Source organism: Methylobacterium oryzihabitans (genome assembly GCF_004004555.2).
Classification (GTDB): domain Bacteria; phylum Pseudomonadota; class Alphaproteobacteria; order Rhizobiales; family Beijerinckiaceae; genus Methylobacterium; species Methylobacterium oryzihabitans.
In genome coordinates, this window is the sequence record NZ_SACP01000014.1 from 55,886 (window position 1) to 167,749 (window position 111,864).

Genomic DNA, 111,864 nt, shown 5'->3' on the forward strand with positions numbered 1-111,864 from the left:
GCCGGCGGGCAGGTCATCGTCTCGACCGCCGAGACCGATCGCGGCGGCGTTGCCCTGCGGGTGCGCGACACCGGCATCGGCATGACCCTCGACGAGATCGACACCGCGCTGCAGCCGTTCCGGCGCCCCGGCGCCACGCCGCTGCGCGGCGGTGCCGGCACCGGGCTCGGCCTGCCGCTCACCCGCGCGCTGGTCGAGGCCAATCGCGGCGTCCTGCGCCTCACCAGCCAGAAGGGCGAGGGCACCCTGGTCGAGATCCTGTTCCCGTCCGCCCGCGTCCTCGACCCGTGAGACGAGTCCCGGACGATCAGATCAGACACTCGTCCCAACAGCCCGCGCGGCGCCGGAACGAAGCCCGTGTCCGCATCGCGAGGCGATCGGTCGGAGACGGCACGGGAGCGGCTTTCCCGCGGCCGGCGGGCGGCCTATGGTCCGCCGGTTCCGTCATCGAGGAGTCGGCCATGCCGGTCCGCCGCGTCCTGTCCGCCCTCGTCGCCGCGGCCGCCCTCGCCGTGCCGGCGGCGGCGCAGGAGACCGTGACCGTCTCGCTGTTCACCCAGCGCACCGGCCCCCTGGCCGAGGCCGGCACGCCGGTCGCCAACGGCTTTTCCGACTACTTCACCATGCTCGACCGCCGCGACGGCGGCGTCGGCGGCGCCCGGGTCGCGGTCCTCGAGTGCGAGACCGGCGGCGAGGTCCAGCGCGCCCTCGACTGCTACGAGGCCGCCAGGGCCCGCGGGGCCGTCGTCGTCAATCCCTGGCACGCCGACGCCGCCCTCGCGCTGCTGCCGCGCACCGGCGCCGACCGCATCCCGATGGTCACCACCGGCTACGGCGTCGCCCTGGCCGCGAGGGGCCGCGTGTTCCCCTGGGCCTTCGCGCCGCCGGCGACGGTATGGGACGGGCTCGCGGTGGCGATCGCCCATCTCGCCGCCCGCGAGGATTCCCCCGACGGGCTGCGCGGCAAGACCGTGGCGTACTTCCACCACGACAGCGAGGCCGGGCGCGACCCGATCCCGATGCTGACGGACCTTGCCGAGAGCGCCGGCTTCACCCTGCGCACCTACCCGCTGCTCCCGGGCGCCGAGGATCCCTGGCGCCGCGCCAAGGCGGCCTCGCCCGACTACGTCCTGCTCGACGGCACCGCCGGCATGACCGGGACGCCGGTGGAGGATGCCGCCGCCGCCGGATGGCCGCTGGAGCGGATCGTCGCCGTCGGCTGGCCCGGCGACGACGCGCTGCGGCGCGCCGGCAAGGCCGCCCAGGGCTTCCGGGAGGTCGCGTGGCACGCCCCCGGCGACAGCTTCCCCGCCTTCGACCAGATCGATCTCCTGGTGATCGATGCCGGCCTGTCGCGCACGGCCAAGAGCGACGCCACCGGCGTGCTCTACAACCGGGGAATCTACAACGCGGTGGTGGTGTCCGAGGCGATCCGGGCGGCCCAGCGCCTCGCCGGCCGCGCCGCGATCGACGGCGAGGCGATGCGCCGGGGTCTGGAGGCGCTCCACATCGACGCGGTGCGCTGGAAGGAGCTCGGCCTCACCGGCTTCGCCGGCCCGCTGAAGCTCGGCTGCGCCGACCACAGCGGGCATCTCGCCGGCTTCGTGCAGGAATGGACCGGCACCCGCTGGGTCACGGTCTCGGACCGGATCGCGCCGATGCGCGACCACCTGCGGCCGCTCCTCGACGCCGCGATCGGCGCCTACCAGGAGCGGATCACCGCCGAGACGGGCGCACCGTGGCCCGAACGCCGCGAAGCCTGCGAGGCCGGCCGGTAAGCCGGGCGACCTCCCCCACGTTTCGACCGGGACAAGCCATCCACGGACGTCCGCACGACTGGTCCAAAGTCGGATTTCGCCGTAAGCCAGCACCATCGCCGGCCGCGCAGACGGGCCGACGCGCCGCCGTCGCGGGTCCGCGCGCGCCTCGACGCTTCGGCCCCTCGGCATCGCGGCCGTCCATTCGTCCGTCCAGCAGGGAAACCCGACGATGACCACCTCCGCCCGCCCCCAGGCGGCCCCCGGCGACGGCCCGGCGCACGACGCTCTGGCGTCCCAGGACCGGACCATCGCGGCCTACGACAACAAGGCGCGCATCCGGGCGATCGTCGGATCGTCCTCGGGCAACCTCGTCGAGTGGTACGACTTCTACGCCTACGCCTTCACGGCGATCTACTTCAAGGACGTGTTCTTCCCGGGTTCCGACCCGACGGTGCAGCTCATCAACACCGCGGCGGTGTTCGCCATCGGCTTCCTGATGCGGCCGATCGGCGGCTGGCTGTTCGGGCGCATCGCCGACCGCTACGGCCGCAAGAACTCGATGCTGATCTCGGTCGTGATGATGTGCGCCGGCTCGCTCGTCATCGCGGTGCTGCCGACCTACGGCCAGATCGGGGTCGCGGCGCCGATCCTGCTGCTGCTCGCCCGCATGACCCAGGGCCTGTCGGTCGGCGGCGAGTACGGCACCTCGGCCACCTACATGAGCGAGGTGGCGCTGAAGGGCAAACGCGGCTTCTACGGCTCGTTCCAGTACGTCACCCTCATCGGAGGCCAGCTCCTCGCCTCGCTGGTGGTGGTGCTGGTGACGCTCGCCCTGTCCGACAAGGAGATGATCGCCTGGGGCTGGCGCATCCCGTTCTTCATCGGCGCCGCCGCCGCCGTGGTCGCCCTGTACCTGCGGCGCTCGCTGCACGAGACCTCGACCGCCTCGACCCGGGCCTCGAAGGAGGCCGGCAGCATGGCGGCGATCTGGACGAACCACCGCCGCGCCTTCCTCACGGTGCTCGGCTACACCGCCGGCGGCTCGCTGATCTTCTACACCTTCACCACCTACATGCAGAAGTACCTCGTCAACACGACCCACATGGACAAGAAGACCGCCAACCTGGTGATGACGGCGGTGCTGTTCACCTACATGGTGGCGCAGCCGTTCTTCGGCATGTTCGCCGACAGGTTCGGCCGCAAGACCGCGATGCTGCTGTTCGGCGCCTCGTGCACGCTGCTGACGGTGCCGATGCTGCACGCGATCGCCGACGCCCAGAACCCGGTGCTCGCCTACGCGCTCATCACCGCGATGCTGCTCTGCGTGTCGTTCTACACCTCGATCAGCGGGCTGGTGAAGGCCGAGATGTTCCCGGCCGAGGTGCGGGCGCTCGGCGTCGGCCTGTCCTACGCCATCGCCAACGCGGTGTTCGGCGGCTCGGCCGAGTTCGTGGCGCTGAGCTTCAAGGAGGCCGGCCACGAGACCTCCTTCTACTGGTACGTCACGGTCATGCTGGCGATCGCGTTCCTGACCTCCCTGCAGATGCCCGACAGCCGCCGCGCGGGCTACCTCCAGGGCGACGGCACCGCCTGACCGCGACCCGGACCGGTTCGCGGCGCAGGGCCATCGCTTCAGAGCGATGGCCCTGGTTCGCGGCGCCCCCGGGGGGGCGTCGTCGGCTCCGGTCGCGCGCGCCGCGTCGCGCAACTTGGCCTTCGGTGCGGCGTTGTCGCAGCAGAACAGTTCGCAGGGGCAAGGAGGCCACCCTCATGCGCTTCACCCATCTCGCCGCGGCCCTCGTCGCCGGCGCACTCACATTCCCGGCCGCCGCCCAGACGACGGACCCCGCCCCGCCGGCCGGGGGCATGACCGAGCCGGGCAGCACCGGGTCGGTCGGCGGCGTCGACCGCAACATCACCGGCGTCGGCCAGACCAAGCCGCCGGGCTCGGCCCTCGGGCCCGGCGACGGCACCACGCCGGAGCTGCGCCGCAAGAGCCGCGAGATCGACCGCAAGATCGACACCGGCATCTGCATCGGCTGCAACTGACCCTGCGCCACCTTCGGGCGTCGTCGATCCGGCCGGTCTGCTCCGCACGAGCCGGCTCCCGCTGCGGCAGGGGCCGGCCTCGCGTCGTCTTCCATTAGACGGAAGAATCGATTGATCGGGTAGACGGAAGAATCGATTGATCGGGCGGCATGCGGGCCGGTCATTCCGCTCACAGACGATCCGACGGACGAGCGGACCGGCCCGAACACCCGAAGGGAGAACGCCATGACCCAGCGAGTCGTCGATGTTCCGGATCAGGTCCGTCAGCGGGCCCATCTCGACGAGGCGCAGTATCGGGCCTGGTACGAGGCGTCGATCGCCGACCCGGAGACGTTCTGGGGTGAGCATGGCAAGAGGATCGACTGGTTCCAGCCGTACTCGCAGGTCAAGGACACGACCTTCGGCCCGGGCGAGGTGACGATCCGCTGGTTCCTCGACGGCACCACCAACGTCGCCCACAACTGCATCGACCGGCACCTCGAGCGCCGCGGCGAGCAGGTGGCGATCATCTGGGAGGGCGACGACCCGAACGAGTCGCGCCGCATCACCTACCGCGAGCTGCACGCGGAGGTGTGCCGGATGGCCAACGTCCTGCGCAACCGCGGCGTCGGCAAGGGCGACCGGGTGACGATCTACCTGCCGATGATCCCCGAGGCCGCCTTCGCGATGCTGGCCTGCGCCCGGCTCGGGGCGATCCACTCGGTGGTGTTCGGCGGCTTCTCGCCGGACTCGCTCGCCGGCCGCATCGAGGGCTGCGGCTCGCGCATGGTCATCACCGCCGACGAGGGCCTGCGCGGCGGCCGCAAGGTGCCGCTGAAGGCCAATGTCGACGCCGCGATCGCGCGCCTGCCGGCCGACAGCGTCGATCACGTCGTCGTCGTGCGCCGCACCGGCGGGCCGGTCGAGATGGATCCGGTCCGCGACGTCTACTACCACGATGCGGCCGCCCAGGTGACCGACGAGTGCCCGGTCGAGCCCGTCGACGCCGAGCACCCGCTGTTCCTGCTCTACACCTCGGGCTCGACCGGTCAGCCGAAGGGCGTCGTCCACACCACCGGCGGCTACCTCGTCTACGCCTCGATGACCCACCAGTACGTCTTCGACTATCACGACGGCGACGTGTACTGGTGCACCGCCGACGTCGGCTGGGTCACGGGCCATTCCTACATCCTCTACGGGCCGCTCGCGAACGGCGCCACGACGCTGATGTTCGAGGGCATCCCGACCTACCCGACGATCTCCCGCTTCTGGGAGGTCGTGGACAAGCACAAGGTCAACATCTTCTACACCGCCCCGACGGCGATCCGCTCGCTGATGGGCGCCGGCGAGGAGCCGGTGAAGAAGACCTCGCGCTCGACCCTGCGCATCCTCGGTTCGGTCGGCGAGCCGATCAACCCGGAAGCCTGGGAATGGTACTACCGGGTCGTCGGCGACGCGCGCTGCCCGATCGTCGACACCTGGTGGCAGACCGAGACCGGCGGCATCCTCATCACGCCCCTGCCCGGCGCGACCCGGCTCAAGCCCGGCTCGGCGACGAAGCCGTTCTTCGGCGTCAAGCCGGTGGTGGTCGACGGCGAGAACACGATTCTCGACGGCGCCTGCGAGGGCAACCTGTGCATCGACGATTCCTGGCCGGGCCAGATGCGCACCGTCTGGGGCGACCACGAGCGCTTCGTCCAGACCTACTTCTCGACCTTCCCGGGCCGCTACTTCTCGGGCGACGGCTGCCGGCGCGACGCCGACGGAGACTACTGGATCACCGGCCGGGTCGACGACGTCATCAACGTCTCGGGCCACCGGATGGGCACGGCCGAGGTCGAATCTTCGCTCGTCGCGCACCCGAAGGTCTCGGAGGCCGCGGTGGTCGGCTACCCGCACAACCTCAAGGGCCAGGGCATCTACGCCTACGTGACGCTGATGCAGGGCGAGGAGCCGTCCGACGCGCTGCGCAAGGAACTCGTCGCCTGGGTGCGCAAGGACATCGGCCCGATCGCCTCGCCCGACCTGATCCAGTTCGCCCCCGGCCTGCCCAAGACCCGCTCGGGCAAGATCATGCGCCGCATCCTGCGCAAGATCGCCGAGGACGAGTTCTCGGCGCTGGGCGACACCTCGACCCTCGCCGACCCCGGCGTGGTCGACGACCTGATCGAGAACCGGCAGAACCGCGCCGGCTGAGCCGGTCCGTCCCCCGGCGGCCGGGCCGCCGGGGGACCCCAGGAACAGAAAACCTCGGTCTCGACGAGTCGACAGATCGAAGATCGACGCGAGCCGAAGGTCTATGGCCGTGCGAACGGTCTCGATTGCCAGCGTGGACGGGCGAGGGAATCGAGCAGAATCCAGGGCGTCGGACGGAGACCGCGGGCCGAGGCGGCATCGTGCCCCCGTCTGGGGGAAGCGCCATGTTGCATGCCGATGCGCTCGTGCGTTGCACGAGAGGCCCGACATGCTATCCCGTCGATGATGGTCGGGATCCGGCGATGGCGGCGAATTTTACTTTGGACGAAGCCTCCGAGCAGTTGATCCGCACGCTCGTGTCGAGTGGGCGGTATGCGTCTGCGAGCGACGTCGTGCGCGACGGGCTGAGACTGGTCGAGGAACGCGAGCAGACCCGCGCCGCCACGCTGGCCGCCCTGCGGACCGACATCCAGGCCGGCCTGGACAGTGGACCGCCCGAGATCCACGACATGGCTGCCGTGAAGGCCGAAGCCCGTGCCCGGCGGACATCCCGCAAGCAGCCGTGACGTTCGGACCCGGGAGTCCCGGGACGATCACCCGCCGCCCCCTCGCCCGCGAGGATCTGATCGAGATCTGGACGTTTGTCGCCGACGACAACGAGGCCGCAGCCGATGCGCTGCTCGACCGGATCGAGCGAGGCTTGAGGATGCTGGCCGCTAACCCCCAGGCAGGACGGGCCCGCCCGGAACTCCGACCCGGCTTGAGGAGCTTCCCGATCGGCACCTACGTGGTGTTCTACGTCGCGACGGACGCGGGGATCGAGGTGGTTCGGGTCAGAAGTGGATACCGGGATCTCGCTCCTGACGACGTTGCGTGCTGAACCATGCCCGCCTCTGAATCGCAGCGCCCATCGACGCCGAGGCCGCCGGGTTCTGGCGCCGGCGCGGCTTTCTCCCGTCGCGCGACGACGATCGCGGGCTCTTCCGCGCCCTCGCGGACATCGCCGCATCCCTTGGCTAATGCCCGCCCGGCTCCGCGTGCTGCCGACGGATCCGCCGCACCGTCCAGGCCACCCCGACCAGGATCAGCGGCACCGCGAGCGCGGTGCCGACCGTCGCGTCGACCGGCAGGCCGAGATGATGCACGCCCTCCAGCATGTGGTGGACGAGGCTCGCGACGTAGTAGGTGATCGCCGCGACCGACAGGCCCTCGACGGTCTGCTGCAGCCGCAGTTGCAGCTTGACCCGCTCGTTCATCGCCTGGAGCTGGGCCTGGTTCTGGCGCTCCAGTTCGATGTCGACGCGGGTGCGCAGCATCTGGGCGGCCCGCGACAGCTTGCGCGAGAGGATGTCCTGGCGCTCGCCGATCGTCGTGCAGGTGCGGATCGCCGGATTGAAGCGGCGTGCGAGGAAGACCGACCAGCTCGTATGGCCCGGAATCGCCTTCTCGCCGAGCGACGCCAGCCGCAGGCGGATCAGCTCGTCGTAGGCCCGGGTGGCGCCGAACCGGAACAGGGCGCGGGCGGCCCCCGCCTCCAGCTCGGCCGCCAGCGCGATCAGGCGGTCGAGCAGGGCGTGGTTCTCGGCGAAGCCCTCGCTGGTGCGCATCGCCTCCATCAGCGGCGGCAGGGCGGTCTCGATCCGGCGGATCGCCGGGCCGAGCGCCTGCGCCTCCGGCAGGCCGAGGAGCGCCAGGGTGCGGTAGGTCTCGACTTCGAGCAGGCGCTGCACCAGGGCGCCGGCGGCGAGCCGGCTGAGGCTGCGGTCGGCGACGACGATGCGAACGTAGCCGTGCGGGTCGGCCTGGAAGTCGGTGGCGATCACCGCCGCGCCGCCCTCCGCCTCGGCCATCGCGAGGGAGGCCGGGCTGAACGCCGCCATCACGTCGGGCGGCACCTCGCCCTTGTCGGCCGGCAGCAGGTGGAGATCGACCGCGACGAGGAGCGGACCGGGCTGCGGCACCGCCTCCATCACGGTGTCGAGCGCGTCGGGCTGGGGCTGGAACGGCACGCCCTGCCCGTCGCCGTACTCCCAGGTGTAGGTCGTGAACTCGCTGTGGCTCTCCCAGCGCAGGACCGCACCGGAGAAGATCGCCCGGTGCTGCTTGGCGCCCGGAGCCGGGCCGGGCAGGCCGAGGCCGCCGCAATAGGCCGCGAGCGCCTCGCGGTCGGCCGCCGCCGCCTCGCCGTCGGTGAGGAAGGCGTAGTGCAGGAAGCGGCGCGGCGTCTTGACCGGCGTGAACGGGCGGGCGTGGACCTCCGCCAGCACCCGCGCCCGCAGCGGATGTTCCTGAAGCCGCATCCCCGTTCCCCGTCCCCGTTCCGGTCCAGGCTTGGCCGAGGCGGTCCGCCGGGTCAACGCGGCGGTCGCGACGTCAGTGCCGGAAGTGGCGGTGGCCGGTGAGCACCATCGCGAGGCCGGCCTCGTCGGCGGCCTTGACCACCTCGTCGTCGCGCATCGAGCCGCCGGGCTGGATCACCGCCGTCGCGCCGGCCTCGGCCGCCGCGAGCAGGCCGTCGGCGAACGGGAAGAACGCGTCGGACGCCACCACCGCGCCGCGGGCGAGGCTCTCGGGCAGGCCCGCGGCCTTGGCGGCCTCGGCCGCCTTCCAGGCGGCGATGCGCGAGGAATCGACCCGCGACATCTGCCCGGCGCCGATCCCGACCGTGGCGCCGTCCTTGGCGTAGACGATCGCGTTCGACTTGACGTGCTTGGCGACCCGGAAGGCGAAGCGCAGGTCGGCCAGTTCCGCCTCGCTCGGGGCACGCTTCGTCACGACCTTCAGCGGCATGTCGTCGACCACAGCCGCGTCGCGGCCCTGGACCAGGATGCCGCCGGCCACCGTGCGCCAGACCTCGCCGGGCGCGCGCGGATCGGCGATGCCGCCGGCGAGCAGCAGGCGCAGGTTCTTCTTGGCGGCGACGATCGCCCGGGCCTCGTCGGTGGCGTCGGGCGCGATGATGACCTCGGTGAAGATCTCGACGATCCGGCGCGCCGCCTCGGCGTCGAGGGTCCGGTTGAGGGCGACGATGCCGCCGAAGGCCGAGACCGGGTCGCAGCGCAGCGCCCGCTCGTAGGCGTCGAGCAGGGTGTCGCCTTCCGCGACGCCGCACGGATTGGCGTGCTTGACGATCACGACGGCGGCCGAGCGGGACGGATCGAATTCCGAGACGCATTCGTAGGCGGCGTCGGTGTCGTTGAGGTTGTTGTAGGACAGCTCCTTGCCCTGGAGCTGGCGCGCGGTGGCGACGCCCGGCCGCGCCGCGCCGGCGAGCCGGTAGAACGCCGCCGACTGGTGCGGGTTCTCGCCGTAGCGCAGCCCCTGCGCCAGCGTCCCGCCGAGCGCCCGGAACACCGGGGCCACCTCCGGCTCGATCCGGGTCGCGAGCCAGTTGGCGATGGCGGCGTCGTAGGAGGCGGTGCGGGCGAAGGCCTTCTGGGCGAGGCGGCGGCGGGTCGAGAGCGCGACCGCGCCGTCATGGGCGTCGAGGTCGGCCAGCACCGTGGCGTAGTCGGCGACGTCCACCACCACCGCCACGTCGGCGTGGTTCTTCGAGGCCGCGCGGATCATCGCCGGGCCGCCGATGTCGATGTTCTCGATGCAGTCCTCCGGCGGCCGGCCGGCGGCGAGCGTCGTCTCGAACGGGTAGAGGTTGACCACCAGCAGGTCGATCGCCTGGATGCCGTGGGCGAGCATCGCCGCCTGATGCTCGGGGTTGTCCCGGATCGCCAGCAGGCCGCCATGGACGCCCGGATGCAGGGTCTTGACCCGGCCGTCCATCATCTCGGGAAAGCCGGTCAGGTCGGCGACCTCGGTGACGGTCAGGCCGGCCTCGGTCAGGGTCCGGTGGGTGCCGCCGGTCGAGACCAGGGCGATGCCGCGCCGGCTCAGCGCCCGCGCGAAGTCGACGAGGCCGGTCTTGTCGGACACGGACAGGAGGGCGCGGGAGACGCGGGACAGGTCGCTCGCCATCGTGGCTTCCATCGCTACGGCCGAGGGTGCCGGATCGCGGAGAGAATGCCGCCCTCGGGTCTGGAGAAGATGGCGGGCGTTAGCAGGAAACCGCCGCCGAGGCCAGATGGTGCGGTGCACCATCGGGCATTCGGTCCGGCCGGCGCGGCCTTGTCCACCAGGACCTTAGCGGTGTCTCGGTCACGCCGACAGGCGCCGGAACCGCCACGTCGCCCGCGTGCCCGCCTCGGCGGCCAGGTGCAGCACGATCTGCTCGGTGCGCCGGGCGCCGTTGAAGGCGGCGAAGTAGACGCTCTCCTCGATCACCGGGTCGGTCGCGTCGGCCTCGAACAGCCACAACTCGCCGTTGCCGGCCGAGAGCAGCACCGCCCGTCCCTCGCGCGCCGCCCGCACCGTGGGATGGAGGTGGAAGCGGATCGCCGCCGGCACCGCCGGACCGGCACTGGACGGGCGCACGAAGCCGTCGGCGCCGTCGAGGCAGCCGCCGTCGGGGCTCAGGCACAGCCGGCGCTCGTGCAGCAGGCCGAGGGTCGGCGCGTAGCCGTCGTGGCGGGCGGCGACCACGGCCGCCCCGTCCGGCTCGGTGCTGCGCTCGGCCGTCACCCGGGCGGGGCCGCGCACCACCGCCGGGCCGAGGCGCCGGCGCAGCCACGAGGCCAGCGGATGCGCGAAGCCCGGCCCGCGCGGGTCGAGGAACCGGCACGACGAGGTGTCGTCGAGGCTCGCCGTGGAGTGCGCGGCGGTGGTGCGGGCGAGCCGTCGCATGTCCTCGCCGGTGGCCGGCATGCCGCAATTCACCACGAGGCGCTGGGCGCCGCTCGACAACTCGAACGACAGGCAGCCGGCGCCGGCGGCGGCGGAATAGGCCGGACCCGGTGCCGGGCCGACATCGGCGACGACGAGGGTCGCCCCGCCCTCCAGGCGGGTGTAGCCGGTATAGGGCGCGTGCATCAGCGGCGTGCCGGACGCGCCGCCATAGACCAGCAGCGTCGCGAGCTGGTCGGCCTCGGTGGCGCCGGTGCCGTTGTGGTGGCCGAGCGAGGCGTCGCCGTGGCGCAGCAGGCGCAGCAGCGGCACCATCCGGTCGACGGCGTTGAGCAGCGCCTCGGGCGGGGCGATGTCGCGGGTGAGGAAGCTCTGGCGCAGGGGCAGCAGGTCGAGGAGGAGATCCTTGATGAAGGTCGGGTTGCGGCTGCGGTGGCCGCCGTCGGGCAGCATCTGGCGGGCCAGCTCGCGGGTGAGCAGCCGGGTGCCGCGGCGCAGCACCGGCTCGAACCCCTCGCAGCACAAGCCGGCGAAGCACAGGGCGACGGCGGCCGACAGGCGGTCCCCCGGCAGGATTCCGCGCCGCAGGGCGAGGTCGAGATGGCGCACGCAGCGGCCGAGCGTGCGCAGGAAGCCCTGGTAGAAGGCGTGGTCGGCGCCCTCCAGGAGCAGCGGCGACTGGCTCAGCAGCGAGATCAGCCGGCGCGCCACCACCGGCGGCCGGTTGGCCAGTTCGCGGTCGCCGCGGCCGGCCATGAAGTCCTGCACGAAGGCGCGGGCGTTGGAGCGGGCGAGCGCGCTGTCGGCGGCGCGCAGGTGGCGCAGCCAGCCGAAGCCGTACAGCGCCTCGCCCCATTCCGGCGAGGGCGGCGCGAAGTCGAACGGCGAGCGCCCGCCGGTGGCGAGCGCCCGGCCGGCGAACACGAACAGCCCGCCGTAGATGTCGGCCGCGATGGTGGCGTCGCTGGTGCGCAGGTCCTGGGGCGCGATGACGAGGCCGGTCGGCCGCAGGCGGGAGAGGGTCGAGGGGCCGGCGGTCACCCGCGCCATGGCGCTGCGCGCGGTGCGCGCGGCCTCGCGGCCGGCCAGTCGGTAGAACGTCCAGCGGTCAGGCCCCCACTGCACAACCCCTCCCGAGCCGAAGCCCCGATACGCACACGCGGCCCCGGAACGCAGGGCCCGACCCAGCAATGGTCAAGGATGGAAACGAGGTCAAACCGCGGCGCCGCATTGTAAACAGATTCTTGCCGGTGCCCCGGTCTAGTTCTCGTCGCGCACCAGCCGCACGGCGAAGAAGCCGTCGAGGCCGCCGCGGCCGCCCTCGGGCGCCCGCCAGTGCGACGGCAGGGTGCGCAGGTCCCCCTGCGCGGTGACGAAGCCGGGCTCGCCGCCGACCTCGCCGGGCGCGACTGGCCGGCGCCGGAAGTCGGAATGGCGCGCCAGGAACGCCTCGGCCTGCCGCTCGCCCTCCTCGGGTTCGAGGGAGCAGGTGCAGTAGACGAGGCGCCCGCCCGGCCGCACCAGCCGCGCCGCCTTGTCGAGCAGCCGCTCCTGCAGGGCGGCGAGGCGGGGAAGGTCGGCCTCGCGCTTGGTCCAGGCCACGTCCGGGTGGCGGCGGATGGTGCCGGTGGCCGAGCACGGCGGGTCGAGCAGCACGGCGTCGAACGGCTCGTCCTCCGGCAGGGTCAGGGCGTCGAGGGCGCGGGTCTCGGCGCCGAGCCCGAGCCGGGCGAGGTTCTCGCCGACCCGGGCGAGCCGGGAGACCGAGCGGTCGACGGCGAGCACCGCGGCGCCGGCGGCGGCGAGCTGGGCGGTCTTGCCGCCGGGGGCGGCGCAGAGATCGGCCACCCGCTCGCCGGGCCGGGCGCCGAGGAGGGCGGCCGGCAGGGCGGCGGCGGCGTCCTGCACCCACCACGTGCCGTCGTCGTAGCCGGGCAGCTGCGGCACCGGCACCCGGCCGTCGTCGAGGCGCAGGCTCAGGCCGGTCGGCAGCGGCCGGCCGCCGAGGGCGTCGGCGAGATCCGCCGGGTCGCCCCGGGTGGTGAGGTCGAGGGCGGCCCCGGCCGCGTGCGCCGCCGCGATGGCGCGGGCGGTCTCGGGCCCGTAGGTCGCGCTCCAGCGCCGGGCGAGCCAGCCAGGGGTGTTGAGCCCGAGGGGATCGGCGTCGCCGGCCTCGCGGATCGCCGCCTTCTCGCGGGCGACCCGGCGCAGGACCGCGTTGACGAGGCCCGACAGGTGGCGCTGCGACGGGTCGCCCTTCGCCAGCCGCACCGCGAGGTCGACGGCGGCGTGGTCCTGCACGTTCATGAACAGGATCTGCGCCGCGCCGGTCGCCAGCACGGCGAGCAGGCCGGGCTGGTCCTCCGGCAGGCCGCGGTCGAGCCGCTCCGCCAGGGCGTGGCGGATCACCCCGAACTGGCGGAAGGTCGTGGTGGCGATCGCCCGGGCTAGGCCGAGATCCTGCGGGCCGAGCGCCGCCCGGGCGGCGGCGGGCGCGAGCACGTCGTCGAGGATCGCGGTCCGGCCGGGGCCGACGAGGTCGGCGACGAGGGTGCGCGCGAGCTGCCGCGCCGCGAGGCCGGCCGCCTCGGTGTGTTCCGCCATTGCTCGCCACGCTCCTTGACGCCGCCCGGGTCGCCCTCCACCTCGGAGCAGGACCCTGCGGGCGGCCGGGGTGGCATCTGGCCCGGCGCAATGCAAGTTTCGAGAGATCCGACCGAGAGATCCGACGATGAGCGAGACCGCGTCCCCCGTTCCTTCCCGGCCGCTGACCGCGGCGGCGCAGCGCGCCCTCGCCGAGGCCGAGGCCCGCCGCGCGGCGATCGACGCCCGCGCCGCCGAGGTCGCCCGCGAACCCGAGTTCAAGGGCCGCGGCGGGCTGGAGCCGGTGCGCTACGACGATTGGGAAGTGAAGGGTCTGGCGAGCGACTTCTGATCGTCGCATCAGGGCATCATCGGCGAGGGAGGACGGCGTGGGATTGCTCGACGGATTGCTCGGCCACGGCAGCGACGTGACGCCGGCGGACGTGATGGCGGAGGTCGGCGACATGCTCGTCGAGGGCGAGCCGGTCCATCTCGCCTTCCGGGTGGTGCGCGACCTGATGGTGTTCACCGACCGCCGGATGATCCTGGTCGACAAGCAGGGGCTCACCGGCCGCAAGGTCGAGTACCTGAGTGTCCCCTACCGGGCGATCACGATGTTTTCGATCGAGAATGCCGGCAGCTTCGACCTCGATTCCGAACTCAAGGTGTGGGTGTCGGGCCAGCCGCAGCCGATCGGCCGCACGCTCAAGCGCGGCGCCGACATCCGCGGCATCCAGCGCGCCATCGCGTCGTCGCTGCGCTGACGCGGAACGCCGGGCGTGGCGTTCCGTTGTGTCGGCTCACGCGAAGGAGACGGCGATGGCGGACACGACGATCAAGAAGGTTTCGAGCGCGACCTCCCCGCGCGGCAGGCACGGTCAGCTCTACCTCGCCTCGGGCCGGCAGGTCGCGATGCGGATGTGGACCGACGAGGCGCCCACCGACTCGAAGCCGAGCGCCGCCCGCGACTACGAGACGGTCGGCTACGTCGTGTCCGGCCGGGCCGAGCTGGTGGTCGAGGGCCAGACGGTGCGGCTGGAGCCCGGCGATTCCTGGCTGGTGCCGGCCGGGGCGGAGCACACCTACCGCATCCTGGAGACCTTCACCGCCGTCGAGGCGACCGCGCCGCCGGCGCAGGTCCACGGCCGCGACGAGTAGGCCGGCTCACGCCGTGCTGCCGGCATCGACCGTCAGCACGGTGCCGGTGACGTTGCGCCCTCCCTCCCCGAGCAGGTAGGCGACCGCGTTGGCGACGTCCTGGACCTCGGCGAGGCGCTTGAGGGCGCTGCGGCCGGCGATGCGGGCGCGGTCCTCCTCGGCGAGGCCCCCGGTCATCTCGGTGTCGATGAAGCCCGGCGCCACCGCGTTGACGGTGATGCCGAGCCGGCCGACCTCGCGGGCGAGCGACTTCGTGAACCCGGTCAGCGACGCCTTGGTGGCGGCGTAGACCGAGAGGGCGTTGTAGCCGGTCGAGGCGATGATCGAGCTGAGATTGACGATCCGGCCGCCGCCGTCGGCCATCATCTGCCGCACGACGTACTTCGTGAGCACGATCGGCGCCAGGGTGTTGACGCGGATCAGCGCCTCAATGTGCTCGTTCGGCATCGTGGCGAGCAGCCCCTCGGTGCCGAGGCCGGCATTGTTGACGAGGCCGTAGACGGGCCCGACGTCCCGGCGCAGGCGGCGGGCGAGGTCGGGTAGCGCGTCGATCTCGCCGAGATCGGCGGCGACGAAGCGGATCTCGCCGGCCCCGGGCTCGGCCATCGCCCGTTCCAGCGCCTCGCCGGGGCGGCGGGCGACGGCGACGACCCGGTCGCCCTGCGCCGCGAGGGTGCGGACGATGCCGAGGCCGAGGCCGCGGCTGCCTCCGGTGACGACGACGTTACGCATGGCGGGAGGCTCCGGGGCGGGCGAGCTTGCCGGCCTGGGTCACGGCCAGCGCCTCGGCGAAGGACAGGATCGCCGGCACCTTGTGCGGCGCCAGCGCCGCGCGGCAGGCGGCGAGGATCTCGGCCTTCACCGCGGCGGGCGGGGCCTCGCCGGGTTCGAGCACGACGGTGGCGGTGACGAGGGCCCCGGTGATCGGGTTGCGCCGCCCTTCGACCAGGGACATCCGCACCCGGGGATGGCGGTTGATCACCGCCTCGACCTCCTCGGGATGCACCTTGAGGCCGCCGACGTTGATGATGCCGCCGCGGCGGCCGACGAAGTGGTAGCGCCCGCCCCGCAGCGCGACCATGTCGCCGGTATCGACGAAGCCGTCCGCGTCCGCCAGCACCGGCGATCCCTCGCCGACATAGGTCGTGGCGGTGCGCGGCGAGCGGATGCGGAGGCTTCCCTCCACCACCCGCAGCTCGACGCCGCCCGGCGCCTCGGCGAGGAAGCGGGCCGGGAACCCCTCCTGTCCGTCGGTGACCTCGAACCCGACGCCCGCCTCGGTCGAGGCGTAGGCGTGGCCGACCGAGGCGCGCGGAAAGGCGTCCCCGAGGGCGTCGAGGACGGCCTGGTCGGCGATCTCGCCCGAGAGCCGGACGTAGCCGGGATCGAACGCGGCCTCCGCCGGGCTCATCAGGGCGCGGCGCCAGTGCGACGGCGTCCCGGAGACGTGGGTCGCACCGTGCCGGCCGAGGCGGGCGAGGAAGCCGGAGACCGGCTCGTCCTTGTCCGACAGCACCAGGGTGCCGCCGGCCAGCACTGCCCGCAGCAGGATCTGGAGACCGCCGTAGCGGCGGATGTCGTAGAAGGTCGACCAGACCGGAGCCGGCGCGTCCGGCGCCGCCGGCCGGATCGCCCCGGTGAGGCCGGACAGACGATGCGCCACCATCTTCGGCGCGCCGGTGGTGCCGGAGGTGAGCAGCACCCATTCCGTCCCGCGCGACGGCGCGACCGGCGCGGCCGGGCCGAGGGGACCACAGCGGAGGACGTCGGACACCCCGAGGGCCGGGAACGCGGCCGGGTCGCCGTCGGTGACCACGGCGTCGATGCCGGCCTGCCCGGCGATCGCCGGCAGGTGGGCCGGGTCGAGATCCGGCGGGCACAGCACGATCCGCCGCGCCCGGCCGTCGAGCTCGATCAGCGCCACCGCGGCGGCGAACTGCGCCCGCGTCGCGATCAGCACCGAGCGGCCGGTGAGGTCGGCGCCGCCGAGGCTGCTCGCCCGCAGCAGATCCGCGAAGCCGACCGCGTCGTCGGGGCCGGCGAGGCGGCCGAGCGGCCGTCCCGCGGCCGCGGCGGCGGCGAGCGCCGCGCTCAGGCAGGCCGGCTCAGGCCGCTTCATCGACGGCGGCGCCCTCGTAGAGGCGGACGAAGTCGCCGACCGTGACCGGGAACACGATGTCCTCCTCGGTGGTGAACGGGTCGAGGCCGAGCTCGGCGTCGAGCCGCGCCACCAGGATCGCGAAGCACAGCGAATCGAGGCCGGACTCCGTCAGCACCAAGTCGTCGGACAACGGAGCAAGGTGCTTCTGCTGTTCCTCGGCGATCCGCTTGATGTTGTCGAGGACCGTTAACCTTATCGACATAACAACCATCCCTCGTGACCGTCGGGCAAGCTATATCCGCGAGCCTCCGGGGCGGGCAAGGACTTCACCGCCCGAAGGTGAACGGGATGGTCATAGACGCTCCGGCCGCGGTCAGGCGGCGGCAGATTACCGACGGCGACCTCGACGCGGTGGCGGAACTGCTGAGCCGCGGCTTCCCGACGCGCACGGCGGCATGGTGGCGGCGCGGGCTCGCCCGCATGGCCGCCCGGGCGGTGCCGGAGGGCTATCCGCGCTTCGGCACCCTGCTGGAGAGCGGCGGGCGCCCGGTCGGCGTGCTGCTGATGATCGTCTCGCGGGTCGGGGACGGCCTGCGCTGCAACCTGTCGAGCTGGTACGTCGAGCCGGCCTTCGCGGCCCAGTCGCCGCTGCTGCTGAACCATGCGCTGCGCGACAGGGCGGTGACCTACGTCAACGTCTCGCCGGCGCCGCACACGAGGCCGATCATCGAGGCGCAGGGCTTCCGGCCGTTCAGCCGCGGCCTGCTGCTGTCGCTGCCCTGGCTGCGGGTCGGGCGCGAGCGGGTGCGCCTGCACCGGATCGGCGGGACGGTGCCGGAGCGGTTCGCGGACCTGCCCGAGGCCGGCCTTCTCGCGGCCCATGCCGGACACGGCTGCCACGCCGTCGTGGTCGAGGCGGCGGACGGGCCGCACCCGTTCGTCTTCGCCGCCCGGCGCGTCCTCAACCGGCTCGTCCCGACCACCCACCTGATCCACTGCCGCGCCGTGCAGGACTTCGTCCGCTTCGCCGGCCCCCTCGGCCGCCACCTGCTGCTCCGGGGCTGCCCGGCGGTGCTGGTCGACCTCGACGGCCCGGCTCCGGACCTGCCCGGTCGGCCGATCAGCCTGCACCAGACCCGCTACTCGCGCGGCCCCAACCCGCCGCGTCCCGGCGACCTCGCCTATACCGAGGGCGTGATCTTCGGTCCGTGATCCCGACACTCCGTTTCCGAGGCCTGACGACGATGACGACGAACGGGACGCGGCGCACGGCCGCGCAGGTGCTGGTCGACCAGCTGGTGGCGAACGGCGTGCGCCACGTCTTCACGGTGCCGGGGGAGAGCTTCCTGCCGGTGCTCGACGCCCTGCGCGATTCCGGCATCACGGTCACCACCTGCCGCCAGGAGGGCGCGGCCGCGATGATGGCGGAGGCGCACGGCAAGGCGACGGGCGAGCCGGGCATCTGCTTCGTCACCCGTGGCCCCGGCGCCACCAACGCCTCGGCGGGGATCCACGTCGCGCAGCAGGATTCGACCCCGCTGATCCTGTTCGTCGGCCAGATCGAGCGCCGCTTCCGCGAGCGCGAGGCGTTCCAGGAGATGGATTACCGGGCGGTGTTCGGCCCGCTGACCAAGTGGGCGACCGAGATCGACGACCCCGACCGGGTGCCGGAATTCGTCTCGCGGGCGTTCCACACCGCGGTCGCCGGCCGCCCCGGCCCGGTGGTCGTCGCGCTGCCCAAGGACGTGCTGACCGAGCCGACCGACGCGCCCCTCGCCCCGCCCTGCCGGCCGGTCGAGGCGGCGCCGGGCGCCGACGACCTCGCCCGCCTCGCCGACCTGATCGCGGGCGCCGAGCGGCCGCTGCTGGTCCTCGGCGGCTCGCGCTGGACCGAGGCCGCCTGCGCCGACATCCGCCGCTTCGCCGAGACCTTCGATCTGCCGGTGATGACGAGCTACCGCCGGGCGCCGCTCTTCGACGCCCTGCACCCGAACTATGCCGGCGACCTCGGCCTCGCGCCGAACCCGAAGCTCGTCGCGCGCGTGAAGGCGTCCGACCTGCTGATCCTGCTCGGCGGGCGCCTCGGCGAGATCCCGTCGCAGGGCTACACCCTGCTCGACGCGCCGGGCCCGGGCACGCGCCTCGTCCACATCCATCCCGGGCCGGAGGAGATCGGCCGGGTCTACGCGCCGCATCTGGCGATCAACGCCGCGCCGACCCGGACCGCGGCGGCCTTGGCCGCCCTGCCGCCGCCGGCCGCGATCCGCCGGGGGGCCGAGACCCGCCAAGCCCAGACCCGCCAAGCCCAGATCCGCGAGGCCCATGCCGAGTTCCTGGCCTGGGGCGAGACCCCGACGCCGCAGCCCGGCGCGGTCAATCTCGGGGCGGTGGTGGCGCATCTGCGCGAGGCGCTGCCGCGGGACGCGATCCTGTGCAACGGCGCCGGCAACTACGCCGCCTGGATCCACCGCTTCTTCCGCTTCCGCACCTTCGCCGGCCACATCGCCCCGACCTCCGCCTCGATGGGCTACGGCGTGCCGGCGGCGGTGGCGATCAAGCGGCTCTGGCCCGGGCGCACGGTGATCTCGATCAACGGCGACGGCGACTTCCTGATGAACGGGCAGGAATTCGCCACCGCGGTCCAGTACGGCCTGAACATCGTGGTGATCGTCTGCGACAACGGCAGCTACGGCACGATCCGCATGCACCAGGAGCGCGAGTTTCCCGGTCGCGTCGTCGCCACCGACCTGCACAACCCGGACTTCGCCGCCTATGCCCGCGCCTTCGGCGGGGTCGGGTTCACCGTCGAGGCGACGGAGGACTTCCCGGCCGCCCTCGCGGCGGCCCGGGCGGAGGCGCTGCCCTCGATCATCCACCTGAACATCGCCACCGACGCGATCACGCCCGGCCAGTCGCTGTCGCAGATCCGCGAGCGGGCGATGGCCGCCCGCTGAACGGGGATCATACGAAATCCGATTGATCGCTCGGCGACTGCGTTGCCGTCGCTGTCGCGATGCGGATTTCGGCTTCGCTCATGCGCGGCGCGGGCGGGTGTACGGTTTTCGGAACGAACCGTCCGAAAACCGTATCAGGACACCACCTTCAGCGGCGTCTCCAGCACCCGCAGCACCTGGGCGAGGTCGTGCCCGCGCTTGAGGATGCGGCCGGTCTCGGCCACCACCGCGTAGGCGCCCTGGCGCCGGGCGAGCTTCGGGTCCTTCTCGATCCGGAACAGCGGCCGCTCCGAGGTGCGGCGGTGGATCGAGAACACCGCCTTCTCGCGGGTGAAGTCGATGGCGTAGTCGCGCCACTCCCCGGCCGCGACCATGCGGCCGTAGAGGTTCAGGATCTTCTGCAACTCGTCGCGGTGGAAGGAGACCTGAGGCGGCGGCGTGGCGCTCGGGAAGGGAACGATCTGGGCGCTCGCGCCCGTGATTCGCGTCTCGGCGCTGTCTGCCTCGCTCATCGCCTCTCCTGGGCTACCGCTCTCGGGCTGCTGTCCGGCTTCCGCCCCCGGGCAAAGCCTCGACGGAGCATGATGGGGTGGCTCCGGCGGCCCCGCAAGGGTGTCCCGGCGGCGACACCGGCCGGCCATCCGGCCGATTCGTGCGGGAATTCGGCCATACCCACCGCGGAGCGTCAACATTCCGCCGCAATCGCGCCGTGCGCCGGCCTTGATGAGCCGCGAGACAGGAGACGACCTCTTGTGGTCCGCGTCGTCCGGCTCCGTCCCCCGGGGCAGGTCCGGGCGGTTCGGCCGCCTCCAGAGGTTTCGAGACCCTTTGACTCGAGACCGCCTCCCCGGAGCGCGGTCTCTTTTTTCGAGCGGCGCGACGGACCCGATGACGATGCCGCCGGCGACGAGCGAGGCCCTGCACGCCCTGCGCCGGGGCGACCTCGCCGGCACCCGGGAACTGCGGCTCACCGGCGGCCTCACCGAGTTCCCGCGCGAGATCCTCGGCCTCGCCGACAGCCTCGAACGGCTCGACCTCGGCGGCAACGCGCTGACCGCGCTGCCGGACGATTTCGGCCGCCTGCGCCGGTTGCGGGTGCTGTTCTGCTCCGGCAACCGGTTCGAGCGGCTGCCCGAGGTCCTCGGCGATTGCGAGGCCCTGAGCCAGATCGGTTGTCGCGGCGCCGGTTTGCGGGAGGTGCCGGGGACGGCCCTGCCGCCGCGCCTGCGCTGGCTCACCCTGACCGACAATTGCATCGCCGAGCTGCCGGTGGCCCTGGGCGAGCGGCCCGAATTGCAGAAGCTGATGCTGTCGGGCAATCGCCTGCGATCCCTCCCCGACGGCCTCGCCGGGGCCGACCGGCTCGAATTGCTGCGCCTGTCCTGCAACGGCTTCGTGGCGCTGCCGCCCTGGCTCTCCCGCCTGCCGCGCCTCGCCTGGCTGACCTATGCCGGCAACCCGGTCGAGCCGGCCTCGGCCGAGGCGGAGACGGCGACGATTCCCTGGCCGGACCTCGCGGTGGCGGAGCGCCTGGGCGAAGGCGCCTCGGGCGTCGTCCACCGCGCCCTCTGGCGCGGGCCCGGGCGGGAGGCGCGGCCGGTCGCGGTCAAGCTGTTCAAGGGCGCGATGACCAGCGACGGTCTGCCCGAGCGCGAGATGGCCGCCTGCCTCGCCGCCGGCCCGCACCCGAACCTCACCGGCGGCCTCGGCCGGGTCGCCGGCCATCCGGGGCTGGGCCAGGCGCTGGTGATGCCGCTGCTGCCGGCGGAGTGGCGCGCGCTGGCGGGCCCGCCGAGCCTCGCCTCGTGCAGCCGCGACGTCTACGACCCGGACCTGCGCCTGCCGGTCCCGGTCGCCCGGCGGCTCGTCCGCGCCGCGGCGGCGGCGGCGGCCCACCTGCACGGGCGCGGCTTTCTCCACGGCGACCTCTACGCCCACAACCTGCTGTGGGACGGGGGCGACGGCGCGGCCGTGCTGAGCGATTTCGGCGCCGCCTGCCGGCTGCCGCAGGACGGGTCCCGCGCCGGGCTGGAGCGGATCGAGGTGCGGGCGATGGGCGTGCTGCTCGGCGAGGTGCTGGCGCGCCTGGACGATCCGGCGGCCGGGACCGGCCCCCTGCGGGCCCTGGAACGGGCCTGCCTCCGGCCGGAGGTCGACGCGCGTCCGACGATGGCCGAAGTGCTGGATTCCCTCGACGCGGCCTGAGCGGCCACCGCGGCGGTCCGGAGGGAGCTAGGCCATGTGGCCGATCCGCGACAGGCCGCTTTATCCGGCACGTGTTGCTGCCGCGTTGCTTTCCGGCCCACGCGCGAATGGCTAAGGTCCGGGCGGCCGTCATGCGGGCCGCTCCCTCGCGGGGCCGGCCCGCATGACCCCGTGGAAGCTCCGAGGATCACGAAAGTGACAGGATGCACGTCGTCGTGAGTCTGTTGACCGCTGCCCGAGCCCGGCGCGCCGCTGCGGCCGCCCTGCTGCTCTCCGTTGCCGGGTGCGGAACGGTGGTGCTCACCGAATCCGGCGTCCTGTCGCGCTACGACCGCCTGACCGGCAGCAAGGAGATCGCGACCGAGTCGCGCCTGTTCATCGACCGGCCGGCCACCGCCGCCGCCCGCACCGTGCGGATCGTCCCCACCGAGTTCAAGGAGGGCGTGTCCGGACCCGGCCTGACGCCGGTCGAGCGCCGGCTGATCGCCAACGCCGCCGACCGGGCGCTGTGCTACGAGCTGTCGCTGCGCTTCGACGTCGTCTCGACCCGCAACGCCGACCTGACGGTCCGCGCCAACGTCACCCGGGTCGATCTCACCAACGTCCCGGCGGCGGGCGCCACGATCGGCGCCTCGGCCGCGGTCACCATCGCGGCGCAGGTCGGCGTCGGCTTCGCCGACGCGGTCGGCAAGATCCCGGTCCCGCGCGTCCCGATCGGGCTCGGCAGCCTCACGATCGAGGCCGAGGCGCTCGATTCCCGCCGCCAGCAGCGCGCCGCGATGGTGTGGGGCGGCGCCGCCAACTCCTTCACCAGCCAGGCGCGGTTCTCGCCGGCCAGCGACGCCTACGACCTCGCCGGCGAGTTCGGGCAGGATTTCGGCTTCCTGCTCGTCACCGGCGAGAACCCGTTCACGGCGCCGCTGACGATCCCGACCTGGGAGCGCGTCCGCATCACCACCCTCGGCGAGGCGCCGCGCGACCCGGATTGCGAGGCGTTCGGCCGCGCGCCCGGCATCGACGGCATCATCGGCGACTATATCGGCCTGCCGCCGGACTGGACCGACAAGGGCCCGCGCCAGCCCTGACCGCGACGGCCGGGCGGCGCCCGGCCCCCGCCCTCCCCGCTCGTCGGCGACGGCATCCTCGGAGCGGGTCTTCCCGTGTCTCGCCGGGTGCCGAGGGATGACCCCCGCAGGAACCCCACTCGCCGCTTCCTTTCCGCCCGGCGCCGGGCCAGCATGCGAAAACGAGGGAGCAGCCTCGAACCTGCGGTCCTCTCCCGTGTTTTGATGCGGGGCAGAGGGAAGGAGCGTGCGATGGGTGTGGCGAAGCGGACGGGGCGGACCGGGACGATCGTCGCGATGGGGACCTGCGGGCTCGCCCGCTACGCGACGATGAGCACCGGCGAGACGATCTGGTGGGGATCGGAGGAGGAGGTGCCGGACCGGGTCGCCCTCGCGGCCTCGACCCTCACGGCGGCGGGCGCGAGCCGGCCGCTGACCGGCGGCGACCGCAGGATCGCCTGAACCGGCGGGCACCGGCGGCGGGGAGGCTCAGTGCCCGCCCTTGCCGCCGCCCTCGGCGCCCTTGCCGTCCTGGAGGGCGCCGACCGCCCGGACCTCCGCCCGCCGGGCGCAGTCGCTCTGGTTTCCCGAGGCGGTGCAGGCGTTCAGCCACGCCGCCTTGTCGGTGTCGCAGCGGCCGAGCAGGTGCTCGGCCTTCTGTTGCAGGCTCGCCTTGGCGGGGCCGTCGTCGGCCGGGTGCTGCGCCTTCTCGTGCAGGCAGGTGCGCAGGCGCTGCTCCATCTCCAGGGTCTGCGCGCCGGCGCCGGAGGCGGCGAGCAGCGCGGCGGCGAGGGCGGCGAGGCGGATCGTCGGGCGGATCTCGGGCATGGCCCGATGTCCTAACCGGAAGGCGTTGCCGGACCGTTGCTGGTGCGCCCGTTCAGCGGACCGGTGGCGAGCGACCGCAGCAGCGTCGCCCGGGCGGTGCGCAGATGCGCCCGGCACTTCGCGTCGACGAGGCGCAGGTCGCGCGAGCGCAGGGCCGCGATGTAGTCGAGATGCTCGGTCAGCGCGACGCGGTTGCGCTCCTTCTCGTCGGCCTTGTCCCACTGGTAGTGGTAGTGGAAGATCATCGCGATCACGTCGTAGAAGTCGCGGATGAAGCGGTTGCGCGACGCCTCGTGGATCAGCCGGTGCAGCCGCTCGTCGAGATGCGAGAAGTCGGTGTAGCGCGCGTCGATCTCCGCCAGCAGCCGGTGATGCTCGGCCTCGATGGCGTCCAGCGCCGCCCAGGCCGGTGAGGCCGGGTCGAGCTCGACGAAGCGGTGGGCCGAGCGCAGCTCGAACATCTCGCGGATCTCGTAGATCTCGGCGGCGAAGTCCGGCGTCACCCCGGCGAAGATCCAGCCGCTGTTCTCGCGCCGCTTGAGCAGCCCGTACTGGCTGAACCGGGTCAGGAACTCCCGCACCGCCGTGGTCGAGGTGCCGAACAGGCGCGCCAGTTCCGAGGCGTGGACGACCTCGCCGGGGCGGCAATCGCCATGGAGCACCCACTGCATGAACTTGCGCTCGACCACCTGCGCCACCGTCTCGGTCTGCGGGTCGGGGAAGTAGTCGCCGGGCACCGGGTGCCGGTGCAGGGCCCGGCGCGGCCCCTCCGCCCGGGTGATGCCGGTCTCGGTCAGCCCCGCCAGCACCGCCCGCACGGTGGTGCGGCTGACGTCGAGGGTCCCGGCCAGCTCGGCCTCCGAGCACGGCCACTCGCCGAGCGGCCGGCCGGCGAGCAACGCGAGGCACTGGTTGTGGGCCCGCTTGTAGACGGTGTTCGCCTTCATCCGGTCGCGTCTCCTCCCGCCCCTTAAAGCCTGCCGGGCCGGCGCCGTCCACGGGCCTCGCGTCGTTCCTTGAACATAAAATACCGATTGACAGCCCGGCGAGGCTCGGTTCTTTATGCATGATAATACAGAACACCATCCCGGAGAGGACACGTCCATGACCCATCGTGCTCCCACGCGCCCGCGTGCCGGGGCCGCCGCATGAGCCGGCGGATCATCCAGTTCGGCACCAGCCGCTTCCTCCAGGCCCATGCCGCGCTGTTCGTCCACGAGGCGCGCGAGGCCGGCCAGGATTGCGGTCCGATCACCGTGGTGCAGACCTCCGGCGACGCCTCCCGCGCCGGGCGGGTCGCGGCCTTCGGGGCGCCCGGCGGCTATCCGGTGATCGTGCGCGGCATCGAGGACGGGGCGCCGGTCGAGCGCCGGGTGATGGTCGGGAGCATCGAGCGCGGGCTCTCGGCGGCGGCCGACTGGGAGACGCTCGCCGCCCTGTTCGCGCAGGCCGCGTTCGTCGTCTCCAACACCGGCGACACCGGCTACGCGGTCGCCGGATCCGACCGCGGCCCGGTCCTGCTCGACGGCCGCGTGCCGGCCTCGTTCCCCGGCAAGCTCACCGCCCTGCTGCACCGCCGCTGGCTCGCCGGCGGGCGGGCGCTCACCGTGCTGCCCTGCGAACTCATCAACCGCAACGGCCGCGTCCTCCAGGGCCTCGTCCTCGACCTCGCCGCCGAGGCCGGCGCCCCCGAGGCGTTCCGCGCCTGGCTGCGCGAGGGCGTGATCTGGACCGACACCCTCGTCGACCGGATCGTGTCCGAGCCGCTGGAGCCGGTCGGCGCCGTCGCCGAGCCCTACGCCCTTTGGGCGATCGAGCGCCGGCCCGGGCTGGTCCTGCCCTGCGAGCACCCGTGCATCGTGCTCGCCGACGACCTCCAGCCGTTCGAGCGCCTGAAGCTGCACATCCTCAATCTCGGCCACTCGTTCCTCGCCGAGATCTGGCAGCGCGAGAGCCGCTTTCCGGCGGAGACCGTGCGCGAGATCCTGGCCGACCCGGCGGTTCGGCCGCGGCTCGACGCGCTCTACCGCGACGAGGTCGTTCCGGGCTTCGCCGCCCGCGGCATGGGCGAGGCGGCGGGCGCCTACGTCGCCGCCACCATGGACCGCTTCCTCAACCCGTTCCTCGACCACCGCCTCGCCGACATCGCGCAGAACCACGCCACCAAGGTCGCGCGCCGGGTCGGCCCGTTCCTGGCCTGGAGCCGCGAGGGCCGCGGCGCCCCGGCGACGCCGGTGCTCGACGCGCTGGCGGCGCGCTACGCCGGGACGGCGGCATGACCTACCAGTTCGACTTCTCCGCCCTGCTGCCGTTCTGGCGCGACTTCGCCGACGGCGTCTGGCTCACGCTCCAGCTCTCGGCGGTCTCCACGGTGCTCGGCTTCGTCGGCGGCGCGCTCTGCGCCATCGCCCGGGCCGACGGCCCGCCCTGGCTGAAGCGGATCGTCGGCGCCTATGTCGAGGTGATCCGCAACACGCCGCTGCTGGTGCAGATCTTCCTCGTCTATTTCGGCATCGCGGTGCTCGGGCTGCGGGTCGACGCCAACGTCGCGGCGGTGCTCGCGCTCGTCGTCAACGTCGTGGCGTACACCTGCGAGATCATGCGCGCCGGGATCGAGAGCGTGCACAAGGCGCAGATCGAGGCGGCCGAATGCCTCGGCCTCACCCGGGCGCAGATCTACTGGCACGTGGTGCTGCGCCCGGCGATCGAGCGGGTCTACCCCGCCCTGGTCAGCCAGTACGTGCTGCTGATGCTCGCCTCGTCGATCTGCTCGCAGATCTCGGCCGAGGAGCTGACCGCGGTCGCCAACCGGATCCAGTCCGACACCTTCCGCAGCTTCGAGACCTACATCGTCGTCGGCCTCGTCTACCTCGCGCTGTCCTTCGTGGTGCGCTGGGCGTTCTGGGGTTTCGGCCTCCTCGTCTTCACCCGCCGGCGCAAGCTCGGCACGGCGCTCTAGGAGGTCGCGATGCCCACCTTCGGCCTCGGCCACCTCTGGTTCCTCGTCGTCGCGGCGGGCTGGACCCTCGCGCTCTCGGCCATCGCGTTCCTCGGCGGCGGCCTGATCGGCTTCGGCATCGCGCTCGCGCGCATCTCGGACCGCCGCTGGCTGCGCGCCGCCGCCACCGCCTACGTGCAGGTGGTGCAGGGCACGCCGCTGCTGATCCTGCTGTTCATGATCTATTTCGGCCTCGCCATCGCGGGCTTCGACCAGCTCCCGGCGCTGATCGCCGCCGGAGCCGGGCTCACGGTCTATGCCTCGGGCTTCCTCGGCGAGATCTGGCGCGGCTGTCTCGAATCGGTGCCGAGGACCCAGTGGGAGGCCGCCGAGTGCCTCGCGCTCACCCGCTGGCAGCGCCTGACCCGGGTGATCCTGCCCCAGGCGATGCGCATCGCCACCGCTCCGACCGTCGGGTTCCTGGTCCAGATCGTCAAGAACACCTCGCTCGCCTCGGTCGTCGGCTTCGTCGAACTGTCCCAGGCCGGCAAGCTCATCAACAACTCGACCTTCCAGCCCTTCACCGTCTTCATCGTGGTCGCGGCGTTCTACTTCATCATCTGCTACCCGCTCTCGGCCTGGAGCCGCGGGCTGGAGAGGAGGCTCAATGTCGGCCGTCGTTAAGCTTGCCAACGTGCACAAGAGCTTCGGTCCGGTGAAGGTCCTCGACGGCGTGTCGTTCGAGGTCGGCCGCGGCGAGGTGGTGGCGATGATCGGCCAGTCCGGCTCGGGCAAGTCGACCGCTCTGCGCTGCATCAACGCCCTGGAAACGATCGAGGAGGGCGCGATCGAGGTCTGCGGCCACCGGATCCACGACGACACCCTCGACAAGCGGGCGCTGCGCCAGGACGTCGGCATCGTCTTTCAGAGCTACAACCTCTTCCCGCACCTCACCGCGCTCCAGAACGTGATGCTGGCGCCGACCTGCGTGAAGAAGATCGGGCGCAAGGAGGCCGAGGCGCTCGGGCGCGACTGCCTCGCCCGGGTCGGGCTCGCCGAGAAGGCCGGGCACTACCCCGAGCAGCTCTCGGGCGGGCAGCAGCAGCGGGTCGCCATCGCCCGCTCCCTCGCCATGAGGCCGAAGGTGATGCTGTTCGACGAGGTCACCTCGGCCCTCGACCCGCAGCTCACCGGCGAGGTGCTCAAGGTGATGGAGGATCTCGCCCGCGACGGCATGACGATGATCCTCGTCACCCACGAGATGGGCTTCGCCCGCCGGGTCGCCAACACCGTCATCTACATGCGCCAGGGCCGGATCTGGGAGTCGCTGCCCGGGTCCGAACTGGCCAACCCCCAGACCGCCGAGCTGCGCGACTTCGTCGGCAGCGGATTGTGATCGAGAAGGACTTTCTTTCGATGAAGCGCAGGACCTTCCTGGGCGGCCTCGCCGCCTCGACCCTCGCGATGCCGGCGCTCGCCGACACGCTCGACACGATCCGCGGCCGCAAGAAGCTGCTGATCGCCCTCGACCTCGGCTCGCCGCCCTTCGGCATGACCGACGGGTCGATGCAGCCGACCGGCTCGGACGTCGAGACCGCCCGGCTCCTCGCCGCCGACTGGGCGCTGCCGCTGGAGATCGTCCAGGTCACGAGCCCCAACCGGGTGCCGTTCCTGCTCACCGGCAAGGCCGACATGGTCATCGCCAGCTTCAGCGTGAACGAGGAGCGCCAGAAGGTGATCGACTTCTCCGATCCCTACGGCGTGATCCAGGCGGTGATCGCCGGGCCGAAGGGCCGCGAGGTCAAGGACTACGCGGCGGTGGTCGGCAAGCGGCTCGGCACCACCCGCGGCAGCACCAACGACAAGGAGGCGACCACCCGGGCGCAGGGCGCCCAGATGGTGCGCTACGACGACGACGCGACGCTCATCACCGCGATGGTGTCGGGGCAGGTCGACATGGTGGCGACCTCGCCGCAGGTGATGAACACCGCCAACGCCCGCAACCCGCCGGTCCCGTTCGAGACCAAGATCGTGATGCGGACCTTCCCCTACGCGATCGGCCTGCGCAAGGGCGAGACCAAGCTCCAGACCGCGCTGAACGAGTGGGTGCGCACCAACCTGCGCAACGGCAAGCTCAACGCGATCTACAAGACCTATCACGGCGTCGACCTGCCGGCGGAGATGCTGGCGTAGGGGCTTCACGGACGCCCTTCGGACTTGTCTCTTCCCTGAAGCCAGGAAGGCTGTCTGGCGAAAAGACAATGCGCGGGTCTTCTCCTCTCCCCGCGGGCGGGGAGAGGGCTGTGCTCCCGTTCAGGGAGCGCAGCGAGCGCGATCCGTCAGGATCGCCCCGAGGGTGAGGGGGGGCTTCCGGACGAGACTCCTCCGGCACCACCCCCTCACCCTCGCTCCGGCTGCGCCTACGCTCGCCGCTCGCACGACAAGGTGCAAGCGGCCCTCTCCCCGCCCGCGGGGAGAGGAGAAGATCAGCGCCAGTCCCGACCCCGAACGGTCCTCCTTATCCGAGGAGGGATCGAGCAACGGGACGCTTCCCCCACCCCCTTGCTGAAAGACCCCCACCCCATGAAGGCGCTGATCTGCGACGAGCCCGGACGCCTGCGACTGGTCGAGCGGCCGGATCCGGTGCCGGCCGAGGGCGAGGCGCTGGTGCGCATCCGGCGCGTCGGCATCTGCGGCACCGACTTCCACATCTACCAGGGCAAGCATCCGTTCCTGCAATACCCGCGGGTGATGGGCCACGAACTCTCCGGCACGGTCGAGCGGGCGCCGGCCGGCAGCGGCCTCGCACCGGGCCAGACCGTCTACGTCGTGCCCTACCTGTCCTGCGGGCGCTGCATCGGCTGCCGCAAGGGCGTGACCAACGCCTGCCAGGCCATCAGCGTGCTCGGCGTCCATTGCGACGGCGGCATGGCCGAACTCCTCAGCGTCCCGGCGGGCAACGTCGTGCCGGTCGGCGACACGCCGCTCGACGACGCCGCGATGATCGAGTTCCTGGCGATCGGCGCCCACGGGGTGAAGCGCGGCGGGATCGGGCCCGACGACCGGGTGCTCGTCGTCGGCTCGGGGCCGATCGGCATGTCGGCGGTGATCTTCGCCAAGGCCCGCGGCGCCCACGTCACCGTGATGGACCTGCGCGAGGACCGGCTCGCCTTCACCCGCGACACCCTCGGCGCCGACGCGCTGCTCGTCGCCGAGGCCGAGGCCGAGGCGAAGGCCGCCGCGGCCACCGGCGGCGACTTCTTCGACTGCGTCATCGACTGCACCGGCAACCGGGCGGCGATGCAGCGCGGCTTCGGCTTCGTCGCCCATGGCGGGCGCTACGTGCTGGTGAGCGTGGTGCGCGACGACATCACCTTCTCGGACCCCGAGTTCCACAAGCGCGAGACGACGCTGTTCGCCAGCCGCAACGCCCAGCCGGACGACTTCGCCGAGGTGGTGCGCCAGATGCAGGCCGGCCGGGTGCCGACCGCCGCCCTGCGCACCCATCGCGGCGCCCTGAGCGACGGGCCGGACCTGTTCCGCGACTGGCTGCGGCCCGAGGCCGGGGTCATCAAGGCGATCCTGGAGCTGTGACCATGACGGCACCCCGCACCCTCCGCCTGCACGAGGCCGACAACGTCGTGGTCGCGCTCGACGCGATCGCGCCCGGCACAGTGCTGCCCTCCGGCCTCGCCGTGACCGAGCGGGTGCCGAAGGGCCACAAGCTCGCCACCGCCGGCATCCGGCCGGGCGAGCCGGTGCGCAAGTTCGGCCAGACCATCGGCTTTGCCGGCCAGCCGATCGCGCCCGGATCGTGGGTGCACGAGCACAACGTCGCGATCCAGGACTTCGCCCGCGACTACGCCTTCGCCAGCGAGGTGCGGGACGACCGCCGCCTGCGTCCCGGCGAGGTGCCGGCGACCTTCGAGGGCTTCCGCCGCCCCGGCGGGCGGGTCGGCACCCGCAACTACATCGGCATCCTGAGTTCGGTGAACTGCTCGGCGACGGTGATCGACTTCATCGCCGACGAGATCACCCGCTCCGGCGTGCTCGCCGACTACCCCCACATCGACGGCGTGGTGCCGTTCACCCACGGCACCGGCTGCGGCATGGGCGCCAGGGGCGAGGAATTCGACCTCCTCGCCCGGACCCAGTGGGGCTACGCCAGCCACCCGAACTTCGCCGCCGTGCTGGTGGTCGGCCTCGGCTGCGAGGTGTTTCAGATCCCGCGGCTGAAGCAGGCCTACGGCATCGCCGAGGGCGACCACTTCCGCAGCCTGACGATCCAGGAGACCGGCGGCACCCGCAGGAGCATCGCGGCCGGCGTCGCGGCGATCCGCGAGATGCTGCCCGCCGCCGACCGCCACCGGCGCGAGAGCGTGCCGGCCTCCGAGCTGATGCTGGCGCTGCAATGCGGCGGCTCCGACGGCTACTCGGGCCTGACCGCCAACCCGGCCCTCGGCGCCGCCGCCGACCTGCTGGTGCGCCACGGCGGCACCGCGATCCTGTCGGAGACGCCGGAGATCTACGGGGCCGAGCACCTGCTGACGCGCCGGGCCGAGAGCCGCGAGGTCGGCCAGAAGATCGTCGACCTGATCGCGTGGTGGAAGGACTACGCCGCCCGGGCCGGCGGCGAACTCAACAACAACCCTTCCCCGGGCAACAAGGCCGGCGGGCTGACGACGATCCTCGAAAAATCCCTCGGCGCCGCCGCCAAGGGCGGTACCGCGACCCTGCGCGGCGTCTACCGCTACGCCGAGCCGGTCGATCGCCGCGGCCTCGTGTTCATGGACACCCCCGGCTACGACCCGGTCGCGGCGACGGGCCAGGTGGCGGGGGGCGCCAACGTGCTGTGCTTCACCACCGGGCGCGGCTCGGCCTATGGCTGCAAGCCGACGCCCTCGATCAAGCTCGCGACCAACAGCGAGATCTACCGCCGCATGGAAGAGGACATGGACATCGATTGCGGCGACATCCTCGACGGCGTGTCGATCGAGGACAAGGGCCGGCAGATCTTCGAGACGGTCCTGCGCGTCGCCTCCGGCACGCGCACGAAGTCCGAGGATCTCGGCTACGGCCGCAACGAGTTCGTGCCCTGGCAGATCGGCGCCACGATGTAGGGCGCGTCTCCGTCAGGCCCGCGCCGCCGCCCGCCGGTACAGGTCCAGGTCGGAGGCGTTGAGTCGCTCGACATAGGCGCGCAGAGCCGGGCTGTGGGCCGCGTCGGCGGGCGGATTGCCGCGATTCCTGTGGATGACGGCGAGGTCGAGCCCGAACGTCCGGTTCAGCCGGGCGACGAAGCCCGGGTAGTCGTCGAGCACGCCCACCACCGCGAGGGCGTCGGGATCGACCGGGCCGAGCGCCCGGGCCTGAACGTTCTGGTTGCGCGGATCCTCGATGAACGCCTCCAGGCTCAGGTCGGTCCGGCCCTGCGCCCGGGCGGAAGCGTAGTGCGACAGCACTCGGTCGTAGGGGCGACGCAGCAACGTGACGGCGCGCCGGGGGTCGAAACACGGGAGATGACCGGCACTCAGGTGGCTGGCGTAGAACGCGACCCCGGTGCCGGACACGTAGTCCGAGATCATCCGCAATCGCTCGCCGACCGGCACGTCGTCGCGGCACTCCATCACCTCGCGGGCGAACGGGTGCGTACTGGGGTCGTCCTTGCCGTAGAGCAGGAAGATCCTGCCGGCCGGGAAGGCGAGACCGGCGGCATGGCACAGGCTGGCGCCGCCGGACCTGGGAACGTGGAGGAAGAACAGCGGCGCCATGGGACGGCCTTTCGCGCGGGCGGTTCCCCCTATCCGGGCCGCCAATCGGGCCGGGTGATGGCGGAGGCCGCTTTTCGCCCAAGCTTGCGGATTGACTCCCGCCACAACCAGAACAAAATAGGAACAAGCAAGGGGTTGTGCCGGGCAGCGACGGGCATGGGATGGGACTGGCCGAACGAGAGCGGCGGATCGCGGCCTTGCGCGAGCGGATCGGCGGACTCGCCCCCGAGCGCGGCCGGCCGGTCGTGGCCTTCGGCGTCGACGCGATCGACGACCACCTGCCGGGCGGCGGCCTGCGGCTCGGCGCGCTGCACGAGGTCGCGGAGGCGGGACCCGCCGCCGAGCACGCGGCGCTGGCGGCCCTGTTCGTCGGCGGGCTCCTCGCCCGCCTCGCCGGGCCGGTGCTGTGGTGCCTGCCCGGGCGCGACCTGTTCGCGCCGGGCCTCGCCGCGGTCGGGCTGCACCCCGACCGGGTGCTCTACGCCGAGACGCGGCGCGAGACCGAGGTGCTGCCGACCATGGAGGAGGGCCTGCGCCACGGCGGCGTCGCCGCCGTGATCGGCGAGGTCGCCCGCCTCGGCCTGACGCCGTCGCGGCGGCTCCAGCTCGCCGCCGAGGCGACCGGCAGCCTCGCGGTGGTGATCCGGCGCTGGCGCCGCGGCTCGCCGGAGCCGGGCGCCGCCCTCACCCGCTGGCAGGTCGTCGCGGCGCCCGCCCCTCCCCCCTCCGCTCCGGGCCTGACGCGGGCCCGCTGGACCGTCGAGCTCGTCCGCGCCCGGGGCGCCGAGCCGCGGTCCTGGCTCGTCGAGGCTCCCGATGCGCAGGGTCGTCTCCGTCTATCTGCCGACCTGGCCGACCGACCGCTGGCGGCGCCGCAGCGGCGGGCCGCCGCCGGATGAGCCCCTCGTCACCGTGGCGCAGGACGGGCCGCGCCGGGTGCTCGCCGCGGTCGACCGTGCCGCCTGGGGGCTCGGGCTGCGCCCCGGGATGAGCGCCGCCGAGGCCCAGAGCCGCGTCGCCGGCCTCGTCGTGGTCGAGGCCGCCCCCGAGGACGACCTCGCCGGGCTCGCCCGCCTCGCCGACTGGTGCCTCGCCTACTCGCCCCTCGTCGCCCTCGACCCGCCGCTCGGCCTGTGGATCGAGAGCGCCGGCGCCGCCCACTTGCACGGCGGCGAGGCGCGGCTGCTCGCCGATCTGTGCCGGCGGCTGCGCGCCGGCGGCCTCGCCGCACGGGCGGCGGTGGCCGACACGCCGGGCGCCGCCTGGGCGGTGGCGCGGCTGCCGCGGGCCGGGCGGATCGTCGCCCCCGGGCGCCAGGGCGCGGTGCTGGCGGAACTGCCGCTCTGGGTGCTGCGGGTCGAGGCCGGCACGGTGGCGCGCCTGCACCAGCTCGGCATCGAGCGGGTCGGGCAGCTCGCCGCCCAGCCCCGCGCCCCATTCCGGCTGCGCTTCGGCGAGGGGGCCCTGCGCCGCCTCGATCAGGCCCTCGGCCACGCCCCCGAGCCCCTGGCCTACCGGGCGCCGCCGGAGACCCATGCCGTCCGCCTCGCCTTTCCCGAACCGATCGGCGCCCCCGAGACCCTGGCCCGGGTGGTGGCGCGGCTGAGCGAGGCCCTGGCCCAGGACCTGGAGCGCCGCGCCCTCGGCGGGCGGCGGTTCGACCTCGTCTTCGTGCGGGTCGACGGGGCGCCGCAGGCGGTCAGCGTCGGCACCGCCCGGCCGAGCCGCGATCCGCGCCACCTCGCCGGCCTGTTCGCCGAGCGCCTGTCCCTCGTCGATCCCGGCCACGGCATCGACGAGGCCCGGCTCGCCGCCGTCCGGGTCGAGCCCCTGGACGCGCGCCAGATCGCGGCCCTGGCGGACGATACGGACCCGGACGGGATGGCCCTGCTGGTCGACCGCCTCGCCCTGCGGCTCGGCCCCGGCCGGCTGTTTCGCGCCGCCCCGGTCGAGAGCGAGTGGCCCGAGCGGGCGGTGCGGCGGGTGGCGCCGCTGGCGCCGGCGACCGGGGCCTCCTGGCCAGCCGGCCTGCCGCGGCCGGGCCGCCTCATCGATCCCCCCGAGCCGGTCGTCGCCCTGGCGGCGGTGCCCGACGCCCCGCCCGGCGCCTTCACCTGGCGCGGCGCCCGCCGCCGGGTCGTCGCGGCCGACGGACCCGAGCGGGTGTTCGGCGAGTGGTGGCGCAGCGACGCCGAGGCGTCGGCGTTCCGCGACTATTACCGGGTCGAGGACGAGTCCGGCGCCCGCTACTGGCTGTTTCGCGACGCTCCCGCGGCCGAGGGCGGGCGCTGGTGGCTGCACGGGCTCGGTGAAGCATGAGCGTCGAGATCCAGGTCACGACGCATTACTCGTTCCTGCGCGGCGCCTCCTCGCCCGAGGAGCTGTTCGCCGCCGCGAACCTGCTCGGCATCGCCGCCCTCGGCGTCACCGACCGTCACTCGGTCGCCGGGCTCGTGCGGGCGCACGCGGCGGCGAGGACCACCGGCTGCCGCCTCGTCGCCGGCTGCCGCCTCGACCTGTCCGGCGACGGGGCCGGCATCGCCGTGCTGGTCTATCCCGTCGACCGGCCGGCCTACGGCCGGCTCTGCCGCCTGCTGACTCTCGGCCGCGAACGCGAGGGCAAGGACGGCTGCCGCCTGACGCTCGCCGACCTCGATGCCTGGGGCGATGGGCTGCTCGCGGTGCTGCTGACCGAGGGGCCCGAGCCGGTGCCGGCCCGCCTCGCCGCTCTGCGGCCGATCTTCGGCTCCCGCCTGTCCTGCGGCCTCACCCGCCGCTTCGGCGTCAACGACCATCTGCGCCTCGCCGCGGTCGCGGCGGCGGCGCGCACCGCCCGGGTCCCGGTCGTCGCCGCCGGCGACGTGCTCTACCACGAGCCCGGCCGGCGGATGATGCAGGACGTCGTCACCTGCATCCGCCTCGGCCGCACCATCGAGGCGGCGGGATTCTCCCGCGAGCGCCATGCCGGGCGCCACCTGCAGCCGCCGGCCGAGACCGCCCGGCTGTTCGCCCGCCATCCGGAGGCGCTGGAGCGCGCCGCCTGGATCGCCGCGACCTGCCGCTTCTCCCTCGACGAACTGACCTACACCTACCCGGACGAGGCCGAGGGCGGGCTCACGGCGCAGGAGCGGCTGGAGGCCCTGACCTGGGCCGGCGCCGCCGAGCGCTACCCCGGCGGCCCGGTGCCCGACGGGGTCGCGATCCAGATCCGCAGCGAGCTGACGCTGATCGAGCACAAGACCTACGCGCCGTACTTCCTCACCGTCGAGGCGATCGTCCGCTACGCCCGCCGCCAGGGCATCCTGTGCCAGGGCCGCGGCTCGGCGGCGAATTCCGCCGTCTGCTACTGCCTGCACATCACCGCCATCGACCCCGTCAAGGAAGGGCTGCTGTTCGAGCGCTTCGTCTCGGCCGAGCGCGACGAGCCGCCGGACATCGACGTCGACTTCGAGCACGAGCGCCGCGAGGAGGTGATCCAGTGGATCTACGCCACCTACGGCCGCCACCGGGCGGCGCTCGCCGCGACCGTCATCCGCTACGGCCCCCGGGGCGCGGTGCGCGAGGTCGGCAAGGTGATGGGGCTGCCCGAGGACGTCACCGCGGGCCTGTCGCGGCTGGTCTGGGGCTGGTCGCGCGACGGCGTCGGCGAGGACGAGGCGAGGCTGCTCGGCCTCGACGTCTCGGACCGCCGCCTCGCCCTCACCCTCGACCTCGCCCGGGCGCTGATCGGCACGCCGCGCCATCTCGGCCAGCATCCGGGCGGGTTCGTCCTCACCCTCGACCGGCTCGACGAGCTGTGCCCGATCGTCCCGGCCCGGATGGAGCGGCGCCAGACCCTCGAATGGGACAAGGACGACATCGACGTGCTCGGCTTCATGAAGGTCGACGTGCTCGGCCTCGGCATGCTGGGCTGCCTGCGCCGGGCCTTCGACCTGCTGCGCGAGCACAAGGCGCACGAGACCCCGCCGCAGGACATCGCGGGCATCCCGCAGGGTGACGCGAAGACCTACGCGATGATCCAGGCCGCCGACACCCTCGGGGTGTTCCAGATCGAGAGCCGCGCCCAGATGGCGATGCTGCCGCGGCTGAAGCCCGAGAATCTCTACGACCTCACCATCGAGGTGGCGCTGGTGCGGCCCGGGCCGATCCAGGGCGACATGGTGCATCCCTACCTGCGCCGCCGCACCCGCAGGGAGACGGTCGAGTATCCGAGCGAGGCCCTGCGCGAGGTCCTGCACCGCACCCTCGGCGTGCCGCTGTTCCAGGAGCAGGCGATGCGGGTCGCGATGGTCGCCGCCGGCTTCACGCCCGCCGAGGCCGACGGCCTGCGCCGCGCCATGGCGACGTTCAAGTTCACCGGCAAGGTCGCGCTCTACCGCGACAAGCTGATCCGCGGGATGATCGACAACGGCTACACGCGGGACTTCGCCGAGCGCACCTTCCGGCAGCTCGAAGGCTTCGGCTCCTACGGCTTCCCGGAGAGCCACGCCGCCTCGTTCGCGCTGATCGCCTACGCCTCGTCCTGGCTCAAGTGCCACCACCCCGAGGTCTTCTGCTGCGCCCTGCTCAACGCGCAGCCGATGGGGTTCTACGGCCCGGCCCAGATCGTGCGCGACGCCCGCGCCCACGGCGTCGCCGTGCGCCCGATCGACGTCAACGCCTCGCGCTGGGACTGCACCCTCGAACCGGCGGAGAGCGGACTGGCGGTCCGGCTCGGCTTCCGGATGGTCAAGGGCCTCGCCAACCGCGACGGCGCCCGGATCGCCACCTGCCGCGAGGCCGAGATCTTCCGCTCGGTCGAGGATCTGTGGCGCCGCGCGGCGGTGCCGCTGGAGGCGCTGGAACACCTCGCCGCCGCCGACGCCTTCCGCTCGCTGGGCCTCGGGCGGCGCGAGGCCGTGTGGACGATCCGCGGCCTCGCGCCGGTCCCGCTGCCGCTCTTCGCCAGCGCCGACCGGCGCGAGGGCGCGATGCGGCCGGAGATCGCCGAGCCGGTGGTGCGGCTCTCACCCCTCAACGCCGGTGCCGCGGTGGTGGCCGACTACCGCAGCGCCGGCCTGACCCTCGGTCGTCACCCGGTCGATTTCCTGCGCCCCGACCTCGCCCGCGACGGCATGGTGCCGTGCGCCGCCTTGCGCCGCCTGCGCGACGGCGCGCGGGCCACCGTCGCCGGGCTGGTGCTGGTGCGCCAGAAGCCCGGCTCGGCCAAGGGCGTGCTGTTCATCACCCTGGAGGACGAGACCGAGGTCGCCAACCTCGTGGTCTGGCCGGCCCTGTTCGCCCGCCAGCGCACTCTGATCCTGTCGGCCGGCATGATGGCGGCCCGCGGCCGGGTCCAGCGCGAGGGCGACGTGATCCACCTCGTCGCCGAGCACCTCATCGACCTCTCCGACCTCCTCGCCGATGTCGGCCGAAGGGGGGCGGTGGAGGAGGTCCCCGACGCGGCACCGGAGGGCGGCATCCGGATCAGGACGCGGGATTTCCGGTGAGCCAGCGCCAAAACGACGATATGAGTACTCTATTTTCTTGCCGCTAGAAAAGACAATGATCGTAATTGCTGATTAAATATTATCAGTTATCAGAACAATCCATGCAAAATTTCAAGTACGAATCTAAATTTTCTTGTCAAGATCGAATGATTAGAATTCCATAGTGCTTTTAGTTTCGATAGATTTTCTGCTTTGCGCGATTGATCATTCTTGACACACCCGTTCATGCACGTATCATAGAGGTAAGCAATGTCATGCATTGCATGATGCGGAAGAATTGTCGGGGAGGGCAGGCATTCCATGGCGATTTCCCTCAGCAAAGGACAATCCATCGACCTGCGGAAACAGGCTCCCGGGCTTACAAGAGTGCGCATGGGTTTGGGCTGGGACCCGGTCAAGAAGGGTGGTTTTTTCAAGAGATTGTCGGGCCGCGAGAACAGTCCGATTGACCTCGATGCCTCCTGCCTGCTGTATGACTCCGCCCGCCGCCTCGGCGATGCAGTCTGGTACGGTCAGTTGCAGTCGCGGGATGGCTCGGTCAAGCATTCAGGCGACAACTTGACGGGCGACGGCGACGGGGACGACGAGACGATCTTCGTGGATCTCACGCGTCTCGCCTCCTCCGTCGCCGCGCTGGTTTTCACGGTCAATAGCTTCCGCGGTCAGACATTCGACGAAGTCGACAATGCAGTATGTCGTCTCGTCGACGACGTCTCAGGACGCGAGATTGCCCGCTTCGATCTGAGGGAACGAGGCGCCCATACCGGCGTCGTCATGGCGGTCCTGTCGCGGGTTGGGGATACATGGTCGATGAAGGCGGTCGGCAAACCGGCCAACGGACGGTCGGCGCGAGACATGGACTCGTTCGCCTCCGCGGAGATCTGATCCGCGTGAATGAGCGCCCAGCACCTGCTTGGCACCCGCCGAGATGGAGTCCCACGTGATCGAACTGACCAAAGGCGGCAACGTCGCGGTGGAAGCGGCCACGCCTCGCGTCTCGATCCGCTGGCGAGCGTCCGATCCCAGTCTGAGCGAGATGGACGTGTCGGCCTTCGTTCTGCGGGAAGACGGCCGGGTGTCAGGTGATGCCGACATGATCTTCTACGGTCAGCCAGTCGGAGCCGGAGGGGCAGTCTGCCTCGAACAGGCGGGCCGGCCGACAGGGGACGGAGGCTTCGAGACCACGCTTCTGGTCCGTCTCACCGACCTCCCCCCGGAGGTCGAGCGAGTGGCGGTGTCGGGTTCTCTGTCTGTCGACCCTGCCGCGAGCCTCACCTTCGGGCGGGTCGAGGAACTCGACGTGGCCGTCCTGCACGGAGATAGCGCTGCCTGCCGCTTCCGGGTGCCGGTCGGCGGCGCCTCCGAGACAGCCCTGATCCTGGGAGAATTCTACCGCCGCAACGGCGCATGGAAGTTCCGCGCGATCGGGCAGGGATTCACTGGCGGTCTCGCGCCGCTCGCCCGGCATTTCGGGGTCGTCATCGCGGAGGATGCGCCCTCGGATGCGGCTCCGGCTCCGATTCCACTTCCTGCACCGGCGCCCCCTCCTGCTCCCCTGCCCGCCCCCATCCGCACGGTGCCGCCCGTTTCGCTCGCTAAGATCACCCTGAGCAAGACGCAGCCCAGCATCGACCTGACCAAGCGTGCAGACGGCTTCGGCGAGATCCGCATCAACCTGAACTGGACACGGCCGGCCAACCGCGGCGGGCTGTTCGGACGGATGGCGAAGGGCGTCGACCTCGATGTCGGCTGCCTGTACCAGCTACAGAATGGCGAGAAAGGGACGGTTCAGGCCCTCGGCAACGCCTTCGGGGCCTACGATAAGTCGCCCTACGTGGCGCTCTCGGGCGACGACCGCACCGGCGCGGCCGCCGACGGCGAATGGATCCGGATCAACGGACGTCGCTGGAGCGACATCCGCCGTGTCCTGCTCTACGCCTACATCTACGAGGGTGCCCCGAACTGGGCCGCAACCGACGGCATCGCGACGGTCTACGTTCCGGCCTCCTCCCCGATCGAAGTTCGCCTCGACGACGGCCGTCCCCTCAGTACCTGCGCCATCGCGCTGATCGAGAATACCAACGGGACGATGCGCATCTCACGCCAGATCGGCTACTTCAACGGGCAATCCGAGATGAGCAAGGCTTTCCGGTGGGGGCTGACCTGGAAGGCCGGCTCCAAGGACTAGACGCGCACCGAAAGCCTGTCACTGGCGATCCAGGCGTCGGTCGCCGTCTCGATCTGACCGTCCTGTGGACCGCGTTGACACATACCTCCTCAAAACAAGGAACCCTTACGATGGCGATCAGTCTCTCCAAAGGCGGCAACGTCAACCTCAGCAAGACCGACCCGAACCTCAAGCGGGTGCGTCTCGGCCTTGGCTGGGACCCGCGCTCGACAGACGGCGCTGCCTTCGACCTGGATGCCTCCGCGTTCCTACTCAAGGCTGACGGCAAGGTCCGGTCCGAAGCCGATTTCATTTTCTACAACCAGCTCAAATCCTCGGACGGTTCGGTGGAACACGCTGGCGACAACCGCACTGGTCAGGGTGACGGCGACGACGAGACCCTGAAGGTCGACCTCGGCCGTGTTCCGGCCGAGGTCCAGAGAATCCCGTTCGTGGTCACCATCCACGAAGCTACTTCCCGCCGCCAGAGCTTCGGCCAAGTCGGCAACGCCTTTATCCGCGTCGTCAATGCCGATACGAACCAGGAGATCGCCCGCTACGACCTCTCGGAAGATTCTTCGACCGAAACCGCGATGATCTTTGGCGAATTGTATCGCACGGGGGCCGATTGGAAGTTCCGCGCCGTAGGACAGGGCTATGCCGGTGGCCTTGCCGCCATGTGTAGCAGCTTCGGCATCAGCGCCTCCTGATGCTCACGGCCGTCGCGCCTCTGCCCGGCGCGACGGACCCTCAATGCCCCTCGAACCCGATCAGCGTCCGCACCGGCACGTCGAGGGCGCGCAAGCGGTCGGCGCCGCCGAGGTCCGGCAGGTCGATGACGAAGCAGGCCGCCACCACCTCGGCGCCGATCCGGCGCAGCAGGTTCACCGCCGCCGTCGCGGTGCCGCCGGTGGCGATGAGGTCGTCGACGAGGATCACCCGGTCGCCCGGCTTCACCGCGTCGGAATGGATCTCCATCTCGTCGGTGCCGTATTCGAGCGCGTAGGCGATCGAGACCGTGGTGTGGGGCAGCTTGCCCTTCTTGCGGATCGGCACGAAGCCCGAGGAGAGCTGGTGGGCCACCGCCCCGCCGAGGATGAAGCCGCGCGCCTCGATGCCGGCGACCTGATCGATCCGCCCGCCCGCGAAGGGATGCACCAGCTCGTCCACCGCCCGCCGGAAGGCGCCGGGATTGCCGAGCAGCGTGGTGATGTCGCGAAACACGATGCCGGGCTTGGGGTAGTCCGGGATCGAGCGGATCGAGTCCTTGAGCGCGGAGAGGGTGCGCGAATCCATGGGCGTCGGCCTTCGCTTGAGGGGGCTTACTGGTTGGCCTTGCGCAGCAGGCCGATCAGCTCGCGGTGCAGCACCTCGTTGCCGCAGGCGACGGAGCGGGCGGCGAGCGGCTCGGCGCCGTTGTCGGCGTTGGTGACGAAGCCGCCGGCCTCGCGCACCAGGATCACCCCGGCGGCCATGTCCCAGGTCTGGAGGTCGCGCTCCCAGTACAGGTCGGCGCGGCCGCAGGCGACGTAGGCGAGGTCGAGGGCGGCCGAGCCGAGCCGGCGGATGCCGCCGGTCACCGCCATCACCGTCGCGACCTCCTTGAGCAGCCGCGGGTGGTTGCCGCGACCGAGATAGGGCGAGCCGTAGACGACCAGGGCGTCGGCGAGGTCGGTGCGGGCCGAGACCCGGATGCGGCGGTTGTTGAGGTAGGCGCCCTTGCCGCGCTCGGCGATGAACAATTCGTCCTTGATCGGGTCGTAGATCACGCCCGCCACGATGGTGCCCTCGCGCTCCAGCCCGACCGAGAGGCAGAAATGCGGGATGCCGTGCAGGAAGTTGGTGGTGCCGTCGAGGGGATCGACGTGCCAGGTATGGGTCTTGTCCTGGCCCTCGACCGAGCCGCCCTCCTCCATGATGAGGCCGTAGCCGGGCCGGGCCTTGACGAGGGCGTCGCGCAGCACCTCCTCGGCCTTGCGGTCCGCCGCCGAGACGAAGTTGCCGGGCCCCTTGCGCGAGACCTGGAGATTCTCGATCTCGCCGAAGTCGCGCTTGAGGCCGCGGGCGGCCTTGCGCACCGCGTCGACCATGACGGTCATCAGGGGGGAGTTGATCATCGGGCGGAAGCCTTCGGGCGGTAAGGATCGGTCACGGGCGTGGAGTCGGGGCTGTCCTTGGCGAGGAACGCCTGTGGGATCAAGGCCCCTTCAGGGCGTCGTCATGGCCCCTGGCGCTCGGCGGCGAGGCGCTCGGCCCGCTGGCGCTCCTCCGGGGTGAGGCCGGCGACCGCCTGGGCGAGCCAGGCGTCGTCGAGCCCCTGCGCCTTGGCGGCCATGCTCCAGGCGGCGGCCTCGACGAGGTTCTTCGGCACGCCGCGGCCGCTGGCGTAGAGCCGGGCGACGCGGTTCTGCGCCACCGCGTTGCCGCGGCCGGCGGCGTGGCGGAAGTAGCGCGCGGCGCGGGCCTCGTCCTTCGGCACGCCCTCGCCGTTGAACAGCAGGATCGAGAACTCGACCTCGCCGGCGACGTCGCCGTTGTCGGCGGCGCGGCGGAACCACTGCGCCGCCTTGGCGGTGTCCTTCTCGACGCCGCGGCCCTGGAGGTAGAGCACGCCGAGCGCGTGCTGGGCCGGTGCGACCTCCTGGTGGGCGGCCTGCCGCAGCAGCTCGGCCGCCCGGCGCAGGTCGTCCGGCGCGCCGGTGCCGAGCAGGATCAGCGCGAGGTTGAAGCAGGCGGTGGGGTCGGCGAGCCGGGCCGCCTTCTCGAGCCAGGCGCGCCCGGCCGCCGGGTCCTTCGCCTGCCCGCGGCCCTCGATCGCCATCATGCCGAGGATCGACATCGCCCGGGCGTCGCCGAGATTGGCGGCGAGCCGGTACCACTCCGCCGCCTTGGCGGGATCCTGCCGCACGCCGAGGCCCTGGCTGTACAGCTCGCCGAGCAGCGTCATCGCGGCGGCGTCGGTCCTGTTGGTCTCCAGGCGCTTGGTCGCCTCTCGGAAGGCCGTGACGTAGTAGCCGCGCTGATAGGCGCCGTAGGCGAGGTCGGCCTTCGGGTCGTTGGGCCGGCCCGGCGGCAGCGCGGTCGCGCCCGGCAGCATCTTGGGCGGGCCGGACGGCGGCGCCGCGGCGGCCGGAGCGAGGCCGGCGAGCAGGAGCGCGAGGCCCGGTCCGGCGAGGCGATGCACCCGGCTCATGCGCGGCTCCCGAACGGCAGGAACGACAGCAGGCGCCGCGGCGCGACCTCGCGCGCGAGGCGGCTCAGGGATGCCGAGGGCAGCGGCAGGGTCAGGAACCGCTCGTAGGAGCACGCCGTGATGGCGGCCTCGTCGGGCAGCCAGCGGGCGGTGCGGCGGCGCCGGCCCGGCCACACCACCACGATGCCGCCGCGGGTGTTCTCGACGTAGGCGAAGCGGTGCTCGGTGCAGTCGTGCAGCCAGATCACCGTCTTGTAGACGTCGCCCATCCAGGTCAGGTCGCCGGGCGTGCCGCGCTCGCGCCGCCCCCGCAGGCAGGCGTCGAGATCCGGCAGCGCCGCGAGGTCGTCGGCCGGGAAGCAGTCGTCGAGCACCACCGTGCCGCCCGGCCGCAGGCAGGCCCAGGCGTTGACGAAGTCGCGCCGGGACTGCGCGTAGGTGTGCAGCCCGTCGATGAACACGCAGTCGAAGCTGCGGGTGTTGGCGCGGAAGAAGTCGTCGCTGGTCGCCACGACCGTCTCGCCGCGAATCCCCTCGCGCGGCACCTTGAAGTGCGGGTCGACCCCGGTCCGGTTCGGGATCGCGACCCGGTTGAAGGTGGTGGCGTGATCGACGCCGATCTCCAGGTAGTCCCGGTAGCGTCCGCCCGAGAGGGCGTTGATGACCTCGTGCCGTTCCATGGCCGCCCTCAGGCGCCGAGGCGTGCTTGCGCCGCCGCCACCGTGGCGGCGCCGTCCGGCCCGGCCCACAGGGTCGCGTCGAGGGCGACGAACTCGGCCCCGGTCGCCGCGAGGTCGGCCACCGCGTCGAGGCTGCGGGCGAGCGCCACGCAGGGCGTCTCGAAGATCTCGGCCCACCATTCGGCGCGCTCGCGCACCGTCTCGGGCGCGGTGCCCGGCAGGTCGCCGAACAGCACGTAGTCGACCGCGGCCTCGCCGGCCTCCATCGCCTCGTGCCGGGTGGCGAGGCCGCCGGTGCCGAGGATGCGCCCGTCCCGCAGGCGCCCGCGCAGGTCGCCGAGGTCGCCCTCCGCGACGTGGATGCCGTCGGCCCCGCCCCGGGCCGCGACCGAGACGAGGTCGATCCCCTCCGCCGGGCAGGCGACCACCACCGCGGCCCCCGCCTCCTGCGCCGCCGGCGCCAGCGCCTTCAGCACCTTGACGAGGCTGCGCTCGTCGGCCGGGGCGAGGTGCAGGATCACCGCCGCCACGTCCCCGGCGGCGCAGGCCGCGGCGAGGGACGGCGCGAGGTCGGGGCCGGCCTCCGGGCCGGAGACGAGGATCAGGCGGGGCGCGGGAGGGGCTTTGGGCTCGGCCATGCGGGCAGCGGAGTCTTCTCGGGGGTCTTCTCGAAAGCACGACGGGCGGGCGGTCGTCGGACCGTCCGCCCCGTGCGGCCTTACGGGTGCCTGATGGTGAAACCGGGGCGGGGCCGCCCCGGGGTCGCGGATTACTCCGCGGCGGCCTTCTGCTTGGCGCCGAAGGACGGGTCGAGCTTGCCGGCGGCGTAGCGCTTGGCCATCTCGGACAGCGCGACCGGGCGGATCTTGCCGGCGTTGCCCGCGGTGCCGAACTCCTCGAACCGCTGCTGGCACAGCTTGGTCATCGCCTCCATGGCGGGCTTGAGGTACTTGCGCGGATCGAACTCGGCCTTGTTCTCCGACAGGATCTTGCGGATCTGGCCGGTCATCGCCATCCGGTTGTCGGTGTCGATGTTGATCTTGCGCACGCCGTGCTTGATGCCGCGCTGGATCTCCTCCACCGGCACGCCCCAGGTCGGCTTCATCTCGCCGCCGTACTGATTGATGATGTCCTGCAGGTCCTGCGGCACCGAGGACGAGCCGTGCATCACCAGGTGGGTGTTGGGCAGGCGGCGGTTGATCTCCTCGATCACGTTCATCGCCAGCACCGCGCCGTCGGGCTTGCGGGTGAACTTGTAGGCGCCGTGCGAGGTGCCCATCGCGACCGCGAGCGCGTCGACCTTGGTCGCCTCGACGAACTTCACCGCCTCGTCCGGATCGGTGAGGAGCTGGTCGTGCGAGAGCACGCCCTCGGCGCCGTGGCCGTCCTCGGCCTCGCCCTCGCCGCTCTCCAGCGAGCCGAGCACGCCGAGTTCGCCCTCGACCGAGACGCCGGCCCAGTGCGCCATCTCCGAGACCTTGCGGGTGATCTCGACGTTGTAGGCGTAGTCCGCCGGGGTCTTGCCGTCGGCCTTGAGCGATCCGTCCATCATCACCGAGGTGAAGCCGTACTGGATCGCGGTGGCGCAGGTCGCCTCGTTGTTCCCATGGTCGAGATGCATGCAGACCGGGATCTGCGGGTAGATCTCGACGAGACCGTCGATGAGCTTGGCCAGCACGACGTCGTTGGCGTAGGAGCGCGCGCCGCGGCTCGCCTGGAGGATGACCGGCGAGTCGGTCGCGGCGGCCGCCGCCATGATGGCGAGACCCTGTTCCATGTTGTTGATGTTGAAGGCCGGAACGCCGTAGCCGTACTCGGCGGCGTGGTCGAGGAGCTGCCGGAGCGTGATGCGGGCCATGGTGGTCCTCCGAAGGTGGGGGTTGGGTCGAGCGGAATGATAGCGGATGGTTCGGGCGGCGTCCTGCTCCGCCCGGCCTGGACGGAAACCGTCAGCCCTTCACGCGCAGGGCGTCGACGCCCGGCAGCGGCTTGCCTTCGAGCCACTCCAGGAAGGCGCCGCCGGCGGTGGAGATGTAGGTGAAGTCCTCGGCGACGCCGGCATGGTTGAGCGCAGCCACCGTGTCGCCGCCGCCCGCCACCGAGACGAGCTGGCCGGCCTTGGTGCGCGAAGCCGCGTGGCGGGCCGCCGCCACCGTGCCCTGGTCGAAGGGGGCGAACTCGAAGGCGCCGAGCGGGCCGTTCCACACCACGGTCCTGGCGTCGTTCATCGCCGCGGCGACCCGCTCGACCGACTGCGCCCCGACGTCGAGGATCATGCCGGTCTCCGGGATCGCGTCGACCCCGTAGGTGTGGTGCGGCGCGCCGGCCTTGAACTCCTCGGCGACGATCGCGTCGACCGGCAGCAGGATGGCGCAGTTCGTCTCCCGCGCCCGCTCCATGATGCGCTGCGCGGTGCCGGCGAGATCCTTCTCGCACAGCGACTTGCCGACGCCGAGGCCGGCGGCGTGCAGGAAGGTGTTGGCCATGCCGCCGCCGATCACCAGGGCGTCGACCTTGCCGACGAGGTTCTCCAGCAGGTCGATCTTGGTCGAGACCTTCGAGCCGCCGACGATCGCCAGGACCGGCCGGGTCGGGGCCTCGAGGCCCTTGGTCAGGGCGTCGAGCTCGGCCTGCATCTGGCGCCCGGCATAGGCCGGCAGCAGGTGGGCGAGCCCCTCCGTCGAGGCGTGGGCACGGTGGGCGGCCGAGAAGGCGTCGTTGACGTAGACGTCGCCGTTCTCGGCGAGCGCCTTGGCGAAGCCGGCGTCGTTCTTTTCCTCGCCGGCGTGGAAGCGGGTGTTCTCCAGCATCAGCACGCCGCCGTCGGGCAGCGCCGCGACCGCCTCGGCGGCGGCGGGTCCGACGCAGTCCGACGCGAAGGCGACCGGGCTGCCGAGAAGCCCCTGGGTCGCCTCGGCGACGGGCTTGAGCGACTCGGAGGCGACCGGCTTGCCCTTGGGGCGGCCGAAATGCGCCAGCAGGATCACCTTGCCGCCGGCCGCCGCGATCTCGCGGATCGTCGGCAGGACGCGCTCGATCCGGGTCGCGTCGGTGACGCGGCCGTCATCCATCGGCACGTTGAGGTCGACGCGCAGCAGGACGCGCTGGCCCTTGAGGTCGCCGGCGTCGTCGAGGGTACGGAAACGGGTCATCGGCTCGGGGCCTTCTGCAGGAGGCCGGGGCGGCGCGCCCCGTCGATCGGGGGGGTTAGCGGGGGAGCAGGCCGGCGAGGTTGAGGCGCTGCGCCACCAGCAGCAGCGCCACCGTCAGCACCGCGGTGACGGCGGCGGTGACGATCAGGGCGCCGAGGCCGGGCAGGCGCCGGGTGCGGTCGGACAGCGCCCGCACCTCGCTGCGCAGGGCGGCGAGATCGGACTGGCGCGCCGCGTCGTTCATGCGCTCGGCGGCAGTCCCCATCCGGTCCTCGACCCGCGACAGCAGCGCCTCCGAGCGGGCGTACTTGTCCTCGATCCGGGACGCCTTGTCCTCGATCCGGGCGAGCTGGTCGGCCACGGGCGAGGAGGCGGGCACGGGAGCCGGGGGCGTCACCGGGACGGGCAGCGCGGGCTCGGGCTCGCGGGGGATCGGCGTGACGGCGCTGCGGGCGACCGGGGCGTCGGACATCGGGGGCTCATCCGGGTTGGCGAAGGGCGACGAACGGCGTGATACGAGTGTCGGACGATCGGTTCCGAAAATCGTCTCGAAGCCCGCGCGGTGGAGCCTTCGGCTCCACACGACTGAGCGAGGCCGGTTTCTGCATCGCGACTGCGATTGCACGGCCATCGCCACGATCCCGCAGGGATCGCCGAGCGATCAATCAGAAACCGTATGAGGCGCCCGGAGCCGCGACCGGCTCCGGGCCCTCGTCGTCAGATCAGCTTCGCCATCGCGACCGAGGTGTCGGCCATCCGGTTCGAGAAGCCCCACTCGTTGTCGTACCAGGACAGCACCCGCACCAGCGTCCCGTCCATCACCTTGGTCTGGTCGATGTGGAAGGTCGAGGAATGGGGGTCGTGGTTGAAGTCGATCGAGACGTTCGGCGACTCGGTGTAGCCGAGCACGCCCTTGAGCTTGCCGTTGGCCGCCGCCTTCACCGCCTCGTTGATCTCGGCGACGGTGGTCGCGCGCTTGGCGATGAACTTGAAGTCGACGACCGAGACGTTCGGGGTCGGCACGCGGATCGCGGTGCCGTCGAGCCGGCCGTTCAGCTCCGGCAGCACGAGGCCGACGGCCTTGGCGGCGCCGGTCGAGGTCGGGATCATCGACAGGGCCGCGGCGCGGGCCCGGTAGAGGTCCTTGTGCATCTGGTCCAGCGACGGCTGGTCGTTGGTGTAGGAGTGGATCGTGGTCATGAAGCCGCGCTCGATGCCGACGGCGTCGTTGAGCACCTGGGCGACCGGGGCGAGGCAGTTGGTGGTGCACGAGGCGTTCGAGACCACGAGGTGATCGGCGGTCAGCTTGTCGTGGTTGACGCCGTAGACGACCGTCAGGTCGGCGCCGTCGGCGGGCGCCGAGACGAGAACGCGCCGGGCGCCGGCGTCGAGGTGCAGCTTGGCCTTGTCCTTCGAGGTGAAGATGCCGGTGCACTCGAGGGCGATGTCGACGCCGAGGTCGCGGTGGGGCAGCTCGGCCGGGTTCTTGATCGCGGTGACGCGGATGCGCTGGCCGTCGACGACGATGGAATCGCCCTCGACCGAGACGGTGCCGGGGAACTTGCCGTGGACCGAGTCGTAGCGCAGCAGGTGGGCGTTGGTCTCGACCGGTCCGAGATCGTTGATGGCCACGACCTCCACGTCGGTGCGGCCGGCCTCCTTGATGGCGCGCAGCACGTTGCGCCCGATGCGCCCGAAGCCGTTGATGGCGACCTTGACCGTCATGTCGTCATTCTCCCGAATACGGGGCCGTCGGGCCCCGGAAATGGCCGCGACGCTTCCGTTGCGGAACAGGGCAGGCCCGGAAGGCAAGCCGCATGCCCGGGCGGGAGCGCGAAGCCGATGCGATGAGGGGTGGAGGCCGCCGCGATCCCGGCCACGCCCGCCGGCCCCGATCGGGCGGCTGGAGCGAGGGAGGGGTCGATCGTCACGGGCACTCGCCTGGAATGTGCCGGCGCGCGGGGGCGGCCGTGCAGGGCGCCGGCTTCCTAACATGCGGACCTGTGCTGTCAAACCGCGACCCCGCCCGGCCGTGATCTCGGGTGTGGGCGACCGCAGGGCGACGCTCCATGGCGGGCGCGAAGAGCGCCCCGCGGAGCGGGTTCGAGGGGACGCACGTCCCCTCGAACGCGAAAGCGGAGCGAGAGCCAAGTGAGCGGATGCGAACGCCGGCGCCTGAGGCCAAGCAAAAAACAGGGCCATCGCTCTGAAGCGATGGCCCTTGGGGCGGAGGATGACGGGGGTTGCCGCCGGCCCGGACGTTGCGGCGGCGACCCCTCGCCTTTAGGCTCCGGCCCGTCGCGTACCGGAAGGAGTGGATCGATGGGTGCAGCGATGGACGATGCGCTGCGCCGGCTCGATTCCGCCGTCGCCGCCCTCGACCTCGCGGTGTCGCGCCGGCTCGACGCCGAGCGCAGCCGGGGTGACCTGGAGACCGAACTCGAGATCATGCGCGAGGACCGGGTGCGGCTCGGCGCCGAGCTCGACGCCGTGACCGCCCGGCTGGCGGAAGTCGAGGCCGCCGCCGACGAGGTCGGCCACCGGGTCGGCCGCGCCATCGGCGCCGTCGAGGGCGTGCTGGCCCGGCCCGAACCGCCGGAGGCCTGAGGGTATCGCCGGAGGCATGAGGATCGCCGCGGGCCGGGTCGGGCCGCGGCCTGCAGCGTTGGAGTCGACATCGAATGCCTCAGGTGACCGTCAGCATCGCCGGCCGGACCTACCGCATGGCCTGCGGCGTCGGGGAGGAGGCCCACCTCGAATCCCTGGCGCAGGGCTTCGACGCCCGCATCACCGAGATGCGCAAGGCGTTCGGCGAGATCGGCGACATGCGCCTGCACGTCATGGCGGCCCTGACCCAGTCCGACGAACTGGCCGAGACCCGGCGCCGGATGGCCGAGATGGAGCGCGAGAACGCCGAGCTGAAGCGCGCCGCCGACGCGCAGGCCGCCGAGCGCCAGGCCGGCGAGGCCCGCCTCGCCGAGAGCCTCGGCCGCACCGCCGAGCGGATCGAGACGCTCGCACAGTCGCTGATGCCGGTTCCCGCAGCCTCCTGACCTCAGGGCCATCGCTTCAGAGCGATGGCCCTGGTTTCCTGCTTGGCCTCAGGCGCCGGCGTTCGCATCCGCTCACTCGGCTTCCGCTCCGCTTTCGCGTTCGGGCGGACGTTCGTCCTCCCGAACCCGCTCCGCGGGGCGCTCTTCGCGCCCGCCATCGAGCGTCGCCCTGCGGGCGACCGCAGGACAATCGCTGAAGCGATGGCCCTGCTCCTGACCCTACCCCCTGGCGCCGGAGCCGGGTCGGCGCTACATCGGGTCTGCGAGGCTGCGGTTCTCGACAGGAGACACATTCCCCGGGGCCTTATCGACTCCCTCGGGAGCTGTCCCTGCCCTGGTCCGTGGACCGGGGCAAAACGGCGCCCACCTACTCTGTAGGTTTCCCGGGATCGATTCTCCAACGGCTCTCGTGGCCTCGCGCTCGCCCCCCGGGGCGTACCCCATCCAGCGGGCTTCTCCTCCCGCGCATGTCCTGCCGCGCATGAGCGATCCATCGGCCGACAAGGCCGCCCTCCGGCGCCTCGCCCTCGCCCGCCGGGACGCCCTGGCGCCCGGGACACGGGCGGCGGCCTCGGCGCGGGTGGCCGATCTGGTGCTCGCCCTGCCGGACCTCGCCCGCCACGGCCTCGTCGGCGCCTACTGGCCGATCCGCAGCGAACTCGACCTGCGCCCGTTGCTGCTGCGCCTGCGCGCGCGCGGACAGGCGGTGGCGCTGCCGCAGGTGACGCCGGACGGCCTCGTGTTCCGCCTCGTCGGCGAGGGCGAGGCGCTCGCCCGCGGCGGCTTCGGCCTCAGCGAGCCGGGGCCCGACGCGCCGGCGGTGCGCCCGCGCGCCCTGCTGGTGCCGCTCGCCGCCTTCGACCGCCGCGGCCACCGCATCGGCTACGGCAAGGGCTACTACGACCGGGCGCTCGCCGACCTGGAGCGCGACGGGCCCCTCGACGCCGTCGGCGTCGCCTTCGCTGCCCAGGAGGTCGCGCAGGTGCCCGACCACCCCTACGACCGCCGCCTCGGCCGCATCGTGACGGAAGACGGCGTGATCGAGACCGGAGCCTGACCCGATGCGCCTCCTCTTCCTCGGCGACGTGGTCGGGCGGCCCGGCCGCAGCGTGGTCGTCGACCGGCTCCCGGCCCTGCGCGAGCGCTGGCGCCTCGACTGCGTGGTCGTCAACGGCGAGAACGCCGCCGGCGGCTTCGGCATCACCGAGGCGATCTGCGAGGAACTCCTCAACGCCGGCGCCGACGCCGTGACGCTCGGCAACCACTCCTTCGACCAGCGCGAGGCGCTGGTGTTCATCGAGCGCCAGCCGCGCCTGATCCGCCCGGCCAACTACCCGCCCGGCACCCCGGGCCGCGGCGCCACCGTGGTCGAGACTCATCGCGGCGCCCGCGTCCTCGTCGTCAACGTGATGGGCCGGATCTTCCTCGATCCCCTCGACGACCCCTTCGCGGCGGTCGAGCGCGAGCTGTCGGCCTGCCCGCTGCGCGACGCCGCCGACGCCGTGCTGGTCGACGTCCACGCCGAGGCGACGAGCGAGAAGGAGGCGCTCGGCTGGTTCCTCGACGGGCGCGCGAGCCTCGTCGTCGGCACCCACACCCATGTGCCCACCGCCGACCACCGCATCCTGCCCGGCGGCACCGCCTACCTGTCCGATGCCGGGATGTGCGGCGACTACGATTCGGTGCTCGGCATGCAACGCGACGAGCCGGTGCGCCGCTTCCTCCAGAAGACCCCCGGCGCCCGCCTCGAAGCCGCGACCGGCGAGGGCACCTTGTGCGGCATCGCGGTCGAGACCGACGACCGCACCGGCCTCGCGACCCGGGTCGCCGCGGTGCGGCTCGGGCCCCATCTCGAAGAGACGTGGCCGCGGCACTGGGACTGATCCCGACGCCTGCTGCAGGGCAATCTCCTTAAGGCGATTGCCCTGGTTTCTTGCTTGGCCTCAGGCGCCGGCGTTCGCATCCGCTCACTTGGCTCTCGCTCCGCGGGGCGCTGTTCGCGCCCGCCATCGAGCGTCGCCCTGCGGGCGACCGCAGGACAATCGCTGAAGCGATTGCCCCGACGCTCCCTTTCCTCCGGCTTGATCGCGGCCGGCGCAACCGTCACAGTGCCGGCGACCCGGGGCGGCACTCGTCTCGCCGCCGCAGAACGAGATCTTCGCCGCGATGGCCGCGAGTGCTGCGTCCCCTCCCCTGACCTCGCCGCGGATCTACCTCGTCCGCATGGCGGTGTTCCTGATCCTGTGCGGCTTCCTGGCCTTCGTCCTCTACCGCCAGATCGTCCCGGCCTTCATGGCCAATCCGGGCCTCAACGGGCTGATCCTCGGGATCCTGCTGGTGGCGCTGGTGCTGGCCTTCGGGCAGGTGGCGCGGCTGTTTCGCGAGGTGCGGTTCGTCAACCGGGTCGCGGCCGCCGCCGGCGATGCCGGCCTGCCGCGCGTGCTCGCCGCCCTCGCCCCGACCCTGCGCGAGCGGGCGGCCGGCGAGGCGGTGCGCCAGACGGTGTTTCAGCCGCTGCTCGACTCGGTGGCCTCCCGCCTCGACGAGGGACGGGAGATCCTGCGCTACATCGCCGGCCTGCTGATCCTGCTCGGCCTGCTCGGCACGTTCTGGGGCCTGATCGACACGCTGTCGGCGGTCGGCGGCGTGATCCGGTCGATGCGCGGCGGCGGCGGCGACGCGGCGGTGATGTTCGACGAACTCAAGAGCGGACTCGCGGTGCCGCTGTCGGGCATCGGGCTGGCCTTCTCGGCCTCGCTGTTCGGGCTCGCCGGCTCGCTCGTCATCGGCTTCCTCGACCTCCAGGCCGGGCAGGCGCAGAGCCGGTTCTACAACGAGCTGGAGGACTGGCTCGTCACCGGCGCGGCGGCTCCGGACGCGCCGGTCGCCGTCGCGGCCGCGCCGCTGCCGACGACCCGCGTGCCGGACAACGGCCTGCGCGAACTCACCGACGCGGTGGCGCGGCTGAGCGCCCTCGTCGGCGAGGGCGCCGGGCACAGCCGGTCGAGCACCCAGGCGATGGCCAACCTCGCCGAGGGCATCCAGGGCCTCGTCCAGCACATGCGCGCCGAGCAGCAGATGATCCGCGACTGGGTCGAGGCGCAGGCGAGCCGTGAGCGCGAGCTGAAGCAGGTGCTCGACCGCCTCGGCCGGGAGCGGGTGGAATGACCGGATCTCACCGGGCGACCGGGTGATGGCCGGCCGCATCGCCCGCCGCGACCGCGGCGTCAACGTCTGGCCCGGCTACGTCGACGCGCTGACGACTCTGCTGCTCTCGGTCGTGTTCCTGCTGACGATCTTCGTCACCGGGCAGTTCTTCCTGTCGCAGGAACTGTCGGGCCGCGACACGGTGCTGGAACGGCTCAACCGCCAGATCTCGGAACTGACCGACCTCCTCGCCCTCGAACGCTCCGGCCGCCGGACGCTCGAAGAGGGCTCGGCCTCCCTGCGGGCGAGCCTTCAGGGCGCGGAGGCCGAGCGCCGCCGGCTCCAGGGCCTGCTCGCCGCCGGCCAGGACAGTCAGGGCCGCGAGAGCGAACTCGGGCGCCAGCTCGAAGCCGAGAAGGGCGCCTCGGCCCGGGCGCTCAGCCAAGTCGACCTGCTGACCCAGCAGATCGCCGCGATGCGCCAGCAACTCGCCGCCCTGGAGGATGCGCTGGCCGCCTCCGAGACCCGCGACCGCGAGAGCCAGGCCCGCATCGCCGATCTCGGCAGCCGCCTCAACGTCGCGCTGGCCCAGCGGGTGCAGGAACTGGCGCGCTACCGCTCCGACTTCTTCGGCCGCCTGCGCCAGATCCTCGGTGCCCGCACCGACATCCGCATCGTCGGCGACCGCTTCGTGCTGCAATCCGAGGTGCTGTTCCAGGCCGGTCAGGCGACCCTGCGCCCGGAGGCCGGGCCGGAACTCGACCGCATCGCCGCGGCGATCGTCGAGCTCAACCGCCAGATTCCAGCCGACATCCCGTGGGTGCTGCGGGTCGACGGCCACACCGACGCGCGGCCGATCAGCTCGTCGCAATTCCCCTCGAACTGGGCGCTGTCGGCGGCCCGCGCCATCGCGGTGGTGCAGTACCTCGCCGGCCGGGGCATCCCGCCCCAGCGCCTGCTCGCCGGCGCCTTCGGCGAGTTCCAGCCCCTCGATGCCGGCACGACCGAGGACGCCTATGCCCGCAACCGGCGCATCGAGCTGAAGCTGACGGAGCGGTGAGCGGCCCGCGCGGCGCTTGAGCGAAGCCGAAATCCGCATCGCGAAAGCGATCCCGCAAGGGATCGCCGAGCGATCGATCGGATTTCGTATGATGCTTGGGGTGCGTTCCGGCGCCGAAGCGCCCGGCGCGCCTCGGGATGCGGCGGTCAATGCCGGTCGTGGCCCGGCTCGGGCACGAGCGCCGGCGTGCGGCCGCGCTGGCGCCATTCCTCGAAGCGTTGCAGCACGACGTAGAACGAGGGCACGAACAGGACCGCGAGGCAGGTCGAGGCGATCATCCCGGAGAACACCGCGATGCCGATCGACTTGCGGGCCGCCGCCCCGGCGCCCGACGCGGTCACCAGCGGCACCACGCCGAGGATGAAGGCGAACGAGGTCATCAGGATCGGGCGGAAGCGCATCCGCGCCGCCTCGAGGGCGGCCTCCGTGATCGCCATGCCGGCGATGCGGCGCTCGCGGGCGTATTCGACGATCAGGATCGCGTTCTTGCTCGACAGCGCGATGAGCAGGATCAGGCCGATCTGCGTGTAGAGGTTGTTGGCGACGTGCAGCCCGAGCAGCGTGCCGGCGGTGCCGAGCAGCGCCAGCGGCACCGCCAGCAGCACGGCGAAGGGCAGGATCCAGCTCTCGTACTGGCCGGCCAGCACGAGGTAGACCAGCAGGATCGCGAGGCCGAACACGAGGTAGATCTGCGCGCCGACCGCCTTCTCCTGGTAGGACATCGCCGTCCAATCGAAGCCGGTGCCCCGCGGCAGGTCGCGCTCGGCCACCTGCTCCATCAGGTCGAGGGCCTGCCCCGAGCTGAAGCCGGGGCTCGCGGCGCCGACGATCGTGGCCGACGGGTAGAGGTTGTAGAGGCCGATCAGCGACGGGCCGACGACCGTCTTCACCTCGACCAGGGTGCCGAGCGGCACCATCGCGCCGTTGCCGGCCCGGACCTTGAGGCCGGCGATGTCCTCCGGGCGCAGGCGGGACTCGGGTGCGGCCTGGAGGTAGACCTGGAAGGTGCGGCCGAACTTGTTGAACTGCGTCACGTAGGATGAGCCGACATAGCCCGAGAGGGTCGAGAAGACCTGTCCCACCGTGACCCCGAGCGCCTCGGCCTTGACCCGGTCCACCGCGACCGAGAGCTGGGGCACCCCGGCGCGGAACGAGGTGTTGAGCCGCTGCAGGCCGGACTGGGTGCCGGCATCGGCGACGATCTTGCGCGCGAGGCGCTCCAGCAGCGTGTAGTCGAAATTGCCGTCGCGCAGCTCGACCTGCATGGTGAAGCCGCTCGCGTTGCCGATGCCCTGGATCGGCGGCGGCACCAGCACGATCGTCGTCGCGCCGTCGATCGCGGCCAGACTCACGGTGAGGCGGTCGTAGAGGCTGCGCAGGTCCTGGCCCGGCTGCTTGGCGCGCGCGTCCCAGTCCTTCAGCACGACGTAGGCCACGCCGGCATTGGTCAGGCTGGCGTTGTTGTCGAGCGCCGAGACGCCGCTGATGGCGAGGACCGTCTCGACGCCGGGCGTGCCGCGGGCGAGGGCGATGATGCGCTGCATGACGGCGTCCGTGCGCTCCTTCGAGGCGCCGTCGGGGAGCTGCGCCCCGATCAGGACGTAGCCCTGGTCCTCGGTCGGCAGGAAGGCGGTCGGCAGGCGCGTCAGGCCCCAGCCGGCCAGCCCGATCAGCACGAGGGCGAGCGCGACCGTCGCGGCCGAGGCCCGCAGCATGCGGGCGATCAGCGCGACGTAGAGCCGCTCGGCCCCGCCATAGACCCGGTTGAAGCCGCGGTAGACGACGTTGCGCTGCTCGGGCGGCGTCGGCCGCCGGAGCCAGAGGGCGCATTGCGTGGGTTTCAGGGTGGCGGCGTTGATCGCGCTGATGAGGGCGGTCGCCGCGATGACGAGGGCGAATTGCCGGAAGAGCTGCCCGGTCAGGCCCGGCAGGAAGGCGGCCGGGATGAACACCGACATCAGCACGAGGGTGATGCCGATGATCGGGCCGAACAGCTCCTCCATCGCCTTCTCGGCCGCCTCGCGCGGCGACAGGCCCCGCTCGATGTGGTGCGTCACGCCCTCGACGATCACGATGGCGTCGTCGACCACGATGCCGATGGCGAGCACGATGGCGAACAGGGTCGAGAGGTTGACCGTGAAGCCGAGCGCCGCCATCGCCGCGAAGGTGCCGATCAGCGTCACCGGCACCGTCGTCGCCGGAACCAGCGTCGCCCGCCAGTCCTGGAGGAAGATCAGGATGACGAGGAGCACGAGGACGGCCGCCTCGAACAGCGTGGTGTAGACCTCGTCGATCGAGGCCTGGACGAACCTAGTGGTGTCGAAGGGGATCCCGTGGACGAGCCCGGGCGGGAAGGCGCGGGCGAGTTCCTCCATCCGCGCCCGCACCGCCCCCGCGACGGCGATCGCGTTGGCCTCCGGCAACTGGTAGATGCCGATGCCCGCGGCCGGCTTGCCGTCGAGGGTGAAGGACTGGCTGTAGGTCTGGGCGCCGAGCTCGACCCGCCCTACGTCGGACAGCCGGGTGATCCGCCCGCCGTCCTGGGCGTCGGCCTTCAGGACGATCCGCTCGAAGTCCGGCGCGTCGTTGAGCCGGCCGCTCACGTTGAGCGTGTACTGGAAGTCCTGGCCCGCCGGGGTCGGGGGCGTGCCGATCGCGCCGGCCGCCACCTCCTGGCTCTGCTGGCGCACGATGTCGATCACGTCGGACGGCGTCAGGCCGCGCGCCTGGAGCAGGTCGGGGTCGAGCCAGATCCGCATCGCGTACTGGCCGGCGCCGAGGACGCTGACGCTGCCCACGCCGGGCAGGCGGGCGAGCTCGTTCTGGACGTTGATGACGCCGTAATTCGACAGGAACAGGCTGTCGTAGCGGCCGTCCGGCGACGACAGGGTCACGAATTGCAGGATCGCGGTCGACTTCTTCTGCGTCGTGACGCCCTGGACCTGCACCGCCTGGGGCAGCGACGCCATCGCGATGGCGACCCGGTTCTGCACCAGCACCTGCGCCTGATCGGCGTCGGTGCCGATCGCGAAGGTGACGGTGAGCGTGTAGGTGCCGTCGCTGGCGCTCGTCGACTGCATGTAGAGCATGCCCTGGACGCCGTTGACCTGCTGCTCGATCGGCAGCGCGACGGTGTCGACGACGGTCCGGGCGCTGGCGCCGGGATAGCGGGTGGTCACCTGCACGGTCGGCGGGACCACGTTGGGGTACTGCGCCACCGGCAGGCCGTAGAGGGCGACGGCGCCGATCAGCACCATCACGATCGCCAGCACGTTGGCGAGGACCGGCCGCTCGATGAAGAAGCGCGAGATCATGGCCGGGCTCAGCGCTGCGAGGGGTCGGCGGGGCGCGGCCCTGCGGCGGGGGGCGCCGGGTTGCGCACCGGCGTCACCCTGGTGCCGGGAATCGCCCGCTGGATCCCGTCCGTCACCACCCAGTCGCCGGGCTGGAGACCGGACTCCACCACGCGGTCGCGGCCCTCGCGCGGCCCGAGCGTCACCGGCCGCTGGACGACCGTGCCGTCGTCGCCGACGACGAGGACATAGGCGCCCTGCTGGCCGGTGCCGATCGCGTCGTCGCGCACGAGCAGCGCCGTCTCGGTCCGCCCGACCGGGACCCGCACGCGCACGAACAGCCCGGGCACGAGGCGGCGATCGGCGTTGGCGAGGCGGCCGCGGGCCAGCAGCGTGCCGGTCGAGGGATCGACCTGCGGCGACACGTAGTCGAGATGGCCGACATGCGGGTAGCCGGTCTCGGTCTGGAGGCCGATCTCCACCGGGATGCGCGCGAGATCGCCGAGGGTGCTGCCGCTCGCGGCGAGCGCCTGCTTGACCTGCAGCACCTGCTGCTCGCTGACGTTGAAATAGACGTAGAGCGGGTCGATCTGCACGATCGTGGCGAGCTTGGTCGGCCCGCCGACGCCGACGAGCGCGCCGACATCCACGAGGTGGTTGGTGACGATGCCGTCGAACGGCGCCAGGACCTGGGTGTAGCCGAGGTTGATCTGCGCCTGCTTGAGGTTGGCCTGCGCCTGCGTGACGCCGGCGATGGCCTGATCGAGGCGGGACTTGGAATCGTCGACGCGGGCCTGGGACGCGAACTCGGATTTCCCGAGGGTGGCCTGCCGCTGGTACTCGGCCTGGCTGTTGATCCGGGCCGCCTCCTGGGCCGCCAGGGCGCCCTGGGCCTGCTGGAGCTGCGCGTCGTAGGTGTCGCGCTGGATCGAGAACAGCGGCGTGCCGCGGGTGACGGTGGCGCCGTCGGTGTAGGAGATGCCGGTGAGATAGCCCTGGATCCGCGCCTCGAGATCGACGGTGGCGAAGGCTTTGGTGTTGCCGGTCAGCTCGAAGTAGCGCGTCACCGGCCGCTGCGCCGGCTGGGCCACCTGGACCACCGGCGGCGGCGGCGGCACGTACTGGTTGCCCTCCTGGCAGCCGGCGACCAGGGCCGCGAGAGCGCCGGCGACGAGTCCGGCGAGGGGGGTGACGGGGCGGGAGGAAGGCTTGGCACGCGGCACGGTCGAATCGCCCCACAGCTACTGGTCAAGCTGTTCGCCCATCCGCGGGATCGCGGGCCAGCGCTTTGCGACGAAACGGGCAGATTCCACGACGAACCGGGCAGCGCGAGATCGGCAGGTTACAGCCTCAGGTTGGCGTGATTTGATCGCCGGCAAGGTGCAGACACGGCGACGGCCGGCACGGGGGAGGGAATGGCGGTCGAACGCGAGCGTGTGCGGTTCCCCGACTTCTGGCAGGCCGACCTCGTCGGTCTCGCCCTGCTCCTCTCCGTGAGCATCGTCCTGCGCCTGCCGCTCTACGGCGACGCCGGGGCCGCCGTCACGATCGCGGTCGCGGCCGACCCTGCCGCCCTCATGGCCGCCGTCGTCCTGCGCCGCCGGCTGACGCGGCCGAGCGCGGCGTTGCGCGGCGGGCTGCCGCGGGACCTCGTCGTCGCGAGCCGGCTCGTCCTGCGCTGCGTCGTCGCGGCCGTGCTCCTCGCCGCCTGGGTCCGCCTCGTCTGCCTGTGGGGCGGGTGGAGCACGCAGCACGGGGCGGCGTGGCAGCCCTGGCTCACGTCCATCGGCTTCTACGCGATCGTGCTCCTCATCTGGACCCTGGCCTATCTGTGGTGGCACGCGCGGGAACTGGCCCAGGCGGCGCAGCGGCGGGCGGCGCAGGCCGAGACCGAGGCCCTGCGGCTCGAACTCACCCATCTGCGCCAGCAGCTCGACCCGCACTTCCTGTTCAACGCCCTCAACGGCATCGCCGCCGAGATCCCGGCCCATCCCGAGGCCGCGACCGCGATGGTGTGCGAGCTGGCGGACTACCTGCGCTACTCCCTCGAACAGCGCGACAGGGCCGTGACGCCCCTGCGCCGGGAGATCGAGGCGGTCGATTGCTACATGGCGATCCAGAAGGCGCGGTTCGGGCCGGGCCTGCGCTACGTCGTCGAGGCGGACGAGGCAGCCCGGAGCATGCTCACGCCGAGCTTCCTGCTCCAGCCCCTCGTGGAGAACGCGATCAAGCACGGCCTCGCCGAGGGACGCGAGCCGCGCAAGGTCCACATCGCGGCCCGGTCGGGCCCCGACGGGCTCGCGCTCAGCGTCTCCAATCCCGGCCGTCTCGACCCGCACTGGCGCACCAAGGGCTGTCCCGGCGTCGGGCTGGCCGTGCTGCGGCGGCGCCTGGAGCTGCTGTACCCGCACGGACACCGCTTCGATCTCCGGCAGGTCCGCGGCGACGTCGTGGCCGAGCTGAACCTGCCCGAGCTGAACCTGCCCGGGTCGCCATGCTCCGCCTGATCGTGGTCGACGACGAGGCGCTGGCCCGCCAGCGCCTGCGCGACCTCCTGGACGGGCAGGCGGACGTCGCGCTCGTCGGCGAGGCCGGGAGCGTGTCGGACGCCGTCCGGCTGATCACGCAGGAGCGGCCGGACGGCGTGCTGCTCGACATCGAGATGGCGGACGGAACCGGGTTCGACGTCGTGCGCCGCCTCGCCGACCCGCCCTCCATCGTCTTCGTCACCGCCTATTCGCACCACGCCGTCGACGCCTTCGGCGTGCGGGCCGTCGACTATCTCCTGAAGCCGGTGCGCCAGAGCCGGCTGGAGGAGGCGCTGCGCCGCCTGCACGCCGCGATCCGGCCGGCCGAGCCGCGGATCCCCGACACCATTCCCGCCATGTTCCACATGCGGCTGTCCGGAGGCACCCTGTCGGTCCTGCACGACGCGATCGTGTTCCTCGGTGCCGAGCGCGACTACACCCGCATCGTCGTCGAGGGCCGCCCGCCGCTGCTCGTCCGGCAACCGCTCGGCCGCAGCGCGGCGGAACTCCCCGACACGACGTTCCGCCGCCTCGGGCGCTCCCTCGTGGTGAACCTCGCCCGTCTGCGCGAAGTCGACCAGAAATCCCGCGATACGACGTGGATCCGCCTCGCGGGGTGGGATCAGGCCGTGGTGCTCGGCCGCGCCGCGTCCGAGGACCTGCGCCGCATCCTGTCCCCGTCGAAGAAATGATCGGCTCCGGGCCGTCCGCAGCCGGTCCCGTCCGGATCGTGCGGCCGAGGCCGGATCGCGATCCGGGAGGTCGGACCCGGACGGCGATCGCGTTGCGGGGCGCCCCCGCGTCTGCTCGACCCGGGCGACCGGCAGGACGGGGCCGGCCAGTTCGTCGTGCCGGCCGGTTCGCCTGGCCGGACAGGCCGGTGAGGTGGACCGCGTCCCGGCCCTATCGCAGCGTCGGCGATTCCCCGGGCTTCAGGTGGGGGTCCCCACCGTCCGGCCCGCCGAGGGCGACGTGATCGTTCAGGCGTCCGAGGTGTTCGAAGACGTGCTCGAAGGCGTTCGTGACCGCCTGCTCGAAGGAGCCGTCGCCCTTCCCGCCTGCGTCCCTGAGGGCACTGAGCAGGGCGCGGTGCTTTTCGGTATCCTCGGACATGTCGTCCTCCCGGCCGGCGGGAGCGCCGGCTCGGCAAGCCAATCGCCATGACCGATCCCGGTTCCTGCGCATCATCGACGACCGATGCGGCCATGCCTCCCCGCCGTGAGGTGAGCCGGGGCGCGTCGGCTCTCTCCGGCCGCCGGGGACCGGGCGGCCTTGCCGCGACGACCTCCTGGCCCGCCACCTGATCCGGGGATCGCCGCCCATGCCGAACCGTGTCCAGTCCGCCTTGCGCGCCGCCGCCGAGGCCGGCATCGGCCTGTGGGCGGCCTGCAACCGGCTGCGCCTGTCCGGAACGCCGAACCCCTTCGTGGTCGGCGTGCACGCGCCGATGCGCGAGGAACTGACGCTGGCGGACCTGCCGGTCACCGGGGCGATCCCGCCCGGGTTCGAGGGCCTCTACCTCAAGATGGGAGCGAATCCCGCCGGCCCGGCGACCCGGGGCCACGACTGGTTCCTCGGCGACGGCATGGTGCACGGCCTCGCGATCGAGGGCGGCCGTGCCGCGTGGTACCGCAACCGCTGGATCGGCTCGCGCCCCGCCGCCGCGGCGCTCGGGCGGCCCGCCGCCCCCGGGCCGCGGCGGGGCGGCAACGACACCGTCAACACCAACGTCGTCGCGATCGGCAGCCGGATCTTCGCCGTGGTCGAAGCCGGCAGCTACCCGGTCGAACTGTCGCGGACCCTGGAGGAGCAGCGCTACAACCCGTTCGACGGGACGCTCGCCGGCTCGTTCACCGGGCATCCGCACCACGACCCGCTGACCGGCGAGACCCACGCCATCGCGTATGACGGCCGGGTCTGGGACAGCGTCCGCCACGTCGTCGTCGCGCCGACCGGGCGGGTCGTGCGCGACAGGCCGGTCGCCGTCGAGCACGGCCCCTGCATCCACGACTGCGCGATCACGGCGCGCTTCGCGATCGTGCTCGACCTGCCGGTCACGTTCTCGCTCGGGGCGCTGCTGGCCGGCCACCGCTTCCCGTTCCGCTGGAACCCCGCCCACGGCGCGCGCGTGGGCCTGCTGCCCCGGCGGGGCGACGGCGCCGACATCCTGTGGTGCGAGGTCGAGCCCTGCTTCGTGTTCCACGTCGCCAACGCCTACGACGACGCGGACGGGCGGGTGATCCTCGACGTCGTCGCCTACGACACGGTGTTCACCGCGGCCGGGGGCGGGTTCGACGAGCCGGGCCGGCTCGAACGCTGGACGGTCGATCCGGCGGCGCGGCGGGTCGCGCGGCGGGTGCTCGACCCGACGCCGCAGGAATTCCCCCGCATCGACGAGCGGCGGTTCGGGCGGCGCCACCGCTACGCCTACACGGTCAGCGTCCCCGCCGACGGCAATACGCAGCTCGCCGGCGCGACCCGGATCTACAAGCACGACCTGGAGACGGGCGAGCGCCGCGTGCACGAGTTCGGCCCCGACCGCGTCCCGGGGGAGTTCGTGTTCGTACCGGCGCATCCCGGTGCCGGCGAGGACGAGGGCTGGCTCGTCGGGCTCGTCATCGACACCGCGACCGACACGACCGACTTCGCGATCCTCGACGCGAGGTCGTTCGAGGCGCCGCCCGTCGCCACGATCCGTCTCGGCCACCGGATCCCGCCGGGCTTCCACGGCAACTGGTTCCCGGCCCGGGCCACCGACCCGGATGGCGCCGGCGCGGGGCCGTGACGCTCGCGCCGGTCGGCGCACGCGGTTCCTCAGGCCGCGGCGGTCCAGCCGATCACCGCCGTCATCGGGTCGCCGGGGCCTCCCTCGGGCCTGAGGATGCAGCCTTCGAGGCGGGCGAAGCCGGCGCGGTCGAGATACAGACCGACGAGGTCGGTCCGTCCCGCGGCGTCGAGGCCGTGCCAGATCGCCACCGCCTTGGTCGGAAAGCAGCGGTTCGAATAGCTGACCACCACCGGCGAGCCGGGGCGCAGCACGCGGGCGACCTCGGACAGGACGGCCACGGGCCGCTGCAGGTATTGCACCGAGACGCAGATCAGCGCGGCGTCGACGCTGCCCGAGTCGAGCGGCAGCTCCGGTGCGGCGTTGAGGTCCTGCACGAAGTGCCGGGTCAGGCGCGGGTTGGCGGCGAGTTCCTCCGCGTTCAGGCCGTGGCCGACCACGCTGGCATAGGCGACCTCGTCCGGCAGGTGGCTGACCCAGCTCGACATCAGGTCGAGGACGTCGCCGCCCGCCGGGACGACCTCCCGGTAGAGGTCGGTCACCGCCGCGATCGCGGCGGCATCGATGTGGGTCACGAGGCGCGGCTCGGCGTAGAACAGCGGATCGGGATCGCGATCGAACTTCGCGAAGGCGTTGGGCGGCAGGTCCGGGAGTTCCTGGGTCATCGACGAGCCTGTCTCCGGTCCGGGGCGCGCGCCGGCCGCGGCACGACCCACGGGTCGAGGACGAGTGTAGGGAGCGCCCGGCGGCCTCCCAGTCCCGGCGTCCAAGGTGCCGCAGGCGGGGCGGGATCGGGCCGGCGTTCCGCGCCCGTCTCGACGCGCCGGCACGGTGCATGTCTTGAATACGGTCGAGGTTGTTGGCGCCTCGACCTTCGTTGAACTCGCGCGGCCGGTGGCCTATGCAGTCGCCCCATGGACCTCCGCGCTTCCACCGACCTCTCGCCGGCCCCCGCGCCTGCGTTGGCCTTCCGCTCGCCGCCCCTCGGGAAGGCGGCGCCGTTCCTGCCGATGAGCCGCGCCGAGATGGCGGCGCTCGGGTGGGACGCCTGCGACATCGTGCTGGTGACCGGCGACGCCTACGTCGATCATCCGAGCTTCGGCATGGCCATCATCGGCCGGCTGCTCGAAGCGCAAGGGTTCCGGGTCGGCATCATCGCGCAGCCCGACTGGCAGTCGGCGGAGCCGTTCCGGGCGCTCGGCAAGCCGACCCTGTTCTTCGGCGTCACCGGCGGCAACCTCGATTCGATGGTCAACCGCTATACGGCAGACCGGCGGCTGCGCCACGACGACGCCTACACCGCCGGCGGCGAGGGCGGAAAGCGGCCCGACCGCTCGACCATCGTCTACACGCAGCGCTGCCGCGAGGCCTACAAGGACGTGCCGATCGTGCTCGGCGGCATCGAGGCGTCGCTGCGCCGGATCGCCCACTACGATTACTGGTCGGACAAGGTGCGCCGCTCGATCCTGGCCGACGCCAAGGCCGACCTGCTGATCTACGGCAATGCCGAGCGGGCCGTGGTCGAGGTGGCCCACCGCCTCGCCGCCGGCGAGGCGCCGCGCGAGCTGGAATCGATCCGGGGCGTCGCCCTGTTCCGCCGGGTGCCCGGGCATTACACCGAACTGCCCGCCGACGACCTCGATTCCGCCGACGAGGCCGCCTCGCGCAAGCCGGGCGACACCGTGATCCGGCTTCCCGCCTACGAGGACGTGAAGGACGACAAGGAGGCCTATGCCCGCGCCTCGCGGGTGCTGCACCGGGAGGCCAATCCCGGCAACGCGCGCCCGCTCGTCCAGCGCCACGGCGACCGCGACCTGTGGCTGAACCCGCCGCCGATCCCGCTCACCAGCGACGAGATGGATGCGGTCTACGACCTGCCCTACGCCCGCGCGCCGCATCCCTCCTACGGCGACGCGAAGATCCCGGCCTGGGACATGATCAAGTTCTCGGTGACGATCATGCGCGGCTGCTTCGGCGGCTGCACCTTCTGCTCGATCACCGAGCACGAGGGCCGGGTGATCCAGAACCGCTCGGAGGGCTCGATCCTGCGCGAGATCGAGCAGATCCGCGACAAGACCCCGGGCTTCACCGGGGTGATCTCGGATGTCGGCGGGCCGACCGCCAACATGTACCGGATGGCGTGCAAGGACCCGAAGATCGAGGCGGCGTGCCGGCTGCCGTCCTGCGTCTTCCCGGACATCTGCCCCTACCTCAACACCTCGCACGACGACCTGATCCGGCTCTACCGCAAGGTGCGCGAGGTCGAGGGCGTCAAGAAGGTGATGGTGGCGTCGGGCGTGCGCTACGACCTCGCGGTCCGCAGCCCCGAATACGTCAAGGAACTGGTGACCCACCACGTCGGCGGCCGCCTCAAGATCGCGCCCGAGCACACCGAGCGCGGGCCGCTCGACCTGATGATGAAGCCAGGGATCGGCACCTACGACCGCTTCAAGGAGATGTTCGACGAGGCCGCCAGGCAGGCGGGCAAGAAGTACTATCTGATCCCGTACTTCATCGCGGCCCATCCGGGCACGACCGACGAGGACATGCTGCACCTCGCGTTGTGGCTCAAGAAGAACGACTACCGCGCCGATCAGGTGCAGACGTTCCTGCCCTCGCCCATGGCGACCGCGACCGCGATGTACCACACCGAGGTCAACACGCTGAAGGGCGTGCGGCGCGGCGGCAGCGAGCCGGTCGAGGCGATCAAGGGCCTGCGGCAGCGCCGGCTGCACAAGGCGTTCCTGCGCTACCACGACCCCGAGAACTGGCCGGTGCTGCGCGAGGCGTTGCGGGAGATGGGCCGGGCCGACCTCATCGGGCCGCGGCCGGACCAGCTCGTGCCGTTCTCGCAGCCGCCGGGAACCGGCGCGGGGGCCGGCAGGCCGGGAGGCCAGTCGCGACCCGCACACCATCCGGGCCGGCCGCGGTTCACCACCAAGGGCGTGCCGATCAGGAAGTGACCGCCACGGGTCTCTAGAGCACCTCACGATCGCGCTGCAATCGCGAAGCTCTCTAGGTCTTTGATTTTGCCGCATTTCCTTCGACGAACCGGTATCCACTTCGTCGGAAAATGCTCTAGCGGTAGGCCGCCGCCTGCAGCTCGAACAGCTCGGCGTAGCGGCCGCCGGTGCGGATCAGGTCCTCGTGCGTGCCGGCCTCCTGCACCCGGCCGTCGCCGAGCACGACGATCCGGTCGGCGCGGCGCACGCTCGAGAAGCGGTGCGAGATCAGGAGCGCGGTGCGCCCCTGCGCGAGTCCGCGAAAGCGCGCGAACACCTCGGCCTCGGCGCGGGCGTCCAGGGCCGCGGTCGGCTCGTCCAGCACCAGCACCTCGGAGTCGCGCATGTAGGCGCGGGCGATCGCGAGCTTCTGCCACTCGCCCCCGGACAGGTCGACCCCGTCGTCGAAGCGCCGCCCCAGCCGCTGGCCGTAGCCCGCCGGCAGCCGCGCCACCACGGCGTCGGCCAGTCCGCGCGCCGCCGCGCCCGCGATGCGAGCGGCATCCGCCCGCTCGGCGATGCGCCCGACCGCGATGTTCTCGCCCGCCGTGAAGTCGAAGCGGACGAAGTCCTGGAAGATCACGCCGATGCGGGTCCGCAGGATGTCGGGGTCGTAGTCGCGCAGGTCCCGCCCGTCGAGCAGGATGCGCCCCTCGGTCGGGTCGTAGAGCCGCGCCAGAAGCTTGACGACCGTGGTCTTGCCGCTGCCGTTCTCGCCCACCAGCGCCACCACCTCGCCGGCCCGGATGGTCAGCGACAGGTCGCGCAGGGCCCAGCGTTCCGCCCCGGGATAGCGGTAGCCCACCGCCTCGAACACGAAGCCGTCGCGGATCGGCGTCGGGAACGGCGCGGGATGCGCGGGCGCGCGCAGGCGCGGCGCGAGCGCCAGGAACGCGAACAGGTCGTCGAGGTACTGCGCCTGTCCCGAGAGCTGCGAGAGGCCGAGCAGCAGCCCCTCGACGAGGCCGCGCAGGCGCAGGAAGGCGCCGGTCAGGAACGTGAGGTCGCCGAGCGTGATCGCCCCGGTGGCCGCCCGCAATGCGATCACGAGGTAGGCGAGATAGTAGGCGAGCGTGCCGAGGCTGGCGAAGAGCCCGCCCGCGACGGCCCGGCGCCGCGCGAGCCGGGTGTTCTCGCGCAAAGCCCGGTCGGCGAGCCGGCCGAAGCGCTCGGCGAGGTAGCCGCTGAGGCCGAAGAGCTTGATCTCCTTGGCGCTCTCGGCCCCGGCCCCGAGCTGGCGCATGTAGTCGCCCTCGCGCCGCTCCGGCGAGCGCTGGTAGGCGAGGCGGTAGCCCTGGCGGTTGAAGTGGAGCTCGTTGAGGAAGGCCGGGATCAGGGCCAGCACCAGCAGGACGACGAGCCAGGGCAGGAACGCGACGACGGCCACCGCCAGGGACAGCGCCGTGAGGCCGTCCTGGAGCTGGCCGAGGAGCTGGCCCATCAGGTTCCCGCGCCACGCCACCTGCCGCCGGGCGCGCTCCAGCCCGTCCTGCACCGCCGGGTCCTCGAACTGGGCGAGATCGAGGGCCGCGGCATGCGCCATCAGCCGGAGCGTGATGGCGTTGCCGGTCATCTCGGCCAGCACCCCGTCGACGAGGCCGGTCGCGCGCCCGAGCAGGTCGGAGGCGAGGGCGAGCGCCAGTTCGGCCCCGATCAGCAGCGCCACCTGCCGCAGCACCGGACTGGCGACCCAGTCCGAGGCGGTCGCCAGCGCGGCGACATCGCCCCGCCCGGCCACGACCGCGTCGACGACGAGCTTGGCGACGTAGAGCGTCAGCGCCGGCACCGCCCTGCGGGCGATGCGCAGCCCGATGCCCAGCAGCGTCAGGGTGCGGCTCGTCGCCCAGGCGAGCCGGAACAGGGCCGGGAGGTGCCGGAGCGGACCGATCCGTGCCGCGGCCGCATTGCGAAGCCGCTCAATGGGTGATGGAGGCAAAACGCGCTGCGCGCCGCGTCGGCGCTCCCTGCTGTGTCGAGGGGACAACGAGCACGTCCCGGACCGCAGGGCCACTCGTCCGGAATGGCGACGGCACGCGGCATGGTGGCGCTCGCGATCGTCTGCCCCCGTCGTCCCGGTCGCAGGCGGCCTTCGGTGTGGCGCCGGTTTCCGCTCAGGCGTGTTCCAGCGTCAGGTGGCGGGCGCGCACGTCCTCGGCCGCCGCCAGCGCCGCGCCGTTCCCGGTCCAGACGATCCGGCCGGTATCGAGGATCGCCAGCCGGTCGGCGACGGCGGTGCAGACGGCGAGGCTCTGCTCGACGAGGAGGATCGACAGCCCAGTCGCCTTGAGACCGCCGAGGATCGCGACGAGCTGGTCGACGATCACCGGGGCCAGCCCCTCGGTCGGCTCGTCGAGGAGCAGCAGCCGCGGCCCGGTGACGAGGGCGCGGCCGATCGCCAGCATCTGCTGCTCGCCGCCCGAGAGCTTGCCGCCGGCGGTCCGGCGCCGGGCCGCGAGGGCGGGAAACAACTCCCAGATGCGCGCCACCGGCCAGGGCGAGCCGCGCCGGGCCGCGAGGGTCAGGTTCTCCTCGACCGTGAGGGTGGCGAAGATGCCGCGGTGCTCCGGCACCAGCGACAGGCCGCGGCGGGCGATGGCGTGGGAGGGCAGCCCGAGCACCGGCTCGCCGGCGAGCCGCACCTCGCCCTCGGCGCGGCCGAGGATCCCCGCGACGGCCCGCATCGTGGTGGTCTTGCCGACGCCGTTGCGGCCGAGCAGGGCGACGAGCTCGCCGTCGCCGACCGCGAGGTCGATGCCCTGCAGGATGTGGCTCTTGCCGTACCAGCCGTGGAGCCCGGTGACGGCGAGCATCGGGACGGCGCTCATGCGGTGCTCCCGAGATAGGCGGCGCGCACCTCCGGGTGGAGGCGGATGCCGGCCGGCGCGTCCTCGGCGATCTTGCGGCCGCGGGCCATGACGGTGATCCGGTCGGAGATGTCGAGCACGACGCTCATGTTGTGCTCGATCAGCAGCACCGCCATCTGGGCCCGCAGGGACAGGATCAGGTCCTTGGTCCGGTGGACGTCGTCGATGCCCATGCCGGCCAGCGGCTCGTCGAGGAAGATCATCTTCGGCCGGCCGGCCAGCGCCATGCCGATCTCCAGCGAGCGCTGGGCGCCGTGCGACAGGCCGCCGGCGCGCTCGTCGGCGCGGTCGGACAGGCCGATCCGCGCCAGCAGCTCCCCGACCTCGGCGCGGATGTCGGCGCGCCGGCCCGGGCCGCGCCAGAACACCCAGCCCTCCCCCGCCTCCCGCGCCTGCACGGCGAGCCGCAGGTTCTCGGCGACGGTGAGTCCGGCGAACAGGGCGGTGACCTGGAACGAGCGGCTCATGCCGTAATGGATGCGCCGGTGGACCGGGGCGCGGGTGACGGTGTGGCCGTCGAACACGATGCGCCCGCCGCTCGGGCGGCGCACCCCGGTCAGGGCGTTGAACAGCGTGGTCTTGCCGGCGCCGTTCGGGCCGATCAGGGCGTGGATCGTCCCCGGCCGCACCGACAGCGAGAAGCCCGACAAGGCCTGGAAGTCGCCGAAGCGGACGTCGATCGCCTCGGCGACGAGCAGCGGCTCAGCCACGGGCCGCCTCCCGGTGGCGCAGGGCCGCGATCCGCCCACCGACGCTCCACAGGCCGCCCGGCAGGAACAGCACGAGGCCGATCAGCAGGAGCGCGATCAGCGCCATCCAGCGCGGCCAGATCTCGGACAGCGCCTCGGACACGATCATGTAGAAGGCGGCGCCGGCGAGCGCCCCGCCCGGCGAGCCGACCCCGCCGATCAGCGCCATCACGAGGAGCCGCTGGCTCATCTCGAGGTCGGCGTCGCTCGGCGGCACGAAGCCGAGGAAGACGACGTGGAGCGCCCCCGCGAGCCCGGCGATGCCCCCGGCGAGGGCGAGGGCCGCGGTCTTGTAGCGGGCGACCGGGTAGCCGAGCACGGCGCAGCGCGGCTCGTTCTCGCGGATCGCCGCCAGCACGCTGCCGAACGGCGAGGCGACGAGGCGCTGCACCAGGAGGAACACCAGCAGGAAGGCCCCGGCCGAGAGGCCGTAGAGCGAGAGCGGGCCCTCGATCGGCAGGCCGAACAGGTCGAACCGGCGCGGCAGGCCCGACAGCCCGTTCTCGCCGCCGGTGACGTCCTTGAACGCCAGGGTCGCGAAATGCCCCATCTGGGCGAAGGCGAGCGTGAGCATGACGAAGTAGACGCCGTGGCGCCGCACGATGACGCTGCCGAGGAGCCCGGCCAGCGCCGCCGCGGCGAGCGTCGCGACGACGAGGGAGGGCACGAGCCCGAGCCCGGCATCGCGCAGGAGCAGCCCGCCGGCATAGGCGCCGAGCCCGAGATAGAGGCCCTGGCCGAACGACAGAAGGCCGATCGAGCCGAGGAGCAGCGTCACCGACAGGGTGCCGGTGGCGAAGATCGCGATCTGCACGGCGAGCGTCACCGGCACCAGGAACGGCAGCACCGCGAGCCCGGCGAGGACGACGGCACTGGAGAGGTCGGGGAAGCGGGGCATGTCGCGCATCTAGAGGCGTCCGAGCAGGCCGGCGGGCCGCAGCAGGATGACGAGCGCCATGGCGGCGTAGATCATGAGCTGCGCCCCTTCCGGCCACAGCGTGCTCATCAAGGACTGGATCAGGCCGATCAGCAGGCCGCCGACGAGGGCGCCCGACAGGGTGCCGAGGCCGCCCACCACCACGACCACGAAGGCGATGCCGAGGGCTTCCGAGCTCATGAACGGCTCGACGCCCCGCAGCGGCGCCGCCAGCACCCCCGCGAGGCCGGCGAGCGCCGCCCCGAGGGCGAAGGTCGCCATGAACACCCGGTCGACGTTGATGCCGAGCAGCCCGACCATCTCGGCGCTCTCCGAGCCCGCCCGCAGGATCGAGCCGAGGCGGGTGCGCTCGATGGCGACCCACAGCACCACCCCGACGAGCACCGCCGCCCCGACCACCGCGAGCCGGTAGGCCGGATAGACGTAGGGGCCGAGGAACACGATGCCGCTCAGGGCCTCGGGCACCGGCACGTTGTGGCCGAGCGGCGAGAACAGCAGGATGATGCCCTCCTGGATGATCAGCGCGACCGCGAAGGTGATGAGGATCTGCGATTCGTGCGGCAGCGCGTAGGTGTGGCGCAGCAGCGTGCGCTCGACGACGAGCGCGAGGGCCGCGACGAGGAGCGGCCCGAGCACCAGCGCCCACCAGAACGTCCCGGTCCACACCGCCACCGCGTAGGCGATGTAGGCGGCCGCCATGTAGAACGCCCCGTGGGCGAAGTTCACGAAGCGCAACAGGCCGAAGATCAGCGTCAGGCCGACCGACAGCAGGAAGTAGATCATCCCGATGCCGGTCCCGTTCAGGACCTGGAACAGCAGCAACTGGGCCGACATGCCGGATCGGGTCTCCTCGGGCAGGACGAGTTCCGCCTCGCTCGGGGCGGAGCGGGGCGGGGTGGGGCTGAGGTTGCAGGACGGGGTGGTCCGACGATCGTCTTAACTATCCAGCGGCTTCGCCGTCCTCCGCGGTGACGCGAGGGGCGGCCAGTCGATGAGCCGTCGTTTTTCCCGAGGGGCGGGGCTCTTCTCCTCTCCCCGCGGGCTCACCGCTGTCCGGGGAGATTTCCTTTTAGAATCGAGCGCGGGACCCCCTCTCCCGAGTGGGAGAGGGGTAGGGGTGAGGGTGGAGACGGTGCAGGAAGTGGCGTCCAGGGTCGATCTGCGCAGCTTAGCCGTTGAGGCGTAATTCTGAACCCCAGCCACCCTCGCCCCCGGCCCCTCTCCCACTCGGGAGAGGGGAGTTGCTCCACTTCTTTTCCCCGGACAGCCCTGCCGCAACCGGGGCGAGGAGGATGTCAACGATGCACCGTGCTCCTCATCCCGTTCGGTCACGGATCTCCTCGACGATCCGTCCGCATGCACGGACCGGCAGAGGCGCGTTCCACTCAGAGCGTCGCCGGCATCCGGCAGCCGGTCTTCTCCGGCGGCAGGAACGCCTTGGTCGCGGCCACGATGTCGATGAGGTCGTTCTTGTCCTTCATCGCGCTCTTCGCCTTGCCGCGCATCAGGTAATAGTCCTTGATGACCTGATGGTCCTCGGCCCGGATCGTCTCGGTGCCGGTCGGCCCCTCGTAGCTCAGCCCCTCCAGGGCCTGGATGATCGCCGGCACGTCGGTCGAGTTCGCCTTGTTGATGCCCTCGATCAGCACCTGGGCGACGGCGTAGCCGCAGGCGTGGAGGTAGTTCGGCACGTCGCCGGTCTTGGCCTTGACGATCTCGGCCACGCGCCGGCCGCCCGGGGTGTCGATCCCGTGCCAGAAGTTCGCGCCGAAATAGACGCCGTCGCAATTGTCCGGGCCGAGCGCCTGGAACTGGTCGAGGCCGGTCGACCACACCGCCAAGATCTTGGTGTTGCGCTTCATGCCGTAGCTGATCGCCTGGCGCACTACGTCGACGGTCTGGTTGCCGAAGTTGCAGATCGCCAGCACGTCCGGATTGGCCGACAGCGCGTTGGCGATGTAGCCGGAATACTCGCGGTCGGACAGCGAGTGGTAGCTGTTGCCGACGTGCTCGATGCCCTTCTCCTTGAAGATCTCCTTGCAGTTGGTGAGCAGGCTGTCGCCGAAGACGTACTGGCCGGTGATGGTGTACCAGCGCTTCGCCTTGGGGAACTGCTCGATCAGCGGGCGCACCGTGGCGTTGACGGCGCTGTAGGAGGCGACCGGCCAGCGGAAGCTCGACTTGTTGCAGTCCTTGCCGGTGATCTCGTCGGCGCCGGCCTCGTTGACGTAGACGCCCTTGCGGTTGAACACCTCGCGCTGGACCGCGAGCCCGATCGCCGAGTTGGTGCAGCCGATGACGTGGCGCACGCTGCGCTGGGTCATCGCGTCCTGCACCTTGCGCACCGCCTCGGCGGCGTCGCCGCGGTCGTCGAGCAGCAGGTAGTTCAGCTTGTGGCCGCCGGCCGTGCCGTACTGCTCGAACGCCCATTTCGAGCCGTCGTTGAGCGCCGCGCCGACATTGGCGAAGGTGCCCGACAGCGAATAGACCGAGGCGACGTCCAGCACGCTCTGCGCGTTGGCGCGCCGGATCAGGCCGGGCGCGGCGAGCGAGACCGGTGCGGCGGCCAGACCGGCCAGGATGTGTCTGCGGTTCATCATCGCGCTTGCCCTCCCGTCGATTCCGCCGGAACGCCGGCACGCGCCGCCCGCTCGCGCTTGTCGAGCCACCAGCCCCAGGACGGCGGCCAGCGCTCGAAGCGGTCGTCCACCCCGAGGGCGCGGGCCGCCCGCAGCGGCCAGTGCGGATCGTGCAGCGCCTCGCGCCCGATGGCGACGAGGTCGGCGCGCCCGTCGCGCACGGCGGCATCGGCGAAGTCCGGGGTGGTGATGAGGCCGACCGCCATGGTCGGCACCCCGGTCTCGGCCCGGATCCGCTCGGCGTAGGGAACCTGATAGCCCTCGGGCCGCCGGACCATCCGGGTCGTGGTGCGCTCGCCGAGGCCGCCGGAGGAGCAATCGACCACGTCGACCCCGGCCGGGCCGAGCCGGCGCGCCAGGGCGACCGACTCGTCGAGGCTCCAGCCGCCGGGCTGGTCGTCGACGCAGGACAGCCGCACCATCAGCGGCCGGTCGCCGGGCCATTGCGAGCGGACCGCCTCGACCACCTGGAGCAGCAGGCGGATGCGGCCGTCGAAATCCCCGCCCCAGGCATCGTCGCGCCGGTTGGCGAGCGGCGACAGGAACGAGTGCAGCAGGTAGCCGTGCGCCGCGTGGATGTTGAGGACCCGGAACCCCGCGGCGGCGGCGCGGCGCGCGGCCTGCGCGTAGTGCTCCAGCAGGCGGGCGATCCCGTCGGCGTCGAGCGCCACCGGGACGTGCCAGCCGGGATTGGCCGGGACCGCGCTCGCCGCGACCGTCGTCCAGGGCCGGTCGCCGCCGCCGTCGTGGAGCGGCGCGTAGCCCTCCCAGGGGCGCGAGACGCTGCCCTTGCGGCCGGCATGGATGAGCTGGGTGCCCGGCACGGCGCCCGAGCGCGCGATCTCCTCGACCAGCCCCGCCAGGGCCGGCACGTGGTCGTCCGACCAGACGCCGAGGTCGTGGCGCGTCACCCGGCCCTCGGGAACGACCGCCAGCGCCTCGGTGACGAGGAGGCCGGCGCCGCCGAGGGCGAGGCGGCCGTAATGCTGGCGGTGGAACCCGGTCGGCACGCCGTCGTCGCCGGCCATGTATTGCTGCATCGGCGAGATCACGATCCGGTTCGGGAGCGTGACGCCGCGCAGGGCGAGCGGGGCGAAGAGGTGCGGCGCGTCGGTCATCCGGCCCTCACGAGGTGGCGCGGCCGGGAGGATCCCGGCCGGTACGATGGGGGCCTACTCGGCCGCGGCGGGCAGCGAGGTCCAGGCGGCGGCGCGGGCCGCCGAGATGATCCCGTCCTCCTCGTCCCGGCGGATCCGCTCGGACGGGCGGGCGGCCGGGTCGCCGTAGCCGCCGCCGCCGCCGACCGCGATCGTCACGACGTCGCCGGGCCGCAGGTCGAGGGCGGTCTTCGACGGCAGGGCGATGACCTCGCCGTCGCGGCGCACCTCGCAGAAGCCGGTGGTGCCCGGCCCACCGCCGAACAGCCCGTCGGGCGCGCGCCGGAAGCGGTCGCTGTAGAGCGAGAGCCGCACGCCCTCCTGAAGGATCTCGTAGCGGCGCAGGAAGCCGAGCCCGCCGCGCTGGGCGCCCCCGCCGCAACTGTCCTGCCGCAGGGCGTATTCCACCACCCGGAAGAACGGAAAATCCTGGTCCAGGGCCTCGACCGGCGTGTTGGTGCAGTTCGACAGGGGCGAATCGACCGCGTCGCAGCCGTCCGACTCCGCCGCCGCGCCGTAGCCGCCGCCGAAGATCTCGAGATAGACCGACCAGCCGCGGTCGCCGAGGCGGGACAGCACCCCGACCGTGGTGGTGTCGAAGCCGCAGGCGATGACCTTCTCGGGGACCGCCTGCGCCAGCGCCTTCATCACGGCGTTCCAGGCCCGGAAGCTCGCCTCCATCCGGGCCCGTACCGGGGCCGGATGGTGGGGGTTGAGCAGGCTGCCCTTGGGCGCCGTGACGGTGACCGGGCGGGCCGAGCCGGCGTTGAACGGGATGTCGGGGCTCGTCAGCACGCCCTTGACGCAGGACAGGCTGGCCGAGACGGTGGCGGCGAACGGCACGTTGAGGTTGCGCCGCACCTGCGGGGCGGTGCCGGCGAAGTCGATGGCGATGCTGTCGCCCGAGACGGTGACGGTGGCCTTCACCGGCAGCGGCGCGTCGGAGATGCCGTCGTCGTCGACCGCGTCCTCGCCGTGATAGACGCCGTCCGGCACCGTGCGGATCGCCGCCCGCATCCGGGTCTCGGAATAGTCGAGCAGGGCCGCCATCACCGCCCGCAGGGTCGCGACGCCGTAGCGCCCGGCGAGTTCGGTGAGCCGCGCCGCGCCGATCGCGTTGGCGGCGATCTGGGCGTCGAAGTCGCCCATGGTCTGGTGCGGCACCCGGACGTTGGCGCGCAGGATGCGCTGGAAGGCGCCACCGTTCCAGTCGCGCGCCATGTTGAGCTTCACCGGCGGGATGATGAGCCCCTCGGAATAGACGTCGGTCGCCGCGGTGTTGAGGCCGGGATCGCCGCCCGAGATGTCGAGGTGGTGGGCGACCGAGGCCGAGAAGCCCAGCACCTCGCCCTCGAAGAAGATCGGGTGGAAGAAGAACACGTCCTGGAGGTGCTGCCCGCCGGAATAGGGATCGTTCATCACGAAGAAGTCGCCCTCGGCGAGGGTCTCCTTCGGGTAGAGGGCGAGCGCCGGCTGGATGACGTGGCCGATCGTGCCGAGCTGCATCGGGATCAGCTCGGCCTGGGCGATGGTGTTGCCGTCGGCGTCGAGCAGGGCGGCCGAGCCGTCCTGGGCCTCGCGCAGGACGGTGGAATAGGCCGAGCGCACGAGCTTGGCGCCCATCTCGCGGGCGGCCGAGACGATCGACTGGCTGATGACGGCGTAGTCGACGGGATCGAGGGACGAGGCGCTCATGCGGGGATCCGGGTCATGAGGAGGTTGCCGGCGTCGTCGCGGACCACGCGCCAGCCCGGCGGCAGCCACAGGGTCGAGCTGTAGCCCTCGACGAGGGCGCTGCCGTCGAGGGGCGCGCCGGGCCGGATCGCCGCGGCCTCGACGAGGCGGGCCGAGACCGGGCCGGAGGGCGTCCAGACGGTGATCGCGTCGCGGGTGGCGGCGCGGGACGGGCGCTCGCGGTTCTCCGGCAGGGCGTCGAGGCGCCGGCGCACGCCGAAGCGCAAGCCCACGATCTCGACCTGCCGCCCCGGCTCGCCGCCGTGGAAGTAGATGCGCCGGTGGGCGGCGTCGAAATCCGCCGCGAGGTCGGCGGCGCGCAAGCCCGGCAGGCGGGAGGGATCGACCGCGACCGGGATCTCGAACGCCTGCCCGACGAAGCGCATGTCGGCGGTGAGGTCGAAGTCGAGGCCGCCGCCGAGCCCGAGCGCCCGGAACTCGGTCTCGGCGCCGGCACGGAAGCGCGCGAACTCGTCGGCGAGCACCGGCGGCGCCTCGGCCGAGAGCGGCATCCGGCGGGTCAGGCCGGAGACCTTGACGTAGTCGGCCGAGAGCAGGCCGAGGGCGGAGACGACGCCGGGATTGGGCGGCACCAGCACCTCGGTGATGCCGAGTTCCTCGGCGATCTCGGCGGCCAGCAGCGGGCCGGCGCCGCCGAAGGGCAGCAGGGCGTAGCGGCGCGGATCGTGCCCGCGCTGGGTCGAGACGAGCTGGATCGCCCGCACGATGTTGGCGACGGCCAGCCGGATCGCCGCCGCGGCGGCGTCGCGCACCGACAGGCCGAGGCGGCCGGCGATCGGCTCGAAGGCGCGGTGGGCAGCGTCTGGGTCGAGGCGCATCGTGCCGCCCAGGAAGGCGTCCGGGCGGATCGTCCCGCGCACCAGATGGGCGTCGGTCACCGTCGGCTCGGTGCCGCCGCGGCCGTAGCAGGCCGGACCCGGCACCGCCCCGGCGCTGCGCGGGCCGACCCGCAGCATGCCGCCGTCGTCGATCCACACCAGGGAGCCGCCGCCGGCCCCCACCGTCGCGATGTCGAGGACCGGCGTGCGGATCGGCAGGCCGTCGACCTCCGTCTCGGGCGCGACCGAGGGCTCGCCGTCGACGACGAGGCAGACGTCGGTCGAGGTGCCGCCCATGTCGAAGGTGATGAGGTTGCGCCGGTCCGAGCGGCCCGCCTGCCGGATCGCCCCGACCACCCCGGCCGCCGGGCCGCTGAACAGGGCGGTGATCGAGTTGCGGCGCATCGCGGCGGCGGGCAGCCGGCCGCCGTTCGACTGCATGACGCTGAAGCCGCCCTTGAACCCGGCCGCGGCGAGCGTCGCCTCGAAGCGGTCGAGATAGCCGTCGATCACCGGCTGGACGTAGGCCGACAGCACGGTGGTCGAGGCGCGCTCGAACTCGCGGAACTCCCGGGCGATCTCGTGCGAGCAGGCGATCCGGGTGCCGGGCAGCCGCTCGGCGAGGAGGTCGCGCAGCCGCGCCTCGTGGACCGGCGCGGCGTAGGCCGAGAGCAGGCAGATCGCCACCGCCCCGTAGCCGCCCGCCGCCAGGGCGGGGACGAGGTCGGCGAGCACGGCCGCCTCGTCGAGGGGCGTCACCACGGCGCCGGCGGCGTCGAGCCGCTCGGTGACCTCGAAGCAGTCCCGGCGCCGCAGCGGCGGCGCGGGCTTGGCGTAGCGCAGGTCGTAGATGTTGCGCCGGCCGTGGCGCTGGAAGAACAGGATGTCGCGGAAGCCCCGGGTGGTGACGAAGGCCACCGCCGCGCCCTTGCGCTCGAGGATCGCGTTGGTGGCGACCGTCGAGCCGTGGACGAGGTCGGTGACGGCGGCCGGGTCGATGCCCGCCGCGGCGAGCGAGGCGAACGCCCCCTCGTCCGGACTGGCCGGCGTGCTCGGCACCTTCACGACCTCGACCCGCGTGCCGTCCACGGCGACGAGGTCCGTGAACGTCCCCCCGACTTCGATCCCGACCCGCATGCTGCGATCTCCGTCCTCGTGGACATGAAAGCAGGGCCCCGGTACGATTGCAACGGCATTGAAAAAGAATGTCGGAATTTTTAGCCGGGCCACCGAGTCTCCTTCTCGGCACGGCCTGTCAGGAGCATGACGATGGCGGGCGACCGCGACGCGATCCCGGAGGTCACGATGGACCGCAGCGACGGCGCCGGCCGCAAGCTGCGCCAGCGCCGGACGATCAAGGGGCTCTCGCTGCAGCAGGTGGCGGAGCGGGCGGAGATCTCCGTCGGACTCCTCAGCCAGATCGAGCGCGGCCTGACGGCGCCGTCCCTGCGCTCGCTGCGCCAGATCTGCGCGGCGCTCGACATGCCGGTCGGCTGGCTGTTCGACGTCCCGGCCTCGGAGCACGACGACGTGGTGGTGCGCGCCGGCGCCCGCCGCACCCTGGATCTCGGCCCCAAGGGGCTGCGCAAGGAACTGATGTCGCCCGACGCGGTCTCGGGCATCCAGATGATGCGGATGGTGATCCGGCCCGGCGGCGGCACCGGCGAGGCCACCCGCAACGAGGCCGGGGCGAAATGCGGCACGGTCCTGTCCGGCACGCTGGCCCTCGATCTCGCCGGGGTGGTGCACACGATCCGCGCCGGCGATTCCTTCGCCTTCGAGGCGACGACGCCGCACAGCTACTGGTGCGTCGGCGACGAGGCGGTCGACTTCCTGTGGGTGGTGTCGCCGGCGGTGTATTAGGCGGGGAGTCTCGCGGCGCGTTCGAGTGGGTCGGCAGACGATCGACCGCGCGGCGCCCCTTTTCCCGGGCGCTTGCGGCGTCGGCGGAATGCGACCCGGGATCCGGCATGAGGAGTGCCGCGAAGCGGCTCGATGCGTCGATACCGTAGTCCTCATGCAGACGCTTCGCGACCCCCTGGGCTGGATCCCGGATCTCCTTCCACTGCGTTCCAGTCGTGTAGGCCCGTTCGGGCCCGGAAAGGGGCGGGAGTCGATCGAGAGGCGCCTCGGACTGGCTCCCGATAGTCCTGGCCGTCTGGCTCACGCATCGAGGACGAGGTCGGTCAGCGGGACCGCCTGACAGGTGAGGCACTGCCCCTCGCCGAGGTCGTCGCAGGCGACGAGGTGGCGGACCCGCCCCGCCATCACCGCGACGGCGCAGCTCTCGCACTGGCCGACCCGGCAGCCGCTCGGGATGTCGAGGCCGGCCCGCTCGGCGGCGGCGAGGAGGCCGGGGGGATTCGCGCCGGGCCGCCACGTCAGCGTTCGTCCCGAGCGGGCGAAGACCACGCGGCGGGGGGCGAGGTCGTCCGTCGCCGGCGGCGGGGGCGAGCGGAAGCGTTCGGTGAAGATCTCGAACGGCGGCACGCCCGCGGCGCGCAGGCCGGCCGTCACCTCCGCCATCATCGCGTCGCCGGCGCAGAGATAGAACCGGGCGCGGCGCGCCACGAGGTCCGGCGCCAGATCCGCGACGCGGAACCGGCCGATCCGGCTCGGATGCGTCACCACGGTCAGGTTCGGCAGGCGCCGGCGCAGGCGCTCCAGCGCGTCCCGGAACGGCGGATGGTCGCCACGGAAGCCGTAATGCAGCGTGACCTCCGGCTCGCCGGGACCGCCCGCCAGCGTTTCGAGGTAGGACAGGAACGGCGTCAGGCCGATGCCGCCGGCGATCAGCACCACCGGAAACTCGTTGCGCAGCGGCAGGACGAAGCGGCCCCGCGGCGCCTGGAGCACGACGACCGCCCCGGGCACCAGCTCCCGCCGAACCGCACCGGAGACGCGGCCGCCCTCGATCGTCCGCACGGCGATCCGGTAGGCGTCGGGAGCCGGCGCGGCGGGGCCGATCAGCGAGTAGGAGCGCACCTCGTCGCCCAGGCTCAGGCCGATCGACTGGCCCGGCCGGAAGGCCGGCAGCGGCGCGCCGTCCGCCGGACGCAGGGTGAGCGCAACGACGTCCGGTCCCTCCTCCCGGCGGTCGGTCACGACGAAGGAGCGCCAGCCGTCCCAGCCGTCGGCGCCGAGGCGCTCCACGGCGCAGGCGGCGGAGCGCAGCGCGAGCGACCCGCTCACCGGGTCGCGCTCGCGCTCGGCGATGAGCGCGTTGAAGTTCGAACCGATCCCCTCCCCCTCCCGGTAGCCCGGCAGGCCGAGATCCGGGGCGGCCTGCCACCAGCCGTACTCGGCCGCGACCACGTCGTCGGCGAGCGCGTCGTTCAGCGCAGCGCGCAGGCGGATCCGTCCGTGGCGGGTGCGCACGAGCATCCAGTCGCCCGCCGCGATGCCGTTGCGGCGCGCGAGCGCCGGGTGGATTTCCGCCCGCGGCTCCTCGCGGCGGCGGCGCAGCCCGGTGATGCCGCGATGCTGGCTGTGGCAGAACTCGCCGGCATTCGCCGAAAACAGGGTCAGGGGGAAGGACGTGTCCGGCGCGTCGGCCGGCGGCACGTGGCGCGGCACCGGCGGGTAGCCGTGGCGGTGGAGCAGTTCGGAATAGAGCTCGGCCTTGCCGGTCTGCGTGGCGAAGGCGGTAGGGCGATGCCCCTGGGCCAACGGCACGCGCACGCCCTCGGGACGGGCCCGCAGGGTCGCGAGATCGAGGCCGAGGGGGGCGAGCAGGTGCGAGAAACCCCGCTCGACGTCGCCGTCGAAGAACAGGTCGCCGAGGCCGAGGCGACGGGCGAGCTGGAACACGATCCAGAGGTCGGAGCGGGCATCGCCCTGGCGCGGGATCATCTGCGGGCGCAGCTGGACCCATTCCTGCGCCTCCGGGGAGACGTCGAAGCCGATCCGCAGCGCCTCGTGCTCCCACGGGCCGGAGACCGGCAGGACGATGTCCGCCAATTCCGCCGTCGGGTTGAGGAACAGGTCGCAATGGACCTGGAAGTCGAGCGCCCGAAGCGCCGCGCGGCCGCGCTCGCCCGCCGGATGCGAGACGACGAGGTTCGAGCCGAAGCCGACGAGGGCCCGCACCCGGTAGGGCCGCCCGGTGATGGCGGCGTCGTAGAAGTCGGTGGAGGTGATCCAGCCCTCGGCCGGCGGGCCGATCGGGCGCTCGGCGAGGCCCAGCGCCCTGGCCCGCGTCTCGGGCGGGATCATCGTCACCGCGTGCAGGGCGGGCACCGGCAGGGCCGGCATGCGGACGTTGCCGCCCGGCGCGTCGTAATGGCCGGTGAGGGCGTAGAGCGTCGCGATCGCCCGCTCGGTCTGCGTCGCGTTGGTGTGCTGCCCGATGCCGGTCCAGCCGTAGTAGCAGACCGACCGGGCCGTCGCGATCGCGCGGGCGAGGCCTTCGACCTCGGCGGCGGGGATGCCGGTGATCTCCGCCACGGTGGCCGGATCGTAGGGCTCGGCGGCGGCCCGGTAGTGCGCGAAGGCGGTGCGGCAGGCGATCGGGCCGTCGCGGCCGGCGACCGTGACGCGGCCGTCCAGCAGCGCCTCCGCGAGCCCGGTCGCCGCCGGGACGGCCCGCCCCGCCCTGGGATCCCAGACGAGGAAGCCGTCGCCCTCCTCGCCGAGGTCGCCGGGGCGCAGGAACAGGCCGGTGTCGTCGCGCACCAGGAAGGCCGCGTTGGTCCGGTGCCGCACGAACGCGGCGTCGTAGGCGGCGTCGGCGATGAGCCGGCGGGCGAGGCCGAGGGCCAGCGCCGCATCGGTGCCGGGGCGGACGCGCAGCCAGAGATCCGCGTCGCGGGCCGAGCCGGCGCGCCGGGGATCGACCACGGCGAGCCGCGCGCCGCGGGCCCGGGCCGCGCCGATCGCCTCGGCCTGGGACAACCAGACGTTGGCGGGGTTGTGGCCCCACAGCAGGATCAGGTCGGCGTTGCGGTAATCCGGCATCGGCAGCGCGCAGCCGAACGTGAAGGCGTGGGCGTAGTCCTTGTGCCAGTTGCAGATCTCGGTCGAGTAGACCGTGTTCGGGCTGCCGAAGCCGCGGATCAGGCGCTGGATCCACTCGACGCTGTCGGAGATCGACGAGGACGCGCCCGAGGTCACCGCGAACGCGACCGATTCCGGCCCGGTCTCGGCCTTGTAGCGGCCGAGCCGGTCGGCGATCTCGGCGAGCGCCTCGTCCCAGGAGACCGGCACGAAGCCGGGATCCCCGGCGCCCTTGGGTGCGGTCCGCCGCAGGGGCGTGGTCAGGCGGCGGGCGGAATGGGCGATCTCGGGGGCGGCCCGCCCCTTCGGGCACAGAGCCCGCCCGGTCGGGTGCGCGGGGTTCGGGCGCACGGAGACCAGCCGGTCGTTCTCGACGACGGAGATCGTCCCGCAGCGCGACCGGCAGAGCGTGCAGAAGCCGGGCTTCTCGGTGGCTGTCATCGCGACCTCTCCGCCGCAGGATCGCACAGGCAGGCCCGGCTGGCATCCGGGTCGCGCATCCGGCGCGCCGGTTTGCCGCGCTCCCGGCCCTACGGGCCCGACGAAGTACGAAACGCTCAACCATTTCGACAAATCGCCGGACGACCTCTTCCGCCCCGCCGGCAAGTGTCGTCTATACTGCCGCGATCCTGCCTGAGTCAGGGATCCGCGTGACGGCGCGCCGGGCTCCGGCCGGGACGCGGGTCTCCGCCCGAACCGGGGCAGCCACGAGGTCACGGGAATCCATCGGATGGTGTCGGTTGATCTGCGTCTGCTCGTGCGTCGTCTGAACGACGTCTGCCGGGGGGAACTCGAGGCGGCGGCCGGGCTCGCGCTGACGCGCACCCATTACAACGTCGAGGTCGAGCACTGGCTGCGGCGCCTCGTCGGCCATCCGGGCTCGGACGTCGCCGTCGTGCTGGGCCGGGCCGACATCGATGCCGGGCGCCTCACGGCGGATCTCGACCGCGTCCTCGACCGGCTGCGCAGCGGCAACGCCCGGCCGCCGGGCTTCGCCCCGGACCTCGTGGAACTGATGAAGCAGGCCTGGCTCCTCGCCTCGGTCGATGCCGGCGCCGGCGCGATCCGCTCGGGCCACCTGCTGTGGGCGATGCTCGCCGACGAGGGGCTGGCGCGGCGCCTGGGCGACCTCTCGGGCGAGGTCCGCCGCCTGTCGGCCGACGGGCTCAAGCGCGACTTTTCCGCGCTCACCGAGGGCAGCGACGAGGCCGCGACGGCGGCGCAGGCCCCTGCCCCGGGGCCGGACGGGGCCGCCCCGGCGCAGGCGGGCGGCGCGCTGGAGCAGTTCACCGTCGACCTGACCGAGCAGGCCCGCGCCGGCAAGATCGACCCGATCCTCGGGCGCGACGACGAGATCCGGCAATGCATCGACATCCTGATCCGCCGGCGGCAGAACAATCCGATCCTCGCCGGTGAGGCCGGGGTCGGCAAGACCGCGGTGGCGGAGGGCTTCGCCCTGCGCATCGCCGCCGGCGACGTGCCGCCCGCGCTCAAGGACGTCACCCTGCGCTCCCTCGATCTCGGCCTGCTCCAGGCCGGCGCGAGCATGAAGGGCGAGTTCGAGCGCCGCCTGCGCGAGGTGATCGACGCCGTGAAGGCGTCGCCCAAGCCCATCGTCCTGTTCATCGACGAGGCCCACACCCTCGTCGGCGCCGGGGGCGCCGCCGGCCAGGGCGACGCCGCCAACCTGCTCAAGCCGGCCCTCGCCCGGGGCGAATTGCGCACCATCGCGGCCACCACCTGGGCCGAGTACAAGAAGTATTTCGAGCGCGACGCGGCCCTCGCCCGCCGGTTCCAGGTGGTCAAGATCGAGGAGCCGTCCGAGCCCGCGGCGGTCGCGATGATGCGCGGCCTCGTCGGGACGCTCGAGCGCTACCACAAGGTGCGGATCCTCGACGAGGCGGTGGTGGCCTCGGTGCGGCTCGCCGCCCGCTTCATCCCTTCGCGCCAGCTCCCCGACAAGTCGGTCTCGCTGCTCGACACCGCCTGCGCCCGCGTCGCGGTGAGCCAGACCACCCTGCCCGGCGCGATCGAGGACCGCCAGCGCCGGGTCGAGACCATCGAGACCGAGACGGCGATGCTCGCCCGCGAGGCGCGCACCGGCGGCGACGGCGCCGCCCGCCTCGCCGCCCTCGCGGACGAGCGCGCGGCGCTCTCGGACGAGCTCGCCACGCTGACGGCGCGCTGGGAGCAGGAGAAGGGCCTCGTCGCCCGCCTCGACGCCCTGCGCGCGGGAATCGAGGCGGCCGAGGCCGATGCACCGGCCGAGGGCGCGGCGGAGTTCACGGCCGTCGCGGCGGAACTGAAGGCGCTCCAGGGCGAGGCGCCGCTGGTGTTTCCCCTGGTCGACGCCCAGGCCATCGCCGAGGTGGTGCAGAACTGGACCGGCATTCCGACCGGGCGCATGCAATCGACCCAGATCCGCTCGGTCCTCGCCCTGCGGGAGGCGATGACCGAGCGCGTCGTCGGGCAGAACCACGCCATCGACGCGGTGGCGCAGGCGATCGTCACCTCGCGGGCCGGGCTGACCGACCCGCGCAAGCCGCTGGGCGTGTTCCTGATGGTCGGCCCGTCGGGCGTCGGCAAGACCGAGACCGCCCTGACGCTCGCCGACCTGCTCTACGGCGGCGAGCAGAACCTCACGACCATCACGATGACCGAGTTCAAGGAGGAGCATAAGGTCAGCCTGCTGATGGGCAGCCCGCCCGGCTATGTCGGCTACGGCGAGGGCGGCATCCTCACCGAGGCGGTCCGGCGCCGGCCCTACAGCGTGATCCTCCTCGACGAGATGGAGAAGGCGCATCCCGGTGTCCAGGACGTGTTCTACCAGGTGTTCGACAAGGGGCAGATGAAGGACGGCGAGGGCCGCGACATCGACTTCAAGAACACCGTCGTCATCATGACCTCGAACGCCGCCTCGGACCTCATCACCAAGCTGTGCGCCGACCCCGACACGATGCCGGACCCGGCCGCCCTGGCGCATGCCCTGCGGCCGGAACTCGGCAAGTTCTTCAAGGACGCGTTCCTCGGCCGCGTCACCCTGGTGCCGTACCTGCCGCTCAGCGACGAGACCCTGCGCCGGATCGTCGTGCTGCAACTGGAGCGCATCCGCCGGCGCGTCGCCGACACCCATCAGGCGGCCTTCGACTACGCCCCCGAGCTGGTCGAGACCATCGCCAGCCGCTGCACCGAGAGCGCCTCGGGCGCGCGCAACGTCGAGAACATCCTGTCGCGCACCCTGCTGCCGGAACTGTCGGTCCGGGTGCTCGAACACCTCGCCGGCGGCGATCCGATCCGGCGCATCCATGCCGGCGTTGGCGCCGACGGCGGCTTCGTCTACGAGGTGGGCTGACCGCGACCCCCGGAGCACGCCATGCCGCCCGCCGCCCGCATCGGGGACAACGTGCTGCAAGCGGCGCCGCATTGCCACGCGCCGATCCACCCGGCCGCCCCGGTGCCGACGCCGGTGCCGCACCCGGCGATGCCGCTCGCGATCATCAAGGGCTGCCCGACGGTGCTGATCGGCAAGATGCCGGCGGCGCGGGTCACCGACACCACCGTGCCGTGCGTCCTGGTGAGTTGCATCCCGGCCGGGCCCGGCATGGTCGCCAAGGGCTCGGCCACGGTGCTGATCGGCAAGCTGCCGGCCGCGCGGGTCGGGGACGAGACCCTGCACGCGAGCTGCGTCGCCCCGATCCCGAGCCCGACCGGCGAGGTCCTGCCGCCGGGCTGCGTCACCGTCATCATCGGCGGCTGACATGCGGCGCCGGCATTTCGAGGCCCTGAGGCCGGTTTGTCCGGCGTGCCGCCGGGCGTTCCTCGCCCTGGAGCCGGGGGCGGAGGGCGCCGACGACGCCATCCGGTCGGGCGTGCTCGGCTGCGACGCCTGCGGCGGCCGCGTCCCGATCCTCGCTGGGGTGCCGGTGCTGGTGCCCGACCTCGCCGGCTGGCTGTCGGCCCATCTCCCCCTGGTGCTGGAGAGCGACATCGATGCGGCTGCGGCCGAGGCGGTGGTCGCGGCAGCGATGGGGCCGGATTCGGCCTTCGCCATCGCCCGCCAGCAGCAATCGAGCTACGCCCACGACCATTACGGCGACCTGTTCGCAGAGGACGCGGCATCGGCGCCCGGCGGGGTGCGGCGCTGCCAGGACGAGGCGCTGCGGCGGCTCGGCCCCCGGCCCGGGCCGGTCCTCGACATCGGCTGCGCGGTCGGCCGCACCAGCTTCGACCTCGCGGCGGCGGGCGACGGCCCGGTGCTCGGCATCGACCTGAACTGGCCGCTGCTGCGCATCGGCCGCGGCGTGCTCGACCGCGGTCTGGTGCGCTACCCGCTCCGGCGCCTCGGCAACCGCTACGACCGCCGCGAGGCGCGCTTCGCGCCGCCGGGCGCCGGGCGGGTCGATTTCTGGGTCGCCGACGCCCTGGCGCTGCCCTTCGCCGACGACACGTTCGGGCTCGTCACGGCGTTCAACGTGCTCGACTGCGTGCCGGACCCCGGGCGCCTCGTCGCCGAGATCGGCCGGGTTGCCGCACCCGGCGCCGGCATCGCGCTCGCGACGCCCCTCGACTGGGCCTCCCACGCCACCCCGGCGAGCGCCTGGCTCGACAGCCCGGACGCCTTCGAGGCCATGGTCGCCCGGACCTCCCGCGAGGCTCCCGGCGCCAAGCCGCTGATGCCGGCCGCGCCCGCCCTCGACCTGCCCTGGGCCGTGCGGCTGCACGACAACGCCACCGTCACCTATCGCACCCGCCTGCTGACGCTGACCGCCGCGTGAGCGCGACTCCGGACCGGTTCCAGCCGGCGGCACCGATGTGATGCCGTGGTTAAGGAAGCGTCCCTCGCCGCAAGCCCCTGCAAGAGCGACAGTTTCGGCCAATGGAGGGACGAGCGTGCCGCTCCCCTCCGGAGTCGGCCTCTCTGCCCGGCCCGGCGTCATCACGATTCGGCAAGGCTCGGGTGATAGAGAATTGCCATGAACCAGCGCGCCATCTACACTTTCCGAAAAGCGGGACGGGAGTAGACGGCAAGGCTGCCCGGCGCACCAAGACGCCGCGTGACTTTTCTCAGAATTGTTTCCTGACTATCGGGACGGCTCGCACGTGAGGCGTCGGCAGGGTTCGGCTGTGGAGACACGGCGTCGTACGGCCGTCCGGCATCGTCCTGGGCGAGCGGTTGACGGCTCGTGTTGTCCGGCCAGGGGATGAACGATGGCCTCAAGCACCGCGGCGGCCGACAACGACGCCACGATCTTCTCGCCGGGGAGTCAGGCCGTTCCGCCGCCGCGGGCGAGGCCGGCCGCCGGCGAGGCTCCGCCGCGCTTCGCCCCCCTCCCGGAGGCGGGACCGGGCCTGCTGCGGCCGCCGCCGCGCCCGGTGCCCCTCGCCGAGGCGCCGCGCCGGCTCGGGCCCGACACCGCCCGGGCCGCGATCCCCCTCTCCGAGCACAGCGGCGCCCTGCCGGCGGTGTTCGACGTCTACGGCGACAATGTCGGACTCGCCCTGGCGGCCCCGATCTTCGACTGGCTGTTCCGCATCCAGGACGAACCGCAGATGGACGTCGAGACCCTGCACCAGGATCTCGTCTCGGCGCTCAAGAGCTACGAGGTCCAGGCGGCCCATCGCGGCCTGACCCCGGTCCACATCCGGGTCCTGCTCTACGGGCTCGCCGCCACCGTCGACGACATCGTGCTCAAGACCTCCTGGGGCGGCGACAGCCCGTGGGCGCACAAGAGCATGATCTCGATGTTCTTCCGCGAGACCTGGGGCGGGGAGCGGTTCTACGCCCTGCTCAGCCGCATGATGAGCACGCCGCGCTCCTTCGCGCAGGAGATCGAGCTGTACTACCATTGCCTGCAATTCGGCTTCGAGGGACGCTACCGCCTGGAGCCGCAGGGCGCGGCGGAACTGGCGCGGGTGCGCGAGGAATTGTTCCTGTTCCTGCGCGAACTGCGCGGCGATCCGCCCGCCGAGCTGTCGCCGGCCTGGCGCGGCCTCGTCGTCGAGCGCAGCCGGTTCCGCGACCTGATGCCGTACTGGCTCGCCGGGCTCGGCGTGGTGCTGGCCGCCGCCTGCATCTACATCGTGCTGAGCACCCTCCTGCACCGCAACGCGACGGTCGCGGTGGGCGAGGTCCAGGCCCTGATCCGGACCCCGCCGCCGGCCCCCGCCCCGCCGCCGCCCGCCCCGCCGCCGCCGCCCGCCCGGGTGGTCGCGCCGCCGCCGCCCCCGCCGCCGAGCATCGCCAGCCTGCTCGCTCCCCAGCAGCAGGCCGGGCTCCTGACCGTCACGACTCGCGACGGCGCGACGGTCATCACCACGACGCGCGAGCTGTTCACCTCCGGCTCGGTCACCCTGCGCGAGCCCTATCCCGAGACGCTCCAGGCCGTCGCCCGGGCGCTCCAGGCCAATCCCGGCCTCGTGCAGGTCGTCGGCTACACCGACAACGTGCCGATCCGCACCCCCGCCTACCCGGACAACGTCAGCCTGTCGAAGGCCCGCGCCAAGGTCGTGGCCGACCTGATCGCCGCCGACCTCACGGATCCGGCCCGCGTCTCCTCGACCGGCCTCGGCTCGGCCGATCCGCTCGAACCGAACGCCACGCCGCAGGGCCGGCAGGCCAACCGCCGGGTCGAGATCACCCTGGCGCCCCCCGCCCCCGCCCAGGCCGTCCCGGCGCCCGCCGGTCCCGCGCCGCGAGCCACGCCATGAGCCGCCTCAGACCCTTCGCCTCCCTGTGGCCGTGGCTGGTCGTGGCCGTGCTCAGCCTCGGCCTCGCGGCGGCGGCGTGGTTCCTCGGCCCGAAGCTGACGCTCGCCGGCCAGCCGGTGCTCCAGGACCCGGCCCTGCGGCTGTTCGTGACGCTGGTGATCCTGCTGCTCGGGGTCATCGCCGCGCTGGCGCTGCTGCTGCGCCGGCCCGCCCCCGCGTCGGCGGTCGCCGAGGCGCCGTCCTCGGACGAGTACGGCCGCCAGAGCCAGGTGCTCGACCGGGCGATGCAGCGGCTGATGCTGATGCTGCGCCAGATGCGCGGCGGCGGCTGGCGCGACCGCTCCTACGCCTACGCTCTGCCGTGGTACCTCGTCGCCGGACCGGCGGGCGCCGGCAAGACCTCGCTGATCCAGGCGTCGGGCCTGCGCTTCGGCGGGGCCGACCGGCGCGGCTCGGTGGTGGCGGCCGGCCCCGCCTACACCCTGTCGCTGTCCGACCGGGCGGTGTTCGTCGACAGCGCCGGCGCGCTGGGCAGCCAGCTCGACCGGCGCATCTGGCGCCACTTCCTCGGCCTGCTGAAGCGGGTCCGCCGCCAGCAGCCGGCCAACGGCGTGATCCTGACGCTGAGCCTGCCGGAATTCCGCGCCGCCGCCCACGGGCAGGCGGTGGCGATGGGCGGCGACATCCGCCAGCAGCTCGCCGAGATGGTGGCCCATCTCGGGGTGCGGCTCCCGGTCTACGTCGTGTTCACGAAGCTCGACGAGCTGCCGGGCTTCCGCAGCTTCTTCAGCGGCGCCGCGGCCTTCCCCCGCGATGGGGTGCTCGGCTTCACCCTGCCGCTCCTCGACGGCTCGCGCGACGGCGCCGACCCCGACGAGGTGGCGGGCCTCGTCAGCCGCGGCCTCGACGAGCTGATCCACTGGCACACCCCGCGCACCCTGGAGCGGGTCAACGCCGAGGCCGAGGCGACGGCGCGCTTCGACGCCTTCATGTTCCTGCCCGAGTTCGCCGCCCTCAAGACCAAGCTCACCGACTTCGCCGCCGAGGTGTTCCGGCCGAGCCAGTTCGAGGAGCCGCTGCTCCTGCGCGGCGTCTACTTCACGAGCGCGCGGCCCGATGCCGGCCGGCTCGCCCTGACCCGCTCGCCGCTCGAGCCCGGCGCCCCGGCCGAGGTGCCGATGCCCGAGCCCGGGATGTTCATCCGCGACCTGCTCGAGAAGGTGATCCTGCCCGAGGCCGGGCTCGCCGGGCTCAACGCGAAGGAGCGCCGGGCGGCGCTCGCCACCCGCACCGGCCTGCTCGGGGCCGCCGCCGTGGTGGCGCTGGCGATGGTGGCGTGGTGGGCGGTCAGCTTCCTCGGCAACGCGCACCTGATCGATACCGTGCGCGCCCAGGCGGTCCAGGCCCGCTCGCAGCTCGCCCTCGCCGCCGACACGGGCGGCCGCGCCAACCAGCCGGTCGATCTGCCGGTGACGCTGGCGGCGATGAAGAGCCTCCAGGCGCTGCCGACCGGCTGGGACGCGCAGTCCGGGTCGGTCCCCCTCGACGAGCAGGGCGGGCTGTCCCAGCACGACCGGCTCGCCCGCGCCGCCTACGGCGAATACGTCCGGGCCCTGCGCCAGGTCCTGCTGCCGCGTCTCGTCCAGATGATCGAGGCGCAGATCCGCGCCAGCCTGCGCGACCCGAACGAGCTCTACGGCGCGCTGATGGTCTACGTCATGCTCGGCGGCGAGCACGCGATCGAGGACGACGTCGTGGCCGGCTGGCTCGACCAGCTCTGCGGCCAGCTCTACCCGGCCGCCAACGGCCGGATCTGCCCCGATCTCGACTCCCAGACGCGCAACCTGCTCAAGGTCGGGTTCGACCCGGTGGCGCTCAACCAGCCCCTGCTCGCCCAGGCGCGCACGGCGCTCAACGCCCTGTCGCCGGCCCTGCGCGGCATGGCGCTGCTCAAGGCGGCCGGCGACATGACCGCCCTGCCGCCCTGGCAGCTCGCCTCCGTGACCGGGCCGCTCGATTCCTACGCCATGGTGCGCCGCTCGGGCCAGCCGCTGGCCGAGACGATCCCCGGCCTCTACACCCGCCCCGGCTTCCCGGCGGTGCTGACCAAGATCGGCCACGTCGCCAAGCGGGTCATCCGCGAGGACTGGGTCCGCTACCCGAAGGCCGACCGCAGCCGGGCGCCGATCCTGATCGAGACGCTGCGGCGGGAGATGGTCGACCTCTACGTCGCCGAGTACGTCGCGCGCTGGGAGGGCCTGCTCAACGACATCGATATCGCGCCGTTCTCGACCTTCCCGTCCGAGTTCGGGGTGCTCCAGACCCTGTCGGGTCCGCCCTCGCCCTACGCCGCCTTCCTGCAGGCGGTGGCGCAGAACACCGCGCTCACCGGGCCGCAGGCGGCGAGCGCGGCCCAGACCCCCGGCGGGGTCAAGCAGGAGGTCAGCCCGCTCACCGACGAGACCGCGGCGCCGGCCCGGGCGGTCACCGGCCAGTTCGCGGTGCTGCACCGCTTCGTCGCCGGCTCGCCGAGCGCCCTCGACGGGCTGATGACCCAGATCAACCAGCTCCGGTCGATGATCGGCCCGGTGGCGAGCTCCGGCGGGGCGGTGCCGGCGCTCGCCACCGAGATGACCGCGGCCCCGGGCTTCGCCCAGACCCTGAACCAGCTCCAGCTCAGCGTGATGAGCGCGCCGCCGCCGGTCTCCGATTCGGTGCTGACCGTCGTGCGCCGGACCTCGGCCATCGCCAACACCAGCGTGCGCAGCGACCTCAACGCCGCCTGGAAGGCGCAGGTGCTGCCGTTCTGCCAGTCGGCGATCGCCAACCGCTACCCATTCGCCGGCTCGGCCACCGACGTGGCGGTGGCCGACTTCACCCGGATGTTCGCCCCCGGCGGCCTGCTCGACCAGTTCTTCGCCCGCCAGCTCAAGCCGTTCGTCGACACCAGCACGAGCCCGTGGAAGCTGCTCGCCAACGCGGGCGCCCGCCCGGACGTCACGCCCCAGGCCCTGCGCCTGTTCGAGCAGGCGAGCCGGATCCGCAGCGTGTTCTTCCCCGGCGGGGCGACGGCGCCGCTGGTCGCGTTCGCGGTCACCCCCGTCGACCTCGATCCCGGCGCGATGCGGGTGACGCTCGACGTCGATGGTCAGTCCCTCACCTACCAGTACGGCCCCCAGCAGAGCGTGCCGATGCAGTGGCCCGGGACGACGCCCGGCGTGCGGGTCGGCTTCGGCGCCAACGATCCGGGCGAGCCGTCCTTCGTCACTGTCGGCGGCCCGTGGGCGCTGTTCCGCTTCCTCGGCAGCCGCTCGCTGCGGCGCACCGGCAGCAACAGCTTCGGCTTCACGGTCCGTCTCGGAGCCCGGACCGCCAGCTTCTCGCTCCAGCCGACGACGGCCGACAGCCCGTTCGGCCTGAACGCGATGGCCGGCTTCCGCTGCCTGCCCACCCTCGTCTCGGGATCGTCCTCGTCATGAGCGCCGTCCACAGGAGCGGGGGCGTGGAAGAGGGATTGCCGCAAAGGCCGGGACTGTCCTTAGTCATCCGTTCAACTCTGCGGCTTAACTCCCGGATGTCAGCCCAGACCTTCCCCCGACCGACGGAGACGGTTGCGCCTCCGCCCGGACCGTGTCCGCGCGCGGGGGCGGGGCCCTCCTCCGCCAGCATCGGCCCGCCATGATCAGCCCGCCGACCCTCGACCCGCAAACCCTGCTCGCCCCGTTCGAGGGCGAGAGCCTGGCCGGGCAGGATCCGCGCGCCGACATGTCGCCGTCGTCGCGCTTCCTGCAGATGAAGGACGCCCGCACCGGTGCGCGGCGCAAGGAGCGCGCCCTCGACGTCGACGCCGACGCGGCGGCGCCGACCGACGAATGGTCGGAGGTCGCCGAGAGCGCCTGCCTGATCCTGTCCGAGGTGGGCAAGGACCTGGAGGTCGCCGCCTGGCTCGTCGAGGCGCTCCTGCGGCTCGACGGCGTGCCGGGCCTGTTCACCGGGCTGAAGGTGGCGCAGGGCCTCGTCGAGGGATTCTGGGACACCGTTCACCCGCTGCCCGACGAGGAGGGCAACGAGCCGCGGCTGGCGCCGTTCATCGCCCTCAACGGCAGCGGCGGCGACGGCACCCTGACCCAGGCGCTGCGCAAGATCCCGCTGACCAGCGCCGGCCACCCCCTGTGGCAGTACGAGCAGGCGCGCGACATCGAGACCCTCGCCGACCCGTCGAAGCGCGAGGCCCGTCTGGCCGACGGCGCGCTGAGCCTGGAGAAGTTCATGGAGGCGATGCGGGAGACCCCCGCCGCCTTCTACGCGAGCCTGCTCGACGACGTCGCCGAGGCGCGCCGCTCCCTCGACGGGCTCTCGGACGCCTTCGCGGCCCGGGTCGGGCGCGACGCGCCGCCGGCCGGCGGCCTGCGGGCGATCCTCCAGGACGTCGAGGACGCGGTGCGGGTGATCGCCGCCGACAAGCTGCTCCAGGTGACGCCGGACCCGCTGCCGGACGCGCCCGCCGACGCGGCGGAGGCCGGGGAGGCCGCCGGCGGCGAGGACGGGCCCGCGCCGGCCAGGACCCTGCCCGCCGGGCGGCCGCTCGGGCGCGAGGACGCGTTCCGCCAGTTGCTGCACATCGCCGCCTATTTCCGCGAGACCGAGCCGCATTCGCCGATCTCCTACTCGCTCGAAGAGGTCGTGCGCCGCGGCCGGCTGCCGCTGCCACAGCTTCTCGACGAATTGATCATGGATGCCGATGCGCGCAGGTTTTTCTTCATTGCATCGGGCGTAAAGCCGAAAGAAGAGGTAGAGTGACGCCGCTGATTCGCGGCCGTTGCCCCCACCAAGTTGACCGAGGCGAGTTCAATCCGAGGCGTTGACCCATGCCGAGCATTCACGATAAGCTGAGTCGTGTGCGCAAACCGCGCGTGCACATCACCTACGACGTCGAGACCGAGGGCGCCGTCGTCCAGAAGGAACTGCCCTTCGTGGTCGGCGTGCTCGGCGACTTCTCGGCCGATCCGAGCGAGCCGCTCAAGCCGCTCAACGACCGCAAGTTCATCCAGATCGACCGCGACAACTTCGATCAGGTGCTCGCCCGGATGACCCCCGGCCTGCGGATGAAGGTCGCCAACACGCTGGCCGACGACGGCAGCCAGATGTCGGTCGAACTCGCGTTCAAGTCGATGGCCGACTTCGATCCCGCCTCCGTGGTCGAGCGGGTCGAGCCGCTGCGCAAGCTCATGGAGGCGCGCAACCAGCTCCGCGACCTCTTGTCGAAGGCCGACCGGTCGGAGAACCTCGAGAGCCTGCTCGAACAGATCCTGTCCAACGAAACCGACCTCAAGACGCTCGGCGAGCAGCTCGGCGTCGGCAAGGAAGAGGGCGCCCACTGATGAGCACGCAAGCCGCGTCCGCCACCGAGACCGCCACCGAGGCGCAGGCCGGCACCGCCGACCTGTCCTTCCTCGATCAGGCCATCGCCGCCACCAAGCAGACCGATCCCGACCGCACCACCGAGCTGCTGCGGACCCTCACCCGCGAGGCGCTGTCGGGCACCGTCACCTATTCCAAGAACCTCACCCAGACCATCAACGCCGCGATCAAGAGCATCGACGCCAAGCTGTCGACCCAGCTCAACGCGATCATCCACCACCCGGACTTCCAGAAGCTGGAAGGCACCTGGCGCGGCCTGAACTACCTCGTGATGAACTCGGAGACCGGCACCGGTCTGCGGATTCGCGTCCTCAACTGCACCAAGCGCGAACTCTACAAGAGCCTGACCAAGGCGTCGGAGTTCGACCAGAGCACGATCTTCAAGAAGATCTACGAATCGGAGTTCGGCAGCGCCGGCGGCGAGCCCTATGGCTGCCTCATCGGCGACTACGAGTTCACCAACCATCCCGAGGACGTCGAGCTCCTGAGCCAGATGTCCAACGTGGCGGCGGCCGCCTTCGCGCCGTTCATCGCCGCGGCGAGCCCGAAGCTGTTCGGCTTCGACGACTACACCGAGCTGTCCAAGCCCCGCGACCTCGAGAAGATCTTCGACACCGTGGAATACGCCAAGTGGCGCAGCTTCCGCGAATCGGAGGACAGCCGCTTCGTCACCCTGGCGCTGCCGCGCACCCTCGCCCGCCTGCCCTACGGCGCCGCGACCAAGCCGGTCGAGGAGTTCGAGTACGAGGAAGGCAACATCCAGAACGGCGTCGCCCATGGCATGAACCATGACGAATACTGCTGGATGAACTCGGCCTACGTGCTCGGCGCCCGGCTCACCGACGCCTTCGCGCAGCACGGCTGGTGCACCGCGATCCGCGGCGCCGAGGGCGGCGGCAAGGTCGAGAACCTGCCGAGCCACGTCTTCGTCTCCGACGACGGCGACGTCGACCAGCAATGCCCGACCGAGATCGGCATCACCGACCGGCGCGAGGCCGAACTGTCGAAGCTCGGCTTCCTGCCCCTGTGCCACTACAAGGGCACGGACTACGCGGTGTTCTTCGGGGCGCAGACGACCCAGAAGCCGAAGAAGTACGACCGCCCCGAGGCGACCGCCAACGCGGCGATCTCGGCCCGCCTGCCCTACATGATGGCGACGGCCCGGTTCGCCCACTTCCTCAAGATCATGGCCCGCGACAAGATCGGCTCCTTCATGGAGGCGAAGGATTGCGAGGCCTGGCTCAACCGCTGGATCATCAACTACGTCAACGGCAACCCGGATGCCGGCCAGGACATGAAGGCCAAGTATCCGCTCGCCGAGGCGAAGGTCGAGGTCCGCGAGATCCCCGGTCGCCCGGGCTCCTACAACGCCGTCGCGTGGCTGCGCCCGTGGCTGCAACTGGAGGAGCTGACGACCTCGATGCGGATGGTCGCGCGGATCCCGAGCTCGTCGTAGGGCGGTCGCCCCAGCGCCGACCCTCCCCCCTCCGCGGGGGAGGGTGGCGAACGCAGTGAGCCGGGAGAGGGGAACCCCGCTTCCGGAATGGTTGCGGCCTGCCTGACGGGCGCACCCTGGAGCAGCGTCGCGCTCCCCTCTTGCGGGACTATCGTCCCGGCGCGCCCGGCCTTCGCCGGGCACCCTCCCCCGCAGAGGGGGGAGGGTCGGAGACGCGCCGGCAAATCAATCGCCCCTCCCCCGAGGACCCCCCGCGTTGATCCCAAGCCCGGCGTCAGCCAGCGCGCCCGCGCCGCCCGCCGCCCTCGTGGCGGAGCCGCCCTCGGAGGCCCCCGCCCCGGGGCTGCGGCGGGAGGCGGTCGACCGGGCGCTCGGGCGGCTGCCGTCGGACCGGCTCGACCGTTTCCTCGCCGCCACCGACCCGGCCGCGGCCCTGCGCGAGTGGTTCGGCGACGATCTCGCGGCGCTGCCGCCGGCGTCGCTGCGCGCCGCCATCGACCGCGACATCGCGCTCCTCGACGAGATGCTGACGGATCAGCTCAACGCGGTCCTCCACCATCCGCGCTTCCTGGCGCTGGAGGCGTCCTGGCGCGGGCTGGCCTATCTGTGCCGCTGCGTCACGCCGGCCTCGGCGGTCCGGGTGAAGGCCCTGAACGCGAGCTGGACCGAGATCGCCCGCGACTTCTCGCATGCCGCCGACGTCGAGCAGAGCGCGCTGTTCGACAAGGTCTACAACCAGGAATTCGGCATGCCGGGCGGCCAGCCGTTCGGCGTGCTGCTGTGCGACTACGAGGTGCGCCACCGCCCGGTGCCGTCGCACCCGGTCGACGACGTCGCGGCGCTGGCGAGCCTCGCCGGGGTCGCCGCCGCGGCCTTCGCGCCGGCGGTGCTCGGCGCCTCGCCGCACCTGCTCGGCCTCGACGACTTCTCCGACCTCGACCGCCTCCACGGCCTCGCCGGCCTGTTCCGCAGCGCGGAATACATCCGCTACGAGCGGCTGCGCCAGCAGGAGGACACCCGCTTCCTCGCCCTCGTCCTGCCGCGCATCCTGATGCGGCCGCCCCACGACGACGTCGCGATGCCGTTCCGATACCGCGAGGACCGCACCGGCCTCGGGCCCGACTCCCTGTGCTGGGGCAGCGCGGTCTACGCCTTCGGCGAGGTGCTGGTGCGCGCCTTCGACCGGCACGGCTGGTTCGCCGACATCTGCGGCGTGCGCCAGGACGAGATCGACCACGGCCTCGTCACCGGCGTCCCGGCCCCCTCGACCGAGCCCGACGCGCCCGAGGTGGTGCAGCGCTCCGGCACCGAGGTCGTGATCCCGGCCCATATCGAGTACGACCTGTGGCAGCTCGGGCTGATGAACCTGAACGCCTGCAAGGACACGCCCTACCTCGTGTTCCGCTCAGGCGTGTCGATCCGCGCGACGCCGGCCGCCGCCCCCTCCCCGGCGGTGGTCAACGCCCGGATCTCCGCGATGCTGCGCTACATGCTGTGCGTGTCGCGCTTCGCCCATTACGTGAAGGTGCAGGTGCGCGACCGCGTCGGCAGCTACGCCACCGCGCAGGCCTGCGAGGGCGCGCTCCAGCAATGGCTGCACTCCTACAGTATCGGCAACGACGACGCCGCGCCGGAGGTGAAGGCCCGCTACCCCCTGCGCGAGGCGCGGGTCGAGGTGCGCGAGGTGCCCGGCCGCCCGGGAACCTATGCCTGCATCATGCACCTGCGGCCGCATTTCCAGCTCGACCAGATCGCGACCACCTTCCGGTTGGTCACCGACCTGTCCCTCACCGGCCGCGCCGCCCTGCCGAGCTTCGGGAGCCGATCATGACCGACACCGCCCTCCACCTGTTCGAGGCCGGCCGCCTCGGCGAGGCGCTCGCGGCCGCGACCGAGCGCGTCAAGGCCGCCCCGGGCGACATCGCGCTGCGCAGCGAACTCGCCGAGTTCCTGTGCCTCGCCGGCGAGCTGGAGCGGGCCGAGCGGCAGTTCGACGCCATCGCGACCCAGGATCCGATGACCGCGCCGCGTGTGACCGAGCTGCGCCAGTTCGTGCGCGCCGGCCTCGCCCGCGGCGAGGTCTGGCGCGACGGCCGCCCGCCCGAGCTGCTCGGGGCGGCCCCCGACCACCTGCGCCTGCGGCTCGAAGCCCTGCTCCACCTGCGGGCGGGCGACGCGGAGCAGGCGGCCTCCCGCATCGCCGAGGCCGAGACGGCCCGCCCGGCGGTGGCCGGCACCCGCGACGGCCGGCCCTTCGACGACTGGCGCGACATGGACGACCTCACCGGCGGCGTGCTGGAGGTGATGAGCCCGACCGGCAAGTATTTCTGGGTCGCGCTGGAGCAGGTGAGCGAGGCCGTGGTCGAGCCGCCGCGCCGCGCCCTCGATGCCGGCTGGTGCAGCGTGGAACTGTCGGTGAAGGACGGTCCGACCGGTCGGGTCGTGGTGCCGGCGATCTATCCGGTGGCGGTCGGCGAGACGGTCTCGGACGCCCTGCGGATCGGCCGGGAGACCGACTGGGTCGAGCGGCCCGGCGGCTGGATCGCGGGCCGCGGTCTGCGCTGCTTCCTCGTCGGCGAGGAGAGCGTCGCGATCCGCGATCTCGGCACCCTGTCCTTCGAGGCGAACTGATGCTGCCGGCGGGCCGGGCGATCCGGCTGTCGATCCTCGACCGGCTGCTCGACCCCGAGGAGAGCGCGCTGACGGCCCTGCGCAACGGCCTGCGCCGCGACCTCGAGGACCTGCTCAACACCAACCCGCGGGCGAAGGGCTGGCCGGCGCACATGAGCGAGCTCGACCACTCGCTCCTGTCCTACGGCATCATGGACCTTGCCACCGCCAACCTCGCCACCGAGCAGCGCCGCTCGGCGGTGGTGGCGGCGATCGGCGCGATCGTGCGCGAGTGGGAGCCGCGGCTCGCCAACCTCTCCGCCGTCGCGCTGCCCAACGCCGACCCCACCGACCGCTCGCTGCGCATCCGCATCGAGGCCGAGATCCTGATCGAGCCCGCGCCGGAGCCGATGGTGTTCGACACCGTGATCGACCCGCTCACCAACACCGTGTCCCTGGCGAGCGGGCGATGAGCGACGGCCTGCTGAGCTACTACAACCGCGAGCTCGATTTCCTGCGCCGGATGGCGCAGGACTTCGCGGCCGCGCATCCGCGCATCGCCGGGCACCTGCGGCTCAGCGGCGACGCGATGGACGACCCCCACGTCGCCCGGCTGATGCAGGGCGTCGCCTTCCTCAACGCCCGCACCGCCCGCAAGATCGACGACGAGTTTCCCGAACTCGTCGACACCCTGCTGGAGGTGCTCTACCCGCACTACCTCGCCCCGGTCCCGTCGATGTCGGTGGTGCGGTTCCGGCCCTCGGCCGAGATGACCGGGCCGCACCGGGTCGCGGCCGGCAGCATGCTGGAGACCGAGGCCGTCGACGGCGAGACCTGCCGGTTCCGCACCTGCTACCCGGTCACGCTGTGGCCGATCGAGCTCGCCGACGCCGCGATGCTCGGCCAGCCGCTCGCCGCGCCGGCCAACCCGGAGGCCGAGGGGGCGAGCGCCGCGCTCGGCCTGACGCTGCGCTGCCTGCCCGACGGCATGACCTTCTCGGAGCTGCAACCGGACCGGCTGCGCTTCTACCTGCGCGGGCCGGCCTCCCAGGTCTACGCCCTGCAGCAGATGATCCTCAACGACACCGTCTCGGTTGCCCTCGCCGACGGCCCCGGCGATCCGCGCCCGGTGATCCTGCCGCCGGACGCGGTGTCGGCGGTGGGATTCGCCCCCGACGAGGCGCTGCTGCCCTACCCCGCCCGCTCGCAGCGCGCCTACCGCATCCTCACCGAGTTCTTCGTCTTCCCCGAGAAGTTCCTGTTCTTCGACGTCGAGGTCCTGCGCAAGGTGCTGGGCTCGGCCGGGCGCGAGCTGCGGATCTACCTCTACTTCCGCAAGCGCGACGCCAGCCTCGAACGGGCGGTGACCAAGAGCCTGTTCGCGCTGGGCTGCACGCCGGTGGTCAACCTGTTCCCGCAGCGGGCCGAGCCGATCGTGATGGCGGCCAACCGCTTCGAGCACCGGGTGATCCCCGATTGCCGGCGCGAGGACGTGATGGAGGTCCACTCCGTCCTCAACGTGTCGGTGACCGATTCCGCCGGCCGGCAGCGCGAGGTGCTGCCGTTCTACGCCAACCGCCGCGGCGCCGAGGGACCCGGGCTGTTCTGGCACGGGTCGCGCCGGAGCGCGCCGGGCCGGCGGGGCGGCACCGACCTGTTCCTCGCCTTCACCGGCGGCGACCTCGACGACGCCACGGCCCAGCACGCCGAGTGGGCGGTGACCCTCGACACCCTGTGCTGCAACCGCGACCTGCCGACCCGCCTGCCCTATGGCGGCGGCCATCCGCGGCTGAGCCTCAGCGAGGGGTCGAGCGCGGTGGCCGGCATCGACTGCGTGGTGCCGCCGACGATCCCGCTGCACGGCCGGCTCCCCGGCAGCCATCGCTGGAGCCTGCTGTGCCACCTGAGCCTCAACCATCTCTCGCTGACCGGCGAGCGCGGGCTCGACGCGCTGAAGGAGATCCTGCGGCTCTACGACTTCCGCAACTCCGCCGAGACCCTGCGCCAGATCGACGGCCTCGTCGGCCTCTCCACCCGGCGCGGCACCGCCCGGGCGCCGCGGCGGCCGGAGGACCCGCCCTGGGCCGACGCCCTGTGCCGCGGCATCGACGTCGGCCTCACCTTCGACCCGGCGCATTACGCCGGCAGCGGCCTGTTCCTGTTCGCGATGGTGCTCGACCACTTCCTGACGCTCTACGCCAGCATCAACTCCTTCACCCGCCTCACCGCCACGGTGCGCGGGCAACCCGGGACCTTGCGCACATGGCCAGCCCGCGTCGGCGACCGACAGGTTCTCTGATCGAGCGCCTGACCGGCGCGCCGCACGCCTTCGACTTCGTCCAGGCCCTGCGCCTGATCGAGGCGCGGGGCGGGCTCGGCGACGACCGCTCCGGCACGCCGGGCGACGCGCCCCCGGACCCGGCGCGCCCGACGGCGCGCTTCGTCACCGAGACGCGCCTGCGCTACCCCCACGCGACGCTGACCGCCGTCCGCCTCGACGGCGCCGCCCTGCGCGTCACGGTGTCGGGCTTCGGGCTGCTCGGCCCGGTCGGGGTGCTGCCGTTCAGCTACACCTCCCTCGTCGCCGACAGCCTGCACGCCAACAATCCCGGCCTGAAGGCGTTCGTCGACCTGTTCCAGCACCGGGCCGTGACGCTGTTCTACGGCGCGGCGAGCAAGTACCGCATCGTCATCAGCCACGACCGCCGCCGCCGCGGCGAGCCCGACCGCTTCGGCGACGCGCTCGCGCACATGACCGGCCTCGGCCTGCCCTCCCTGCGCGGCCGGCTGGCGGTGCCCGACGAGACCATCCTGCACTTTGCCGGGCTGTTCTCCAGCAAGGCCCGCACGGTGGCGGGGCTGGAGACCATCCTGGCCGACGCCCTCGATGCGCCGGTCCGGGTCGAGCCCCTGGTCGGCCGCTGGCTCGCGGTTGCCGAGGACGAGCAGACCCGCATCGGCCGCGAGGGCCCGCGGGCGCTCGGCCGCCACGGCGCCCTCGGGTCGAGCGCGATGATCGGCACCCGGACCTGGAGCGTGCAGAGCAATTTTCGCGTGGTGGTCGGGCCGGTCGGGCGTGAGCGCATCGCGTCGCTGCTGCCGGGCGGACGCGACGCGGTCATGGTCGCCGACCTCGTCGGCCTCTACGGCGGCCTCGAATACGAGGTCGATCTCAACCTCGTGATCCGGGCCGCCGCGGTGCCGCGCACCCGGCTCGCGACCGCCTGCGACGCGGACGGCGAGGTCCGGCTCGGCCAGACCTCGTGGCTCCTGTCCGCCGACAGCCCGGTCGACCGGGACGACGCGGTCTTCGCCCTCGCATCTTAGGAAAACCTCCCCATGTCCCTGTGGTCCGACGGCTACGTCAGCGACGTCGAGTATCTGCCCGGCCTGTACCTGGAGCAGACGCCCGGCCACCTGCTGCTCGCCTGCCTCGTCAACGGCATCGCGCCGCCGGCCTGCGGCGACAATTTCCGCTACTGCGAGCTCGGCTGCGGCCAGGGCGTCACCGCGGCCGTGATCGCCGCCGCCAACCCGCGCGCCCGGGTGGTGGCGATGGACTTCAACCCGGCCCATATCGCCCGCGCCCGCCGCGCCGCGGCCGATGCCGGGCTGACCAACGTCGAGTTCCTCGAACTCAGCTTCGCCGACCTCGCCGGCGAGACGGCGCTTCGCGACTTCGACATGGTGTCGGCGCACGGGGTGTGGTCGTGGATCGCCCACAAGGACCGCCTCGACATCACGGCGTTCCTCGCCCGGGCGATCCGGCCCGGGGGGCTCGCGGCGATCAGCTACAACGCGATGCCGGGCTGGACCGCGATGATCCCGCTGCAGCGGCTGCTGCTGGAGCAGGCCCGCCTCGGCCACGGCCGCAGCGACCAGCGGGTGCTCCAGGGCCTCGCCTTCGTGCGGCGGATGCAGGAGGCCGGCTCCGGCGTCCTCGGCGACGGGGCGCTGCTCGACAAGCTGCTCGCCAAGGGCGGCAAGGCGCCGGGCGAGGACCGCGCGGTCTACCTCGCCCACGAGTACCTCAACGAGAACTGGCAGCCGCTCTACCACGCCGACACCGCCCGGCTGCTCGCCGACGCCAAGCTGACCTATGCCGGCTCCGCGACCCTGACCGACAACTTCTCCGATCTCCAGCTCAAGCCGGCGCAGCGGACGCTGCTGGCCGAGGTGCCGGCCGGTCCGCAGCGCGAGACGATGAAGGACTACCTGTCGTCCCGGCCGTTCCGCCGCGACGTGTTCGTGCGCGGAGCGCGGGTGCTGCCCGATCGCGAGCGCGACCGCCAGCTCGCGGGAATCGGCCTCGCGCTCGCCGTGCCGCGGCCCGAGGCCCGGCTCGACCTCGACGTGCCCGCCGGCAAGGCGACGCTGCCCGAGCATCATTACCGGCCGATCCTCGACGCCCTGGCCGAGCGCCCGCACACCCTGGCCGAACTCGCCGGCCTGCCGGCCCTGCGCGACCTCGCCGGCGCCCCCTCGATGGTCGAGATCGCCGGCATCCTGGTCGGCACCGGTCAGGCGCTGCCCCTCCCCTGGGGCCTCGACGTCGCCCCGGCCCCGGCGGCGCGCGCCTACAACCGCGCCGCGGTCGAGCCGGTCGTCCACCGCCACGCCGCGACCGCCTCGCTCGCGGCGCCGGGCTCGGGCTCCGGCGTGACCCTCACCACGCTCGAGGCCCTGGTCTACGCCGCGCTGGCCGACGGCGTGCCGGCCGAGCGCGGCGCGCTCATCGCCCATCTCGACGGCACCCTGCCGCCCGACGCCCTGACCGGCGACGGCACCCGGCCGCTCGACGGACCGGAGAACCTGCGCCGGCGCGTCGCCGAGGGCGTGGCGTGGTGCCTCGCCCACCGCCTGCCGCTGTGGCGCCGCCTCGGCATCCTGTGAGCGACCGGCGGCGCCGGACGCGTCCGGCCCCAGATCCACCGAGGGAGTGACGGGACGACCCGACAGAGGCGGACAAGACGACCGGGCCGGAATCTTCGGCTCCATCTGGTTTTGCCGACGAAGCAGGCTCCGCTTCGGCGGCCGTCGACGCGCGTCGTCTCGATCTGTCAAGACAATCAGTAGTCTGAAATCGTTCCCGAGATTGTCTTTCAGGCCACATTAAATATATTTCATCACGCAGACACCACTCGGCCGCCGATTCCTCTATAAGCTGGCGACCGTCAAGGTTGGCCCCGGCACCGGGCCGGGACATCGCACGAACGGAGGCGACCCATGGCGATCTACGTGAACTACGACGGCATCCCCGGCGAGGCGACGCAGCAGGACCACACCAAGTGGATCGACGTGCTGTCGCTGTCCTGGGGCGTCGGCCGCGGCATCTCCACCGTGTCGGGCTCGACCAACAACCGCGAGGCGTCGGAGCCCTCGGTGAGCGAGGTGTCGATCGTCAAGGCGTTCGACAGTTCCTCGCCCAAGCTGTTCACCGAGGCCTGCACCGGCAACGCCGGCAAGACGGTGAAGATCGACCTGACCACGACCGGCAGCCCGGGCGTGACCTATTGCACCTACACGCTGACCAACGCGCTGATCTCGTCCTACCAGGTCTCGACCGGCGGCGACCGCCCGACCGAGTCGATCTCGATCAGCTTCACCAAGCTCGAATTCAAGTTCACCCCCTACGACGACAAGAACAAGGCCGGCACGCCGGTCACGGTGTCTTACGATATGGCGACGACTAAGTCGGGTTGAGTGCGTTTCGGAAGCAGCGGCGCATGTGGTGGCCGCTGCTGTCCGCGGTGAAATGTTTTCGGACTTTATTGGCCGGACCATTTGTCGACAATGTCGCCCGCGGCGACGGCCGATCAGGAGGACGCTGCGATGGTCTCTGCGAGATCGAGCTTCCACGACAGCTGTGATGGTCTCGCCATCCCAGTGGTGATATCGCCAACTTGGCGATATGAGGGCCCCGCTATACACCGGCGGCAACTGAATGCTTCCTCTATGCGTGGCGCCAAAGCATGGCTCCGCGTATTCTCGGGAGATGCAGCGGAGCCGATCCCGAAGGGGCCATCCAGATCGCGCGTATGCGGCCACGGGTCACGAGCCAGTGTCCTGCCTTGGACCATTAAGATACTTCATAGTCAGATCCGATCGCAAGGGACTGTCACGCTGACGGATTGAAGCACTCTTGGGAGGATCGAGCTATGGATGTAAGTGATTTTTCTCAACTGCTCACGACCCTGATGACCGACGCGAGTCAGGGACGCAAACTTTTGAGAGCGTGTATCTCGAAGCCCTCTCCGGCCTTGGTCCAACTTTATGGGCCTATGACGGACAAGATCATTAAAGACAAGTCTATAGTAAAAGCGAATGAACTATACGAAAGGTACATGAAATCCCGCAACGGCGGATTCATGTGGCAAGCCGTCGATCAACTCGCGATCAGCATTGCAGAAACAAACATTCAAGCAACCAATGGCGGCATCGGCATTTTGAGCACAATCATTGAAATTCAGCGAGAAAGTTTTAATGCTTTAGATGCAGTCCTGGAAGAATCAAAGGTCGAAGAGGCAAGTCGGCTCGAAGGATTTGTCCTCGCAGCCGCGGATGCGATGTTCCTGGGTGCGGTTCAGTGCATCCCCCTTGCCGGTCCACTCATAGCTCAAGCAACCAGCGCCTTGGCATCGACCTTGATCACTTCGATGCTTCCTGCCGTTACGACGGCGACTGTCGCTGGCATCTCCGGTGCGACCACACCCGGCAATTCCACCAACGGTGTCGCGACACTGTGCGTCACCGCAATCAGACAGTACAGAAAGAAATCAGAGGAAGAGATTTTACAAAATCCGGCTTTGTCGCAGCCCTACGTTAACAATATGCGCGATTTGACACAAAATCAAACGGCGAGCAAAAGTATAAATACTCTGGACAGGGCAAGAATAAATACTTATAATCAAAAATTTGTAGGTATTTTTCCAAAAACCGCCCTTTATCAAGACAAAGACAGCACGATAAAAAGCTTCAAAAAGCGAACTTTCAATCTCTATGCCGGCGCTCGCGAGATGATGCTGGATGTCATCAATGCTGGTGTACAAGGATCGTTCAAGGATGCGATCGCCAAGCTGCCCCAGAATGATAATCGACTCGATGATAATCGCAGGATCGCTCTTCTCATTATCGGATACTTCTTTGCGAAAGACTGGAACGCGAAAGAACTCACCGATCAAGTTGGAAGCATACAAAGACGTCTGGACACGGCGCAATCGCTACCAAGCGCCCAAACACAGCTAGGTCAAGGCAACATCAGCAGATTGCAGCGCGAGTTGCAGTCAGCCAACTCCAAGATCGTCGCTCCTCAGAATGCCCCTGCACCAAGCCCTACGTCGCTCAAGCAATGGGACGGGCAACTGCAAGCCGGGACAGTCAACATAGGTCGAGGCGCATCCTCTGCCCTCGAGCTTGCCCGCAGCGTCGCCTCCAAAAAGCTTGGCGGCTTCAGCACGATGGGACTCGCCGAAGGCGAACAGCGCGACACGCAGATGATGTCGACCATCCAGCCCAAAGCAGCCGCATATTTCAGAGCGATGAAGGCTGCGATGGTCGGCGATGTTGAAACAGTTCTGACAAAGACCTACTCGGGCTCCACGCTCAGCAGCGAAGAATACAAGAAAATCTGGTATTTGTATGTCGGATCCCAGCTCATTCTGAATGATTCATTTAGGCAACTCAAGGTACACGCAAACACCAATAGCTTCGGAAGTTTGTTTCGTAAGATATCGAGCGTTAATACGATTTCTATCTCCAAGCAACATGTCGATATGATAAGAAAGGCTGGATTTATACACGATTATAACAAGGGAATTTCTTTAAGTCAAGATCAGAAAAAAGCATTTGCTTCGGGTGCCGTAACGGGGGCTAAGCTGCGTTGGTCGAGCAATCCGAGCAATACAGAGCAGGCAATGCTACTTGCTTTCTGTACGATCGTAGTTTATACTATGGATGTTGGAGCGATTACTTTGGGGATGTATAATTGGAAAGAAACGAAGGAAAATCTTGGAAAAGCATGCAAGCGGATCTCGTGGACAGTTATCAATAATCAGGGGCCTTAGCTTTAGTCGACGGGAACATATGTCAATCCTCGATCAAGCTTCGATGACTCGGTGTGCCCCCATGGATGTCGTGAGTGGCTGATTCCCCCGTCCAGACCGACCGCCTGCTCCAGCTCACCACGCCGCTCGGCGACGACGTGCTGATCCCGATCGGGCTCGACGGCGCCGAGGGTCTCTCGGAGCTGTTCGCGTTCACGGTCGAGATGACCTCCACCAATGCCGGCATCACCGCCGACCAGCTGCTCGGCAAGAGCGCGACGCTCAAGATCCGGCGGCCGGACGACGATCCGCGCTACATCAACGGCATCGTCGCGTCGTTCGCCGCCGCAGACCAGACCATCGACGGCTTGCGGCGCTACCGCATGGTGCTGCGGCCCAAGCTCTGGCTGCTGACCCGCACCGCCGATTGCCGGATCTTCCAGAACCAGACCGTGCCGCAGATCGCCGACACCCTGCTCTCCGACGGCGGCGTCACCGACACCAAGAAGCAGGGGCTCAACGGCTCGCACCCCTCCCGCGATTATTGCGTGCAGTACCGCGAGACCGACTACGACTTCCTGGTCCGGCTGTGGGCCGAGGAGGGCATCTACTTCTACTTCCGGCACGCCGACGGCCAGCACACGCTGGTGATGAGCGACAGCACGTCGGGCTATTGCGACTGCATCGACAAGTCGGTCCAGCACGCGCCGCCGACCGCCTCCGACACGATCGCGGTGCAGTCCTGGCGCGTCGCCGACCACTTCTCGTCGGGCAAGGTGACGCTGCGCGACTACAATTTCGAGCAGCCGACCACCGACCTGACCGCCAGCACCACCACGGTGCTGAGCAACTCCGCCTTCAAGCAGTGGGAGCTGTTCGACTATCCGGGCGACTACACCCAGAAGAGCGACGGCACCTCGCTGTCGCGGGTGCGGATGGAAGAGGTCGAGGCCAGCTACGCGCTCGCGGAGGGCGAGGCGACCTATCGCGGCTTCATGCCCGGCGCCAAGATCACCATGGCCAAGCACGAGGTCGCGGCCGAGCAGGGCCAGTCCTACGTGCTGGCGCGGGTGCGCCACGAGGCCGAGGACTGCACCCATCTCGGCCGGCAGGCCGAGACGCCGCGCTACCGCAACAGCTTCACCGCCCTGCCGGTCGCGACGCCGTTCCGGCCGCCCCCGGTGACGCGCCGGCCGCTGATCCCGGGGCCGCAGACCGCGACCGTGGTCGGCCCGTCCGGCGAGGAGATCTACTGCGACAAGTACGGCCGCATCCGGGTCCAGTTCCCGTGGGACCGGCTCGGCAAGAACGACGAGAACAGCTCGTGCTGGATCCGCGTCGGCCAGTGGATCGCCGGCGCGACCTGGGGCAGCCAGTTCGTGCCGCGGGTCGGCATGGAGGTGATCGTCGTGTTCCTCGACGGCGACCCGGACCGGCCGCTGGTCGTCGGCACGGTCTACAACGGCCAGAACATGCCGCCCTACACCCTGCCCGACAACAAGACCCAGAGCGGGATCAAGACCCGCTCCAGCAGCCAGGGGAGCGCCAGCACCTTCAACGAACTGCGCTTCGAGGATAAGATGGGCAGCGAGCTGGTCTACATGCATGCCCAGAAGGACTTCACCCGCGAGGTGGTGAACGACGACACCCTCACCGTGCAGCACGACCAGACCCTGACGATCAAGAACGACCGCACCGAGACGGTGCAGGAGGGCAACGAGACGATCACGGTGTCGAAGGGCAACCGCTCCCTCACGGTCTCGGCCGGCAACGACACCACCGAGGTCACCAGCGGGAACTACACCGTTAAGCTCGGATCAGGAAATGCGTTGCACCAATGCGAGGCCGGCAGCATGACGCTGGAGGCGGCGCAATCGATCACCCTCAAGGTCGGCGAGAACACCATCGTGGTCAACCAGTCCGGCATCACCCTCACGGCGATCCAGATCACCCTCAAGGCCGACGCGAAGATCCAGGCCAACGGCGCGATGGTGAACGTCGACGGCAGCGGCATGGTGCAGGTGACGGGCGGCCTCGTGACCATCAACTGAGGACCAGCATGGCTCCCGGCCCCCTCCCGAAGCTGCGCTTCTCCTCGGCCGAGGAGCTGTGCGCCGTGCTGGCGCCGGGCGAGCAGGCCGGCGCGGTGACGGCGCCGCGCCAGGGCGCGGCCGACTTCCTCGCCGCCCTGGTCGCCGCCGGGCTCCTGCCCGACGCGATCCGCTACCTCGCGGTCGCCCTGCCGCGCCGGGAGGCGGTGTGGTGGGCCTGCGCCACCCGCCGCCGGATGCCCGCCGCCGAGACCGAGCCCGAACAGGCCGCCTGGGGGGCGGCCGAGACCTGGGTCTACGAGCCGACCGAGCCGAACCGGCAGGCGACCTACGCCCATGCCGAGGGGCTGAAGTTCGACACCGCCGGCGCCTACGCGGCGCTCGGCGCGTTCTGGTCCGGCGGCAGCCTCGCGCCGCCGGAGACCGGCCAGCACGTCCCGCCGGGGGACGGGCTCACCGGCACCGCCGTCGGCGCCGCCGTGATGTTCCGCTGCGTGCCGGGCGAGGCGCGCACCATCGCGGCGCGCCACCGGCTGGCGCTCGACATCGGCCTCGACATCGCCCGCGGCGGCAGCGGGCTCACGGGCGGCGCGCCGTGATCCCGACGCTTCGCCTCACCGTCACCGAACCCGACTCGATCCCGGCCCAGGACCGGGTGCGGGCGGTCACCGGCACCGCCCTGCGCATCGGTCGCGAGGCCGACAACGACTGGATCCTCACCGATCCGGCGCGGCGGATGTCGCGCCACCACTGCACCATCGATTTCCAGGGCGGGGTCTACGTCGTCATCGACACCTCGGCCAACGGCGTCTTCCACAACGACGCGACGCGGGCGCTCGGGCGCGGCAGCAGCCGCATCCTCAGCGACGGCGACGTGCTGCGGTTTCCCGGCGTGACCCTCGCGGTCGCGCTGATCGAGGACAGCGACGCCCGCGACGCCTTCCGGGCGGTGCTGCCGCCGCGCCGCGGCGCGCCGACCGCCGGCGCGGCGGCCGAGCCCCTCGACGACCTGCTGGCGCAACCGGCGGCGTCCTGGGGCGCCGACCCCCTCGACGACACCGCCCTGCCGGAGGCGCCCGATGCCGGCCTGCCGTTCGGGGCCGGACCGTTCCCGTCGCTGTCGCTGGCGACCTCCGCCATCGACGGCTCCGCCCTGTCCTGGTCGCAGGAGCGCCGCGCCGCGCCGGCCCCGACCCAGGTCCAGTGGTCGCGGCTCGGCGTCGGCGACCGCAGCGAGGCCGAGCATCAGGCGTTCTCCTCCTCGCTGCCGGGTCAGGCGGTGATCCCGGAGGACTGGGACCTCGACGCCCCGCCGCCTCCGGCACTCGGCGCGGAGATCCCCTCCGACTGGTCGGACGAGGCGCCGGAGCCGCCCCGGCCGGTCGCCGCCCGACTCGCCCCCCCGGGCCCCGTCCCGATCCCCGTGCCGGCCTCGGGCGACGAGGCCCTGCTGCTGGCCCTCGTCGCGGCGCTGGCGCGGATCGAGCGGGCGCTGCTCGGCCCCGATGTCGGCCTGATGCAGGGCCCGGCCGAGACGGTGCTGCGCCGGCTGCGCGCCACCGAGCCGGGGCTCGCCGACCGGGCGATCGCGCTGATCGCCGAGCGGGCGGCGGAACGGATCGACGCCCCCTCCGAAGACCCCATGGTGTCCCGGCAGGCCGCCACGGCCCCGTCGCGGCCGGGAGACGACGCATGAGCACCACCGGCAAGGTCGTCTGGTCCGAAGGCATGTTCCTGCGGCCGCAGCATTTCCAGCAGCAGGACCGCTACGCCGAGCGCCTCGTGCGCCAGCGCGCCGAGGGCATCACGCCGTTCCCGTGGGGCCTGCGCCATCTCGGGCTCAACCGGGCCCTGCTCGACCTCGGCAAGGTCTCGCTGGAGCGCTGCGGCGGCGTGTTCGATGACGGCACGCCGTTCGAGGTGCCGGTCGACCTGCCGCACCCGGCCCCGCTCGACCTCGCGGTCGGGCTCACCGACACCGTGGTCTATCTCTGCCTGCCGGTGCAGCATCCCGGCGCCGCCGAGATCGAGATCGGCAGCGCCTTCGCGTCCTCGGCCCGCTATGCCGGCGGCGACGTCGAGGTGATCGACGCGATCAGCGGGTCGAACGCCAGCGCGCGCATCCGCACCGCGAGCCTGCGCCTGAGCCTGATGCTGGAGAGCGACGACCGCAGCGGCTACCACAGCCTCGGCCTCGCCCGCATCGCCGAGGTCGGCGCCGACAAGCGGGCGCGGCTCGACCCCGACTACATCCCGCCGGTGATGGCGATGGCGGCCTCCGACACGCTGTCGGGCTTCGTCGCCGAGGTGCTGGCGATGCTGCACCACCGCGGCGAGGCGCTGGCGCCGCGGGTGAGCGGCGCGGCGAACCACGGCGTCGCCGAGATCGCCGACTTCCTGCTGCTCCAGGTGGTCAACCGGGCCGAGCCGGTCCTCGCCCATCTCGCCCGGCTTCCCTCGCTGCACCCGGAGCGTCTCTACGCCACCTTCCTCGACCTCGCCGGCGATCTCGCGACCTTCACCGCCGCGCGCAAGCGCCCGGACGAGTTCGCGACCTACCAGCACGACGACCTCGAACACGTCTTCGCCGGGGTGATGCTGGCGCTCCGCCGCTCGCTCAGCGCGGTGATCGAGCAATCGGCGATCCAGATTCCGCTCCAGGACCGCAAGTACGGCATCCGCGTCGGGGTGATCCCGGACAAGACCCTGCTCACCACCTCGGGCTTCGTGCTGGTGGTCAAGGCGGCGCTGCCGGAGGAGACGATCCGGCGCTCGCTGCCGGCCCTGGTCAAGATCGGCCCGGTCGAGCAGATCCGCGAACTGGTCAACGTGCAGTTGCCCGGCATCCCGGTGCAGCCGCTCGCGGTGGCGCCGCGCCAGCTCCCCTACCATGCCGGCGCGGTCTATTTCGAGCTGAAGCCCGACAGCCCGCTCTGGACCGGCCTCGCCACCTCCGGCGGCGTCGCGGTCCACCTGTCGGGCGACTTCCCCGACACCCGGATGGAGCTGTGGGCGATCCGGCGCTGACGGCGCCGTGACGGTCGTCGTCACGGTCCACGGCCCGCGCGGCGGCGTCGGCACCACCACCCTCGCGGGCCATCTCGCGGTGGAACTGGCGCGCGGCGGGCACCGGGTCGGCCTCGCCGATTGCTGCCTGCGCGCGCCCGACCTGCACGCCCTGTTCGAGACCGCCGTCGCGGGCTGCCTCAACGACTATCTCTGGCACCGCTGCGGCATCGCCGGGGCCGCGGTCGATCTCGGGGCCGCCCTCCCGGCGCCGCTGCCGGAGGCCGCCGGGCTGTTCCTGCTGCCCGCGAGCCCGGCGCCGGCGGAGATCGCCCGCCTGCTGACCGACGGATTCGAGTCCGGCCGTCTCGCCGGCGGCCTGCGCGAGGCGGGCGAGGTCCTGGCCCTCGACCACCTCGTCCTCGACGCCCCGGCCGGATTCGGCGAGGAGGCGCTCGTCGCGGCGGCGCTCGCCGACTGCCTGCTGGTGCTGCTCCATGCCGCGCCGCGCCGGCGCGACGGCACCGACCTCACCCTGCTGGAGCGGCTGGCGCCGGCCCGGATGATGGTGGTGCTCAACCACGCCGCCCCGTGGCTCGACGCCGAGGCCCTCGCCGACGACGCGGCGGCCGCCTGCCGCCGGCCGGTCGCCGCGGTGCTGCCGCGCTGCGACGAACTCGGGCCGCCGGGCCGCCTCCCGGCGCCGGGCGAGCCGCCGGCCCGCGCGGCGTTCGGCGCCGGCCTGCGCCGGATCGCCGGGTTGATCGCGGAGGGGGGGGGGGGG

Annotated in this window: 94 protein-coding genes and 1 other RNA gene (1 of these 95 running past the window's edge); 61 read left to right on the forward strand and 34 right to left on the reverse strand. The window is 72.0% G+C overall.

Translation table 11 applies throughout. The annotated features are described in order from the left end of the window. The 7 genes from EOE48_RS15420 to EOE48_RS15450 all read left to right on the forward strand — a co-directional run. Positions 1 to 291: the final stretch of a histidine kinase dimerization/phospho-acceptor domain-containing protein gene (locus EOE48_RS15420; protein WP_246154444.1), read on the forward strand. The gene continues 2,697 nt to the left of window position 1, outside the view; only the last 291 of its 2,988 coding nucleotides appear in the window; the start codon falls outside the window, past its left edge; it ends in the stop codon at positions 289 to 291. Between the two features lie 170 nt (positions 292 to 461). Next, complete coding sequence (locus EOE48_RS15425; protein ID WP_127730650.1) at positions 462 to 1,778, forward strand: ABC transporter substrate-binding protein; 1,317 nt, start codon at positions 462 to 464, stop codon at positions 1,776 to 1,778. A gap of 211 nt (positions 1,779 to 1,989) precedes the next feature. Further along, positions 1,990 to 3,354 carry an MFS family transporter gene (locus EOE48_RS15430; RefSeq protein ID WP_127730652.1) on the forward strand — a complete coding sequence of 455 codons (1,365 nt, stop codon included), beginning with the start codon at positions 1,990 to 1,992 and terminating at the stop codon, positions 3,352 to 3,354. Between the two features lie 176 nt (positions 3,355 to 3,530). Next, positions 3,531 to 3,809: a hypothetical protein gene (locus EOE48_RS15435; RefSeq protein WP_127730654.1), complete on the forward strand. Its 279-nt coding sequence runs from the start codon at positions 3,531 to 3,533 to the stop codon at positions 3,807 to 3,809. A 225-nt stretch (positions 3,810 to 4,034) separates the two neighbouring features. Further along, positions 4,035 to 5,984 (forward strand): acetate--CoA ligase, encoded by a 1,950-nt coding sequence (acs, locus tag EOE48_RS15440; protein ID WP_127730656.1) that lies wholly within the window; start codon positions 4,035 to 4,037, stop codon positions 5,982 to 5,984. A gap of 224 nt (positions 5,985 to 6,208) precedes the next feature. After that, complete coding sequence (locus EOE48_RS15445) at positions 6,209 to 6,550, forward strand: type II toxin-antitoxin system ParD family antitoxin (protein ID WP_246154446.1); 342 nt, start codon at positions 6,209 to 6,211, stop codon at positions 6,548 to 6,550. After that, positions 6,547 to 6,864 carry a type II toxin-antitoxin system RelE/ParE family toxin gene (locus tag EOE48_RS15450; protein ID WP_210249574.1) on the forward strand — a complete coding sequence of 106 codons (318 nt, stop codon included), beginning with the start codon at positions 6,547 to 6,549 and terminating at the stop codon, positions 6,862 to 6,864. Before EOE48_RS15445 ends, EOE48_RS15450 begins: the two co-directional genes overlap by 4 nt. A 136-nt stretch (positions 6,865 to 7,000) precedes the next feature. On the opposite strand, the gene EOE48_RS15460 is transcribed toward EOE48_RS15450, so the two are convergent. The 4 genes from EOE48_RS15460 to EOE48_RS15475 all read right to left on the reverse strand — a co-directional run bounded on the left by EOE48_RS15460 (position 7,001) and on the right by EOE48_RS15475 (position 13,325). Continuing rightward, positions 7,001 to 8,284 (reverse strand): DUF3422 family protein, encoded by a 1,284-nt coding sequence (locus EOE48_RS15460; protein WP_127730658.1) that lies wholly within the window; start codon positions 8,282 to 8,284, stop codon positions 7,001 to 7,003. Positions 8,285 to 8,357: 73 nt separating this feature from the next. Continuing rightward, a complete protein-coding gene (gene purH / locus EOE48_RS15465; RefSeq protein WP_127730660.1) occupies positions 8,358 to 9,956 on the reverse strand; it encodes a bifunctional phosphoribosylaminoimidazolecarboxamide formyltransferase/IMP cyclohydrolase in 1,599 nt (532 codons plus the stop codon). A gap of 180 nt (positions 9,957 to 10,136) precedes the next feature. After that, positions 10,137 to 11,846 carry a heparinase II/III family protein gene (locus EOE48_RS15470; RefSeq protein ID WP_127730662.1) on the reverse strand — a complete coding sequence of 570 codons (1,710 nt, stop codon included), beginning with the start codon at positions 11,844 to 11,846 and terminating at the stop codon, positions 10,137 to 10,139. Between the two features lie 135 nt (positions 11,847 to 11,981). Continuing rightward, positions 11,982 to 13,325: an RsmB/NOP family class I SAM-dependent RNA methyltransferase gene (locus tag EOE48_RS15475; protein WP_127730664.1), complete on the reverse strand. Its 1,344-nt coding sequence runs from the start codon at positions 13,323 to 13,325 to the stop codon at positions 11,982 to 11,984. A 127-nt stretch (positions 13,326 to 13,452) separates the two neighbouring features. On the opposite strand from EOE48_RS15475, the gene EOE48_RS15480 reads away from it, so the two are divergent. Genes EOE48_RS15480 through EOE48_RS15490 form a run of 3 tightly spaced genes read left to right on the forward strand, consistent with a single transcriptional unit; the run spans position 13,453 to position 14,462 of the window. Next, the gene (locus EOE48_RS15480) at positions 13,453 to 13,656 is read left to right on the forward strand and encodes a DUF1674 domain-containing protein (RefSeq protein WP_127730666.1); all 204 of its coding nucleotides are present in this window, start codon (positions 13,453 to 13,455) and stop codon (positions 13,654 to 13,656) included. Between the two features lie 37 nt (positions 13,657 to 13,693). Continuing rightward, positions 13,694 to 14,068 carry a PH domain-containing protein gene (locus tag EOE48_RS15485; protein ID WP_127730668.1) on the forward strand — a complete coding sequence of 125 codons (375 nt, stop codon included), beginning with the start codon at positions 13,694 to 13,696 and terminating at the stop codon, positions 14,066 to 14,068. A 55-nt stretch (positions 14,069 to 14,123) separates the two neighbouring features. After that, positions 14,124 to 14,462: a cupin domain-containing protein gene (locus EOE48_RS15490; RefSeq protein ID WP_127730670.1), complete on the forward strand. Its 339-nt coding sequence runs from the start codon at positions 14,124 to 14,126 to the stop codon at positions 14,460 to 14,462. Positions 14,463 to 14,468: 6 nt separating this feature from the next. Here the strand turns inward: EOE48_RS15490 and EOE48_RS15495 are convergent, their stop codons facing one another. Genes EOE48_RS15495 through EOE48_RS15505 form a run of 3 tightly spaced genes read right to left on the reverse strand, consistent with a single transcriptional unit; the run spans position 14,469 to position 16,825 of the window. Continuing rightward, entirely contained in the window at positions 14,469 to 15,194 is a 726-nt protein-coding gene (locus tag EOE48_RS15495) for an SDR family NAD(P)-dependent oxidoreductase (protein WP_127730672.1), read from the reverse strand. Next, positions 15,187 to 16,581, reverse strand: coding sequence for an ANL family adenylate-forming protein (locus EOE48_RS15500; protein WP_127730674.1), 1,395 nt, complete (start codon positions 16,579 to 16,581; stop codon positions 15,187 to 15,189). The genes EOE48_RS15495 and EOE48_RS15500 overlap by 8 nt, the downstream gene beginning before the upstream one ends. Then, entirely contained in the window at positions 16,568 to 16,825 is a 258-nt protein-coding gene (locus EOE48_RS15505) for an acyl carrier protein (protein WP_127730676.1), read from the reverse strand. Before EOE48_RS15505 ends, EOE48_RS15500 begins: the two co-directional genes overlap by 14 nt. Before the next feature lie 86 nt (positions 16,826 to 16,911). Between EOE48_RS15505 and EOE48_RS15510 the strand changes: the two genes are divergently transcribed. Beyond that, positions 16,912 to 17,775 carry a hypothetical protein gene (locus tag EOE48_RS15510; RefSeq protein ID WP_127730678.1) on the forward strand — a complete coding sequence of 288 codons (864 nt, stop codon included), beginning with the start codon at positions 16,912 to 16,914 and terminating at the stop codon, positions 17,773 to 17,775. 32 nt (positions 17,776 to 17,807) lie between these two features. Then, on the forward strand, positions 17,808 to 19,517 hold the full coding sequence (locus EOE48_RS15515; RefSeq protein ID WP_127730680.1) for a thiamine pyrophosphate-binding protein: 1,710 nt from the start codon (positions 17,808 to 17,810) through the stop codon (positions 19,515 to 19,517). 134 nt (positions 19,518 to 19,651) lie between these two features. Here EOE48_RS15515 and EOE48_RS15520 read toward each other — a convergent pair whose 3' ends face one another. Continuing rightward, positions 19,652 to 20,029: a DUF2794 domain-containing protein gene (locus EOE48_RS15520; protein WP_127730682.1), complete on the reverse strand. Its 378-nt coding sequence runs from the start codon at positions 20,027 to 20,029 to the stop codon at positions 19,652 to 19,654. A 376-nt stretch (positions 20,030 to 20,405) separates the two neighbouring features. Here EOE48_RS15520 and EOE48_RS15525 point away from each other — a divergent pair, with 376 nt between their 5' ends. From EOE48_RS15525 to EOE48_RS15535, 3 genes are all read left to right on the forward strand, one after another. Continuing rightward, positions 20,406 to 21,722, forward strand: coding sequence for a leucine-rich repeat-containing protein kinase family protein (locus tag EOE48_RS15525; RefSeq protein ID WP_127730684.1), 1,317 nt, complete (start codon positions 20,406 to 20,408; stop codon positions 21,720 to 21,722). 215 nt (positions 21,723 to 21,937) lie between these two features. Beyond that, the gene (locus EOE48_RS15530; protein ID WP_425463666.1) at positions 21,938 to 22,807 is read left to right on the forward strand and encodes a DUF3313 domain-containing protein; all 870 of its coding nucleotides are present in this window, start codon (positions 21,938 to 21,940) and stop codon (positions 22,805 to 22,807) included. 231 nt (positions 22,808 to 23,038) lie between these two features. Continuing rightward, complete coding sequence (locus EOE48_RS15535) at positions 23,039 to 23,248, forward strand: hypothetical protein (protein ID WP_127730689.1); 210 nt, start codon at positions 23,039 to 23,041, stop codon at positions 23,246 to 23,248. A 27-nt stretch (positions 23,249 to 23,275) separates the two neighbouring features. On the opposite strand, the gene EOE48_RS15540 is transcribed toward EOE48_RS15535, so the two are convergent. Beyond that, positions 23,276 to 23,614 (reverse strand): hypothetical protein, encoded by a 339-nt coding sequence (locus tag EOE48_RS15540; protein ID WP_246154449.1) that lies wholly within the window; start codon positions 23,612 to 23,614, stop codon positions 23,276 to 23,278. Positions 23,615 to 23,625: 11 nt separating this feature from the next. After that, on the reverse strand, positions 23,626 to 24,561 hold the full coding sequence (locus EOE48_RS15545; RefSeq protein ID WP_127730691.1) for a GntR family transcriptional regulator: 936 nt from the start codon (positions 24,559 to 24,561) through the stop codon (positions 23,626 to 23,628). 201 nt (positions 24,562 to 24,762) lie between these two features. On the opposite strand from EOE48_RS15545, the gene EOE48_RS15550 reads away from it, so the two are divergent. The 7 genes from EOE48_RS15550 to EOE48_RS15580 all read left to right on the forward strand — a co-directional run bounded on the left by EOE48_RS15550 (position 24,763) and on the right by EOE48_RS15580 (position 31,672). Then, positions 24,763 to 25,893, forward strand: a complete 1,131-nt coding sequence (locus EOE48_RS15550) for a mannitol dehydrogenase family protein (RefSeq protein WP_127730693.1) — start codon at positions 24,763 to 24,765, stop codon at positions 25,891 to 25,893. Further along, a complete protein-coding gene (locus EOE48_RS15555) occupies positions 25,890 to 26,573 on the forward strand; it encodes an amino acid ABC transporter permease (protein WP_127730695.1) in 684 nt (227 codons plus the stop codon). The genes EOE48_RS15550 and EOE48_RS15555 overlap by 4 nt, the downstream gene beginning before the upstream one ends. Positions 26,574 to 26,582: 9 nt before the next feature. After that, complete coding sequence (locus EOE48_RS15560) at positions 26,583 to 27,236, forward strand: amino acid ABC transporter permease (RefSeq protein WP_127730697.1); 654 nt, start codon at positions 26,583 to 26,585, stop codon at positions 27,234 to 27,236. Then, on the forward strand, positions 27,220 to 27,948 hold the full coding sequence (locus EOE48_RS15565; protein ID WP_127730699.1) for an amino acid ABC transporter ATP-binding protein: 729 nt from the start codon (positions 27,220 to 27,222) through the stop codon (positions 27,946 to 27,948). The genes EOE48_RS15560 and EOE48_RS15565 overlap by 17 nt, the downstream gene beginning before the upstream one ends. Positions 27,949 to 27,968: 20 nt before the next feature. Further along, entirely contained in the window at positions 27,969 to 28,745 is a 777-nt protein-coding gene (locus tag EOE48_RS15570; protein WP_127730701.1) for a transporter substrate-binding domain-containing protein, read from the forward strand. A gap of 390 nt (positions 28,746 to 29,135) precedes the next feature. Then, positions 29,136 to 30,146: a zinc-binding alcohol dehydrogenase family protein gene (locus EOE48_RS15575; protein WP_127730703.1), complete on the forward strand. Its 1,011-nt coding sequence runs from the start codon at positions 29,136 to 29,138 to the stop codon at positions 30,144 to 30,146. Between the two features lie 2 nt (positions 30,147 to 30,148). Beyond that, positions 30,149 to 31,672, forward strand: a complete 1,524-nt coding sequence (locus EOE48_RS15580; protein ID WP_127730705.1) for a UxaA family hydrolase — start codon at positions 30,149 to 30,151, stop codon at positions 31,670 to 31,672. A 12-nt stretch (positions 31,673 to 31,684) separates the two neighbouring features. Here the strand turns inward: EOE48_RS15580 and EOE48_RS15585 are convergent, their stop codons facing one another. Further along, a complete protein-coding gene (locus tag EOE48_RS15585; RefSeq protein ID WP_127730707.1) occupies positions 31,685 to 32,323 on the reverse strand; it encodes a hypothetical protein in 639 nt (212 codons plus the stop codon). Between the two features lie 161 nt (positions 32,324 to 32,484). Here EOE48_RS15585 and EOE48_RS15590 point away from each other — a divergent pair, with 161 nt between their 5' ends. From EOE48_RS15590 to EOE48_RS15615, 6 genes are all read left to right on the forward strand, one after another. After that, positions 32,485 to 33,222: an ImuA family protein gene (locus EOE48_RS15590; protein WP_127730709.1), complete on the forward strand. Its 738-nt coding sequence runs from the start codon at positions 32,485 to 32,487 to the stop codon at positions 33,220 to 33,222. Further along, a complete protein-coding gene (locus EOE48_RS15595) occupies positions 33,140 to 34,642 on the forward strand; it encodes a DNA polymerase Y family protein (protein WP_246154452.1) in 1,503 nt (500 codons plus the stop codon). Before EOE48_RS15590 ends, EOE48_RS15595 begins: the two co-directional genes overlap by 83 nt. After that, complete coding sequence (locus tag EOE48_RS15600) at positions 34,639 to 37,812, forward strand: error-prone DNA polymerase (protein ID WP_127730711.1); 3,174 nt, start codon at positions 34,639 to 34,641, stop codon at positions 37,810 to 37,812. Before EOE48_RS15595 ends, EOE48_RS15600 begins: the two co-directional genes overlap by 4 nt. Positions 37,813 to 38,112: 300 nt before the next feature. Next, positions 38,113 to 38,697 (forward strand): TerD family protein, encoded by a 585-nt coding sequence (locus tag EOE48_RS15605; protein WP_127730713.1) that lies wholly within the window; start codon positions 38,113 to 38,115, stop codon positions 38,695 to 38,697. Positions 38,698 to 38,752: 55 nt separating this feature from the next. Continuing rightward, positions 38,753 to 40,000 carry a TerD family protein gene (locus EOE48_RS15610; RefSeq protein WP_148239787.1) on the forward strand — a complete coding sequence of 416 codons (1,248 nt, stop codon included), beginning with the start codon at positions 38,753 to 38,755 and terminating at the stop codon, positions 39,998 to 40,000. A 110-nt stretch (positions 40,001 to 40,110) separates the two neighbouring features. Beyond that, on the forward strand, positions 40,111 to 40,689 hold the full coding sequence (locus tag EOE48_RS15615; RefSeq protein WP_127730717.1) for a TerD family protein: 579 nt from the start codon (positions 40,111 to 40,113) through the stop codon (positions 40,687 to 40,689). A 40-nt stretch (positions 40,690 to 40,729) separates the two neighbouring features. On the opposite strand, the gene EOE48_RS15620 is transcribed toward EOE48_RS15615, so the two are convergent. The 9 genes from EOE48_RS15620 to gap all read right to left on the reverse strand — a co-directional run bounded on the left by EOE48_RS15620 (position 40,730) and on the right by gap (position 48,729). Beyond that, a complete protein-coding gene (locus tag EOE48_RS15620; protein WP_127730719.1) occupies positions 40,730 to 41,275 on the reverse strand; it encodes an adenine phosphoribosyltransferase in 546 nt (181 codons plus the stop codon). 26 nt (positions 41,276 to 41,301) lie between these two features. Then, a complete protein-coding gene (locus EOE48_RS15625; RefSeq protein ID WP_127730721.1) occupies positions 41,302 to 42,096 on the reverse strand; it encodes an inositol monophosphatase family protein in 795 nt (264 codons plus the stop codon). Positions 42,097 to 42,197: 101 nt separating this feature from the next. Beyond that, a complete protein-coding gene (locus EOE48_RS15630) occupies positions 42,198 to 43,172 on the reverse strand; it encodes a tetratricopeptide repeat protein (protein ID WP_127730723.1) in 975 nt (324 codons plus the stop codon). After that, positions 43,169 to 43,852 carry a class I SAM-dependent methyltransferase gene (locus EOE48_RS15635; RefSeq protein ID WP_127730725.1) on the reverse strand — a complete coding sequence of 228 codons (684 nt, stop codon included), beginning with the start codon at positions 43,850 to 43,852 and terminating at the stop codon, positions 43,169 to 43,171. Before EOE48_RS15635 ends, EOE48_RS15630 begins: the two co-directional genes overlap by 4 nt. 8 nt (positions 43,853 to 43,860) lie before the next feature. Then, complete coding sequence (locus tag EOE48_RS15640; RefSeq protein WP_127730727.1) at positions 43,861 to 44,490, reverse strand: thiamine phosphate synthase; 630 nt, start codon at positions 44,488 to 44,490, stop codon at positions 43,861 to 43,863. Between the two features lie 131 nt (positions 44,491 to 44,621). Then, positions 44,622 to 45,710: a class II fructose-bisphosphate aldolase gene (gene fba / locus EOE48_RS15645; protein ID WP_127730729.1), complete on the reverse strand. Its 1,089-nt coding sequence runs from the start codon at positions 45,708 to 45,710 to the stop codon at positions 44,622 to 44,624. A 91-nt stretch (positions 45,711 to 45,801) separates the two neighbouring features. Next, positions 45,802 to 47,004 (reverse strand): phosphoglycerate kinase, encoded by a 1,203-nt coding sequence (locus EOE48_RS15650; RefSeq protein ID WP_127730731.1) that lies wholly within the window; start codon positions 47,002 to 47,004, stop codon positions 45,802 to 45,804. Positions 47,005 to 47,059: 55 nt separating this feature from the next. Beyond that, the gene (locus EOE48_RS15655) at positions 47,060 to 47,476 is read right to left on the reverse strand and encodes a hypothetical protein (protein WP_127730733.1); all 417 of its coding nucleotides are present in this window, start codon (positions 47,474 to 47,476) and stop codon (positions 47,060 to 47,062) included. Between the two features lie 245 nt (positions 47,477 to 47,721). Then, positions 47,722 to 48,729, reverse strand: a complete 1,008-nt coding sequence (gene gap / locus EOE48_RS15660) for a type I glyceraldehyde-3-phosphate dehydrogenase (RefSeq protein ID WP_127730735.1) — start codon at positions 48,727 to 48,729, stop codon at positions 47,722 to 47,724. A gap of 597 nt (positions 48,730 to 49,326) precedes the next feature. On the opposite strand from gap, the gene EOE48_RS15665 reads away from it, so the two are divergent. The 7 genes from EOE48_RS15665 to EOE48_RS15695 all read left to right on the forward strand — a co-directional run bounded on the left by EOE48_RS15665 (position 49,327) and on the right by EOE48_RS15695 (position 54,264). After that, positions 49,327 to 49,611, forward strand: a complete 285-nt coding sequence (locus EOE48_RS15665) for a DUF4164 domain-containing protein (RefSeq protein WP_127730737.1) — start codon at positions 49,327 to 49,329, stop codon at positions 49,609 to 49,611. A gap of 74 nt (positions 49,612 to 49,685) precedes the next feature. After that, entirely contained in the window at positions 49,686 to 50,057 is a 372-nt protein-coding gene (locus EOE48_RS15670) for a cell division protein ZapA (RefSeq protein ID WP_127730739.1), read from the forward strand. Between the two features lie 262 nt (positions 50,058 to 50,319). Then, a non-coding RNA gene (gene ssrS, locus EOE48_RS15675) (6S RNA) lies at positions 50,320 to 50,477 on the forward strand. A gap of 61 nt (positions 50,478 to 50,538) precedes the next feature. Next, positions 50,539 to 51,114, forward strand: a complete 576-nt coding sequence (locus EOE48_RS15680; protein ID WP_127730742.1) for a 5-formyltetrahydrofolate cyclo-ligase — start codon at positions 50,539 to 50,541, stop codon at positions 51,112 to 51,114. A 4-nt stretch (positions 51,115 to 51,118) separates the two neighbouring features. Further along, entirely contained in the window at positions 51,119 to 51,940 is an 822-nt protein-coding gene (locus tag EOE48_RS15685; protein WP_127730744.1) for a TIGR00282 family metallophosphoesterase, read from the forward strand. Between the two features lie 283 nt (positions 51,941 to 52,223). Further along, positions 52,224 to 53,225, forward strand: a complete 1,002-nt coding sequence (locus EOE48_RS15690; protein WP_127730746.1) for a MotA/TolQ/ExbB proton channel family protein — start codon at positions 52,224 to 52,226, stop codon at positions 53,223 to 53,225. A 25-nt stretch (positions 53,226 to 53,250) separates the two neighbouring features. Next, positions 53,251 to 54,264 (forward strand): peptidoglycan -binding protein, encoded by a 1,014-nt coding sequence (locus tag EOE48_RS15695; RefSeq protein WP_127730748.1) that lies wholly within the window; start codon positions 53,251 to 53,253, stop codon positions 54,262 to 54,264. A 146-nt stretch (positions 54,265 to 54,410) separates the two neighbouring features. On the opposite strand, the gene EOE48_RS15700 is transcribed toward EOE48_RS15695, so the two are convergent. Both EOE48_RS15700 and EOE48_RS15705 read right to left on the reverse strand, forming a co-directional pair. Continuing rightward, positions 54,411 to 57,578, reverse strand: a complete 3,168-nt coding sequence (locus EOE48_RS15700) for an efflux RND transporter permease subunit (RefSeq protein ID WP_127730750.1) — start codon at positions 57,576 to 57,578, stop codon at positions 54,411 to 54,413. Positions 57,579 to 57,586: 8 nt separating this feature from the next. Further along, positions 57,587 to 58,708 (reverse strand): efflux RND transporter periplasmic adaptor subunit, encoded by a 1,122-nt coding sequence (locus EOE48_RS15705; protein ID WP_246154457.1) that lies wholly within the window; start codon positions 58,706 to 58,708, stop codon positions 57,587 to 57,589. 264 nt (positions 58,709 to 58,972) lie between these two features. On the opposite strand from EOE48_RS15705, the gene EOE48_RS15710 reads away from it, so the two are divergent. Then, positions 58,973 to 60,064, forward strand: coding sequence for a sensor histidine kinase (locus EOE48_RS15710; protein ID WP_127730754.1), 1,092 nt, complete (start codon positions 58,973 to 58,975; stop codon positions 60,062 to 60,064). After that, positions 60,052 to 60,777, forward strand: coding sequence for a LytR/AlgR family response regulator transcription factor (locus EOE48_RS15715; RefSeq protein WP_127730756.1), 726 nt, complete (start codon positions 60,052 to 60,054; stop codon positions 60,775 to 60,777). The genes EOE48_RS15710 and EOE48_RS15715 overlap by 13 nt, the downstream gene beginning before the upstream one ends. 211 nt (positions 60,778 to 60,988) lie before the next feature. Here the strand turns inward: EOE48_RS15715 and EOE48_RS15720 are convergent, their stop codons facing one another. After that, positions 60,989 to 61,198, reverse strand: coding sequence for a hypothetical protein (locus tag EOE48_RS15720; protein ID WP_127730758.1), 210 nt, complete (start codon positions 61,196 to 61,198; stop codon positions 60,989 to 60,991). A gap of 208 nt (positions 61,199 to 61,406) precedes the next feature. On the opposite strand from EOE48_RS15720, the gene EOE48_RS15725 reads away from it, so the two are divergent. Next, a complete protein-coding gene (locus EOE48_RS15725) occupies positions 61,407 to 62,870 on the forward strand; it encodes an 8'-apo-carotenoid 13,14-cleaving dioxygenase (RefSeq protein ID WP_127730760.1) in 1,464 nt (487 codons plus the stop codon). A 29-nt stretch (positions 62,871 to 62,899) separates the two neighbouring features. Here the strand turns inward: EOE48_RS15725 and EOE48_RS15730 are convergent, their stop codons facing one another. Next, positions 62,900 to 63,535 (reverse strand): class I SAM-dependent methyltransferase, encoded by a 636-nt coding sequence (locus tag EOE48_RS15730; RefSeq protein ID WP_127730761.1) that lies wholly within the window; start codon positions 63,533 to 63,535, stop codon positions 62,900 to 62,902. Positions 63,536 to 63,784: 249 nt separating this feature from the next. Between EOE48_RS15730 and EOE48_RS15735 the strand changes: the two genes are divergently transcribed. Next, entirely contained in the window at positions 63,785 to 65,833 is a 2,049-nt protein-coding gene (locus EOE48_RS15735; protein WP_127730762.1) for a YgiQ family radical SAM protein, read from the forward strand. 115 nt (positions 65,834 to 65,948) lie between these two features. Here the strand turns inward: EOE48_RS15735 and EOE48_RS15740 are convergent, their stop codons facing one another. The 9 genes from EOE48_RS15740 to EOE48_RS15780 form a co-directional block, all read right to left on the reverse strand. Then, on the reverse strand, positions 65,949 to 67,808 hold the full coding sequence (locus EOE48_RS15740) for an ABC transporter ATP-binding protein (protein WP_246154455.1): 1,860 nt from the start codon (positions 67,806 to 67,808) through the stop codon (positions 65,949 to 65,951). Between the two features lie 175 nt (positions 67,809 to 67,983). Further along, positions 67,984 to 68,697 carry an ABC transporter ATP-binding protein gene (locus tag EOE48_RS15745; RefSeq protein ID WP_127730764.1) on the reverse strand — a complete coding sequence of 238 codons (714 nt, stop codon included), beginning with the start codon at positions 68,695 to 68,697 and terminating at the stop codon, positions 67,984 to 67,986. After that, a complete protein-coding gene (locus EOE48_RS15750; RefSeq protein WP_127730766.1) occupies positions 68,694 to 69,446 on the reverse strand; it encodes an ABC transporter ATP-binding protein in 753 nt (250 codons plus the stop codon). The genes EOE48_RS15745 and EOE48_RS15750 overlap by 4 nt, the downstream gene beginning before the upstream one ends. Further along, the gene (locus EOE48_RS15755) at positions 69,439 to 70,392 is read right to left on the reverse strand and encodes a branched-chain amino acid ABC transporter permease (RefSeq protein ID WP_127730768.1); all 954 of its coding nucleotides are present in this window, start codon (positions 70,390 to 70,392) and stop codon (positions 69,439 to 69,441) included. The genes EOE48_RS15750 and EOE48_RS15755 overlap by 8 nt, the downstream gene beginning before the upstream one ends. Beyond that, positions 70,393 to 71,256: a branched-chain amino acid ABC transporter permease gene (locus EOE48_RS15760; protein ID WP_127730771.1), complete on the reverse strand. Its 864-nt coding sequence runs from the start codon at positions 71,254 to 71,256 to the stop codon at positions 70,393 to 70,395. Between the two features lie 551 nt (positions 71,257 to 71,807). After that, positions 71,808 to 73,022 (reverse strand): ABC transporter substrate-binding protein, encoded by a 1,215-nt coding sequence (locus EOE48_RS15765; protein WP_210249575.1) that lies wholly within the window; start codon positions 73,020 to 73,022, stop codon positions 71,808 to 71,810. After that, complete coding sequence (locus EOE48_RS15770; protein WP_127730773.1) at positions 73,019 to 74,179, reverse strand: NADH:flavin oxidoreductase/NADH oxidase; 1,161 nt, start codon at positions 74,177 to 74,179, stop codon at positions 73,019 to 73,021. The genes EOE48_RS15765 and EOE48_RS15770 overlap by 4 nt, the downstream gene beginning before the upstream one ends. A 54-nt stretch (positions 74,180 to 74,233) precedes the next feature. Then, positions 74,234 to 75,913: a hydantoinase B/oxoprolinase family protein gene (locus EOE48_RS15775; protein WP_127730775.1), complete on the reverse strand. Its 1,680-nt coding sequence runs from the start codon at positions 75,911 to 75,913 to the stop codon at positions 74,234 to 74,236. Then, a complete protein-coding gene (locus EOE48_RS15780; protein WP_127730777.1) occupies positions 75,910 to 77,928 on the reverse strand; it encodes a hydantoinase/oxoprolinase family protein in 2,019 nt (672 codons plus the stop codon). The genes EOE48_RS15775 and EOE48_RS15780 overlap by 4 nt, the downstream gene beginning before the upstream one ends. Before the next feature lie 132 nt (positions 77,929 to 78,060). Here EOE48_RS15780 and EOE48_RS15785 point away from each other — a divergent pair, with 132 nt between their 5' ends. Beyond that, positions 78,061 to 78,654 carry a helix-turn-helix domain-containing protein gene (locus EOE48_RS15785; protein ID WP_127730779.1) on the forward strand — a complete coding sequence of 198 codons (594 nt, stop codon included), beginning with the start codon at positions 78,061 to 78,063 and terminating at the stop codon, positions 78,652 to 78,654. Positions 78,655 to 78,954: 300 nt separating this feature from the next. On the opposite strand, the gene EOE48_RS15790 is transcribed toward EOE48_RS15785, so the two are convergent. Next, entirely contained in the window at positions 78,955 to 82,227 is a 3,273-nt protein-coding gene (locus EOE48_RS15790) for a molybdopterin-dependent oxidoreductase (RefSeq protein WP_127730781.1), read from the reverse strand. Between the two features lie 289 nt (positions 82,228 to 82,516). Here EOE48_RS15790 and tssH point away from each other — a divergent pair, with 289 nt between their 5' ends. The 21 genes from tssH to EOE48_RS15895 all read left to right on the forward strand — a co-directional run. Then, positions 82,517 to 85,138 (forward strand): type VI secretion system ATPase TssH, encoded by a 2,622-nt coding sequence (gene tssH, locus EOE48_RS15795; RefSeq protein WP_127730783.1) that lies wholly within the window; start codon positions 82,517 to 82,519, stop codon positions 85,136 to 85,138. A gap of 21 nt (positions 85,139 to 85,159) precedes the next feature. Beyond that, positions 85,160 to 85,543 (forward strand): PAAR domain-containing protein, encoded by a 384-nt coding sequence (locus tag EOE48_RS15800; protein WP_127730785.1) that lies wholly within the window; start codon positions 85,160 to 85,162, stop codon positions 85,541 to 85,543. 1 nt (position 85,544) lies between these two features. Then, complete coding sequence (locus EOE48_RS15805; RefSeq protein WP_127730787.1) at positions 85,545 to 86,561, forward strand: methyltransferase domain-containing protein; 1,017 nt, start codon at positions 85,545 to 85,547, stop codon at positions 86,559 to 86,561. A 433-nt stretch (positions 86,562 to 86,994) separates the two neighbouring features. After that, positions 86,995 to 88,494 (forward strand): type IVB secretion system protein IcmH/DotU, encoded by a 1,500-nt coding sequence (gene icmH / locus EOE48_RS15810; protein WP_127730789.1) that lies wholly within the window; start codon positions 86,995 to 86,997, stop codon positions 88,492 to 88,494. Beyond that, on the forward strand, positions 88,491 to 91,973 hold the full coding sequence (tssM, locus tag EOE48_RS15815) for a type VI secretion system membrane subunit TssM (protein ID WP_127730791.1): 3,483 nt from the start codon (positions 88,491 to 88,493) through the stop codon (positions 91,971 to 91,973). The genes icmH and tssM overlap by 4 nt, the downstream gene beginning before the upstream one ends. A gap of 199 nt (positions 91,974 to 92,172) precedes the next feature. Then, positions 92,173 to 93,294: a type VI secretion system protein TssA gene (gene tssA, locus EOE48_RS15820; protein ID WP_127730793.1), complete on the forward strand. Its 1,122-nt coding sequence runs from the start codon at positions 92,173 to 92,175 to the stop codon at positions 93,292 to 93,294. A gap of 68 nt (positions 93,295 to 93,362) precedes the next feature. Continuing rightward, positions 93,363 to 93,875, forward strand: a complete 513-nt coding sequence (gene tssB / locus EOE48_RS15825; protein WP_127730795.1) for a type VI secretion system contractile sheath small subunit — start codon at positions 93,363 to 93,365, stop codon at positions 93,873 to 93,875. Beyond that, positions 93,875 to 95,371, forward strand: coding sequence for a type VI secretion system contractile sheath large subunit (gene tssC, locus EOE48_RS15830; protein WP_127730797.1), 1,497 nt, complete (start codon positions 93,875 to 93,877; stop codon positions 95,369 to 95,371). Before tssB ends, tssC (EOE48_RS15830) begins: the two co-directional genes overlap by 1 nt. Before the next feature lie 256 nt (positions 95,372 to 95,627). Further along, positions 95,628 to 97,202, forward strand: coding sequence for a type VI secretion system contractile sheath large subunit (gene tssC / locus EOE48_RS15835; protein WP_127730799.1), 1,575 nt, complete (start codon positions 95,628 to 95,630; stop codon positions 97,200 to 97,202). Further along, positions 97,199 to 98,002: a type VI secretion system accessory protein TagJ gene (locus tag EOE48_RS15840; protein WP_127730801.1), complete on the forward strand. Its 804-nt coding sequence runs from the start codon at positions 97,199 to 97,201 to the stop codon at positions 98,000 to 98,002. Before tssC (EOE48_RS15835) ends, EOE48_RS15840 begins: the two co-directional genes overlap by 4 nt. Continuing rightward, complete coding sequence (tssE, locus tag EOE48_RS15845; protein ID WP_210249576.1) at positions 98,002 to 98,454, forward strand: type VI secretion system baseplate subunit TssE; 453 nt, start codon at positions 98,002 to 98,004, stop codon at positions 98,452 to 98,454. The genes EOE48_RS15840 and tssE overlap by 1 nt, the downstream gene beginning before the upstream one ends. Beyond that, positions 98,451 to 100,280 (forward strand): type VI secretion system baseplate subunit TssF, encoded by a 1,830-nt coding sequence (tssF, locus tag EOE48_RS15850; RefSeq protein WP_127730803.1) that lies wholly within the window; start codon positions 98,451 to 98,453, stop codon positions 100,278 to 100,280. The genes tssE and tssF overlap by 4 nt, the downstream gene beginning before the upstream one ends. After that, entirely contained in the window at positions 100,244 to 101,308 is a 1,065-nt protein-coding gene (gene tssG / locus EOE48_RS15855) for a type VI secretion system baseplate subunit TssG (protein WP_127730805.1), read from the forward strand. Before tssF ends, tssG begins: the two co-directional genes overlap by 37 nt. Positions 101,309 to 101,320: 12 nt before the next feature. Further along, positions 101,321 to 102,874 carry a class I SAM-dependent methyltransferase gene (locus tag EOE48_RS15860; RefSeq protein WP_127730807.1) on the forward strand — a complete coding sequence of 518 codons (1,554 nt, stop codon included), beginning with the start codon at positions 101,321 to 101,323 and terminating at the stop codon, positions 102,872 to 102,874. Between the two features lie 333 nt (positions 102,875 to 103,207). After that, a complete protein-coding gene (locus EOE48_RS15865; protein ID WP_127730809.1) occupies positions 103,208 to 103,684 on the forward strand; it encodes an Hcp family type VI secretion system effector in 477 nt (158 codons plus the stop codon). Between the two features lie 641 nt (positions 103,685 to 104,325). After that, entirely contained in the window at positions 104,326 to 106,044 is a 1,719-nt protein-coding gene (locus tag EOE48_RS15870) for a hypothetical protein (protein WP_127730811.1), read from the forward strand. A 74-nt stretch (positions 106,045 to 106,118) separates the two neighbouring features. Further along, on the forward strand, positions 106,119 to 108,074 hold the full coding sequence (locus EOE48_RS15875; RefSeq protein WP_127730813.1) for a type VI secretion system Vgr family protein: 1,956 nt from the start codon (positions 106,119 to 106,121) through the stop codon (positions 108,072 to 108,074). An 8-nt stretch (positions 108,075 to 108,082) separates the two neighbouring features. Further along, positions 108,083 to 108,673: a DUF6931 family protein gene (locus EOE48_RS15880; protein WP_127730815.1), complete on the forward strand. Its 591-nt coding sequence runs from the start codon at positions 108,083 to 108,085 to the stop codon at positions 108,671 to 108,673. Beyond that, on the forward strand, positions 108,670 to 109,770 hold the full coding sequence (locus EOE48_RS15885) for an FHA domain-containing protein (RefSeq protein ID WP_187371433.1): 1,101 nt from the start codon (positions 108,670 to 108,672) through the stop codon (positions 109,768 to 109,770). The genes EOE48_RS15880 and EOE48_RS15885 overlap by 4 nt, the downstream gene beginning before the upstream one ends. After that, positions 109,767 to 111,101 (forward strand): type VI secretion system baseplate subunit TssK, encoded by a 1,335-nt coding sequence (gene tssK, locus EOE48_RS15890; RefSeq protein ID WP_127730819.1) that lies wholly within the window; start codon positions 109,767 to 109,769, stop codon positions 111,099 to 111,101. The genes EOE48_RS15885 and tssK overlap by 4 nt, the downstream gene beginning before the upstream one ends. Before the next feature lie 7 nt (positions 111,102 to 111,108). After that, on the forward strand, positions 111,109 to 111,864 hold a 756-nt coding region (locus EOE48_RS15895; protein WP_127730821.1), incomplete at its 3' end, for a tyrosine-protein kinase family protein.

Coding starts and splice junctions, on each gene's coding strand:
- EOE48_RS15425 (WP_127730650.1), top strand. CDS start 462: ATGCCGGTCCGCCGCGTCCTGTCCGCCCTCGTCGCCGCGGCCGCCCTC.
- EOE48_RS15430 (WP_127730652.1), top strand. CDS start 1,990: ATGACCACCTCCGCCCGCCCCCAGGCGGCCCCCGGCGACGGCCCGGCG.
- EOE48_RS15435 (WP_127730654.1), top strand. CDS start 3,531: ATGCGCTTCACCCATCTCGCCGCGGCCCTCGTCGCCGGCGCACTCACA.
- acs (WP_127730656.1), top strand. CDS start 4,035: ATGACCCAGCGAGTCGTCGATGTTCCGGATCAGGTCCGTCAGCGGGCC.
- EOE48_RS15445 (WP_246154446.1), top strand. CDS start 6,209: ATGTTGCATGCCGATGCGCTCGTGCGTTGCACGAGAGGCCCGACATGC.
- EOE48_RS15460 (WP_127730658.1), bottom strand. CDS start 8,284: ATGCGGCTTCAGGAACATCCGCTGCGGGCGCGGGTGCTGGCGGAGGTC.
- purH (WP_127730660.1), bottom strand. CDS start 9,956: ATGGCGAGCGACCTGTCCCGCGTCTCCCGCGCCCTCCTGTCCGTGTCC.
- EOE48_RS15475 (WP_127730664.1), bottom strand. CDS start 13,325: ATGGCGGAACACACCGAGGCGGCCGGCCTCGCGGCGCGGCAGCTCGCG.
- EOE48_RS15480 (WP_127730666.1), top strand. CDS start 13,453: ATGAGCGAGACCGCGTCCCCCGTTCCTTCCCGGCCGCTGACCGCGGCG.
- EOE48_RS15490 (WP_127730670.1), top strand. CDS start 14,124: ATGGCGGACACGACGATCAAGAAGGTTTCGAGCGCGACCTCCCCGCGC.
- EOE48_RS15495 (WP_127730672.1), bottom strand. CDS start 15,194: ATGCGTAACGTCGTCGTCACCGGAGGCAGCCGCGGCCTCGGCCTCGGC.
- EOE48_RS15500 (WP_127730674.1), bottom strand. CDS start 16,581: ATGAAGCGGCCTGAGCCGGCCTGCCTGAGCGCGGCGCTCGCCGCCGCC.
- EOE48_RS15505 (WP_127730676.1), bottom strand. CDS start 16,825: ATGTCGATAAGGTTAACGGTCCTCGACAACATCAAGCGGATCGCCGAG.
- EOE48_RS15510 (WP_127730678.1), top strand. CDS start 16,912: ATGGTCATAGACGCTCCGGCCGCGGTCAGGCGGCGGCAGATTACCGAC.
- EOE48_RS15515 (WP_127730680.1), top strand. CDS start 17,808: ATGACGACGAACGGGACGCGGCGCACGGCCGCGCAGGTGCTGGTCGAC.
- EOE48_RS15520 (WP_127730682.1), bottom strand. CDS start 20,029: ATGAGCGAGGCAGACAGCGCCGAGACGCGAATCACGGGCGCGAGCGCC.
- EOE48_RS15525 (WP_127730684.1), top strand. CDS start 20,406: ATGACGATGCCGCCGGCGACGAGCGAGGCCCTGCACGCCCTGCGCCGG.
- EOE48_RS15535 (WP_127730689.1), top strand. CDS start 23,039: ATGGGTGTGGCGAAGCGGACGGGGCGGACCGGGACGATCGTCGCGATG.
- EOE48_RS15540 (WP_246154449.1), bottom strand. CDS start 23,614: ATGCCCGAGATCCGCCCGACGATCCGCCTCGCCGCCCTCGCCGCCGCG.
- EOE48_RS15545 (WP_127730691.1), bottom strand. CDS start 24,561: ATGAAGGCGAACACCGTCTACAAGCGGGCCCACAACCAGTGCCTCGCG.
- EOE48_RS15550 (WP_127730693.1), top strand. CDS start 24,763: ATGAGCCGGCGGATCATCCAGTTCGGCACCAGCCGCTTCCTCCAGGCC.
- EOE48_RS15555 (WP_127730695.1), top strand. CDS start 25,890: ATGACCTACCAGTTCGACTTCTCCGCCCTGCTGCCGTTCTGGCGCGAC.
- EOE48_RS15560 (WP_127730697.1), top strand. CDS start 26,583: ATGCCCACCTTCGGCCTCGGCCACCTCTGGTTCCTCGTCGTCGCGGCG.
- EOE48_RS15565 (WP_127730699.1), top strand. CDS start 27,220: ATGTCGGCCGTCGTTAAGCTTGCCAACGTGCACAAGAGCTTCGGTCCG.
- EOE48_RS15570 (WP_127730701.1), top strand. CDS start 27,969: ATGAAGCGCAGGACCTTCCTGGGCGGCCTCGCCGCCTCGACCCTCGCG.
- EOE48_RS15575 (WP_127730703.1), top strand. CDS start 29,136: ATGAAGGCGCTGATCTGCGACGAGCCCGGACGCCTGCGACTGGTCGAG.
- EOE48_RS15580 (WP_127730705.1), top strand. CDS start 30,149: ATGACGGCACCCCGCACCCTCCGCCTGCACGAGGCCGACAACGTCGTG.
- EOE48_RS15585 (WP_127730707.1), bottom strand. CDS start 32,323: ATGGCGCCGCTGTTCTTCCTCCACGTTCCCAGGTCCGGCGGCGCCAGC.
- EOE48_RS15590 (WP_127730709.1), top strand. CDS start 32,485: ATGGGACTGGCCGAACGAGAGCGGCGGATCGCGGCCTTGCGCGAGCGG.
- EOE48_RS15595 (WP_246154452.1), top strand. CDS start 33,140: ATGCGCAGGGTCGTCTCCGTCTATCTGCCGACCTGGCCGACCGACCGC.
- EOE48_RS15600 (WP_127730711.1), top strand. CDS start 34,639: ATGAGCGTCGAGATCCAGGTCACGACGCATTACTCGTTCCTGCGCGGC.
- EOE48_RS15605 (WP_127730713.1), top strand. CDS start 38,113: ATGGCGATTTCCCTCAGCAAAGGACAATCCATCGACCTGCGGAAACAG.
- EOE48_RS15615 (WP_127730717.1), top strand. CDS start 40,111: ATGGCGATCAGTCTCTCCAAAGGCGGCAACGTCAACCTCAGCAAGACC.
- EOE48_RS15620 (WP_127730719.1), bottom strand. CDS start 41,275: ATGGATTCGCGCACCCTCTCCGCGCTCAAGGACTCGATCCGCTCGATC.
- EOE48_RS15625 (WP_127730721.1), bottom strand. CDS start 42,096: ATGATCAACTCCCCCCTGATGACCGTCATGGTCGACGCGGTGCGCAAG.
- EOE48_RS15630 (WP_127730723.1), bottom strand. CDS start 43,172: ATGAGCCGGGTGCATCGCCTCGCCGGACCGGGCCTCGCGCTCCTGCTC.
- EOE48_RS15635 (WP_127730725.1), bottom strand. CDS start 43,852: ATGGAACGGCACGAGGTCATCAACGCCCTCTCGGGCGGACGCTACCGG.
- EOE48_RS15640 (WP_127730727.1), bottom strand. CDS start 44,490: ATGGCCGAGCCCAAAGCCCCTCCCGCGCCCCGCCTGATCCTCGTCTCC.
- fba (WP_127730729.1), bottom strand. CDS start 45,710: ATGGCCCGCATCACGCTCCGGCAGCTCCTCGACCACGCCGCCGAGTAC.
- EOE48_RS15650 (WP_127730731.1), bottom strand. CDS start 47,004: ATGACCCGTTTCCGTACCCTCGACGACGCCGGCGACCTCAAGGGCCAG.
- EOE48_RS15655 (WP_127730733.1), bottom strand. CDS start 47,476: ATGTCCGACGCCCCGGTCGCCCGCAGCGCCGTCACGCCGATCCCCCGC.
- gap (WP_127730735.1), bottom strand. CDS start 48,729: ATGACGGTCAAGGTCGCCATCAACGGCTTCGGGCGCATCGGGCGCAAC.
- EOE48_RS15665 (WP_127730737.1), top strand. CDS start 49,327: ATGGGTGCAGCGATGGACGATGCGCTGCGCCGGCTCGATTCCGCCGTC.
- EOE48_RS15670 (WP_127730739.1), top strand. CDS start 49,686: ATGCCTCAGGTGACCGTCAGCATCGCCGGCCGGACCTACCGCATGGCC.
- EOE48_RS15680 (WP_127730742.1), top strand. CDS start 50,539: ATGAGCGATCCATCGGCCGACAAGGCCGCCCTCCGGCGCCTCGCCCTC.
- EOE48_RS15685 (WP_127730744.1), top strand. CDS start 51,119: ATGCGCCTCCTCTTCCTCGGCGACGTGGTCGGGCGGCCCGGCCGCAGC.
- EOE48_RS15690 (WP_127730746.1), top strand. CDS start 52,224: ATGGCCGCGAGTGCTGCGTCCCCTCCCCTGACCTCGCCGCGGATCTAC.
- EOE48_RS15695 (WP_127730748.1), top strand. CDS start 53,251: ATGGCCGGCCGCATCGCCCGCCGCGACCGCGGCGTCAACGTCTGGCCC.
- EOE48_RS15700 (WP_127730750.1), bottom strand. CDS start 57,578: ATGATCTCGCGCTTCTTCATCGAGCGGCCGGTCCTCGCCAACGTGCTG.
- EOE48_RS15710 (WP_127730754.1), top strand. CDS start 58,973: ATGGCGGTCGAACGCGAGCGTGTGCGGTTCCCCGACTTCTGGCAGGCC.
- EOE48_RS15715 (WP_127730756.1), top strand. CDS start 60,052: ATGCTCCGCCTGATCGTGGTCGACGACGAGGCGCTGGCCCGCCAGCGC.
- EOE48_RS15720 (WP_127730758.1), bottom strand. CDS start 61,198: ATGTCCGAGGATACCGAAAAGCACCGCGCCCTGCTCAGTGCCCTCAGG.
- EOE48_RS15725 (WP_127730760.1), top strand. CDS start 61,407: ATGCCGAACCGTGTCCAGTCCGCCTTGCGCGCCGCCGCCGAGGCCGGC.
- EOE48_RS15730 (WP_127730761.1), bottom strand. CDS start 63,535: ATGACCCAGGAACTCCCGGACCTGCCGCCCAACGCCTTCGCGAAGTTC.
- EOE48_RS15735 (WP_127730762.1), top strand. CDS start 63,785: ATGGACCTCCGCGCTTCCACCGACCTCTCGCCGGCCCCCGCGCCTGCG.
- EOE48_RS15745 (WP_127730764.1), bottom strand. CDS start 68,697: ATGAGCGCCGTCCCGATGCTCGCCGTCACCGGGCTCCACGGCTGGTAC.
- EOE48_RS15755 (WP_127730768.1), bottom strand. CDS start 70,392: ATGCGCGACATGCCCCGCTTCCCCGACCTCTCCAGTGCCGTCGTCCTC.
- EOE48_RS15760 (WP_127730771.1), bottom strand. CDS start 71,256: ATGTCGGCCCAGTTGCTGCTGTTCCAGGTCCTGAACGGGACCGGCATC.
- EOE48_RS15765 (WP_210249575.1), bottom strand. CDS start 73,022: ATGATGAACCGCAGACACATCCTGGCCGGTCTGGCCGCCGCACCGGTC.
- EOE48_RS15770 (WP_127730773.1), bottom strand. CDS start 74,179: ATGACCGACGCGCCGCACCTCTTCGCCCCGCTCGCCCTGCGCGGCGTC.
- EOE48_RS15775 (WP_127730775.1), bottom strand. CDS start 75,913: ATGAGCGCCTCGTCCCTCGATCCCGTCGACTACGCCGTCATCAGCCAG.
- EOE48_RS15780 (WP_127730777.1), bottom strand. CDS start 77,928: ATGCGGGTCGGGATCGAAGTCGGGGGGACGTTCACGGACCTCGTCGCC.
- EOE48_RS15785 (WP_127730779.1), top strand. CDS start 78,061: ATGGCGGGCGACCGCGACGCGATCCCGGAGGTCACGATGGACCGCAGC.
- EOE48_RS15790 (WP_127730781.1), bottom strand. CDS start 82,227: ATGACAGCCACCGAGAAGCCCGGCTTCTGCACGCTCTGCCGGTCGCGC.
- tssH (WP_127730783.1), top strand. CDS start 82,517: ATGGTGTCGGTTGATCTGCGTCTGCTCGTGCGTCGTCTGAACGACGTC.
- EOE48_RS15800 (WP_127730785.1), top strand. CDS start 85,160: ATGCCGCCCGCCGCCCGCATCGGGGACAACGTGCTGCAAGCGGCGCCG.
- EOE48_RS15805 (WP_127730787.1), top strand. CDS start 85,545: ATGCGGCGCCGGCATTTCGAGGCCCTGAGGCCGGTTTGTCCGGCGTGC.
- icmH (WP_127730789.1), top strand. CDS start 86,995: ATGGCCTCAAGCACCGCGGCGGCCGACAACGACGCCACGATCTTCTCG.
- tssM (WP_127730791.1), top strand. CDS start 88,491: ATGAGCCGCCTCAGACCCTTCGCCTCCCTGTGGCCGTGGCTGGTCGTG.
- tssA (WP_127730793.1), top strand. CDS start 92,173: ATGATCAGCCCGCCGACCCTCGACCCGCAAACCCTGCTCGCCCCGTTC.
- tssB (WP_127730795.1), top strand. CDS start 93,363: ATGCCGAGCATTCACGATAAGCTGAGTCGTGTGCGCAAACCGCGCGTG.
- tssC (WP_127730797.1), top strand. CDS start 93,875: ATGAGCACGCAAGCCGCGTCCGCCACCGAGACCGCCACCGAGGCGCAG.
- EOE48_RS15840 (WP_127730801.1), top strand. CDS start 97,199: ATGACCGACACCGCCCTCCACCTGTTCGAGGCCGGCCGCCTCGGCGAG.
- tssE (WP_210249576.1), top strand. CDS start 98,002: ATGCTGCCGGCGGGCCGGGCGATCCGGCTGTCGATCCTCGACCGGCTG.
- tssF (WP_127730803.1), top strand. CDS start 98,451: ATGAGCGACGGCCTGCTGAGCTACTACAACCGCGAGCTCGATTTCCTG.
- tssG (WP_127730805.1), top strand. CDS start 100,244: ATGGCCAGCCCGCGTCGGCGACCGACAGGTTCTCTGATCGAGCGCCTG.
- EOE48_RS15860 (WP_127730807.1), top strand. CDS start 101,321: ATGTCCCTGTGGTCCGACGGCTACGTCAGCGACGTCGAGTATCTGCCC.
- EOE48_RS15865 (WP_127730809.1), top strand. CDS start 103,208: ATGGCGATCTACGTGAACTACGACGGCATCCCCGGCGAGGCGACGCAG.
- EOE48_RS15870 (WP_127730811.1), top strand. CDS start 104,326: ATGAAATCCCGCAACGGCGGATTCATGTGGCAAGCCGTCGATCAACTC.
- EOE48_RS15880 (WP_127730815.1), top strand. CDS start 108,083: ATGGCTCCCGGCCCCCTCCCGAAGCTGCGCTTCTCCTCGGCCGAGGAG.
- tssK (WP_127730819.1), top strand. CDS start 109,767: ATGAGCACCACCGGCAAGGTCGTCTGGTCCGAAGGCATGTTCCTGCGG.